The organism is Anabaena azotica SJ-1 (assembly GCF_047275885.1).
Classification (GTDB): Bacteria; Cyanobacteriota; Cyanobacteriia; order Cyanobacteriales; family Nostocaceae; genus Trichormus_B; species Trichormus_B azotica_A.
In genome coordinates this window covers 1,325,276-1,440,618 of record NZ_CP178454.1, presented here as the reverse complement: position 1 = coordinate 1,440,618, position 115,343 = coordinate 1,325,276, and the positions used below count along the sequence as shown (strand labels likewise).

Genomic DNA, 115,343 nt, shown 5'->3' with positions numbered 1-115,343 from the left:
ATCATAGACTAAGATGATACCAATTTGTTTATAATTTTACCTGGCAACTTATTCTATTTACCCATACAATTTTAAACTAGGTAAAGTTTGTAAGAACAGTGTCCTAACTTAATGAATCAGTTAACAGGTCAGGGTGTAAGAGCTATCACGAAATCTCCAATGGTAGATAGAATAAACGATATCGCTTGGCAAGCTCGCCAAGGTAGTGTTGCGGCAATTATTCAACTGTTGAACGAAAAACTAGTTATCTCTGGTGTCAGAACTAGAGCTATTTTCGCCGATGGTGTCTTACAACTTTTGTGTGAGGCGGCTACGGAAGAGCAACTGGATCAATCTACCTTGGTGCAAGAAATTCAGCAAATTCTTGATTCAACTGCACCCCGTAATATTCGCACGGTCAATATTAACTGTCGAATCGTCAGGGAAGAACAATTATTATGGTTGGAGGAAATTAATCGCGATCGCGCTAACCAATTACTGTGGTCACAGGAAATTACTCTCTCTCAGCCTGGTCTTGTCAAGCAATTAATTCAAGATTTAAAAACAGTTTATACTGAATACGGAAAACCAATTTTACCTAAATCCCAACCTTTACTAACTAACAAATATAAACAAAAAATTTCAGTTAAAAAAGTGTTAGTAGCAGCCACTGGGTTAGGCATACTTGTTGTATTTGTTGGTCAAGTTGATTCTCCTTTAGGAACAGCACTTAAGAATTTATTGCCTTTGGATGTTTCACCATCTTTGCAAACAACAAACAAAATTAAATCACCAGTATCATCTTCTAATGATCATAAAAGTTCTGCAAATCCATCAAATGATGCCTTTGCAGATGCTGTCAGACTAGCTAACCAAGCTACTGCTGCCGGTAAAGTTGCTATCACCTCAACTCAGTGGTGGGAATTAGCTGCTAGATGGCAACGGGCTTCTGATTTAATGAATCAAGTTCCTGCTGATCACAGCCGTTATCAAGAGGCGCAAATTAGAACTAAATTATACAAGGAATATAGTGAAGCAGCACAAAAAGAAGCAGAAAAAAGCAAATCAACTACTGCGGAAAATTAACAATTAAAAAATTTAGTGCATATCAAAGTCTTAGTAGAGACAATTGATAAAAATCTCTACTAAGTTTGTAATTTTAATTAAACACTCATTTCTAACATCCGTTGCATGGGACGGAGTGCTGCAACTCGAATTTCCTCTGACATAGTAATTTCGGGGGTACGATTTTTCATGGCTAAATACAGCTTTTCTAGAGTATTTAAACGCATGAATGGACATTCATTACAGTTACAGTTATTCTCCGGTGGAGCAGGAATAAAGTGTTTGTGAGGTGCAAGTTTTTGCATCTGGTGGATGATACCTGGCTCTGTAGCAACAATGAATTCTTGTGTAGGGCTTTTTTGACAATAATTGAGTAAGGCTGCTGTAGAACCGATATAGCTGGCGTGGCGTAGAACGCTGGTTTCACATTCTGGGTGGGCGATCGCCTCCGCTTCAGGATGTATGGTTTTTAACTGGATGATTTTCTTTTCGGAAAAGGTTTCATGAACTATGCAGCTACCTTGCCATAACAACATATCCCGTCCAGTTTGCTGGATTACATACCGTCCCAAATTTTTATCGGGGGCAAAAATGATGGGCTGTTCTTTGGGTATTTGCTGCACAATTTTGACCGCGTTGGAACTGGTGCAGATAATATCGCTCATGGCTTTAATTTCCGCAGAGCAGTTAATATAGGAAATTACCAGATGATCAGGATGTGCGGCTTTGAAAGCTGCAAATTCATCAGGAGGACAACTGTCTGCTAAAGAACAACCCGCGTTTAAATCTGGTAACAATACTAATTTGTCAGGGTTAAGAATCTTTGCGGTTTCGGCCATAAAGTGAACACCAGCAAATACAATAACATCGGCGTTAGTTTGGGCTGCTGCCTTTGCCAGTTGTAATGAATCGCCAATAAAGTCGGCGATATCTTGAATATCTGGGTCTTGATAATAATGCGCCAATATGACCGCGTTGAGTTCCTGCTTTAAATCCTCAATGGCGGTAAATAAATCTAGTGGTAGTGTACCTGGTTTTTGAGCAAGTGTAGTTGTAAACACAGTTAGAAGTTGCTTTTAGCTGTAAATAATGATTTGGTGAGTTGAAGAATCCGGGAGTTGTCGGATTTGCAGAAGTAGAGGTTTTGCAATAGCAAATCCCCACCAATATGAAAATTGCTTCCTGATTGGTAGCTAGAATTTAAGTTCTTCTAAGAACGTATAAAATTTTTAACTACGGAAGTCCTAAACTTCTGTATTCCTTGATTCAATTATAGTAGTTTTTACCAAAAATAAAAGAACATTTATGTTCGTAATTAATGTGCAAATTCAGCGGAGTTTCATATCCTGGAGATATATGGCTTTTTAAAGTGGCATGACCAGTCAAAAAACTCAATTAACTCTCAAAATTGCTGTAGTTGGCGATGTTCACGACCAATGGGAAGTAGAAGATGGTTTAGCACTCAAGCATTTGGGTGTTGATTTAGTGTTGTTTGTGGGAGATTTTGGGAATGAGTCGGTAGAGGTGGTGCGGGCGATCGCTTCTCTGGACATTCCGAAAGCTGCCGTAATGGGAAACCATGATGCTTGGTATACAGCCACTGAATGGGGAAGAAAAAAGTGTCCCTACGACAGAACGAAGGAAGACTGGGTACAAAAACAACTAGATTTATTAGGTGTTGCCCATGTTAGTTACAGCAAGTTAGATTTCCCAGAGTGGAATTTAACAGTGGTGGGAGGTCGTCCTTTTAGCTGGGGTGGCCACGAGTGGAGATTTGCGGATATCTGTGCAGAACGCTATGGTGTTTCCTGCTTGGAAGAGTCAGCCGAGAAAATCTTTCAGGTGGTGAAAAGTGCCGCCTGTGAGAATATTATCTTTTTGGGACATAATGGACCGAGTGGTTTAGGCGATCGCCCAGAAGACCCCTGTGGGAAAGATTGGCATCCTGTAGGTGGTGATTTCGGTGATCCAGACTTAGCCGAAGCCATTTCTTTATGTCTCAACACAGGAAAAACCATACCTTTAGTTACCTTTGGTCACATGCACCGCACCCTCCGTCATACTAAGAAGTTGCCAAGAAGGGCTGTGTTTAGAAGTCCAGAGGGGATAATCTACTTGAATGCAGCCAATGTACCGCGAATTATCGAAACAAATGGCGTAAAATTACGGAATTTTTCCCTAGTTTCCCTAGAAGGGAGTGTGGTGACAAAGGCTTCTGCTGTTTGGGTGAGTAATGACTTCCAGGTGGTATCAGAAGAAATTTTTTATAATTCTTCTACTCCAGTGGTGTCATCTGTGTAATTATAGGTTATGATGTTATCTGTCAGTTTTTGTGTTCAACATCCTGACAGGTAATTTGGAGAGGTGGCAGAGTGGTCGATTGCGCCTGACTTGAAATCAGGTGAAGTGAAAGCTTCCGGGAGTTCGAATCTCCCCCTCTCCGTTCAAAATTTTTAGCTCAAGCACAGGTGCAGAGTCTCAGAGAAGAGTAATGGTAAGCGTTCAGGGGGTATAAAGAATACGAAAAACAACCCCCAAAATCCAGCAATAAAATTAGGCAGCTTTCAACAAATCAGAATCATCAGCACAAATAATAGGGTTTGCAACCAAAGAAGGAGGGGGTGTACCACTACGAGATGTCGTAACGTTCATTTAATACTTGCCTATTACTCATAATCACTTCCAGAGTGATATTAATTAAATATCTCTAGTATAATAATGAATTTGCTATTTTTAAAATCAAGTTAGTTAACCAAAAGTTAAATTTAGTTTAAAAGTCAAGATATGAATTAACACATCTCCCAATTACCAACAATTATGGATGATTATTTAACTCAGTTAACAGCAAATTAAAATACCATCAAACTAATAGACATATCCGAGTTGTAGAGACATTCCATGCAATGTTTCTACAAGGGTCTTAAATCACGGACATTTAATTTTCCCCTGATGTTTAATAACGATCTAAACTCAAAATAAACCCAGGTAATATCTCTTCACCTAATAACTCAGTCGGCAAATTTCGTAATTCTACATTCTTTCCTAAACGATAAATTTCTACCTGTTGCTGTTGAGGATTGATCAACCATGCTAATTTTACCCCTGCATCCATATATTCTTGTATTTTAGAATGCAGATTTTCTAAATTATCCGTTGCTGATCTTAATTCAATCACAAAATCCGGTGCAATGGGAGGAAATTTGCGTCGTTCTTCCGGGGTTAATGCTTCCCAACGTTCTTTTTTAATCCAAGCAGCATCAGGAGAGCGATCAGCACCATTTGGTAATTTAAATATAGTCGAAGAACTAAAAGTATAACCCAATTTTGTTTGACGATTCCAAATACCTAAATCTATAATACATTCTGCCTCTCGATTTCCGCTTTCTCCCCCCACCGGTGGCATAATTATTAATTCTCCCTTTGCTGTGCGTTCAAATTTTAAATCGCTGTTTTTTTGACATAGTTGATAAAATTGTTCATCAGTGAGATCAACACTATTTAAGTTTAATGTCAAAGGAGTAATCACCATACAAATAACCCAGTGAGTTAGTTTTACAGGGGTTGTTATTTACAACCTAATTTCCTAGTTCCCATACTCTGTATGGGAACGAATTTTAAAGGCTCTGCTTTTTGTTTGAAACTGGAGTCAGAGACTCCTGATAGCATTCCCAGTCTCCAGACTGGGAACAAAATAAACAAGATAATATAAAAGGTCACTTTTAAATACTATCAGGATCTACACCCAACGCCCTCAATCTTTCTGCTAATAATTCAGCACGTTGTTCAGCATTTTCAGCGCGTTGTTTTTCCTGTGCTGCTCTTTCATCACCAGTCATCAAAACATGACCATCTTGATCACACCAACGCACCCAAGTATCATTTCTACCTTCAAATTCTCCAGTCCATAAAGTTAAACCTAAACCAATTTCTGCTAACCAATAGTCTGTTGTTTCTACATATCTTCTAGTTTTAAAAGTATATATTCTTAAAGCTTTTTCTCCTAATTGTTTTTGTGGATCATATACAATATAATAAGAAACTCGCATTTGTTCATAAATTTGCAGTTTTTTACCTAGTTCTTCACCTTTAGGACTTACGCAAGTGTCACACCAAACATCTATTTTATGGTGCGTCAGATATCAAATATCTGTTTATTTGCAGGATTTATGAAGTCTGACGCACCCTACTAATATGCCAGTTGCGTAAGTCCTGACCTTCTTGGTTAGAAACAATTTCAATGACAACCTCTGGTGATTTTCCAAATTTCCAAACTAGATAACAACGATTTTGTTTTTCCCACCAGTTTGGAGGAGTTTGGACATCAAAACTCACAAATACATCAGGAACTATAGCAGGTTCACCATAGGTATGATAAACACCAACATTGGCTTCAGCTAAAAAAACTTGGTTTTGTAAAGAACTGTAAAGAGAACCGACTAATAGACGTTGTTGTTTGGCAGATGCGAGATTATCCACAGGTGTATCATCTTCTGTAACTAAGAAGTTGGCATCTGGTACATCACAATTATCAATTTCATTGATTAAAAGTTGCTCAACCATAGTTTTATCAACTACTTGAGGAATGGAGTTTGTAATATTATATATTCTAACATAGTTAATAATTCTTAATTATTAATTTCTCGTTCCCATACTCTGTACGGAAATGAATTTTTAAAGGTTCTACCTTCTTTTTAAAGTGGAGTCAGAGACTCCTGATATCATTCCCAGTCTGGAGACTGGGAACGAGATATTTATGATGTTTTACTATAAACAAAAACGGGGACTCTTTTATATGCAGGTGTCCCACTTTTCGGGTCAATTTTCGCCTTAAATAACACATTTGCTTCAGGATAAAACATAAAAGCAACACCTTCACGAATTGCACCACAAATAATTTCTATATTATCTAATTCTCCCCCATTACCTTTGACTGTAACTCGTTGATGTTCCTGAAATCCTGCTTTTTTTAAATCCAAAATATTCATTAATATACAATGACGATGAGGTATATTTCTATATTTATCTTCACTGCGATAAACTACTGTATTATGTTGTCCATAACTGCGTCCTGTTCCTAATATGACTACAATTCCTGATTGATTTTCCTCAACTCCAAAATCTGATTTATTTGGTAAAAATAATTGCGGTAAAGGTGTAACCAACATCCGCGCTTTCCCATCAAATGTTGGAAATTTCGGTTCTTCTAAAATCCGCCCTTCAATGATAAATTCTTCTTTAGTTTTATCAATATCACCTATTTTTTCATAACCAGGAATGGTTTTAGCAATTAACTCCCTGACATAAACTGTATCTTGTAATTTACGCCAATTTATTGGGTTTTCACCATGTAAACGATGGGCAATTGCTGTAATTAATTCTATTTCTGAAATTAAATCAGAATTATGTGGTTGTAAATGACTTTTCCCTTCATCATTTAACCGGACAAAATTATTACCTGATTCTGTTGTGGTTTTATGGGGATTTTCAAAGCGATTAAATACAGGTAAAATTAAAGTTTGCGTTTTAGCTAATCCGTGAAAATGTCCTAAATTGGGCTTTGTAGATACATAAAATATGGTTTCTATTTGCGATAGGGCTTGTTTTGCTTGTTGTAAATCTGGGTTAGCTGCATACAAATTTCCCCCTAAACAAAATAGAGTATCTATCTTTCCTATTTCTGATGCTTCTATTAATTCACGGGTATGATAACCTGGTGTTTCACTGAGGGGTTTTCCTAATAGTTGGGATAGTGCTTGTTTGATTTCTTCGCGCAAGTTTACAGTCACACCCATTGAACCAAATCCTTGGACGTTGGAATGTCCACGAATTGGCATTGTTCCCGCACCAAGTTTACCTGCGTTGCCTGTAATTAAGGCTGTATTTGCTATACTTAAAATGTTATCAACTCCGTTTGCTTGTTGGGTTATACCCATTGCCCAAGCAAAAACTACTCTTTCTGATTTACCAATTAAATAAGCTGTGGCTGTGATTTCTTCTTGGGATAAACCGCAGGTTTTAATAATATTTTGCCAAGGTGTATTTTGGGCATAATTTATAATTTGTTGCCAGTCTTTTGTATATAATTTTAGGTATTCTATTTTAATTAAATTCTGTTCAATCAGGGATTTTTGTAAGCCTACAAATAACGCGACATCACTACCAGGAATTGGTTGCAGATATAAAGAAGATATATCTGAACCTCCTGTAAGTAATGATTTGATGGGAAATGCAGGAGATGCAAATTTAACTAAACCTATTTCTATTTGTGGGTTAATAATAATTATTTTACCGCCTCTTTCTCGCAATTTGATCAATTCGTTCATCAATCGCGGATGATTTGCTGGTGCGTTAGAACCTATTAAAACTACACAATCACTATGTTTTAGGCTCTCTAAACTTACCATTGATGTGCCTGAACCGAAAACTTTTTTTAACCCCACTGTTGAGGGTGCGTGACACAAATCTGAACAATCTGCTAAATTATTACTACCAAGCGATCGCATCAATAATTGTAGTAAATAGGCTGCTTCGTTGGATGAACGTCCAGAACTGTAACTAGCAATGCGTTCTGGTGCTAAACTAAAGGCTGATGTAGCGATTTGATAAACTTCTTCCCAGCTAATGCGTTGATAATGGGATGAACCTGATCTGAGTATGAGAGGATAACTAAGTCTACCTAAGCGATCGCACTCTTGAGAAGTCAGTTGTTGTAATTCACTAATGCTATGGTGCTGGAAAAAATCTTTTTTAATCCCTGGTTGTAATTCCGCTGCGATCGCCTCTACACTCTTAGCACAGCGTTGTAAATATTCTCCCGCTTCATTGACAAACCCCCCTTTTTGTCCACCCGTACCCCAAGCACAGGATAAACACGCACTTTTATGGTTTAAAGTTTGCCATAATTTTAACCCTTGTGGTGAGAGAGTTTGTTCTACCCAATACTGAATCACGGGTAAACCACCCCCAGCAGGGGAGTTAGACTTGCTTTCGGGTAAATTATCCATAGTTAGCCAAATATTCAGGCGCTTTACTAACTATAATAATGACGAAAAATTCAAAATCTCACACTTTGCGTTTTTACTTCTTTGCGGGAAACTAATCCTTTGTTTAATCAACAACGCCAAAAATTACTCTTCTACTACTTCCACTAAATCCTCAATCATCACATCCAAAGCGCGAGCCATCTTTAATATAGATGTAAAGTCTACCATAGCTAGTCCTGGCGCTCTTGCATAGGCTCTCACAGAACTATAAGCTACACCAGAACGGTCAGACACATCCTTCAGCGTCCAACCCTTCTCATCAGCAAATTCTCGAATTCTTAGCTTAATCAGCCCCATTGACTATTGACAAACGATTGAATTGTATCGTTTAATGTATTGTATCAGATAAAACGATCGCCTCCGGCCTTGGAAACTGAAAAGCGATCGCATTCAAAACACTTTGTTAACCAGAATTTTTTTTACCTGCGTTAACCAACGAAGCAAAAATCCACTCTAGTTACAGGTATTTTTATGGTATCATCTTTCCAGCCAAAAACAACACCTATTTGCTCATCAAAAATTGTTCACAAATCGTCAACGCTTCATCCACAAGCACGATTTGTCACAGAAAAAGCCGTTTGCGTAATGTTCCAAATCTGTGTTGAAAATATTTATACCGTGGAGTGCTGGCGATATGTGGTTTATGTCCACGGCAAAGGTTTAAGCAAATTCGTCAGTTATGCCGATTTTCCGCCAATTATCGCAGTAGGTACACCAACTAGCCAAGACTGTACCAAATGGCGTAAACGCTGGCGTAAACATCATAGTTATACCGAAAGAAAACACGCTCCCCATTGGTGGGCAGAGTTTTTTACTCTTCAGTTTAGTGCAGCTACTTCGGAGTCTGTATTACAAACTTGGTGGCAATTAATTACATTAATTAATTTTGCATTTTCTTCAGAAACATTGGATCAACTCAGAAGCAGCTACAACCAGAAAAAAACGATGTTATGGGTGTAAGAGGCAAAAGGCAAAAGATCTATTCTTCTTTCTCCCCTGCTCCCTTGCCCCTCTGCTCCCCATCTCTTTACTCTGCCGGTTTATTAGCCGCCCGATTAGCACGCGCTTCTGCTGAAGCCATTACTTCTGCCATATTTTCTACTACTTCACCAGGGAAGTTTTCCAAAACTCTGGTAGAAATAGCTACTCGACCTTTACCTTCATCTAAGTCGATAATGACGGCTTTAATTTGTTGGCCAATTTGAAAAACTTTTTCTAAAGACTCAATAAATTTTTGGCTGACTTGTTTGATGTGTAGTAAGGCGCTAACACCTTCTAAATCTACGAATACACCAAAAGGCTTAATACCTGTAACTTTTCCTTCTACCAATTGACCGACTTCTAATAAACTAAAGTTGCTGGAACGAGTTGCTAACCGTTGGGAGAGAATAAGTTTTTTGGTATTACGGTTGACTTCTAAAAAGCCAGCAGATAGGGTTTGACCTTTGAGTGCTTCTAGGTTATCACGTTCAGCAAGATGCGATCGCGGAATAAATCCTCTTAAAGAGAGAACTTCAACTGTAATCCCACCTTTATTTACACCCGTTACTCGTGCTTGTACAGTTTGGGAATTTTCCTGCATTTGGGTTAACTTATCCCATACGTGCTGAATTTCCAACTGTTTACGAGAAAGGGTTACTTGACCTTCAGCATCCTGATCCCGAATAATCAAAAATTCTAGTTCCTCATTCATCGGTAGCACATCCGATAAATTAGTTACTACTCTCAAAGAAGCCTCATCACGGGGAAGGAAAGCAGACGATTTGCCCCCAATATCAACATAAGCGCCGTCATGGTCAAGCTGAAACACTTTACCATGTACAACTTGTCCCTTTTGAAATTGGTAATCGTGTTTTTCCAGTGCTTTAGCAAAATCGTCCATTGAAAAAGACGAATTGGCTGTTTGAGAATTTTTTGATTCGGAATTCATGACTTTGAAGATAAATTGTTATTTGTTATTTGTCAGTCGTCAGTTATGAGTTTTTTCCTCAGCTACTGACTACAGACAGGTGAGATGGTCAGCGCAGTAGGCTAAACAGTAGTTGCACTTGCTCCCAAGCATCAGCAGCAGCTATAGGATTATAACTGGCACGACGGTCACAGAAAAACCCATGTTCAGATCCATCGTAGCGAAACACACGATGGGAAATGTGATATTTTTCTAATTCTTCTACAATCTGATCTACTTCTGTTTGGGGAATGCTGGCATCTTCTATTCCAAAGAAAGTATAGATAGTGCCTGGAATATCTTTTGTACGGGTAATAGTTGGTTCTCCACCTCCGGGGGTAGAAGTGGTAATTCTGGCACCATAAAAGGACGCGGTGACTTGAATATCAGGGAGTGTAGCCGCTAGGTATGCTACATGACCACCAAAACAAAAGCCAATACAGCCAAACTTGTCTGGTTTAACTTCTGGGAGGGTTTTGAGGTAATTAATAGCCGCTTGAATATCACTTAAGAGTTGCGGGGCTGTGGTTTGTGACCAGGCATAAGTTCTACCAACTTCCATAGATTCCCTGGTGTAACCTGTTTCAAATCCAGGGGCTTGACGTTGAAAAAGTGCCGGGGCGATCGCCACATATCCCAGTTTAGCAATCCGTTCTGTCACATCTCGAATATGAACGTTAACCCCAAAAATTTCCTGTAAGACCACAATTCCGGGATAAATACCTGTTTCTGTTGGTTTTGCTAGATAAGCCTCAATTTGGCAATCATCTTGGGGCAAATTAACTTTTGTAGTAACTATGGAGAGGTCTGTCATAATAATTGTTTACCAATCTTTTATGATTTGATATAAATATGCCAATATTTGCAGGATGTTTATCACTAAATTATCAACTAGCTAGATTGAAAACATTAGTAATATTACCCTCAGCCATTTAACCCATTAATAATACATTTAACAGGTAGCAATGCATCTGATTTAGTTGTAGCTACCAGCTATTAGGAGAATTGGTGATGATTCAATTCCGTATTCAGCCAGACAGTGAAATTCCCGCTTCCGCTCAATTATTCAATCAAATCCGATTTGCGATCGCATCCGGCCAGTATTCACCCGGATATAAATTACCCAGTACCAGGGCGTTAGCAATGCAAACCGGTTTACATCGCAATACCATTAGCAAAGTTTACCGCCAGTTGGAAGAAGAAGGATTTGTCGAAAGTCTAGCCGGTTCAGGAATTTATGTCCGTTCTCAAGGTCATGAGGGTGGAAGTAGGTTACAGTCCCCAATTCTCAAACAATATCCCGAAGCATATAAAATAGTTCAACAAACCTTAGATGACTTACTTGGTCAAGGTTGTTCTCTCAATCAAGCACGGGAACTATTTTTAGCGGAAGTTGACTGGCGCTTGCGTTGTAGTGCCAGAGTGCTTGTAGTAGCACCATCTCAAGACATCGGCGCTGGAGAATTGATGGCCGATGAGTTGGAAGAATCCCTACAAATTCCTGTCCAACTGGTAGCAATGGAAGAATTAGTAGCCGTACTCGACCAAACTACCTCAGCCACTGTAGTCACTAGTCGATATTTTATCGGAGAAGTAGAAGCGATCGCCGCCCCTAAAGCTGTGCGTGTCATTCCCCTAGATATTCACGACTACGCCAAAGAACTCAATGTAGTAAAAAGCCTACCCAAAGCCAGTTGTATTGGTATAGTTAGCCTCAGTCCTGGCATTCTCAGAGCTACAGAAGTCATCCTTCACGGATTACGCGGTGATGAACTATTAGTCATGACTTCCCAACCAAAGGATGCATATAAACTACACGCGATCGTTAAACGCTCAGAAATAATCTTTTGTACCGATCAAGTCAGTTATTTAAATGCACAAGCAACAATACAAACAGTTTTAGAAGACCTCATTCGTCCACCCAAACTAATTCGCTGTGAAAACTATATTGGTTCTCTATCAATTAATTTGCTCAAACGAGAACTGGGTTTAACTTAAATTAATCAGTTGGCAGGAGTTTTTTAATTTTTAATTCTTCCTGTCACCTGTCACCTAATTATAAATAATCAATATCTAACAACTGTTCAACAGTATAAGGACATTCTTCAGGAAAATCTACTTGAAACTTAGTTTTTACACACACATATTTTAAAGCTCTCTGATAAATATGATCTATTTCCTGATTTAGAAAAACTCGTAAATTACTTGTTAACCTGTCCTCCAGTTGATAACGAAAACCCAAAATTTCTGATTGCCAATGATGACCATTTATTTCTATTTCTTCTGTCCAATATTGCAGTAATAATAAATGTCTAATAACTTGTTCTAATAAACTTTTAACTGCATTTTTCTTTTCATTTCCCAAATCTTGCAACTCCTCAATTAAATTCTCTAAATCCAAATCATCAAACCGCCTTTGTTTTAATAACTCAATATTTGCTAACAACCATTCATAATCATCAATTCCATAGAGTTGTTGTAAATTAGTAGTAACTGTCATAAAATTACCTCCTAGTTACCGCTCTCTAAAATAACACACTTTCAATTATCAATTATTTATAAACTCTCGCACCTTTTCTAAGTACGTTTCTGGGTCTTCCAACATCGGAAAATGTGCAGTTTTAGGAATTACAGCAAACTCAACTTTGTCATTTAATGCTGCTGCTTTTCGTCCCATTTCTGCGGGAATAATAATGTCATATTCACCTGCCACCAGCAATGTTGGGACTGTTAATTTAGCAAATTCTGCGGGCATCAATTCCGATTGAGCCTTACTAACAGAAGTAAAAATTGTTCCTAATGCTGCATCATAATCAGCATCAATAAAATCCTGTAAAAAAGCTTGTCTCTCCGATTTGGGAATAGGACTATGGAGAAATCTAGCCATAAACATCTTGTCAGCTAAAGGTATTTTAGCTAACCACTTAGGACGAAATTTAACTACTAATCCACCGAATTTATAAAAAGCAGCAAAGGCTTTTTCGTCATATTCAAAAATGCCACTACAAGTTAAAATTCCCTTTTCTACTCGTTCGGGATAACGGTTAAAAAATAAAGTCGCAACGGAAGCGCCCATGGAATGAGCATTAATATAAACACGCTGAAGTTGCAACCCATCTAACAAAGCAGCTAAATCTTCAGCATATTCTGTTAATTCATAACTTAACTCAGCAATAGCTTCACCTTGTTCTTCAGTTGACTGTGACTCAACCACAGACTCACCAGCTTGGACAATGGTGGGTTTACCACCAGAGCGCCCAAAACCGCGCATATCATAGAGCAAGCAGTCGAATTTTGACAATAAAGCCTCAGCCGTACTGCGCCAATATCTGGATGAACCAGCCCAGCCATGAATAAAAACCATCACTGGCTTGACCACACTTGATGGTTGTTTCATCCATTCGTAATAATGCTCTACTCCGCGAACATTTATATAAGCCATTTTTCACAGTTAAAAATTAAAAAATCAAAAGTCAATAGCCAAGATGAAAGAACTCCTGACTCCTGACTCCTGACTCCTGACTCCCCAATTACGCTGATTCTGGTTTAGGTAGTGACGATGGATGTACTAGAAGTTCGGCAGTTGAACGTTTCTCCACCATTTCCTTGGTGACTGTGCAGCGAGTTACATCTTTACGAGATGGCAACTCATACATCACATCCAACATCAGTTCTTCCACAATACCCCGCAGCGCCCGCGCCCCAGTTTTGCGTCGATGAGCTTCTTGTGCGATCGCTCGCAAAGCTTCTGGTTTAAAATCTAACTGCACATTATCCATCTTCAGCAGTTTTTGGTATTGCTTCACCAAAGCACTGCGCGGTTGGGTAAGAATTGCCATTAGCGCCTCTTCATCCAAAGGATCTACCACCGCCACCATCGGCATCCGCCCTATAAATTCGGGAATCATACCAAATTTCACCAAATCATCAGGTTCAAGATGACGCAGGGTATCAGCGGCTCGTTTCTCTTTAGACTGACCTTCACCAGATTGGACAAAACCAATTGACTTTTTACCCACTCTCTGATCTACAACTTTTTCCAACCCGACAAAAGCGCCACCACAGATAAACAGGATGTTACTAGTATCAATCTGGATACAGTCTTGATAAGGGTGCTTACGTCCACCTTGGGGGGGAACATTTGCAGTAGTTCCTTCCAGCATTTTCAGCAGAGCTTGCTGTACACCTTCCCCAGAAACATCCCTCGTAATTGAAGTATTTTCACTCTTACGGGCAATTTTATCAATTTCATCAATGTAGATAATTCCCCGCTGTGCTTCCTCAACATCCAAATCTGCCACTTGCAAAAGTCGCAGCAAGATATTTTCCACATCTTCCCCCACATAGCCTGCTTCTGTCAGAGTTGTAGCATCAGCTACGGCAAAGGGTACATCCAGAATTTTAGCCAGAGTTTGCGCTAATAGGGTTTTACCGCAACCAGTCGGACCCATTAATAAAATATTAGACTTTTGTATTTCTACCGCATCATCGCCTCCACCCTTGCCATTACCTTTAGACTGGATTACAGCCAACCGCTTGTAGTGATTGTAAACAGCGACTGACAACACTTTTTTGGCTTCATCTTGACCAATAACGTGTTCGTCTAAATATTTTTTAATTTCTCTAGGCTTGGGTATTTGATTAAACGAGATATTCGCAGAGCGGGTACGGCGTTTTTGAGGTGGTTCTGACCGTGGTGCTGGTTGGGAGGCTGCACCATTCGTATCAAGCAACTCCTCATCTAAGATTTCATTACACAAGTCAACGCATTCATCGCAGATGTAGACTCCCGGACCCGCGATTAATTTACGCACCTGTTCCTGAGACTTGCCGCAAAACGAACATTTTAAATGGGAGTCGTACTTAGACATACCAAGCCTCTTATTTCAGAATGGTGACGTTTTCCCCTGCTGTGGGGAGATTTTGTCTAGAAATAACCTGATCAATCAAACCGTAGTTTTTTGCCTCTTCTGCCGACATAAAAAAGTCGCGTTCCGTATCTGCTTCGATTCTTTCCAATGGTTGACCAGTATGTTTGGCCATTAGCTGGTTTAAATTGCCCTTAATGTAAAGAATTTCTCGCGCTTGAATTTCAATATCAATTGCTTGTCCTTGAGCGCCACCAAGGGGTTGGTGAATCATTATCCGGGAGTCAGGTAGAGACATACGTTTTCCCGCTGTTCCAGCCGTTAACAAAAATGCCCCCATACTGGCAGCTAGTCCAAAACAGATGGTAACAACATCGGGACGTATTTGCTGAATTGTATCATAGATTGCCATTCCTGCGTAGACTGAGCCACCAGGAGAATTAATGTAAAGTTGAATATCCTTTTCTGAGTCTTCAGCGTCCAGAAATAGCAATTGCGCCACAATTGAGTTGGCTACATTATCATCTATTGGTGTTCCCAAAAAAATAATCCTCTCTCGCAGTAGGCGGGAGTAAATGTCAAAAGCCCTTTCTCCCATACCGGATTGTTCTACAACCATCGGTACTATGTTGTTAGGACTGCTGTAGTTACAGCTAATGCTGATGGGACTCAAGCTGCTGATTGGGTAATTTCCCGACTGCGATACAAGCATACAAGAATATTTAACAATAAGTTAAGTGGAACAGAGTTTGTAGCCGTTATGGCTGATTTTTGCAGAAGTTGAATTTGTATTTGAGCTATGTCTTAACCATTATGCCTTATTTAATTTGTTCCTGTTGAAGTTTGGGGGTATGGCTTACGCCACGCTGCGCTATCAGGAGGAATAAATTATTATTCCCCATTTTCCCCATCTTCCCCAATCTTCCCCATCTCCCCAATCTCCCCCACACACTATTCTGATGCTTCCTCAGTGCTTTGAGCTTCTGAATCAGTTTCTTCTGTAGTGCTGAGGGAACCTGCTGGTACTAGTTCCACAGATGAGTTTGCTAAAAGCCAATCAATAATTTTTTCGTTTTTTAGTTCCTTTTCCACCACTGTTTGCAGTCTTGCTTCGTCTATTTCTTCGTCAGCGTACTGTGCTAACAATTCATTGACTCTGGCTGTTATTTCTGCGGATGTAATTTGGATGGATTCGCGGTTGCCAATTTCTTGGAGGGCTAGGGAACGTTTAAGACGCTCTATTGCTTCTGGCTGCGATCGCTCCCGCAATTGAGGAATAATATCTTGAGTAAACAGCTTTCTCACGTCTAATCCTTGCTCTGACAGTTTCATTGCTGTTTGTGTGAGCATGGCATCAACTTCTTGGTCAATCAAGGTTGTGGGTAAATCTATCTCCACGTGCTTGATCAGTTCTGCTAACAAAGCTTCTTGCTTGTTGGCTTTGGTTTGATCTTGAGCTTCTTTTTGATATCGTTCTTCCAAAGATGCCCGCAATTCGGCCAAAGTCTCGAATTCACTCACTTCTTGAGCAAAATCGTCATTCAATTCCGGTAGTTCTTTTTCCTTGATCTCTTTGAGTGTCACGGTAAACAGCGCGGGTTTACCAGCTAATTCTTGGTTAGCATAAGGATCTGGAAACTGAGCCGGAATTTCTCTGGTTTCTCCAGGGTTCATTCCCACCATACCGGAGACAAAACCGGGGATAAACTTATCTTCTTGCAATTCAACTTGAAAATCAGTTGCTTCTCCACCAGGAATCGGTGTAGGTTCTGTTGATTCGTCTTCACCGGTAATTACACCTTTAAAATCAACTACGGCGATATCACCAATTTGGGCTGCTCGTCCTTCCACGGGAATCAAGGTGGCCATTTGTTGCCGTTCTTTGTCTAAAACGGTATCGACCTTTGTGGAATCGTAGTTGATTTCCTCTGCTTGCAGTTGAAAACCTGTGTACTGATTAATAATCACTTCTGGTTCTACATCGACAGCGGCTGAAAAAGTCAGGGCTTTCCCAGGTTCATAATTATTAATCAATTCATCAAAAGAGGAGCGTAATCGTGGTTGACCAATGGCTGAAATTGCTTCTTGTTTGACTGCTTTTTCAATGCCATCAGGGATTAGTTCTTCCAGGGCGGCTGCTTTGATGCGACCTACGCCCAGGCGCTGTAATAATATCTGCCGGGGTACTTTGCCTTTGCGAAACCCAGGAATATTTACAGTACCACTTAAATTTCTAATGACCTGTTCGTATTTTTGTTTGGTAATTTCTGGTGTAATCTCTATTTCTAGTCCAATTTGACTTTTCTCAAGTCTTTCCTGGGTAACTTTCATGCTTTGTCTCTGTTTTTTGGTGTTTTCATCTTGAGAGTACACACAAGAAGCGTATCGCTTGCGTTATTAACTTGATGTGCAACACAATAACTACACAAATAGTTCATAGTTTAGATAAACAACTAGAACATTTTGATGTTTGCTTCCTGCTTCTACCAGTTTATAAGGCTGGTGCTTATGCAACACAAAACTAATGCAAATGGCTCATATTTCTATCAATCGAGCGTTTTGCTGTTTGCTTCCTGCTTTTTACAAGCCCGAAAGGCGGGTTCTTGTTTACAGGCTTAAATTCCGCATCTGCTATACGTACTCTATAATATGGCTTACGCCAAGCTACGCTATCGGGGCATTTATTAAATTGACAGTAGGATTCAAATTACGATCTTGAACTTGTCCACAACCGCTCAATCAATTTTACCTTAATTCCGTATCCAGATTTTTTATACGTCAACATTCTCTACTACTCGCTGATAATGGCCTAATTTAAATGCGAGGACAGATTGAAGAACTTTTTAGCTGTCGAGTACGTCTTGCAGCTATGATCAAATCCAGGTCGGAAAAAGTTTCTCCTTCAGCAGATATCCAGTTTACTGCTAATAGAGAAGGAGTTAGCATTTTGCTGCAATATTTTTTGATCACAAGAGAGGCAAAAAACTCTTGAAGCTGGACAGAGTGCAGGGAAAGATAGTTTAATTAAGCATTAGAGGCAAATTTTTACTCAGATTGCTCACACTGTGATATCCTGTCAACATAGCTCAGTGTATTTTAATGATTTTGAGATATTCAGATCATATTATATCCTTGTGATTAACCAACCGAGTTGATCGTATAATAATGTATTAATGTCTGAAAAATATCCAAGTTGAATATGATATATTTTTCTCTAGCTTCGCAGTTTGGTATAAAGTAGTGTATGATTCAACAAAAAGAATGTTAAAGATTAGTTATTGCCAACAAAAATAACCAACAAAAATAAAATTATTATTACAAGTAAAAAAAGTAAAAAAACCATACTAACTACTTTGAAAATATACCAAATGGGAAAAATCTAATTAAGTATACATAACAAATTGGTTTGATTTCTGAATCTTGTCATTATAAATATTGAGTTATACAAAAAAATTGCTAATAACCTCATTAAAGGAGGACTTGAATTTGTCTAAATCCTATCGTGTAGCTATTTTGGGTGCGACTGGTGCTGTTGGCACAGAGTTGCTGGAATTATTGGAAAACCGGAATTTTCCCCTGGCGGATTTAAAATTGCTGGCATCAGCAAGGAGTGCAGGGAAAACGCTCCAATTTAAAGGAGAAAATCTCCCTATTGAGTCAGTTAGCGATCGCTCCTTTGAGAACGTTGATATAGTGCTGGCTAGTGCTGGTGGTGGGACATCCAAAACCTGGGCTGGTATAGCTATCGAAAAAGGCGCAGTTGTAATTGATAACTCCAGCGCCTTCAGGATGAACCAAGAAGTTCCCCTGGTAGTACCAGAGGTGAATCCTCAAGACGCAGCTAGTCATAGAGGTATGATTGCTAATCCCAACTGCACAACAATTTTAATGACCTTGGCAGTATGGCCATTGCATAAAATAAAACCAGTAAAACGGATTGTTGCTGCCACCTATCAATCTGCCAGTGGTGCTGGTGCTAAAGCAATGGAGGAAGTCAAAACCCAAACCAGTGCTATATTACAAGGACAGCCCGCAATTGCTGAGGTATTACCTTATCCGTTGGCCTTTAACTTATTTCCCCATAACTCCCCAATGACCGATGTAGGATATTGTGAGGAAGAATTAAAAATGGTCAACGAAACCCGCAAAATATTTGGTAGTCAAGAAATCAGAATTACTGCCACTTGTGTACGGGTTCCCGTACTTCGCGCCCATTCAGAAGCGATTAACCTGGAATTCGAGACACCTTTTAGTCCAGATGAAGCTAGAAAAATTTTAAGTCAAGCTCCTGGAGTCAAATTGGTAGAAGATTGGCAAGCAAATTATTTCCCTATGCCAATAGAAGCTAGTGGTCAGGATGAAGTTTTAGTAGGAAGAATTCGCCAAGATATTTCTCATCCTTGTGGTTTGGAATTATGGCTTTGTGGTGATCAAATCCGTAAAGGTGCAGCCTTAAATGCAGTGCAAATTGCTGAACTATTAATAGAAAAAAATTGGTTAAGTCATTAGTCATGAGTTTTTGACAACTGACCGCTAACAGACAACTGACAAATCAGGAGTGAAAAGAGGGTGGGAGATTTTGGCACAATTGTAACTGCTATGATTACGCCGTTTAAGGCAGATGGCAGTGTTAACTATGATGTAGCAGCCAAATTAGCAGCACATCTGGTTGACAACGGTACAGACACATTAGTCGTGTGTGGGACAACAGGTGAATCCCCTACGCTAACTTGGGATGAAGAATACCAGTTGTTTGTGGAGGTATTGCAGGCTGTAGAAGGTAAAGCCAAAGTAATTGCCGGATGTGGTTCTAATTCCACCACAGAAGCGATCGCCGCAACCCAAAAAGCAGCTAAAATAGGAGTACATGGTTCTTTACAAGTTGTTCCCTATTACAACAAACCGCCCCAAGCGGGATTATATCAGCACTTTGGGGCGATCGCTCAAGCCTGTCCCGACTTACCGATGTTGTTATACAATGTCCCCGGCCGTACTGGTCAAAACCTAAGTCCAGAAACAGTTGTGCGATTAGCGCAAATCGACAACATTGTGGGAATTAAAGAAGCCAGTGGGAATTTAGACCAGGCTAGTGAAATCCGCCGCTTGACACCAAAAGAATTTCAGATTTACGCTGGAGATGACTCTTTAACATTGCCTCTGTTAGCAATTGGGTCTAAAGGTGTGGTAAGTGTGGCTTCTCATCTGGTAGGCAATCAATTAAAACAGATGATCAAGTCCTTTCATGAGGGCAGCATAGAAATAGCCACCGAGATTCACTTACAACTTTTCCCATTGTTTAAAGCTTTATTTTTAACAACAAATCCCATTCCTGTTAAACAAGCATTAAAACTTCAAGGTTGGGAGGTCGGTTCAGTTCGTTCACCTTTATGGGAAGCTGACGCAGAAATATGTCAAAAGATAGAGGACGTACTGAACAAACTTAGTTTAATCTAAGCGCCAATATTTTGGACGCTGGCTAATTGCTAGTTGCCAGAGATATCTATAAATAATTGGTAAGACTTGTTACTAAGTTGTAATTTAAACATCTGTGTTAAAACTGAGCGATATAAGCATCATTCAGTGAAAATTCCCTTTTATTTATTCAAGCAAAAATTTGGATATTCTAAATTCAAAATTGTCTGCTTTTACACTGACTTAAATAGACATTCTTAGTTGTCTTTCATACAAGAACCCTAACTATCAATTTATTAACAACTCACAATCTCAAGGAGAAAATGGCTAAAAACGAACTTGACTCCACCCTCAAAATTATTCCCTTGGGTGGCTTGCATGAAATTGGTAAGAATACCTGTGTTTTCGAGTACGAAGACGAGATCATCCTGTTAGATGCCGGTTTGGCTTTTCCCACAGAGGCAATGCACGGTGTAAATATTGTCCTACCTGATACAACTTATCTCCGGGAAAATCGCCACAAAATTAAAGGGATGATTGTTACACATGGTCATGAAGATCATATTGGTGGGATTGCTTTTCACCTCAAACAATTTGACATCCCGGTAATTTATGGACCCAGACTAGCCATGGCCATGCTAGAGGGTAAATTAGAAGAAGCAGGAGTGCGCGATCGCACCGAATTAAGAAGCGTTCTTCCTCGTGATGTAGTCCGCATTGGTAACGCCTTTTTTGTCGAATACATCCGCAACACCCACTCCATTGCTGATAGTTTTACCGTTGCTATTCATACACCATTAGGTGTAGTTATCCATACAGGCGACTTTAAAATTGACCATACCCCGGTTGATGGCGAAAAGTTTGACCTGCAAAGGTTAGCAGAACATGGCGAAAAAGGCGTACTGTGTCTATTAAGTGATTCTACAAACGCAGAAGTGCCTGGTTTTACACCATCAGAACGTTCTGTTTTCCCTAATCTTGACCGAGTATTTTCTCAAGCTACTGGTCGCTTATTTGTCACCACCTTTGCTTCCAGCGTGCATCGTATCAACATGATTTTGCAACTGGCTAGGAAACACAACCGTGTAGTCACAGTTGTAGGGCGTTCGATGCTGAATTTAATTGCCCACGCTCGGAATTTAGGTTATATCAAGTGCGAAGATAATCTATTTCAACCCTTGCATACTGTTCGTGGTATGCCAGATGAAAACGTGCTAATTCTGACTACTGGCTCTCAGGGTGAAACAATGGCAGCCATGACCAGAATTGCTAATAAAGAACACCCCCACATTAAAATTCGGGAAGGTGACACAGTTGTATTCTCTGCTAACCCCATTCCAGGAAATACAATTGCGGTGGTTAACACCATCGACAAATTGATGATGCAAGGGGCAAAAGTAGTCTATGGACGGGATAAAGGTATTCACGTTTCTGGACACGGCTGTCAAGAAGAACAAAAGCTGATGATTGCTTTAACTCGTCCTAAATTCTTTGTGCCTTTCCACGGTGAACATCGGATGTTAGTGAAGCACGCAGAAACGGCTCAGAGTATGGGTATCCCTGTTGAAAATATGATTATTATTCAGAATGGGGATGTGATAGAACTAACAGAAGAATCCATCCGTGTTGCTGGTAAAGTGTCATCAGGAATTGAACTGGTGGATACTACTAGTTCGGGAATGGTGAGTGCAAAAGTCTTGCAAGAACGTCAACGCATGGCTTCTGAAGGACTTGTTACCATTGCTGCTGCTATTGATTGGAATGGTAAACTGTTGGCGAAACCAGAAATTCATATGCAAGGTGTGGTGACAAGTATTGAGCGATCGCTTCTACTAAAATGGGTACAACAACGGATTGAGGAAATTCTTACCGTGCGTTGGTCAGAATTTGTAACGGGAAATGAAGCAAATGATATTGATTGGGGTGGTTTGCAAGTCATGTTAGAAAAAGAATTGCAGCGTTCTCTTCGTCGAGAGTTGCAATGTCAACCATCTTTAACTTTGTTGATGCAAGTCCCTGATGAACCACCTGCATCGGTAAAAGTTGCTGCTGATGGTAGAAGAAGACGGACTCGTCCCACAGCACAAGTAGCATCATAGGGAATATAGGGAATTCTAAATAGGGTGTATTAGCACCAGCTAACGCACCCTAAAACCCCAACATTATTGATTCAGCTAGGGTAAAAATTAATCCTAGCTAATCAAAGTGCCAGAAGTTGGCAAACCTTGTTTTGTTGCTACTTTTTTCTTAAGCATTCTCATACCAAAAAATAGTGGTACGGCTAATGCAACTAATTGGTTGGGAGATAAATCGAAGGGTACAGGTTGAGTAGGAGAAGATATCACCGAACCAGTTGCTAGAAAGGAAGAATTTAAAAGTCCTGTTCCGTAGCTAGTAAGTCCTAAGTTTAATGGAAGGGTAACACCCGCATTATTTGATAAAGCAGATAAAGCAGAGAAAGCAAAAGTATTGCCTCCCTTTTGAGCAGTAAAGCCGGAGAGAGTTGCTAGTGTTATATTAGCTTCGGTAAAGTTTACTGTTGATCCACCATATTTAGAACCAGTTACATTGACGTTAACTGCGCTGTAAGTGCTAATACCATCAAAATCAAACGAACCAGTTGCAGTACCGTTATCTTGAAATCTGACATTATCAAATGTCCATATCAGAGCTTGAGCGGGAGAAGTTACAGCTACAGCAGAAATAGCACTGGCAGCAATACTACCAATTAATACATTAAGACTCAGCTTGCATTTCACGTAATTTTCCTTTATTCATCTGTGATACATTTTATACCAATCATCCATTTTTTTTTAATATCAAATTCTTCTTTACTTCATGAATTAAGGGTATTTGAAGAGAGAGGATTAGGCAAAAATTTGGATAAATGGTGTAACTATATGTGATTAATATAACTATATTATTCAAGGAATTAACAATGATGTTTTTACCTAATAAACTGTGTATAAAAAACTGACTTGTTCGATTTTTAACCGTATAACCCACATTCCGCACCCTAAGCTGTGACAGAGAGAAATTACGGAGAGAAAAAATTAAAGTGAGTATAAACATAAACACAAGGACTGAAAAAAGGCATTTGAGAAACAGTAAAGTACCAAAAATGGCATCAAAACCTATTCTCAATAAGAAGCAATAAGAATGAACACCACCCAAAGGGCGAAACAGATAAACAAATGAAGAAATTCAAGAGACCAATCATAAGTTAGACTAATCAATTAAAGTAAAAAACTAAATTATAGACATAGTAAAATCGAGCTATAAATCAAAGAGATTAGCTCATTGTCACTCGTATAAATTAAATTGATAGAGATAATAATTAGGTGACTAATTGATAGTAACGTAAACAATCATCTGGTAAAAGACGCAAGATAAAATCTCTGTCCTGATTCCAATTAGAAATATGTTCCTCCTGATTGAGTGTAACCAAATGAATACACTGAAAGCATTGAAAAATCCAGCGTAAAGTAGGGCGGTCAATCGCTTTACCTAATTGATTTTTAATTGTTGATTTAGAATTGAAGAGAGCATTTCTAATTTGACGTTGAGCCAAAGTATAAACCAGTAGACATAAACCCATAATCATTCCCAGAGACTCTATTCTTTCAGGACTTTTGAGGAAAATACTGTCGGCAAAAAATAATGGGTCTTTGAGAAAACCAAACCCCCTCTCACATGATTGTTGAGCTTTATATTCACTGAGCATGGAATCATGGCTTAGTTCCTTTGAATCTAAAACATTCGTAGCAATAATAAAACGTCCTGCACTCAGCAATTCTGTATTAATTTTACTGTCATCCTGGGAGACTGTAGCTGATATTTGGTAAGATATTGCTTGTGGAGAATCTTTTGTCTTAGATTTAATTTGAATAACCTTGCTTTCGTTAATTTGGTGATATTTGAATTGTTTTGATAATTTTGATAATGCCTTGATAGCATCTGCTTCACAAGCAAATTCTTCTTGTGATAACTTTTTCAACTCTTGTACAGCTTTTGATTCTGCCTTGATAACTTTTTGGGTGAGTTTACGCAGGTCTGATTCTCTTCTCTCTTGACTTTGCACCACTAGCCATCTTTGTTCTATTCCGGCATAATTTTCGGTTTTTGATGCTAATTTATATCCTGGTATTCTACTATCAATAAATTCTGATTCTGGTATTGTTGAGATTAATGATTTTGCTGCTTTTATGCTTAATGGTACTCTACATAACCAACGTAACTCTGACATCATTTTCAGGTTTGATTCTGTATATAAAGCCGAGTCAGCCACGATGAGACTATTAACTTCTAATTGTTTTTGATATTCTACTGCTATGTGACCAAAGCATGATGAATCTGCTTGGTTTCCTGATGCTAGTTTTAAAAAGATTGGTATGTCTCCATCTCCTAAACATATCATTTCTATGATGAATTGTTTTAAGTCTGGTCGGTGGTCACGGGAATAACCGTAGGTGATGGTTATTTCTTTTGGTGATTTTACTGCTAATTGTTCTAATTCTTGATTATTTCCTACTTTTTGACTCTCAAATATTACTTCTGGTAAGCTGGTGTTATATTGCCCATGTACGTGCATTGATGATGAGTCTAGATGTGATGTTGATAGTGATACTCCAAATTTTTGGGCTGCTTTTACTGCGATGATAAAAAAGATTGTATCTAATCCTTTGATAAACAGTTTATCCATGACTCTCCCCAGTTTATCGTCGTTGAGATATTCTGGTTTTACTCCTGCTCCTATTAGATGTTCACAGGCTATTGTTTCAAAATATTCAGGAAACATATATAACGGTTTCGATACAAATCCTAACCCGTTTATTATCATGGCTTTTACTACTTGACCTGCACTTACTTTCTCTTCTTTTTCGACTCCTATTATTTCGTTGATTATTTCTACTATTCCGATTGAGTCTATTATTCCTGCTACTATCCCTAGATGGTCTATGTTCTGAATTTCTATTTCTTGAGGTTTTAATTTCACAACAGTTTCCTCTAATATTTCTGTTGTAATTATTTCTTATTTGGTTATCAATTTATTTTTTTCTTTTGTTTTTGTTAGCAAGTTTCACTTTCTCACACCACGCCCCTTTTAATGCTATATATTCCTATTAAGCCTCTTAACCTTTGATTTATCTTTAGTTATTGTGTACTACTTTGGTGGCTTTTTTTATCTGTGACAGTTGAGGGTGCGGAATGTGGGGTATAAAGCTTGAGAATTTACAAGGATGCGCGATAAGGCTAATTTTTTTTATACAAACTTAGGCTTCCTGATGCAGTAATTACTGAACCTATGTTAGGGCTGGCTGATAGCGGAGCGTGGCGTAAGCCATATAAAGCTAAAACTTAGATAAATCAAGAGTTGGAAGGTTAAAAAGGTGAATCAGGCGCAAGGAATAAGCGTTGAAACTACCAAAAATCTATCACTGGATCTGATTCAAGACTATTCTTCTCTTCTTCTAATTCTTACTCCTGACTCCTGCTGTATGATGGTTTTGGCATCAATAGCCAGCCATGCTTCCTACAAAGTTAGGACTCCCAAGGCTATCGGCTATCAACCACCCAGAACCGACTAAGGCCATGGTGGGGCGGTTCATTCGTAAACTGGGAATGTAACCCGGTGTAACCTCAAGTAAGTTAGCCCTAATACATGACAAATAGCAACTTGCAGCATAATCACTGCCTAAGAAATTAGATAAACAGTAATTATTGTTATTTAGTATACATATAACCCTAAGATATATTAAGTTTTGTAACGGTTACAGCTAAACCCGTCCAAAGGTAGAGGTCTTCATTAGAATTTAAAGTGTGTCAAGTTATCAAAAAGATTAACTGACTAGAGTACCTATTTTTAGGAAATTGGGTTTAACTTGACGTAGTAATACACAGGTTCTGACTTTAAGTGGCTACTCACACTTTTTACAAAATTTCCGTCAGAATACTATTCTTCCAGTTTAGATAATTGTCATATTGTATATTCATCAGTCAGGTGAATACCCTCATAAAAAGAGAGGAGCAACCATGAAGGTATTTGAAAGTACCACTAAAAAGATTTTTTTCGCAAGCTGGGTATCGCTCCATCAAGCAGAGACCAAAAAGGCTGATGTCTCCCAGTTACAAGTTTCTCATTCTCAGTCTGGTTGGAATTTCCTTCGTCCTTTGCGAAATTGGTTGGATAACTTAAAAGTAGGCGATCGCCAATTTGCCCATCGGTTATGTAAATACATTCCGGCTCAATGTCCTTTTGAACGTGATGTCAAAGTTTTCGGTAAAACCCTGTTTCACATTCCCCCTATGTGTAAACTAAACCCTCTTTATGAAGAAGTAGTAGGTTTAAGATTTCGCGCACTGTGTTATTTAGCCGATGAATGCGGCGAGGATATTTCACAGTATTGCTGAATTAAAGTAATAAGTAAAAAATAAAGAGTCCAGAGTTAAACACTTTTTCCGTTCACTCTGGACTTTTTAGTGGGTGTAGGGGGAGAAATGCCCAATGACTAATTCTTAATTTTTGTTACTTGCCATTTTTGAATGGCATCTTGAGCATCTTCGTAAGCGGGGGTGATCTGTGGAACTAAAGCAGCAGTTTCAATGGCTGCGGTGAGTTCTCCTTGCGCGGCACGATTTTTAGCCAGGTCTAAAATTTGTTCACTCCATTGATAGATAGATTTTTGGGCGATTTCAAAGCCTGGTTGTCCTGGTGGTACTTTTTTAGCTACTTCGATCGCACGATTGTAAGTAGAGGCTTGTCCAGGTCGAATCAAAGCATTTGCAGCGTCTAAGAGAGTTTGATTACTCAGATATTGCTTGGCTTCTAATCGCCATTTTTCAATTGCTGCGAGGGCTTGAGGATAAAGTAACTCGTCTTTAGTAATTAACCCAGCAGTGGCGATCGCATTGCCGTATTCTCTCTGTTGAGCGCGGTCTGTAGCTAAATCTAAAATCATTTGATTCCAAATCTGAATATTCTCCTGTGCTTGTGGATAAAGCGGTTGGTTGGGGTTAATTTTTTTAGCCGATGCGATCGCTAACCTCAAATCACCAGGTTCTGTTTCCCTCAGAGACATTTTCTTTAACTCCGAAAGTGCTTGGCTACGCTTTTGGGAATCAGAAATAGAACTCATGGGAGCGGCCATTGGTTTTATTGTTTCCACAGCCGCAGGAACAGGAGGCAAGCTTTGGGAAAATTCAGAATTAGAAGTAGTGTTATTAACCGCTGGTGATAACTTTTTAAAGCGAAACTTGGCTTGATTACGGAGAAGAAAAGTAGTAATTAAAGCAACTATAATCATGCTGCCTCCTCCCCATAATATAAATTGTTTCCAAATGGGGGTATTGTCCTGAGTTGAAGGCCGAGCATAATCTTTAGCAGCAGCAGGAATAAACCTGCCCCCTGAGTTTAATTCTGGGGAAGTGGCCAGAATTTGATTAGTATCACCAGATGGTGTAGTAACGGATTGACCTGAAGTTTTGGAGTTGTCAATATTTGAGGGAGTTTTATTGAGGGTAGTTTCTGCCGTTTTATTTTCCGCCCACCAAGCTTTATCTGTAGTGGAATTTGTAGAGTCTTTATATGCTAAGGATGGAGCAGTTAGAGGGACAGCAAAGTTTTCTTCAGAAAAAATCAGTTGCGCTGTTTCAGCTTCATTATCTAATGTCAAAATGGGCAAAATAGCTGGCGGACTGTTGGGAATAACAGTTACAGGATTTTGGATCGGTCGCCAGTGGTGGTGACAAAGTTCTGGAGTCAGGGAACTTACATAGCTTTCTAAATCTGTTAAACTGCCACCTTGTCCAGAACGTAAAGCTTCTAATAAGGCTGCTGTAAAGAATCCGTGACCTAGTTCAGTGCTTTCATGAGAAAATTCTTCTGGTTGACAAGAAAGCATGAGAGCCATTTGTAATTCTTTGGCAATGTCAATAATTTCTTGACCAACGGGAGCATCTGCTTGTGTGCCAAAAGCGCGGTTGATATCGAAAATCAGCAATGCATTGAGTTCGGCAACTTGGAGACTTTGCATAACTTGGCGCACTTCTATGCCAGTTTCTGCTACCAAATTGGGATTACCATCTGCTGGCATTAAGTAATCTTTATCATTATGGTTGACTCCATATCCACTGAAGAAAAACCATAAATAGTCTTCTGGTTGCCAAGATGTTGCTGCTAATTCCTCCAATACAGACAGAATATTGTCTTTCGTTGGGTAAGAGGTTTTTTCTCCTATTGGTGGCGAAGTATTTGTCATGAGTAGGCAGTTTTGGGGCAAAAAACCTACTTCTGTCACCAAAAATTCCTTTAGTGCCTCAGCATCAGTTTGAGCGCAACTTAAAGGTTGAAATAATTCATATTGATTGATGCCAATAGCGATCGCCCAGTAATTTACCATCCCGCTCTTTGTCGGTTTTTGTTTGCTTGTCTAAAGTAGTGCTTATAACGTTAAGATAGCGGAAAATACTTGCATTCGATTAAAATGATGAGTCATCATTTAGGAGGGCTACAAGTTTATGAACAGGATTTACACCGCTTCACCATCATCAATCATCCCCTTTTCATTTATTGGCCAATTTGGCAGGAAAATCCGGATCATTCAGGCTGGAGTTTGGCTGTTGTTGGCGTTTCCTCTATGGTTGGCTACGGAAGCGATCGCACCACAAATTGTGCAAGCTTACACTGCTAGAGTTGATTTAGCCATTGACTCCCTACCACAAGAAAACTATGAAACGGTTTTGAGAAGAGCCGAAGCAGTCGCCAGAACTGCGGCACAACGTAGTTTTGACCAGGATATTTTAGTCACAGAAGTTTCTATCATGATCACCGTACAAAATCATGGCAGAATTGCCCCAGTTTTAACTTTAGATGTGAGTCGTTTGCAATGGAAAAAAATACCAGATCCCCAACGTTGGGCGACTTATTTCAAAACAGCGCGATCGCTACTATTATTTGAACCACAAACCATACTCCCTGATCCTGAGCCAATTACAGCAAAACCTCCAGCCACAACCACACCTCCCAGCGTTAACGTTCCCGGAGTGCAACCACCAGACCTACCACCAAAAGAGAACCGATAATTGGGCATTCATTGGGCATACAAACATCTCCAATGGTATGCCTATTAACTGTGTGGAAAAATTTTCAGTTGATTCCTGAATCAAATTTTATTGCTGATGTCAATTGATGGCTTAGAATAAAAAGGTTGTCAAGAATCACGATATCCGCTATCATGGCTGTTCCCAAGAAGAAAACATCCAAATCCAAACGAGACAAACGCCGCGCTACCTGGAGACATAAGGCTGCTGTTGAAGCTCAAAAAGCTATCTCTCTCGGCAAATCCATTTTGTCTGGACGTTCTAGATTTGTCTATCCAGCTGCTGAAGTTGAAGAAGAAGAGTCATAATCTCTCCATCAGGAAAAGCACAACCCGCGCAGTGATGGGAGTGCTTTTTCGGTGCTTTTCTCATCGCATAAACTACAAGCTGCTAGACGCTGCGCGTTATAGCTGATGTTTCCAGGAGGTAATTGATGAAATTTTTTCAGAAACCAAGTCAAGAAGAAAGTGGACGAGTTCCTCCTGGCCAACATTTAGCTAAAGGTTTTCCTGTCTTAACTTACGGTGAAGATCCCAAAGTTAGTATTGAAGCATGGGAGTTTCGCGTTTGGGGTTTAGCAAAACCTACTGTATTTAAATGGTCAGATTTTTTAGCACTACCTCAACACGAATTTACAGCTGATTTCCATTGTGTCACCCGTTGGTCAAAACTTGATGTGAAATGGACTGGGGTGAAGGTGACAGATTTTATGAGTTTGCTGGAAATAGATTCTAAAGCGGCTCATATTATGGAACATTGTTATGGTGGGTACACCACAAATATTGATTTACAAGACTTTGTAAAAGCAGAAAATTTCTTTGCTATTTCACTCTTTGGAGAACCATTACCAATAGAACATGGTGGACCCATGCGGCTAGTTGTTCCCCACCTTTATGCTTGGAAAAGTGCTAAATGGATTAATGGTTTAGAGTTTTTAGAACATGAAGAATTAGGTTTTTGGGAACGGAATGGTTATCACCGTCGCGGTGAACCTTGGGCTGAGGAAAGATATAGTAATTAAGTATCTGTTTAGGCTGGGTGTACCACATCAGACACCCTGTTTCAAACACCAATGATTTTCCTTAACAGAGATAGTTTACCTTTGTACGGGGCATAACGCCAATTAATATCGAGACGGAAAGTGTTTTTCAAAACACTTTTGTAATGGGAAAAGGTGTCGAAACTAGCTTTACCATGATAGCTACCAATCCCACTATCACCAACTCCACCAAATGGTAATGAAGAAACTGCAACTTGCATTACTGTGTCATTTATACACACACCACCTGATGAAGTTGCTTGTAGAATTCTTTGTTGTAGGTTTTTATTATCTGAAAATATATATAAGGCTAAAGGTTTAGGTTTGGAGTTAATTAAACTAATAGCTTCATCAATGTCTGTATACTCAATTATTGGCAAAATTGGCCCAAAAATTTCCTCTTCCATGACAGCATCTGCTAAGGAAATATGATCAAGTAATGTGGGAGCAATATAAAGTTCTTCGGGATTGGTTTCTCCACCAACAATAATTTCACCACATTCAAGGAATTTGGCTAATCTATCAAAGTGTTTTTTACTGATAATTCTGCCAAAATCAGGACTGGTTGCTGGGTTGTCTCCATAAAATTCTTGCAGACATTTTTTTAAACCATTGACTAAATCTGGTTTAATTTTTTTATTAACTAATAGATAATCAGGTGCAATACAAGTTTGTCCAGCGTTGATAAATTTACCCCATGTAATGCGTTTGATGGTATGTTCAAGATTGATTTCTGTATCGACTATACAAGGACTTTTACCACCTAATTCTAATGTTACTGGAGTCAGATGTTTGGCGGCTGCTTCCATGACGATTTTACCGATGGCTGTACCACCTGTAAAGAAGATATGATCAAATTTTTCTGCTAGTAATTCTTGGCTGGTTTCTACTCCTCCTTCTAAAACTGTAATGTATTCTGATGGAAAATATTTACTAATGAGTTGAGAGGCTAAATTTGAGGTGTGGGGTGCAAGTTCTGAAGGTTTGATAATGGAACAATTACCAGCTGCGATCGCACCGATTAAGGGAGATATAATTAGCTGAAATGGATAGTTCCATGGTCCAATAATTAAAACTACTCCTAGCGGTTCAGGATAAATTTTGGCTGAGTAAGGAAATAAATCCCAAGACACTTCTGCTTTTTGCGGTTTAGTCCAGTTACTAATATTTTTAATGGCATAATTTATTTCTTTAATATAAGCTATTTCTGTGGCGTAACTTTCAAATACTGGCTTGTTTAAATCTGCGGCTAAGGCTTGAATGATGGCTTCTTTATTTTCAATGATTAGCTGTTTTAGTTTTTTAAGTTGTGTTAATCGAAAGCCTACATCTTTAGTTGTGCCATTTCTAAAAAATTCACGTTGTTTATTGATAATTTCTATGTGATTTGTTGATGGAAGAGTAATCATATTTTGAACCTAAAAGTATGAGGATTTTGGAATTATATAGTAGCATGGTTTATTTCTAATTAAGAATTAGTTTTTGGTAATAAGGGCAAATGAACTATAAAAATACTGCCTTTACCTAATTCAGAATTAATGCTAATTTTACCTTGATGTGCTTCGACAATACGACGTGATAAATATAGTCCTAAGCCACTACCAGAATGGTTGTGAACTCCTTGATGAAATCGTTCAAATAAAGTTGATTGTTCTTCTGGTGGAATACCTGGACCGGTATCTTCTATTTCAATGATCAAATGATGGTTAACATTAGTTGGGTAGTTGAGACGCAGAGTGATTGAACCGGAATTTGTAAATTTGATGGCGTTACCAATGAGGTTGGTAAATAGACGATGTAATTCTAAGCGATCGCCTATAATCGTTTTGGTGTTTAAATCATCAACAAAATCCAGATTGATAGCTAGTGATTTTTCTTGGGCTAGGGGGTTTAATTCTCCAGATATTTCTTGAAGTAATTGGCTAATATTCACTGGTTGAAATGTCAGAGTTTTCCGTCCTGCTTCAAAACGATAAACTTCTAATAATGTATTTACCATAGATAGCAGGTTAGTATTACTACGTCCCATGATGCTAATCACTTCCTGCATTTGTGGTGATAATTTTCCTAAAGCACCTTGCTGTAATAGCGTCAACATCCGATCTGCGGCTACTAATGGAGTGCGTAAGTCATGGGTAAGACGAGAGACAAAATCTTGACGTTGAAGGGCAATTTCGTCACGTTCATCTATACTATATTTGAGTCGGAGGAGCGATCGCACTCTGGCTAATAATTCATCCACAGTTACGGGTTTGCGGATAAAGTCATCAGCACCTAAGTCTAATCCTTGGGCTACGTTAGGTGTATCGTGAGCAGTGATCAATAAAATGGGTATGTATTGCTGTAAATTCAGTTCGTTACGAATGTGTCTGGTGACTTCATAGCCATCCATTTCTGGCATCATTAAATCAAGTAATACCAGATCATAGGCAGAAGTTTGTAGTTGTTCTAATGCTGAAACACCATTTTCCGCAGTGCTAATTTTGTATCCTTCTCCCTCCAATATAGTTTTAACGAGAAAAATATTATCAAGAGAGTCGTCTACAACTAGGATTTTGCCGATGCGGGGAGTTTTTGAGATCATAGACTTGAAGGAGTATATGAAAAGATATTAGCAGGATTAAAAAATTTCCTGCTCGGTGTCTAAATATTTCTATTTCTCCCGTTATGCTGTTTTACAGCCTGTCTTTTGACAGAATTACCTATTTAAAGTAAATTTGCCAACTATAAAAGTTCTGATTTGGGCTTCAGAACTCATAACTCAGGACTCAGAACCTCACTTATGCTAGATTTATTGCTGATTACCATCCTGGGCTTCCTGGGGAGTTTTGGACATTGCTTTGGAATGTGTGGACCTCTAGCAGTGGCGTTTTCCCTTTACCATCAAGAAGAAACTCTAGGTTGGCAACAGCAATTAAAATTTCATACTCTGCTAAACTTAGGGCGAATGTTGAGCTATGCTCTAGTCGGTGCAGGTATTGGCGCTCTGGGTTCAGTGTTGGTTGAAGGGGGACAACTAGCGGGTATTGGTAGCGATTTACGCCGCTGGATAGCAATAATTACTGGAATTATGTTAATTTGGTTTGGTGTAGGACAAGTTAAACCAGACTTGCTACCGCATATTCCCTTATTACATCCCCTATTAAAAGGTAGTTTACATAACCGCCTGGCTGCGGGAATGATGAAGCTATCCTTACAGACAAGATGGTGGACACCAGCACTTTTGGGTATGACTTGGGGTTTAATGCCTTGTGGTTTTTTATACGCTGCTCAAATTAAAGCCGCAGCCACAGGTAATTTAGGTCATGGTGCAATTACCATGTTAGCTTTTGGGTTGGGAACTTTACCGACGATGTTAGGAGTAGGTGTTTCTACTTCTTTGATGAGTAAAGATCGCCGTAGTCAATTGTTCCGCTTGGGTGGTTGGGTGACACTGATCATTGGCGTAATTACCCTATTGCGGACTGGTGACACAATGGTAGATTACAGTGGACACGCTGCCCTAATTTGCTTAATTTTAGCGTTAATTGCTCGTCCTATCAGTAATTTTTGTCCTTCATTGCTGCGCTATCGTCGCGCTTTAGGAGTAGGTGCTTTTGTGCTATCGGTGGCACATACGATCCATAATATACAACATACTTTAGATTGGAATTTTGCTGCTTTTTGGTTCTTGCCACGAGAATTTCAATGGGGAATGAGTGCTGGTGCTGTGGCTTTGGTGTTAATGAGTCCTGCGGCTTTTACCAGTTTCGATTTTCTACAAAAGTCTTTAGGTAAGCTTTGGCGAAAAATTCACCTTTTGAGTGTTCCTGCTTTGATATTGACTACTATTCATGCGGTATTGATTGGTTCTCATTACTTGGGTGCTTTAAGATTGAATTGGGGTAATCAATTAGCAGCTTTGTTATTGGGAATTATTACTCTTGGTGTTTTGTTGGTGCGATCGCACTTTGTTTGGTCAATTTTAAAAATAGAAAAATTCTATCTTCCTGCAAAGAAGACAGGTGATAGGTAACTGATGACTGGGAAAATGTTTTTATGAATTACCTATCCCTGACGGGATTTGTAGGCTTTATTATGAATTACAAATTATTTCTAGTCTTGTTATTTACATCATTTACATTCCTGCCTATTGTTTCTGCCCACACAATCAAAATAGCAGGTGATGTTGGTGGTACTATCCACATTGAACCTAATGATAACCCCAGTGCTGGGCAACCTGCTCAAACTTGGTTCGCTCTGACTCGCAAAGGTGGTCAGGTACTGCCCCTCAAAGAGTGTAATTGTCGGTTAGCTATTTATGCCGAACCCCATACACCAGGAGAACCTGCACTGCTTGAACCTCCCTTAAAACCTGTTGATGCTGAACGGTATCAAGGCATACCAGGAGCAGAAATTACTTTTCCCAAACCAGGAGTTTATGAACTGCAATTAAGTGGTAAACCAGCAACAGCAGGTAATTTTCGACCTTTTGATTTAAAGTTTCAAGTCACCGTGGCTGCTGGTAAGGCAGTAACAGCACCACAAGTAGGAGAAAATGTGACTGAGACTAATCAAAAGCAGGGTGCGGCCATAGAGTTGGCACAGCCGATAATTATCGTGGCAATTGCGCTGTTATCTATAGGTATTGTATTATTCCTCATTCAAGCAGTGAAAAGAGATTGACAACTCCCCATTACTTAGGGCTTGCTTAATAAAGCGAAAACTTAGATACAGCAGATTGCAAATCAATGAGGTACAGAATTTAAATTGAAATCTAGACAGCAAGGGATTTTGACTCCTGACTCCTGACTCCTGACTCCTGACTCCTGACTCCTAGTCCCTAACGGAAATACTTTTTCAGCAAACCCTACTTACTTGTGTCGTTTTTGATGCCACTGCCAAGCATGAGCGACAATATCTTTAATATCTGGATAGCGGGGTTTCCAACCTAAGAGGTTTTTGGCTTTTTCACTTGTGCCAATGAGAACAGGAGAGTCACCAGGACGGCGATCGCACTCTTGTACAGGTATAGTAATTCCCGTCACTTCCTCAACAGCAACAATGACTTCTCTGACAGAAAAGCCGTTACCATTGCCTAAATTAAAAACAGCACTTTCACCATCTTTAATTAGATATTCCAACCCTAAAATATGGGCATCTGCTAAATCACTAACATGAATATAATCCCTAATGCAAGTACCATCAGGGGTGGGATAATCAGTACCAAAAATGGAAATTGATTCCCGTTTGCCTAAAGCTGTCATCAACACCAAGGGAATCAAATGAGATTCGGGATGATGATCCTCTCCCAATAAACCATTAGGATCAGCACCAGCAGCATTAAAGTAGCGGAAACGTACGGATTTTAAACCGTAAGCAACATCAAAATCAGAAAGAATCTGTTCTACCATCAACTTAGTCATCCCATAGGGATTAATGGGGTTTTGGGGATGATCTTCTGTGAGGGGAATAAATTGAGGTACTCCATAGGTAGCACAAGTAGAAGAAAAGACAAATTTTTTAATAGATGCTGCCAACATCGCTTCTAACAGAGTCAGAGTTCCTAATACGTTATTACGGTAGTATTTGTCGGGGTTTGTCACTGATTCACCTACATAAGTATAGGCAGAAAAGTGCATAACCGCTTCAATGTTGTGGGTTTGAAAGATATTGTCCAACAGAGAGCGATCTTCTATATCACCTTCAATCAGTTCCACCTGCAAAACCTGTTCTACCAGATCACGATGCCCATAAACCAGATTATCGAGGATAATTACCTGATAACCTGCTTGCACCAAAGCTAGGACTGTATGAGAACCGATATACCCTGCTCCCCCTGTTACCAAAATGGTGGGCTTTTGCGGTGGCATAATTTTTCCTTTCAACGAATTGACTAATACTAAATTAATTTAGTTTACTGGTGCTACATTACTCTTTTGGAAAATTCCAAAGAATACACTCAGGGTCAAAAAATTGCACTAAAATCACTACGACGGTAGTCTGTGTATGTGTGGTGTGAGTTATTTTTTAGTCACTGAGCAATTACAATTTGACGATAAAATAAACCCATTTACCTCGTCCCCTAGACCTGCCGCACCAGCAAATTAGAGAGTTAATCTATGTTTCAATTACTAAGCCGGGTTTTGCTGTGGCTGTTAATTGGCGTTGTTGCCTATTCTTTGTTCAAAAGATTCTACCCAACAGTCAGCTTTGTTGGGCAATTTGCTTTAGGGATTGCACTAGTCGTTTTAGCTTTGGCATTTCTGAATCCTAGTGAACCAGCGGTGGCTTCCCTATGGCGGTTTATCTCTTTTCCTCTCAAGCCTCTAGGCGCATCAGTTTTAATGTTGGTTCTTGCTGCCCAAAAAATTAAAGGTGGTGGGATAGAGAAACCGGGAGGACAATTACTAGCTTGGGCGCTGACTATTTTGCTGTTGTCCAGTACACCAGCGATCGCTTACTTTTTAGTAAGATCACCAATTGCGGCAATGGTTCCTGCTCCGACATTGATGGCTTTTAACCCGACCATTACTACCAATAACATCTCAGATGTAATGACAGATGGCATCCTACCTGTGGGAGATATGAAAATTCCTTCCTATCTACTGCAAAATCCTCAAGCTATTACTACCCGTGGGTTGCGTGTGGAAGATTTTGTACCTAATGCGGAAACCTTGCAACTCACTACCCAAGTTTGGGAAAGTTATCTTAACCAGATTTACGTTTTCTTGCGTGGACGCTCGTGATCAGGAGACAGAAGACAGGAGACAGATTCTTTTTTCCTCATCATCCCATCTCCCTCATTCTCAACATACAAATCAGATGTTTGACAGCTTTACTGGCCTGATTTAAAGCAGTCTAGTGATCGGGTAGAGTATGTTAAGAATGGCTGCTGAAATGGTTACATAACCAAACAATAACGGCAGTTAGTTGACTAGTTCAGGATGATAAAGTTGCAAACTTGCTTGAATGGCACAATCTCGACGGCTTGCTAAACTCGGTACTTACCTACGTCCCCATTGGCAGGACACTGCTTTAGGCATTATTGCTTTATTGTCTGTCAATGGGCTGGGCGTTTATATCCCTTTGCTGATTCGCTCTGGGGTGGATACACTTTCAACAACCTTTAGTTTGAATCAAGTCATACGTTATGCGGTCATAATTATCTCGCTGAGTTCCGCAATGTGGATGATGCGTATGGCTTCCCGCATCTGGATTTTTGGTGTGGGTCGTCAGGTAGAATTTGAACTCAAGCAGCGAATTTTTCAGCATTTGCTTAAACTTGAACCGGCTTATTTTGCTACCAATACTCCTGGTGATTTAATTAGTCGGGCTACTAGCGATGTGGAAAATATCAGGCGTTTGCTAGGTTTTGCGGTATTGAGTTTAGCAAATACTGTGTTTGCTTATGCTCTGACACTGCCAGTGATGCTATCAATTAGTGTGGATCTGACATTAGCTTCTCTGGCAGTTTATCCATTTATGTTCTTGTTGGTGCATTTGTTTAGCGATCGCTTACGTCAACAACAAGCCGTAGTGCAAGAACAACTTGCGGATATGAGTGGACTGATTCAAGAAGATATCAGTGGCATTTCTTTGATTAAAATTTACGCTCAAGAAGACAATGAGCGTCAAGCCTTCCAACAAAAGAATCAGGATCTATTAACAGCTAACTTAACATTGGCACGCACCCGAAATACGCTGTTTCCGCTAATTGGTGGTTTAGCGAACATCAGTTCCCTGATCATCATTTGGTTGGGAACGATGCGGATATCTTCTGGTTCTTTAGCTGTGGGTGATTTTTTGGCTTTATTAATTTATGTAGAGCGTCTAGTTTTTCCCACGGCTTTGCTAGGATTTACAATTACTGCGTATCAACGGGGTGAAGTAAGTATTGACCGACTAGAATCAATTTTGAGTGTAACTCCCAAAATTAAAGATCCACCAGATGCTATCCATTTGGTAGCTAATACAATCAAAGGGGAAGTAACAGCTAAAAATCTTAGTTACACCTACCCTGGTGCGAATATCCCAGCTTTAAATGATATTAACTTTACTATTGCTCCTGGGGAAATAGTGGCAATTGTCGGAGCTATTGGCTGTGGCAAATCTACTTTAGCTAATGCTTTACCCAGGTTGTTAGATATTGAAGCGGGGCAGTTGTTTTTGGATGGTTTGGATATTACAAAAATAGCTTTAAATGATTTACGCGGTGCGATCGCTTACGTACCTCAAGACAGCTTTTTATTCAGCACCACCATTCAGAATAATATCCGCTACGGCGACCCAATCCGCGAACAAGAAGACGTGGAAACAGTAGCTCGTCTAGCTCAAATTGAAGCAGAAATTAATACTTTTCCCCAGCAATATGAAACAATTGTTGGTGAAAGAGGAATCACTCTTTCCGGTGGACAGCGACAACGCACAGCTTTAGCTAGAGCCATGTTAATTGATGCTCCAGTTTTAATTTTAGATGATGCCCTTTCCAGCGTTGATAATCAAACAGCTACCCAAATTCTCAAAAATCTCTCTAGTGGTACACAACAGAAAACCGTGATTTTTATCACTCATCAACTTTCTGCCGCTGCGACTGCTGATAGAATTATGGTCATGGAAAAGGGTAAAATTGCCCAAATTGGTAAACATACAGAACTTGTTGAACAGCCAGGATTATATAAAAAATTGTGGAGTCAGCATCAAGTAGAAGAACTGCTTAAATAGGGTTTGCTCAAAAAATCTTTACATTAGGGCTAGGAGTCAGGAGTCAGGAATCAGGAGTCAGGAGTCAGGAGGAAGAATTAGAAGAAGAGTCTTAAATCAGATCCAGTCATAGGTTTTTGGTAGTTTCAACGCTTCTTCCTTCGCGTCCTTTGCGTCTTTGCGGTTCATTTAATCCATATTCTTTGAGTGCGAAGGGAGTAAGCAAGATCAAAAAAAGGACGAACTCAAAAGTCCGTCCTAAAATTGCCGAAGAAAACCCAAAAATTAAACCTTGGCTTCCTCCCTTACCAACTTATCCCAACCCAAATCCTTCAAATTATTATTCCTTCTTAAAGGACGAGTTACCAACTCCAAAACATCACGTGCATTACCAAAACCGTGAATCTGTGCAAAGGTAAACTCCACAGACCACTTAGTATTAATACCCCGTGCTTCTAAAGGGTTAGCATGAGCCATACCAGTAATTACCAAATCTGGTTTTAACTCATAAATACGTTGGACTTGATTGTAATTATCAGGCTTTTCTACAATCGTTGGTAAAGGAACACCCATTTCCTGACAAGTCTTCTCTAACAAAGCTAACTCAGCAGCTTGATAGCGTTTATCCATGTAAGGAATACCGATTTCTTGAACAGTCATTCCACAGCGAACTAAGAAACGTGCTAGGGAGATTTCTAATAGGTTATCACCCATGAAAAATACAGATTTACCGCGAATTAATTTCACGTATTCTTCTAAATTTTCCCAAATTTGTGCTTCTCTTTCATCTAAACCTGTGGGTGTAATTCCAAATACAGAACAGATTTTTTCTACCCATGCGCGTGTTCCATCTGGGCCAATGGGAAATGGTGCGCCAATTAATTTACATTTACGCCGACGCATTAAAGTTGTAGCAGTGCGGCTGAGGAAAGGATTGACACCAGCAACATAATACCCTTCTTCCAAAACAGGTAATTCTGTGAACCGTTTTGCAGGTAGCCAACCAGAAACTTTAATACCTTGTTTTTTCAGTTCTAAAGTTAATTGAGTGACTACAGGGTCAGGAAGAGAACCGAAGAGAATCAAAGGTGGATGATCGACATATTCTGATTCTTCTTGGGCGATATCTTCTTTTTTCTTACCGAAGTTAAGCAGCTTTTGAATGGCGTTGCGATCGCTCTTATCCGTTTCCGATACTGGAGCCTTTTCGGGACAACGATTAGCCATAGCGGCTAACACAGTGTCCTCTCCTTGGGTAAATGCGTAGTCGAGTCCGTTAGCACGGGCAACAACAATGGGAATACCAAGTTCCGCTTCTAACTTAGGTGCTAAACCTTCCAAGTCAGTTTTAATAATTTCCGTGGTACAAGTACCAATCCAGACAATTACGCTAGGATTGCGATCGCGTTTAATTTGCTCACACAATCTTTTTAATTCTTCATAATCATTCAACTGTGCGGAAATATCCCCCTCTTCCAACTCAGCCATAGCATAGCGGGGTTCAGCAAAAATCATTACCCCCATTGCATTTTGTAAAAAATAACCGCAGGTTTTTGTGCCTATTACTAAAAAGAAACTATCTTCAATTTTTTGATATAACCAAGCCACACAGCTAATAGGGCAAAAAGTATGGTAATTACCAGTTTCGCATTCAAAATTTAAAGCTGATGGTTCTTTAGCAACAGTCATTTTTATTTTCTCCCCTTGAAATTTATTCAATTAACAGTGTTCAGTTATCAGTTGCCAATCTTTTTATTGTGTACTGATAACTGTTTACTGTTAACTGATCACTGATTTAATTGTTGGGGAATAGACGTGCCATTTCTGATTCATCAAAAACCTCTGATGGCAATTCTTCCCCCAAAAGACCATTATTGTCTTCACCTTCGTGCAGAGATGTTTCATCACCCCAAACATCAGACAACACATCTCGAAATTCATTTTCATCAGGTTGACTGATATCATCAAATCCATTGGCATCAGACAGACTTAAATCACCTAATCCCGATACCTCATTCTCTGCTGTTAAATCAATAGACTCAAAAGACATCCCACTAAAATCATCTTCTGTTTCCAACGATGATTTTTCTGACTCCTCTGAGAGACTATAGTCAGATAAAGAAATATCATTGAAGCCATTTTCATTTCTTTGAGAATCACTGCCAGCCCAATTATGTTCAGTGGCATCAATTCCCATTGTGAAGTCCTGATCAATGACTTCTTCCTCAGAAACAGTGAAATCAGAAATCGAAGATGTCTCCTCGTCATCAGACACATCTGCAGGGATATCTTCAGTAACCACTTGGGAAAAACCTGAGTATCTCTCTGGTTCTCTAGTTGGACTCAATCTATTGCCAAGCAGTATATCTGGATCAAAATGCAATCCCAGCACTTCAATAAGAGTATCAGCGTCGGGATTTAATTTTGCAAAAGGAAACATCAATTGGGCTAGTTTCGGTTCTAGCGCATTGACAACTCCCAGGATGAGGTAAGAAGAGGGTCGCTTCCCGCCATCGGGGGTATAAACGGATTCTATTGCCATTTGCAAGGTAATCCAGTCGCGGTTCACTTGGAAGAACTGCAACCACTTTTGTTTAATTGAATCGGTAAAACTATCAAAGAAAGCCATAATGTCCCCCATCCTGAAGAGGTAAATTGTTTTATACAATCATCAAGTCTAATTCCTCTTCTACAATAGTGGGTTGTGGTTTACTCGGATTTAAATAAAAATCTGACAACAGAGAAAAAAGTTCACGATCAGGGGCATCGTTAGGAACAACACCTTCAGGACGAGATAAAATTTGGTCAGCGATGCTGAGGTAATAGTCGCAAACGTAGTTTAGGGAAGGATCTGACTCTGCCATCTCAAACAGAGTTTTGCCTTTAACACGGGAAACACGAATATCTTCAATTAAAGGTAATACTTCCAAAACGGGCATTGGTACGGCTTCTATATATTTCTCAATCAAATCGCGTTTAGCAGTACGATTACCGATTAACCCAGCTAGTCGTAATGGGTGGGTTCTAGCTTTCTCACGGACAGAAGCTGCAATGCGGTTAGCAGCAAATAAAGCATCAAAGCCATTATCTGTAACAATCAGGCAGTAATCAGCATAATTAAGAGGTGCGGCAAAACCACCACACACAACGTCACCTAGAACATCAAATAAAATTACATCGTACTCATCAAAGGCGTTAAGTTCTTTTAACAGTTTGACTGTTTCACCCACTACATAGCCACCACATCCTGCACCTGCTGGCGGACCACCTGCTTCAACGCAGTCAACACCACCATAGCCTTTATAAATGACATCTTCGGGCCAAACATCTTCGTAGTGATAATCCTTTTCTTGCAGGGTGTCAATAATGGTGGGAATCAGAAACCCAGTCAGTGTAAAGGTGCTGTCGTGTTTGGGGTCACAGCCAATTTGTAGGACTTTTTTACCGCGTTTGGCTAATGCAACTGAGATATTACAGCTAGTAGTAGATTTGCCAATTCCGCCTTTTCCGTAAACTGCTAGTTTCACTGTTGTTTGCCTCTTATAGTTTTTTTTTCAAACTCGCGGCTCAAACATTGGCCTTTCAACTAGCCTGAGTCAGCGATGTGTGAGGTATGTGAATGCCATTATTGTCCAAAGCTTCTGGAAAATAAAGGGGTTATAAATCTGTAAATTGACGTTAAATAGTTTAATTAAAATAAAAATAGATATTTGATCGGTAAAATTGGTTTTAAATCTCTAAAAAAGCTGGATAATTTAATTTATAGGGATTTATTAATTTTTTTCATAAAAAAAGTTACAAAATACAAAACACTAAAATCTGCTTTTGATAATGGTTTGCATAGAATTATCTGATGGTTACGAAGACTTTTTAGCAAGCAACTAGACTGCTGTTAATTGGAATCAAAATCATTGTCAGTGCATACAACGAGAATGGTATTCACTCTTTAGATAGGAGATAAATTGATAGTTTTCGGCACTTTGGTAAACAATGAGTAATTGGAGTTGATGAGCGATCCCTGAGCGCCAGCTATCATAGTTGTAAATTATTATTAAATAATCAAATATATGACTAAAGTTAATTAAAACATGACAGTGATAACTTTCATGTATAATTATAAATTTTCTGCAACAGACTGTATTTCCTGCAATGATTGCCAGCCAGCGTGCCATTGAGAGTTATCTTGTAATAATTTGGCATTGAGCCAAAAGCGAACATTAGGATCACAAGCAGCTACCATTTCTGCATATACCCATTTACCCTGATTTTTGCGGTTAACTACTTGAAAATGTCGCCAACCATCAACTTTTTGTTGTGCTGTCCACTTAGAACCGAGTAAATAAGGAAACTTTTGTTTTTTAGGCATTGGTTCTTCGATGTTGAATTTTGGATTGGTGCTATTGTTAAATCTACTGTAGGAATAATACAGCAGAATTCAGGAGTCAGGAGTAAAACTGGCTTTATGTATAGGTTTGAATATTAGATGCGTTCGCCCTGCTAACTACGCAAACTGCTGTATTTACATTCACAATTATGAATTACCATAGTTTTTCTGTTGGAGAGGGATAGTAATTACGAATTTTGTCCCCTGACCAATCGCTGAGATGCACTCTAGACTACCGTGATGTTTTTCTGAGATTATTTGATAACTAATTGATAATCCCAAACCTGTGCCTTTACCAACTGGTTTAGTCGTGAAAAATGGTTCAAATAAATGCTTTTTGTTGTCTTCTGGAATGCCATAGCCATTATCAGTAACAGCAATACAAACTTGATTATCATTAGTTATGGTAGTTTGAATAATAATTTGTGGGAATTCATATTGTTTATGGTTGTTTACAGCATCATCAATAGCATCAATAGCATTGATTAAAAGGTTCATAAATACTTGATTAAGTTGACCAGGATAACACTCAACCAAAGGTAATTCACCGTATTTTTTAATAACTTCAATAGTGGGGCGTTTATTAGTCGCTTTGAGACGATTTTGTAAAATTAGTAATGTACTTTCAATCCCCTCATGGAGATTGACTTTTTTAAATTCGGCTTCATCTAAACGAGAAAAATTACGTAAGGATAAAATAATTTCTTTTATTCTTTGGCTACCAATTTTCATAGAGTTAAGTAATTTAGGCAAGTCAGTAATCACATAATTTAAATCAATTTCCTCTGTGGCTTCAGAAATTTCTATTACTGGCTGCGGATAGTGATGTTGATAAAGCTTGATTAATCTAATTAAATCTTGAATATATTCATCCGCAGGATCAATATTGCCATAAATAAAGCTAACTGGGTTATTAATTTCGTGTGCTACACCTGCTACTAACTGTCCTAAACTAGACATTTTTTCACTTTGAACTAATTGAGTAGCTAATTTTTGTGCTTTATATTTAAGTTCTGCTTCTGAGTCTCTTAATACTTTTTCTGCTTGCTTTCGCTGTGTGATATCATGCAAAATTACAATATAATCTTGAAAATCTTGATGTGTTTGGTTAGATACAGAAACTTCAATAGTTTGAACTTGAGATTTTTTGATGATGATGTGTTCGCTGCGGGTTTCCCAATTAAATGGAATTGGGTCTATGTCTATTAGCCATTGTTGCAGATAAGTTCCTAATAAATCTGATGTATTTATTCCAAAAAAAACGGCAGTAGAGGCATTAGCTTGGCGAATAATACCTTCTTCATCAACTACTAAGATGCCATCTTGAGCAAAGTTAAATAAGTGTGCTGCGGCTGCTTGTGCTTCTGCCATAGAAACAACTTGTGGTAGACTTGTCCAACAGGCGATCGCCACCCCCACAAACACCACTATCATTAGTAGAACAACTATTAAATTTTCTGCTCCTTGATTGGCTAAGTTATTAATTTTAACACCAAATAACCAACCCACAATTACTGCACCACTGAGTAGAGAAATGAGGATAATTACTTGATAAATCACGGATTCATGGACATTAATCCAGGGACGATAATTATATCGCTGTATCCACCAATTAGGATTAAATAAGGCAAAGCGTGAATGGTGAATAAATTTATCTATAGCGATAATTCCTAACGGAACTAGCAAACCAATCAGAAAATCTTTCCAACCCCAAGCTAGTCCTCCTATTAGGAGTACAAATATTTCTAATACAAACAAAGCTGATGTGAAACGGGGAAACAAAACTTCTGGTTTAGCACCTCGTAAACAGATGCCCAAATGTACAGCCATGATGGAAATAAACCAGCCTAAATTACCAACTACAAGAATTTGGGGAACATTACCCCAAATTAAACAGGCTAGGCTAAGTATTAATGTTAGTGTTAATGCTGGTCCAAATACACCTCGACGAGATACAACTGCGAATACAGATGATAAATATTTTTCAATAGCTAGTTGATAAAGAATTCTTGGACAATTAGAAACGACTGTAGCAGATGCCAATAAACAGGAAGCAGCCAGTAAAAAAGTAACTAAAAGACCAGCATACTTTCCCCAAAAGTGTTCGGAAGAAACTAACAAGCTTAAAAAAGTACCATTGTCTGTATTTATAGATGTCCCTAATCGTGTTTCCACCCAAGAAGCACCTATATAAATCGGTATCATTAACCAAGCAGCTACGGAAAGAAACGAGAGAGTTTTTTTGGGATGTATGCTGTCAGCTACAAAAGCTGAAGCTGTTTCACAGGCATAGGTGGCGTAGCTGACGTAGAGAAACCACTTAGCCCAATTAGCAAAACTGGGTATTGTTAGCTGTTCAGGAAATAGCCCAGGACTATCGGGGGAAAACACTAACCAACCCAAACCCTGACTGGTAAATAGCAATAATAGACCGACAGCAGGGAGGACAAAAAACAAATGCAGAATACTTAAGGCGCGAGTACCGCTAAATGCCAAAATGAAGGGTAATAGTGTCAAGGCAATTGATAATAGCGGCGCTGGAAATGTCAAGTTGACAGATGCTAAGTTAACTTTAATTAAGTCTGTCAGCACGATCGCATTGACTGGCAAGACAGAAACCCAACTAAAAAAGTACCCTAAAGCTGCATAGAGAGCTAATCCAGGGTATTTTTTGAGTAACCTACAAGCGTAGTTAGGCGTTCCACCTGCTACATTCTGCCAACTTTTTCCCAGGTGTTTAACTTGATAATTCAACAACATCCCAAAACAAACAGCTGGTATCCACACAAAAATAGCTTGTGATTTAAGTTCAGCATGAATAGCTGGAATCACAGCAATCCAGAGGATATGACCAGTTAACCCAAAACCCCAAGTTTCTAACGTACTCATGGTTCGAGTTAAACGCATTCCTACAGATGGCCTGTCTGGAGAAAATGCTGAATTCAACATGACGAGTGAAGTCTGAACGGAACCTGAGTTATAGATTAAAACAAATTTGTGCAGAAGTTGTGCAGAATGGCAGTAAAAATTTAGTGATAATCATGCTTGACAAATTTGTATTCTTCAGCGGTTAAAACCGTTATTTATCCTGAACCACTATAATTATCAGCAATACTACGCAAATTAAATAAAAGCTGGGGATAGGGGTAATTAAGTCGCCAGTAGTTACATCATGAGTAAGCAGCCCCAACTGTGTCTATAGGGATGTTTTGCAAAAACGGGCGGTAATACTACTGGATAAAGACGTGAAGACCGATCCATCCGTTATCTGACATCTTTTTAAAATGGCTCTAGCAGATTATCAAAAAGCCTATGCAACCTACTAATCCTAACCAATTTACAGAAAAAGCTTGGGAAGCGATCGCCCATACTCCCGATATTGCTAAACAGTACCAGCAACAGCAGCTAGAAAGCGAACATCTCATGAAAGCACTGCTGGAACAAGATGGACTAGGTAACGCAATTTTTACTAAAGCAAATGCAAATCTGCAAAAAGTCAGGGATTACACTGATCAATTTATCTTACGTCAACCAAAAGTATCAGGAAGTAGCAGTTCTGTATATTTAGGACGCAGCTTAGATACATTATTAGACCGCGCAGATAAATATCGCCAAGAATTAAAAGATGAATATATTTCCATTGAACACATCCTGCTAGGATACGCTAAGGATGACCGTTTTGGTAAAAGTCTACTCCAAGAATTTGGCTTAGACGAAGGCAAACTAAAGAATATTATTAAACAAATTCGTGGGAGTCAAAAAGTGACAGACCAAAGCCCAGAAGGAAAATATCAATCATTAGAAAAATACGGACGTGATTTAACAGAAGCAGCACGTCTAGGTCAATTAGATCCCGTAATTGGTCGTGATGATGAAATTAGGAGAACAATTCAAATTCTTTCCCGGCGCACCAAAAATAACCCGGTATTAATTGGTGAACCTGGAGTTGGTAAAACCGCAATTGCCGAAGGTTTAGCACAGCGGATAGTTGCTGGAGATGTTCCCCAATCTCTAAAAGATAGAAAACTCATTGCTTTAGATATGGGGGCATTAATTGCCGGAGCAAAATTCCGGGGTGAATTTGAGGAACGCCTGAAAGCAGTATTAAAAGAAGTCACTGAATCTGGCGGGAATATTGTATTATTTATTGATGAAATTCATACCGTAGTTGGTGCAGGTGCAACTCAAGGCGCGATGGATGCCGGTAATTTGCTCAAACCCATGTTAGCAAGGGGTGAATTACGTTGTATTGGGGCGACAACTTTGGATGAATACCGCAAATATATAGAAAAAGATGCGGCTTTAGAAAGACGCTTCCAGCAAGTTTATGTAGGTCAGCCCAATGTCGAAGATACGATTTCGATTTTGCGTGGGTTGAAAGAAAGATATGAAGTGCATCATGGGGTAAAAATCTCTGATAGTTCCTTAGTGGCTGCGGCTACGTTATCCAGTCGTTATATTAGCGATCGCTTCCTTCCCGATAAAGCCATTGACTTAGTAGACGAAGCCGCAGCTAAATTGAAAATGGAAATTACCTCCAAACCAGAGGAACTAGATGAAATTGATCGTAAAATTATCCAATTAGAAATGGAGAAACTTTCTTTACAAAAAGAAAGTGATTTAGCTTCCCGTGAACGTTTAGAAAGACTAGAAAAAGAACTCGCTGACTTCAAAGAAGAACAAAGTATTCTCAGAATTCAATGGCAATCTGAAAAAGATATTATCACCAAAATTCAATCCATCAAAGAAGAAATTGATCGAGTGAATCTAGAAATTCAACAAGCAGAAAGAAACTATGATCTCAATCGCGCTGCTGAATTGAAATATGGTAAATTAACAGATTTACATCGGCAATTAGAAGCCGTAGAAAGCGAACTTGCTAACGCCCAAGGAACAGGTAAATCTCTATTACGAGAAGAAGTCACAGAAGCTGATATAGCCGAAATCATTTCTAAATGGACAGGAATTCCCATCAGCAAATTAGTAGAATCAGAAAAAGAAAAATTACTGCATTTAGAAGATGAACTGCACCACCGCGTCATTGGTCAAGCTGAAGCCGTAACAGCTGTAGCAGATGCAATTCAACGTTCCCGCGCTGGACTTGCAGACCCAAATCGTCCCATAGCTAGTTTTGTTTTCCTCGGACCAACAGGTGTAGGTAAAACCGAATTAGCCAAAGCTTTAGCTGCATATATGTTTGACACCGAAGAAGCTTTGGTGCGAATTGATATGTCAGAATATATGGACAAACACACCGTTTCTCGATTAATTGGCGCACCTCCAGGTTATGTTGGTTATGAAGAAGGAGGGCAATTAACAGAAGCTATTCGTCGTCGTCCTTATGCGGTAATTTTGTTTGACGAAATTGAAAAAGCACACCCCGATGTATTTAATATCTTCCTGCAAATTCTTGATGATGGTCGCGTTACCGATTCCCAAGGTCGAACGGTAGACTTTAAAAATACCATTATCATTATGACTAGTAACATCGGTTCTCAATATATTCTTGATGTCGCTGGTGATGATTCTCGGTATGATGAAATGCGTCATCGGGTGATGGAAGCAATGCGGAATAGTTTCCGTCCTGAGTTCTTAAACCGCATTGATGAAGTTATCATTTTCCACAGTTTACAGAAATCTGAATTACGCCAAATTGTGCAGTTGCAAGTAGATAGACTCAGACAAAGATTAAGTGATAAAAAAATGTCTCTGAGGCTTTCTGGTGCTGCTTTAGACTTTTTAGCAGAAGTAGGTTATGACCCTGTATTTGGTGCCAGACCATTAAAACGTGCAATTCAGCGGGAGTTAGAAACCCAAATTGCTAAAGCTATTTTACGCGGTGAATTTAACGACGGTGATACAATTTTTGTGGATGTTCAAAACGAACGTCTGGCTTTTAGTCGTTTACCAGTAGAAGTCTTTACTGCTTAAATTTGTCAGAGTATCTTACAGACCCGGTTATTCTATAGCCGGGTTCTTGACTTTGTGGGCTTTATATTTTGTAAAATAAATTTTATACACCCTGCTTTTTGTTGGCTTTTGCAGGCAATATTTAATATAGGTAAGCATTCAGGATACAGCATTGAAAATTTAGGAAGTATGGGAGTTTTTAAGTCATGATTAATAATTTATAGAAAAACTTGCTTCTCTAGAGACTGCTGGCAGAATCTATTCTGACTCCTGACTCCTGACTCCTGAATTCTTACTAATATAGAAATTCTAAAAGATATGTGAGACAATCTATGGTCTGTTTCCTACAAACATGATCTAAGTACAAATTGAATAGGAGTGCTATATATGTCTTTAGAACAAGTTGAAAATTTTTATACTATGTTGAATTCAGAACCAGTTATGTATGAACTATACTGTAACAATTGCTGTAAGCGGGGAGTATTTGATAGTTGTCATTGGGATAAAACAAAAATTGTTAATTTTGCTGCTAATCTTGGCTATGCTTTTACTGAGGCTGAATTAGAGGAATTATGGTTTGCAAGTGAACCGATTAGATTAGTTCGTAATATCAACTCCCGCTAATTCCTGACGCTTTGAATTTACCCTCATTATTTATAATATAGCCCACCGACTGGTTGATAATTTATTTTTACCAATTAGCAATTATCAATTCATCTGATTGAGACCAGCACCAAAGGTAGGGGAAAGGAAAACTATTCTCCTTTTCCCTTGAAGCTTTTCTCTTTTCCTCTAAAATAAACTGCCTTCCTGTTGTAAAAACTCCTCTTCCTCTGGAGTGGAGATCCGCCCCAATATTTGGTTACGATGAGGAAAGCGCCCAAACCGGGCAATTACTTCTTTATGCTGAAATGCATATTTAATAGCATTAGCACTTTCAGGATCATGGCTAAGTTGCTGAAATAACTTAATGCATTGACGCTGATGTTCTAAATTTTCACTGTGTTCAAAGGGCAAATAAATAAACCAGCATTGTACAGGTAATAATTCCCGGTCATAGCCTTGTGCAACTGCGTGTTGCGCTGCTGAGAGTGCTTCCCAGTCAGTTGCAAAGGCTTCCGGAGTATTGCGAAACATATTTCGGGGAAATTGATCTAGCAACAGAATCAAAGCTAGACAGGTTTCTGGTGCATTTATCCAATCGTCTAAGTATCCTTGTGCAGCTTTTTGGTAATACTCTAAAAACCGGGTTTGTATTGCCCGGTCTATATCGGGTTCTTTGCTAAACCATAGTTGTTGTGGTTTACCGTAACCTGGTTGATCAGGATGACCAAACCAAAATTCCAAAATAGCTTTTGCCTGTGACATTACTGTTATTGACTATTACAAAGCACTTGTCGCATTTTACGCATATTTGCTGGTAATTCCAAATTTATTGCTTGTTGAATAAAAATTGAGGGGATGGGGATATTCGGTGTTGCTTGGACTGTATAGGCTAATAATGTGCCGTTTCCCAGGTCTTTGAGTTCTATGTTGGCGTGAAAATCCTCAAAGCTGCCTTTTTCCATGCGAAATTGAATTTGCTGTCCTAGTACCTCAACAACGTTGAGATAAATTTCTACTTGGGCTGTAAAAAATAAAAATGCTTTTTGTGCTGCTTGATACAGACGTTTTACATCTCCTTTGACTAAAACTTCGCTTTTGGTAATGTCAGGAAAATATTGTACCCAACGAGGATAATCTGTAATTTGCTGCCATACATTTGAACGCACTAGGGGTAAATACATCCATGCGGTAACAGCACCACCCCAGATTGTATGCGATCGCGTGTGCAGCAAAATTTCACCCTGCATTAGCATCCTTTGCTTGTCTTGATTCCAAAGCATATCTATACCTTTAGTATTTGAGTTTGATATATGAAATGCAGACATAGTTATTTTAGTTACTCCTCAACAAATAGTTATCAGTAAACATTCTGCTTTTTTAGCTGCCATTTCTTTGAGATTTCCCCACCTCTAAATGCGGAAGGTTTTAGTTGGTGGTGTAAAACCCTGCAACTGATAACTAATTTCCATCATCTACCAAATCAGGGGCTGAAACTACAAACCATCGGATTTGGTAAATTTTACCGCACTCAATTCTAATTACAGTTCAATTTATAGATTTTCTGGATATGATTTAATTTAAGTTTTTTATCGTATAAAATACTTAGTTAATTAAAAGAGAAGTTTCGGATTTTACTTATTTTGCGGAATTCTTGTTTCAGTAAGTAAGTGGACGTTAAAAATTGTCGTTATGACAAAGCAAGATAAAGCTTCTCTGGTCTTTAGGTTTCACTAGCAAGCAGCGGCCCAGAATATTTGTTGATACACTATTTGAAGAAACCACAAATAATCACGGCAGTTAAAACTGCCTGAGTTGATTTTCCTCCCTGGGCTAAAGCCACAGGGCTTTCAATCTTCCAAGAGGTTTACGTGAATCAATCTTATATAAATCGTAAGTTAACCCAAATACTGGGTATTGTTTTGGGTATGGCAATAGCCTTATGGATACTCAGAGGTTTGGGGATTCTCACTTTTATTCCTGGTGGTGTGATTTGGCTATTACTGTTGGGAGCGATCGCACTAGGGGTTTTTAGTTACTTTCAACGAAGATGGTGGCGTTTCTAGTATCTGTCATCAACTCCCCGCTGTTCACAGCGAGGAGTCAGCATTATTTACCGACAACTACGGTATTTAATGTGATAAACTAAACCACGGTGGGCGAGATCAAAGGAGTCAACGGTCGCCATTCCTGAACCATTAGCGATCATTGCCGCATTCACCCGCATATTTACACTATCTCCACAGCGTGACCAGACATCACCCACCGTCACTAATTTATCTCGAACGTTGTAGTCCGTTTCACCTCTAAATGTCCTAGAAAAAACAGGGCCACGCTGACCTGCAAAAAAGTATTCTGCTCTTAGTTTCCCAGTTGTGCCGGGAGCAACATAGCCACGATAATCAGCATCGTAGAGGGAAATTTGAAAGCCTTGAGGTACTTTAATGGGAATACTCAGATTACAGCTTTTGCGTGTTTCTGCTGATTTATTACCCAGAGCGACAAATTGATCAAATAAAATACTGAGTTCTTGACCATCGGGACTAACGTTTACACTAGCAGATCCTTCAGGGCAACCATTACCACCATATTCTGCACCTACAATTTTAACTTTGTCGTTAGAAAAAGCAGGCCCAATAGAAGCCGTCATCAGTGTGGCCGCAGCCAGAGAAACTTGTACAAACTTGATAGATGTATTCTTGAAATTTTGATGATTCATAACCAATGTGTCTTGACTATTGTCAGTGGTGTTAAGTTCCAAACTTTCAAACTAAAGTTGTTGCCATCACAACCTTATGAATATTCAAGACTAAGATTCAGGTGAATTTGATTCCCTCAAAACTAAATTAGTAAACAAACTTAACCTTTTTCTAATAACCCATATTCTGCATTCTCAATTGTTATATTCTCATGAAATGACTACTATATTTAGTACATAAAAACTACAAAAAACCAGATTTCAGGAAGGATAAATGAAAAAAAATCTTATTAATTTGGCATGAAGAACTCAATAGTGTTTCATCTCTAAATAATCTAAAACCAATCTCAGCAAAGACTTGATCATAAACAGAACCTAAAAAAAGAGATTTTCAATCTACAGAAAAAGGTGAAAATATTTATTCCTATCAAACTATAATTAATAAGAAAACATACATTTTTGGAATAATCATGTTTTAAACTTTTTCAACTAATTATTGAGGTGCATAAAAATGACCAAATATATATGTACAACCTGCGGCTATGTATATGACCCGGAAGTAGGCGACCCTGATGGTGGTATAGAACCAGGAACAGCCTTTGAAGATATCCCAGATGACTGGGCTAGTAACTGAATCAAAATATCTATCTAAATCTACTCATATCTGATTAAATAAGAAACTATCATGACGAGATGAGTAAGTTTAATGGTTCATTTGTGACATCAATAAAAATTTCTGGCTGAATACCTAGCTGATAAGGAGATTACAATGGTTAAACAGACATAAATTGATTGGTTCAAGTAATTGGAAAAAAGCCCAAATAAAAATAGCTAGGTTACATAGAAAGATAGCCAATATCAGAAAAGATACATTACATAAATTAACTACACTATTAACCAAAAACCACGGTGTGATAGTAATAGAGGATTTGAATGTATCAGGGATGTTAGCTAATCATAAACTAGCCAAGGCAATTTCTGATATGGGGTTTTATGAGTTTAGAAGACAATTAGAGTACAAATGTCAACTGTACGGTTCAAAATTAGTTATTGTTGATAGATGGTTTCCTAGTTCTAAAACCTGCTCTGATTGTGGTGTAAAAAAAGAAATTCTCTCATTAAGTGAAAGAGTGTTTAAGTGTGATAGCTGTGGGTTTGAATGTGACAGGGATTTAAACGCAGCTATTAATCTTTCAAAAGCTGTCAGTTAGGCAGTGTTAGCCTGTGGACTGAGTAGTGCCGACACTTTCAGGGTGAAACAGGAAGTAAACGACACTCAAAAATCAGCCTGTCAGTAGATAGGTAGACTTGAGTAGGTTTTATATAGCGGTGTGTCCAGTTTGTGGTGCAGTCAAAGCAGATTTTGAAATAATAGAAGATTTAGAAATAACCGCTAACAAATTGACATCCTCCCCACCTTACTTCGTTGAGGGGAGGGGCATTCGGTGGCTTATGGTAAAGTAGGTGTTATTGAAAGATTGTTGAAGTTGTTACCGTTGCAAATTGTAGTTATTGGTGGTGGTGCTGCTGGTTTCTTTGGTGCGATCGCTTGTGCCGAAGCTAATCCTCAAGCCCAAGTTACTTTGATTGAAGCTAGTCGTCAACCACTGGCGAAAGTCCTTATTTCTGGTGGAGGACGTTGTAACGTCACTCACGCTTGTTTTTCTGCTGAAGAGTTAGTCCTCAATTATCCCAGGGGTGGTAAAGCCTTGCGGGGTGCTTTTACTCGTTTTCAACCCTTAGACACCGTAGCGTGGTTTGCTGCTCATGGTGTAAATTTGAAAACTGAAGCTGATGGGCGAATGTTTCCCATTACAGATCGTTCAGAAACCATTGCTGAATGTCTGATTAAAGCTGCATTTACAGCTGGGCTAAAACTTAATATTGGTACACCTGTAATTTCTGTGCAGCGACAGAATGAGGGCTTTGAAATTATCTTCAAATCGGGAGAAACTCAATACTGCGATCGCCTACTTTTAGCTACAGGTAGTAGCGTGATGGGTTACAAAATCGCTAAAGAATTAGGTCATCATCTGGAAACGCCTGTTCCTTCACTGTTTACGTTCAACATTGCTGACCCTGCGTTTCGAGCATTAGCAGGAATTAGTGTTAATCCTGTCAATCTGCGTTTATCAGTTGCAGGTAAAACCGTTTTACAACAAACAGGCCCTTTACTAATTACCCATTGGGGTGTCAGTGGCCCAGCAGTTCTCAAACTTTCCGCTTGGGGCGCAAGAATTCTCCATGATACCCGCTATCAAGGAAAATTATATATTAATTGGTTGCCGAATTTGTCACAAGAACAAGTTAAGCAAAGGCTGTTAGGTATAAAAGAAGAATGGGGGAAAAAAGCGATCGCTCTCCATCGTGGTGTTGACTTACCTCATCGTCTGTGGCAATACATTATCAGTCGCATTAATATCACCGCTGAAGACCGTTGGGCGGAAATGTCCAGCAAAACTTTAAATCAGCTAGTTCAAGAAATTTCTCATGGAGAATATTTAATTAGCGGTAAAGGAGCCTTCAAGGAAGAATTTGTTACCTGTGGTGGGGTTAGCCTCAAAGAAGTTAACTTTAAAACCATGGAAAGTAAGCTGATTCCTGGTTTACATTTTGCTGGTGAAATTTTGGATATTGATGGTATAACCGGTGGCTTTAATTTTCAAAGTGCTTGGACAACCGCTTATTTAGCTGGTCAAAGCATGGGAAGTATTGAGTAATTGAGAAGATTGTGGGAAAAGAAAAGTATTGGGAAATGCAGTAATGACAAAAGGAAAAATTCTGATATTTTGGACACAACCCTTTTGATCAATTCTGAATATTTAATTATGAAATTCAGCGAAATCGCTAGTAAATTAACCGACACTATTAAAGCTCACAGTCTCACCGCTAACCCAGAACAAGATCCAGAAATTACTGGAGTTGCAGCCATAGATGAAGCTATAGAAGGTACTATCAGCTATGTTGAAGGGGGAAAATTTGCCTCTTTTATCAATTCCACAAATGCCACTGCTTTAATTTTACCTCTGGATGAGAAACTACACACTCAAGCCACAGAAAAGGGAATAGCCTGGTTAGCAACGACCGAACCAAGATTATTATTTGCTCAAGCGATCGCTCTTTTTTATCAACCATATCGACCCAGTGCAGAAATTCACCCTAGCGCCGTGATTCACCCCACCGCTAAAATCGGGGATGATGTTTATATTGGCGCTCATGTCGTCATTCAACCAGGGGTAGAAATTGGTAACAGTACAATTATCCATCCCAATGTAGTAATTTATCCAGAAGCCAAAATTGGCGATCGCACCATCTTACACGCTAACTGCACCATTCACGAACGAACCATCATCGGTGCAGACTGCGTAATTCATAGCGGTGCTGTCATCGGTGCAGAGGGTTTTGGCTTCGTACCCACCCGCACAGGTTGGTTAAAAATGGAACAATCTGGCTGCACAGTCTTAGAAGATGGAGTAGAAGTTGGTTGTAATACAGCCATAGACCGTCCCGCAGTGGGAGAAACCAGAGTCGGACGTAATACTAAAATAGATAACTTAGTACAAATTGGTCATGGTTGCCAAATTGGTGCTGGTTGTGCGATCGCCGGTCAAGCAGGTATGGCCGGAGGAGTAAAAGTTGGAAACCGAGTCATTTTAGCCGGACAAACAGGAATAGCCAATCAAGTCAAAATTGGAGATGGTGCGATCGCATCTGCTCAAGCCGGCATTCACAGCAATGTCGCACCAGGGGAAATAGTTTCAGGCTCTCCAGCAATGCCACACAAACTATATCTCAAAGTATCTGCTATCTATAGCCGCATTCCAGACATATATCAATCTGTCAAACAATTACAACGTCAACTAGGACAAAAATAAGAATTAACTACCTCTAGCTTCACCTCAGCTAGAGGTTAGAAGATCAATTTATCTTTCTTAACTATGTTGCAAAAACTCAACTTTAGGTATTAAAGGATCATTCACCATTCCCACACCAGCAAAACCCCAACGTTTCAACAAACTTCCCACCTGTGTACCAGGAATAGATTCTACAGTCAAACGATTTGCTAAATCACCAGCATGAGTATTCAAATAACTCAGAGCATCAAAATCTTCTTTAAACAATAATAAGTATCCTGATTTATCATTATCAACTCGTGCGGTGAGATACTTACCATCTGTTCTTGACCGAATAATATAATAAACTTCAGAAAGCATAGGATTGACAATTGGTAATTGGTAATTAATTGGTAATTGGTAAATAAATCTCCCCTGCTCCTCTGTACCTCTGCTCCTCTGCACCCCTGCACCCCTGCTCCCTATTTTCTAACTAATTTAAATCCTCTAATTTAATTCTTGGATCAGCAGCTTTTAACATCAAGTCAGCAATTAAATTACCAATAATCAATAAAACCGCACTCATCACCAAACTAGCCATTACTAAATATTGGTCTTTTGCTAATACAGCCTGTAAAGTCAACTTTCCTAAACCCGGCCAGTTGAAGAAATTTTCTGTAATAAACGCACCACTTAATAAACCTGCTAACTCAAAACCCAATAAAGTGATTAAAGGATTGATAGCATTTCGCAAAGCATGAACATAAATCACCCGGTCTTCTGGAAGTCCTTTAGCGCGGGCAGTTTGAATATAATCTTGGCGTAAAACATCCAATAATTGACCACGCATTATCCGTTGTAAACCAGCAAAGCTGGTAATACTTAAAGCAATTAAAGGTAAGATCATGTGCCAAACAATATCTAACATTTTACCCAGCCAATTTAGTTCAGCATGATCAATGCTAGTCATATTACCCACCGGAAACAGTGGGGTAGTAATTTGGGCTAAAAATAACAAAAATAAGGCACTAATAAAACTGGGAAAACCTTGTCCTGCATAGCTAAACACCTGTAAAATCTTGTCAGTAAGGCGATTTTGTTTAACAGCAGCGAGAATACCTAAAGGAATGGCGATCGCCCATGTTGTAATTAAAGAAGCGATCGCTAACAACAACGTCGCTGGTACTCGTTCCCACAACAATGAAGATACAGAACGTTGATAAACAAAACTTGTACCAAAATCACCTCTAGTAATAATTTGCCGCAACCACAACCAAAACTGTTCCGGCCAAGACTTATCTAAACCAAATTGTCGCCGTATTTCCTCAATTCGTTCCGGCGAAATTTTCGGGTTTTGTCGCAGAGTATCTACATAATCCCCCGGAGACAATTTCATGATAAAAAACGACAAAGCCGATGCTAGGAAAATCGTCAATAGCGCCTGCAATAATCGTTTGATCACATAAATAAAAGTCTCATCAGTGACTAGCTTAATTAGCCAATCTCGACCTGTCTCCAAGGAAATTTTTGTATTTGTCATTAGTCAGTTATCAGTTATCGCTGTTCACTGTTCACTATTATCTATTCTCTTTTACACTGTCACCTGTTACCTGTCACCTGTCACCTATTCCTAATATTCCACCAAAGAAATTATCGGTACATCCGGCAGATATTTCCGCCCTTGCAAATCCCGCAGTTCGATAATAAACCCAAATCCCACAAGTTCGCAGCCAATCTGCTGCACCAATTTAGCCGTAGCACTTGCAGTTCCACCAGTAGCAATCAAATCATCGACAATCAGAACCTTGCTACCTGGACTTAAAGCATCCTGATGTACTTCTAAGCTATCTGTACCATACTCTAGTTCATAATCAATACGATGAACTGCTGCTGGTAGTTTTCCTTTTTTGCGAACAGGAATAAAACCAGAACCCAATTTATAAGCCAGAGGTGCGCCAAAAATAAACCCCCGTGATTCCATACCCACAATGCAATCAGCCTGTATTTCCAATTCAATACATTTTTGTGCTAAAAAGTCAATCGTATAACGCAAACCATCTGGATCACGTAGTAGGGTAGTAATATCGCGAAATAAAATTCCAGGCTTAGGAAAATCTGGTATGTCACGAATCAGAGATTTTAAATCCATATTGGTCAGTAGATAGGGAATAGGGAATAGGGAATAGGGAATAGGGCGCAAAAGATAAGAGGCAAAATAAATCTTTCTCAGTCACCAGTCACCGATCCCCAATACCCTGGAAAATCGTACACTATAATGTCATGTCATGAAGATTATTGCTCTATGTTTCGTCAATCATTGACAATCACCAAGAATTTAACCCAAGCTAGAGAGGCATCTTCACTATTAACATAGGTAGGTAAATAGGTAAAATAAGGCCTTAAAAGTTCCATGACAGTACAGGGAAATCTTTGAATAACAAGAGTAAATATTGTATATATTAGGATGCTCGTACTACCAGAAGCCTAATTTCTGGTTTGGCTATCTATCTTAAAATTCCTTTCACTCAGTTTGTTGGAATAGCACAAGGTATTTTATAGAATGAATGTTTCCGCAAGTTTAACCCCGTTCGATTCTCCAACCCATGAAGCTATGCCCATGATTCTGGACACTTTACCAGATCCAGCGATCGCCGGACAGGGATGCCCACGTAGAACCACATTGCAAATTGACCTCATGTTACTGGCAATTGAAGCCTTAGAACTTGGTGGTTCTGAAGCTATTCTTGCTTTTGCCCAAGAATTAGACCTGACAAAAATTATTAAAAATCGGGTCAACTTATGGAGAATGCGCGCTTCTAACCCCTTGCGACGAGCGCATAGCCGCAGACCCTTAAGTGTCCTTGAAGCCAAAGCTTTAGTAGTAATTGCCTGTTACATAGCACGGCGTTTAACAGTTGTCATCCGTCAGATGCTGGGAATATATCAGCAATTGTCAGAAAAGCAAATTCCACTAGAACAAAATTTGCGTCTAGCTAACTACCTAGAAAGATTTAGAACGCATTTTAAAAGTCGGATGAATTCCAGACGTTCTGTTTTACTTACATTAAACTCTGACGAAAAATTAGATGAACTAGCTATAGATTTATTAGCAAAATTACTATTCTGCACTGGTACAGCTGGAATGCAGCGTTTCTGGATTTCTCTTTTTGACGGTGAAGTAGAATGAATATTCAACGTAAGTACAGTTTACCTAATTGCACGCTGCTCTTAGAAGGTTTAAGTGATGTCACCATATCCACCCACTTTCAAGAACTGCGGCCAGAACTATCGATCTTGGTTAATGCAGAATGCTATTTATCTAGTTATAGTCAGCCCATAGCCGGAGGGCGGGAATTTTTTGAAAGCTTAGTCAGAGCAGTAAGCGCCTATGCTCAGGAATTTTTAAGCAATGTACCCAATCCGCAAGCACACAACCGGGAGTCAGAATTAGTAGAATTACAAAAAATTGACACCAACCACCATAAATTGATTGTGCATTCCGAAATTCCCACCGGGGGTTTAGAATCTCAACCATCAAATGAAGCCAAACAGCCCACCATTCAAGTTGATTTGAATACTGTACAGCTGTTTGATTTAGTTGAAGCGGTAGATCAATTTTTTGCTGATACCCAAACATTACCAGAGTTATCACTGGAACTACAACCCGTCACCAGACGCTATGGTAGTTCTAGTCAAGGTGTTTTCAAACAAGTAGTACCTGCCAGTGTGGGCATCTCCAGTTTAGCTGTTGCGGCGATCGCTTTTAGCTTAATTCCTCCTCCCAAAGTACGTCCACCAGAACCTAAATCAGAGGAACAGACTAGCACAACAATACCCACAGCCTCACCAGTACCAACCATTGAAGCCGCATCCACAGCCTCACCAACACCAACCACATCAGCCTCACCAACAGCCTCAGCTACACCAACCACATCAGCCTCAGCTACACCGATAATTACAGATTTAGAAGCACTAGTAAATTCAGTTCCCGAAATTACTGACCCTTCCCAGCTACGAGCATTAAATCGCCAAGTTTATAACCAAATTCATCCAGTTTGGAGTAATCGTTCAGAATTTAAAGAAGATTTAATCTATCGTTTGGGTGTGGCTGCTGATGGTAGTATTATCGGTTACAAAGCTGTGAACAAAGGTTCTAATGAAGCAGTAGACAAAACTCCACTGCCGAAATTACTATACAATCCTGCTACCCGCAATATTACCAACGAACCGATCGCTCAATTCCGAGTAGTATTTACTAAACTAGGTGTATTGGAAGTCAGTCCTTGGCGAGGATATGTCAAAACACCACAAGTAATCGGTGAAAAAATCACAGACTCCAGTACAGTTAAAGATTTAAACCAAAAACTCTATAACACAATCCGCCAAAACTGGAGTGCTACACCAACTTTTTCCAAAGACTTGAAATATCGTGTAGCAGTAAACAAAGGTGGTGTCATCGCTGATTATGAACCACTCAACCAAGTAGCGTTTGACTTCTTCCGAGAAACACCTTTACCACAGATGTTTCAATCAGTGTACGGTTCAAACCTAGCTGCTCCTAACAACAAAGAAGCACTCGCCCACTTCCAAGTAATCTTTAAGCCTAACGGTACACTGGAAGTCAAACCTTGGGAGGGATACAGGTAAAGTCAAAAGTCAAAAGTCAAAAGTCAAAATTATAAAACTAATGACTAATGACTAATCACCAATTTATTTGGTGATTTTCCGCATATAATTTCCCCATAACTGGGCGGCTTGGGCGCTGCTACCAGATGTGGGGGAATTATTGTCATTTCCTAACCAAATACCAGTTACAAGTTGCTGACTGGGAATAAAACCAATAAACCACAAGTCAACGTTTTTATCAGTTGTACCAGTTTTACCCGCTTCTTCTCCTAGTCCAATAGATGCGCTACGACCAGTACCCCTGGAAACGACACCCTGCATTAAACCAATCATTTTATCGGCTACATCTGTCTTCAGAACTCGTTTATTACCATCTGGATCTTGGTCAAAAGAGTAGATGACACGGCAGGTTTTTAAATCCTTACGATCTTCACAATCACTACTATCTAAAATCCTGCTAATAGCATGGGGTGGATTCCATACTCCACGATTACCAATAGCGCCAAAAGCACCAGTCATTTCTAAAACATTGACTACACTTTGACCCAGAACTAAACCAGGAACGGGATCAAGTGAAGATTTGACCCCCAAACGCTGCGCCATTTCCACTACTTTATTTAGTCCCACGTCTTTGGCAACTCTTAAAGCAATGGGGTTTTCTGAAAGTGCTAAACCTGTGGCTATATCTAAACTCCCACCACTTCCAGACCGACAGGGTTTGTATGTAAAACCTTGCCAAGTTAAAGGAGCGCAAGAATAACTTCTGGATGATGATATCCCTTGTTCAAGTGCAGCGGTGTAAGCAAAAATTTTGAAGGTTGAACCTGGTTGTCTTTGGGCTTGAACAGCACGATTGAATTGGCTTTTTTTGTAATCAGTTCCCCCTACCATTGCTAAGATGCTTCCAGTTCTGGAGTCTAAGGTAACAAGAGACCCTTGGGAAAACCGAAAGCTTGAACCAGAGTTAGCAACTGAATTTCGCAGTGATGATTCTGCTTGAGCTTGAATGGCTGGATCTAACTGAGTTTCAATTATGTAGTTACCTTCTCTTGCTGCTCCTTCTCCTAAAATTGATTCCAGTTCTTGAAAGACGTAATTATAAAAGTAAGGGGCGATCGTGTTGGCTTGCCTTTCGCAAACTTTAGGACTAACTTGAACGGTGGAACGTCTGGCTCGGTTGGCATCTTCGGTGCTGATTTTGCCCATTTCCAACATCCGCTTAACAACACGATTGCGGTAATCGGCTGCTCCCAGTTTTTTGGGTCCATCTCCACAAAAATCGAAGGCGTTGGGAGCCGGTAAAATTCCTACTAAGGTTGCTGCTTCGGCAAGAGTTAATTCTTTGGCGGATTTATCAAAGTAATATTTAGCGGCATCCTCAAAGCCAGAAGTATCTCCCCCTAAAAATACTCGATTTAAGTAGGTCAGCAAAATATCATCTTTGCTATAAAAGGTTTCTAACTTCAATGAAACAACGGCTTCGCGGACTTTCCTCCCCAAGGAATCTTGTCTACCTACATATTCGCGGAATAAACTGCGGGCAACTTGCTGAGTAACTGTACTAGCTCCTTGCTGTACGTCACCTGTGCGGCTATTAATTAATACGGCTCGTAAAATTCCTAATGGGTCAACCCCAAAGTGCCAGTAATAACGACTGTCTTCTGAAGCGACTACAGCCACAGGTAGGTAGGGTCCAAAATCTGATAATTGTTTGAGGTCTACGTGAGCAATATTTCGGGGTTCTCGCAGGGGAGTAGAACCATCACGGGCGTAAACGACTACAGGGGCGCGTGTGGCTGTCGGGAGAGGTCTGACAGCAAATTTCGTCCATTCCAGCCCAATTGCTAGGGCTAATAAGGCGCTGACACCGCCAACACCATAAAGTCCCCATGTTGCTGCTTTGATGTACCAGGCGGGAGGATCGACGTATTGCAATCGAACAGAAGCAGCTAGTTCTGGGGGTCCTAAGGTGAAAACATCACCATGACGTAGTTCTAGGGAAGTGACTCGTCGCTTGCCTAGATAAATGCCGTTGGTGGAATTTTCATCTTTGATGGTGAAAGTGGGAGTCAGTTGGCTGGAATCCCGCGACAAGGATAGGTGAATTTGGCTGACAACAGGGTTACGGACGACGATATCGCTGGATTTGGAACTACGCCCCAGTATATAGCGATCGCCCAATAAGGGATATATTTCCGCTTTGTCCGCCCCCGCATCTTGCACCCAGAGTTCCGGTACTTTGGCATTGGGCTTGAGCGCCAGTTTGGAAAAATCAACCCTAGCTTGAATCGTGTTTACTGCTTGTGTCAGTTGACCAAGTAACGTTTGTGGCTTTTGAGGCGGTTGGGGGGAACTCATCGGCTATATCACATCACAGCTGTTAGTTAAGACAAAATCTCGCGGATCGTAATTTTAATGCTAGTCTGACACCATTTTACTCACAAGCCAAAAATAAATTCTTTGTACTGAATTTTTATAGTCATTGCTTATACAATAGTATATTTAATACTTAAATTTAATTTGTGATCTAGGACACCTATTCATAAGTACAAAAAATTATTATTAATCTCATCAAATGCTGATTTTCTTGAATATCTAAATAGTCATACAAGTTTAACTTCTATATTTACTTTTGTATTGTTCAAAACAATTCTCAACTTTACAAAAGATTTAAATATTACAACCACCAAATTTCCATACTACTAAACAAAAAATTTTACATCTACATTTAGGCAGATTTTGTCTAATAAATAGTTTGATTTAATTAGCGAAGTGTTCCGTTGACCTTGAGGTTAATTTCAGAATGAAGGGAAAATCTCTGACCCTGATTGGTACAGTCATGACTTTGGCACTTACCACCAATGTTGCTATGGCTGAATCTAGTAAATCCCTACTCTCCGAATCGAGTGACTCATCTATTGGTTCACCAACGGAAATTAAAATGTCCCCTGAAGGGATGGAAATTCTCTGCAACCATTTCCCCCTTAATTCCCGTTGTCCAGGAGGCATACCGCTTGATGCTAGGATTGGTACTGTCCCTGCATCTCCTGCATCTGTAGAAACTACTCCTGTAGAAAGTTCTACTACTCCTAGCACTACAACAGATCCAGCAGCGTCATCTCCTGTTCCTGAGAATTCCAGCCAGTCAACACCACTACCAGAAGCTCCTTCTTCTGTTGAACCTGGTAATTCAGATAAAACTACCACTGAAAAAGGTACAAATTCTTCTGAGCAAGTTCCCGCAACTATATTACCACAAACTTCTCCGTCTGGTACTTAACTGTGATATCTAGTCCGGTTAAATACTTACAGCAGGGAGCAGGTAATAAGTTATGGGAAATGGGGTTGAAAATCTTTTGGTATATGGCTTTGTTTTTCAATTTTACAACTCTGACAACCTGGAATCTACTGTAAAAATATAAGTTTGGACTGGTAATTGATAATTGGTAATTGGTGAAACTAATTACTAACTAGACCAAATTTAGGGTGAGAAATTAGCCGGACTTGATATTAGTTGTTTACAGTAGCATGAAGCTTAACAGCAGTCAGCATGAATACTACGTTGACAGTTAATTAACAGATTATCAAAACATTACCACTAACATCTTCTCTATCATTGAATCAATGGATTTTTGTATTGCAAGAATACCTTTGTTTCAGTGATAGAGATTTTAAATTTTTGGCATTACTTGAAGAGGCAGGAGGCAGGAGGCAGGAGGCAGGAGTCAGGAGTATGGCTAACGTCACGCTATGCCTACGGTACACTACGTGAACGCTATCAGGAGTCAGGAGTTCAGGAGTCAGAAGAACGAAGAACGAATTAATTTTTACCCTGCTCCTCTGCTCCCCTGCTCCCCTGCTCCCCTGCTCCCCTGCTCCCCTGCTCCCTCATCTTCCCTAAACCCTACAACCCTTTTATCATCTATAGCTAGAAGAAGTTGGCGTTTTTGGGAAGGAAGCAATTAACAGACAAAAAATACCAATACTAATAAAAGAATCAGCCATATTAAATACAGCAAAGTTAATTAGGCGAAAATCGAGAAAATCAACCACATAGCCTAAGAAAAATCTATCAATACCATTACCCATAGCTCCACTTAAAATCAAACCATAACCTAACTGCTCCCACAAGTTTAAAACAGGACCAAAGGATGCGATCGCTATTAACACTAAACTTACACCCAAGGATAACCAGCGCAACCACTCTACTTTTCCACTTAATAAACTAAAAGCTGCTCCAGTGTTTGTAACATAGGTAAAGTGAAATATTCCTGGTAATAGTGGGAGTGTCTGTCCCAAAACAAAGGTTTTCACTACCCAATATTTTGTTAATTGGTCTATCACAAAAGCGACACAGGCAACAATCCAAAAGAGGCGATTTTTTAAACGCATGGTAAGTTAGTCAATTAGTCATTAGTCATTAGTCATTAGTCATTGGTCGTTTGACAACTAACATCTGACGATTGACTAATAAAACATTATATGTCGTAGTACATAAGCTACTATAGTGACAGCACAAACTACAACTAGTTGTCCTGGTAATGACAACCAGGAATATTTAACAATAGCTTGGATTAAAGGTAGATTTTCTCCAACTCTCCAAGGGAAAAGATAACTGATCATCAAGTAAGCTATGCCACAGATGTGTACGGTGAACAAGCCGCATAAACAGCTAAAAGCTAGAGTTTCTATACGAGGTCTAGCTTTAAAGGCAAAATAGCCACAAATCCAAGCTCCCGGAATAAAGCCGAGCAAATAGCCAAACTGAGATAGCTTAACATAACCTATACCACCTCCTTCGGCAAATACAGGTAATAATGTTAATCCCATGACTAAATAAGCAATTTGGGAAAGCGCACCAGCATTTTTGCCTCCTAAACAACCCACCAACAGCACCGCACCGATTTGATAACTAACACCTAATGAAAAGGTTTTAATTCCTTGCTGACTCCAATTCCAAGGTAAGGTAGTGCCATAGGCTTCTAGGAACGTGCCACCCATTGTTAGGAGTAAGCCAATCATGGACCATAGTAATTGATTGGAAGCAGCAAACATTTATTAGGCAATAGGGAAAAGGCCAAAGGAAACACCAACCAGTATAAGCTAAGGATGAAAAATGAAAAGTCAGGTTTGAGAGATGCTTGTTTGTATCGGTTATGGAGGCAATTAGCTTAGAATCTATGGACAATAATTTCTTCATGCTACAAGCTCCTGGATTTATCCTTGGCATCAATCCGAAATCCGAAATCCGGAACAACCTATGGTTAAGGTGGAGATTTTACTACGTTCTGTCCTCAATTTTCAATAAATAACAAAAAGATATTTTTAATCCTGTTTTCTGCTGGGTTTTTCAGTCAACATGACATAAATTTTTATGGTTTGTGAGTAATAATACGTAATTTTTGGCTTGTTAACCTTTTGTTTACCTGAGATTAAACATTTAGAGGTATGTTAGAGGCGCTCATCTGGCAATCTACAAAATTTGGACAGCAATGCTATTACGTAATATTTCAGTTAACAATAGTCGCATAAAAAATTCAATTGCCGTATTAGCACTGACTCTAGGTTTAGCTGCTTGTGGTGGTGGTTCAAACCCTGACAATGCTGCTACAAATGAAACTACAGGAACGGCTCAAAATACTACTGCTTCTAGCCCTGCTAAATTAGACTTGGGTGGAAATGTTACCTTAACTGGTGCTGGTGCATCTTTTCCTGCACCACTTTACCAAACTTGGTTTACTGAGTTGAACAAAAAGTATCCAAGTTTGCAAGTTAATTATCAATCAGTTGGTAGCGGTGCTGGAGTTGAGCAATTTACTAAAGGTACTGTGGATTTTGGTGCTAGTGATGTGGCAATGAAGGATGAAGAAATTGCCAAAATCCCACCAGATAAGGGTGTACTTCTACTGCCTGTAACTGCTGGTAGCATTGTTCTAGCATACAACTTGCCGGATGTTCCTGATCTGAAACTACCACGAGCTGTTTATGTTGATATTCTACTGGGTAAAATTAAATCTTGGAATGATCCGGCGATCGCAAAAGCTAACCCTGAAGCAAAGTTACCAAATCTGCCGATAGCCGTTGTGTATCGCGCTGATGGTAGTGGTACTACAGGTGTATTTACAAAACATCTCAGCGCCATTAGTCCAGAATGGAAAACAAAAGTTGGTGATGGCAAAAGTGTAAAATGGCCAGTGGGAGTAGGTGGTAAGGGTAATGAAGGTGTGACTGCCCAAATCCAACAAACTCAAGGTGCAATTGGGTACATAGAATATGGCTACGCTAAACAAAGCACCTTGAAGATAGCTGCTTTGGAAAATAAGAGTGGTAAGTTTATTACCGCAAATGAAGAATCAGCATCTAAAACTTTAGAGGCTGTAACCTTACCAGAAAATCTCCGCGCTTTCATTTCCGATCCAGAAGGTGCAGATTCTTACCCTGTTGTAACGTATACTTGGATTCTAGCCCATAAAAAATATCCTGATGCAGCAAAAGCAAAAGCTATGGAAGCAGCTATCGAGTATGCTTTAACTGATGGTCAAAAGCTCGCTGGTGAATTAGGCTATGTTCCTCTACCAGCAAATGTGATTACTAAGGTGGCTTCAGCTGCTGACCAAATCAGCCCTGATTATAAAATTGCTGTTGGTGGTGCTACTAGTGCGAGTAAGTAATCTCACAGTGGTATTTGGCTGCAAAATTTAAATATTAGGTTATCCACATTTCTGAATTAATCAGTTGGGAACCCTGATTAATGTATCAGAAGCAAAAAACGCAGCAGTAAGAATTTCAGTAAGTCTGGTTCCCGCTTCTATTTTTCTGATTTGATTTTTACAGTCAGCATTCATGACCACCAATTTTCAGAATCTGCCTTCAGCAATTAAAAAACGCTCTGAACTTGACAAATCTCTAGATCGGAGCTTCATTTGGTTAACACGGATTTTTGCTCTTGCGATCGCTGGTACTCTATTATGGATTGCTTTACAAGTGGCTATTGGCGCTTGGCCTGCTATCCAAGAATTTGGTGTGAGCTTTTTAGTTAAAAGCAGTTGGAATCCTGTTAACAATGAATATGGAGTATTGCCAGCAGTATATGGAACTATAATCAGTTCCTTTATTGGATTGTTATTAGCTGTCCCTATAGGTGTTGGTACAGCTATTTTATTAAGTGAGAATTTTCTCCCCTCTCAAGTGCGTCTGGTATTGGTCTTTTTGGTAGAACTATTAGCTGCTATTCCCAGTGTTGTTTATGGTGTATGGGGGATTTTTGTGTTAATCCCGATTCTAAATGATTTGGGAAAATGGCTACATAGTTATCTAGGCTGGATACCACTTTTTAGTTCTGCACCGACAGGCCCTGGAATGTTACCCGCAGGAGTGATATTAGCAATTATGACTTTGCCAATTATCACCGCTATATCCCGTGATGCTTTAATTTCCCTTCCCGCTAGTTTACGACAAGCATCTGTGGGACTGGGAGCAACCCGTTGGGAAACAATTTTTCAAGTTCTGATTCCTGCTGCTTTTTCTGGCATTGTTAGCGCCGTCATGTTAGCACTTGGCCGAGCAATGGGCGAAACTATGGCTGTTACTATGTTAATCGGTAATTCTAACAACATTAGTTTTTCTTTGTTAGCTCCCTCAAATACGATTTCTTCACTACTAGCAAATCAATTTTCTGAAGCTAGTGGTTTACAAGTAGCAGCTTTAATGTATGCCGCTTTAGTGCTGTTTATCCTGACACTGGTAGTCAATATTCTGGCTGAGTTTATCGTTCTCCGGGTTAAGCGTTTGTAGTTAGGGCAGTTACTAGGATAATTAGGAAAAGCTCAAATTTTCAAATCCCTACTATACAAGGGTGATTAAAAGCTGACTGCCATATTAAGTTGAATTATAGCGGTATGCACTTGAATGAGGGACAAAATTTACCTAAAAATCCCTACATCAAGAGACTTTTAAACCTATTCTCTACTCCCTATTCCCTATTTCCTGCTTTATGACTTCTCATTTTCCCCAAAGCAGTTTGACTCGCTCCCCTTATTCTCCCCGCACTTTGTTTAACACGGTAATGACCGTTTTAGCATTTTTCTGTGGAGTATTGGCGTTAGTTCCTTTGTTAGCGGTGCTTTCTTATGTAGTGTTTAAAGGGTTTAGCAGTCTGAATCTAGATGTATTTACTCAACTACCTCCAGCACCTTTCCGCAAGGGTGGAGGCTTTGGTAATGCCATTTTAGGAACAATACTCATGGTTGGGATTGGTGCTTTGATCAGTATTCCAACTGGAGTATTAGCAGCTATCTATTTAACAGAGTTTAGTTCTGGTAAAATTGCTCGTTGGGTACGTTTTGCTACGAATGTTCTGAGTGGAGTTCCTTCAATTATTGCTGGTGTATTTGCCTACGGGATTGTGGTTTTGACATTGGTAAAGCTGAATTTAGGCTCTTACTCAGCTTTGGGTGGTGGGTTTGCGTTGGCAATTCTAATGTTACCCACTATTGTAAGAACCACAGACGAATCTTTACAGTTGGTTTCCCAAGACTTACGACAAGCTTCTGTGGGGTTAGGGGCTACGAAATTACAAACCGTTACACAGGTAGTTTTACCAGCTGCCTTACCTGCAATTGTAACTGGTTCTACCTTAGCGATCGCCAGAGCATCTGGAGAAACAGCACCATTATTATTTACAGCGTTGTTTTCCTCTTTTTGGCCTAATGGTTTACTCAAACCTACGGCTTCTCTCGCTGTTTTAGTTTATAACTTTGCAATTTCACCATTTCAAAATTGGCAGTCATTAGCTTGGGCGGCTTCTTTAATTTTAGTTTTGATGGTTCTAATTACAAGTATCATCGCTCGCTGGGCAACCAGACAAAAAGCTTAACTATATTCCATCAACAGAATACATCAATCATCTTTACAATTTATCCCTAAACTATTTATGGCTATCAACGCTAGTACAATGAATGGGACTCAAGTGGTTTTACGTACAGAAGACCTCAACATCTACTACGGTAACTTTTTAGCTGTACAAAATATTTGGTTAGATATTCCCAAAAATCAGGTGACAGCTTTTATTGGACCCTCTGGTTGTGGTAAAAGTACATTACTACGCTGCTATAACCGTCTCAACGACTTGATTGAATCATTTCGCGCTGAAGGCAAGGTTTATTTTGGTGATTATAATCTGTATGCACCACATATTGATCCAGTAGAAGTACGTCGTCGGATTGGTATGGTGTTTCAAAGACCAAACCCCTTTCCCAAATCAATCAAAGAAAATATCGCTTTTGGTGCCAGAATTAATGGCTATAAAGGCAACATGGACGAATTGATAGAAAGGAGTTTGCGACAAGCCGCTTTGTGGGATGAAGTGAAAGATAAACTGAACCAAAGTGGTTTATCCCTATCTGGTGGACAACAACAACGGTTATGCATTGCCAGAGCGATCGCAGTTCAACCAGAAGTTATACTTATGGATGAACCATGTTCTGCCCTTGATCCTATTTCCACTTTGCGGGTTGAAGAACTAATTCACGAACTCAAAGAACAATACACAATTGTGATCGTTACCCACAATATGCAACAAGCAGCACGGGTTTCTGATAAAACAGCATTTTTTAACGTCAAAACCTCAGAAAAAGGTGGACGTACAGGATATTTAGTAGAATACGCACCAACAGAATTAATTTTCAACAATCCACAACAAGAAGACACCAAAGCTTACATCAGCGGTAGATTCGGGTAAACATCAAGAGTCCTGTCACAGATTCTATCTGAAATGTGGCAGCTATAGCAGAAGGCAAAAGGCAAAATTAAAACCAGTGTCATTACAAAGTTTTAGATTTTCAAAATGTCCTAACTGCCTTGTACATTGCTATATCTATGAAAAATCATCTAAATCTACCTATCACTGGAAAATTTGTACAGTGATATTTTTTTTGACTAAATTTCTCACCATTCTTTACAGCAGAATTCACCATTCCCTAGAGGCGTGTTATCCCCCCTTGGGTTATCTCCGTACTTTATGTTTCTAATTCTTTTCAAAGCGGGTGGCGGGAATCGAACCCGCATTATTAGCTTGGAAGGCTAAAGTTTTACCACTAAACTACACCCGCAAATTTCCAGCTACTTAACCATAACATAGCCTTTCTGAAATTACAAGCCTTTATTGAGAATTAATTGGCTCGATTCTAATCCGCAAATATAAATTACTCAATTCTGGTCGTGAACCATCCTCATTATAGGCACCGACAAAACTCTCTTGCTTAAAAATCTCATTCAGAGCTTGTTCATATATGCTAATTTCACTGCTGAGTATTGCCGGTTCTATATTAATGACCATTGCTTGTTGAAAGTTACCATTTTTATCAATCACTAAACTAGCAAGTATATTTGCTGGTTTCAAACCAGAATCGCTGGGAAGAACACTAATTTCTAATTCTTTGTTGCGACTACCTTGGTATTCTGCCAGAACATCAGGTAAACCATCAACTCTTAATTTCTTTTCTTGTATTAATTGATTTACTTCATCCTTCAGTATAGGGTCAACACTAGCTATTACACCTCCTCCTTTTGAAGTTGGTGAGTCTTCTGGATTTGGAGTTGGTGAGTCTTCTGGATTTGGAGTTGGTGAGTCTTCTGGATTTGGAGTTGGTGAGTCTTCTGGATTTGGAGTTGGTGAATCTTCTGGATTTGGAGTTGGTGAATCTTCTGGATTTGGAGTTGGTGAATCTGGCGACAAACCATCGGGTAATATAGTTCCTTTTCCTAAACGCACTTCTTGACGACGATTCCAGGGAAGTTCACCTAATGGAATTTGAGTTTCCGTTGGTGAAGATGTTTCTGTTGGCGTAGGAGTTTCCGTTGGTGAAGATGTTTCTGTTGGCGTAGGAGTTTCCGTTGGTGAAGATGTTTCTGTTGGTGTAGGAGTTTCCGTTGGCGTAGGAGTTTCCGTTGGTGAAGATGTTTCTGTTGGTGTGGGTGTGGAGTTTACAGATTGATCATTAAACTCAGAATTAATAACATCATCTTCTGGTTTTTCAATAGTTGTTGGCGCAGTTTTTGGTAAAGATGATCTTACAGGCTTTTGAGTTGAAGAGGAAAGTTTTGGTATAACATTTGTTGTAGCTGTTGATTGTTTTTGTGATTTTAATTGAGGTGAAATATCTATTAAATCAACAGCAATCTCGGCTTGATGAGAATGGAGAACCCAAGGTTTAAATTCATCAGATGAGCGTAAAAACCAAAATACTAATAAATGTAGAGAAATTGAACTTATAAATACAGTAATCCATAAAAAAGGTGGATCACTATGTCTCTTCCAGCTTGGTGCGGCAAATAGAGATTTATCTGTCACTGAGGGTATCATTCTTAAATTTAAGACTGGATATCACTTAGCAATTTCATGAAGCTAACTGTTTATGCTTCTCCAGTATGAATTTTAGTTATTAGCTATTTAACTGGTTCTGGTGTGACTACAAATGTGAGAACTGTTTCATCTATTCCTTTAAGTTCTAAGGGGCTACCTTTAGTAATTTCTTCTTCCTGCAAATAATCTGCTACTGCCGCAGAAACCAAGATATTTCCAGGTACAGCGACAGCTTGCAACCTAGCTGCAATATTCACACTAGGGCCAATAGCTGTATAATCAGCACGTTCATCGCTGCCAAACATCCCCACAACTGCTGTACCTTGATGGATACCACAGCGGAACTGTACGCCTTTGCGTCCATCAGTCTCAAATATACCTTGTTCTAGCCAACGCTTATTTAAATCAATTAATGCGTGTTGCATTCCTCTGGCACTATTTATAGCACGACGCACTTGTTCATTTGGAGTTAGTTCTTCCGGCGCTCCATACAAGGCTAAGATAGCATCTCCCATAAATTTATCGACAGTACCCCCATTGTTAAAAATAACTTTGGTCATGGTTTCTAAATATTCATTTAGCACTTCTGCGACTTTTCGGGATCTGAGAGTGTTGGATAGCTGAGTAAACCCCACAATGTCACTAAACAAAACTGTAACTAAGCGGGGTTCTGGCCGTAAATCTAGCGACAAACTACCAGATGCAGCTTTCTTTACTAGTGCTGATGGCAAAAAGCGTTTGAGTACAGATTCTGTTAGGTAGGTGTTTAATTCCAAAACTCGTTTTTCGTTTTCCTTCAGGGCTAAAAGATTCCTCGCCTCTGCCAGAAGTTCCCGATCATTAAATGGTTTAGCTAAATAAGCATCAGCACCATGTTCTGTTCCTTCGATACGAGTCTCTTCATCAACTTTTGCAGTTAGTAAAATGATAGGTATGCCTCGCATTTGATCTTGGCTACGGATCATTTGAATCATTTCTATTCCCGTCACCAATGGCATCATTAAGTCAGTGATGATTAAATCAGGACGGATTTCTTGTGCTATATTATACCCTTCGTATCCGTTGCGAGCGGTAATGATCTGATAGCCGCTGTGACGGAGAATTTCGGCTACATAAGAGCGCATATCTGGGTTATCATCCACCACTAGGACTGATTGCCCGATAATTGGGGTAGGATTGATTTTGCTATTAGAGTCTGTGGTTTGTGAATTACTGGATAATTTTTTGGTAATAAATTCTGTATTGTCTATTGTTGATTCCAACTGTTCTAAACCGGCTAATTCCACACTGGCACGACTTGTATTCAATTCACCGGGTGTTTCTAGTACCTGTTGTGGAGGTAAGTGATCTGCACCTGTTAGCAACTGCAATGTAAATTTAGTGCCTTTACCATAAACTGATTGTACAGAGACTTCGCCGCCATGTAGCTCTACTAATTCTTTAACTAGGGATAAACCCAAGCCACTGCCTTCATAGGTGCGGTTTTCTGAGCCTTCTGCTTGACGAAATCGCTCAAATAGGTGGGGAATTTGTTCAGGAAGAATACCAATTCCTGTATCTTGGATTTGCAATATGCAGCTATTCCCGTCATTGAAAAGTTTAACGCTGATTTTTCCTCCGTCGGGAGTAAATTTCATGGCGTTTGACAAGAGGTTGTAAAGCACTTTGTCAAATTTTTCCATGTCTAGGTAGACTGTGGGACATTCCAGTAAATCAGTGACAACTTCCAGCCCTTTTTTCTCGCAGTAGAGACGAAATGATTCAACTATTTGGCTGACAAATTCGACCATGTTGCAAGGACGGAAACTAGGCTGCATTCTGCCTGCATCTAAGCGTTGTAAATCGAGTAGTTGATTTACTAATCGCAAAAGACGGCGGGAATTACGAAGGGCGATCTCACTTTGAGCATGGGATAAGCCTTCTCCTATTGCCACTACTGATTCTAATGGGCCTTGAATCAATGTGATAGGAGTCCGAAATTCATGGGAGATATTTTGGAAAAATTCGGTTTTTTGTCTGTCTAGTTCTATTAAGCGTTCAGCTTGTTCACGAGTTTTTTGATACAGGCGTGATTGTTGAACTGCGATCGCCGCTTGGGCTGCTACTGATTTGGCTAATTCAATCTCTGATGGCAGCCATCGACGGATTTTATCACCTTCTCGCAAAGTAATACTACCAATGCATTTGCCATCAATCAGCAGGGGAACAACCATGAGCGATCGCGGGCGCATTTTCAATGGTAAATCAAAGGCCTGAACATCTGAAGAAGAGTGATTAATATCAGTAATAACAACAGGCTCTTGTGTTCTTAATATTTCCTGTAAAATCGGATTTTTCTGAATCGGGGATTGCGATCGAGATAAGTGTTGATTTAAGGAGCGATTATTACTACTAAGACGACTATCCTCAAAATTCTCTAAATTTTTAGAACTGTCATACAAGCCTACACATTCGACAAATTCATCGTCCTGAGTCCATAAAGACAAAACACAGCCATCCACTTGCAACGCTTGTCCCAATCTTTGCGTTATAGCTGCAAATATATCTTGTGGGTCTAAACTAGAACGAATCTCTCTCGTAATTGTATTAATTAAAGCTTCTCTATTTGCTAAAGCTTCTACTTGTTCATAAGCATACGCCTGAGACAACGCTAAAGCAGCCTGATTCGCTACTAAAGATACTAATTGAACCTCTTCTTCTTCCCATGAACGCCCTTGGTGACATTGATGTAGGGCTAATACTGCAATAAGTTCTTGTTGACAAATTAGCGGTACTACCAAGGTAGAACAAATATTAGCAGCACTAAAAGCCGCAGCGCGTTCAGCATCATCTTGGATACGCTGATCCCCAGTCACATTATGAATCACTTCTACTTGACTGGTTTCCCACACTGTTTGAGCTAAAATAGATACAGGGGTGATACGTTTGAGGTTGTCAGATAGAGGCTGATCATCAGATTGAGATGTTTGAGGATCACTATCCCCATTACTGGATATATTTTGTTTTTGATCAGAATCTGAAGTAGGTTTTTGGTAAATAAATCCTTCATCTGCCAATTGGTCATCTTGGAAAGGACGCAACAGGCAAACATCTACCTCCAACATATGCCCAACTGTATCGACGATGGTTTGTAATATCTGCCGATAGTCTAAGGCACTGCGAATGGTATTGGTGACAGCATTCAGCAGAGATTCACGACGGAGTGTGCGAGTGAGTTCACGGGTTCTGGCTTTAAGAACATTATGTGTATCCAAAGCTTGTCTTACTACAGCTTTCAGTTCTTCAGCTTCCCAAGGTTTAGTAACATATTTAAATACTTTGCCAGAGTTAATAGCTTCCACCAAATCTTCTACATCAGTGTAGCCCGTTAAAATAATACGGATTATGTCTGGGTACTGAGTTGCTGTGAGACTTAAAAATTCTGTACCGCTCATCATTGGCATCCGCTGATCTGAGATGATCACGGCTATGTCTCCCTCTTGTGCCAACAATTCCAGCGCCGCAGGACCAGAGTTAGCCCTCAGCACTTGATACTCGCGATAGAAGCTGCGGTAAAGCAAGTCTAGGTTGTCTGGTTCATCATCGACGACCAAAATTTTCGGCTTACTGTTTGCTTGTGATATCATGTACCGCTTTCCTACTGCAATGGCAGTTGGGTAAAGAATAATCTGATCAGGTAAGGATTTTTCTGAATCAGGTAAGGTTCGACCATTTCGACCAATAGTTGTTGGGACAGATGACTGTTAGGTATAAGAGTGCTTATTCACTACGAATCTTGGATGTATGTTGGATTACAAGGTTTTTGGGGTTTATGCCCCACCAGATTTTTGGTGGCACGAATCTAAAATTCCCCCTAACCCAAGATTAGGTGTAGTCAATCTAAAATCCAAATATTTTTTGACGTTGAGTGAATAAATTCTTTGCCACCTCCTTTTATAACCTTTTTAGACTACATAACGCCCATTCATTTTCATAAACCAGCACCAAGAACCTATATATTCAGTTTTCCCACCCCAGCGGTTGTACTAACACTTCCAGGTTAATTTTATTGATCGTGATCATGGTGGAGTTATGAATAAGACATATAATAGTCATATTTCCAGATAAAGTATACTATTAAACAAGTACCAGTTTCAAATTTAGCCATTAAAACTAATACTAAGACAGGTTGTAGTGTCAGGGAAATCCAGAATTGAAGATTGAGTAGGGCTAAAGATTATTATACCAATCCGCATGATACATCACTGATACAACCAGCCTGTTATACCACAATTTAGAATATTTTAACACCCGAATTTTAGCATCATCGTCGGCAGTTACGATCTTTCTACTACACTGTTAGTATTCATGCCAGCTACGTCACTATCAACTGGTTGTTTATGTATCTATGGTGTATATACATTGGAGAAACACACACAGTAAACAGGAATAACCAAAACAGATATTATTCGTGAATACATGAGAGGATTGGCGATTCCTCGCCCTCCTCACTTTCCCAACGAGTGACAGTCGTGATGGTCGAGATGGAAATCCTCACTGTCCGGTACATTCATCTTACGTTTAGACGAAGTGAAGCGTGCGACTTCTGCCCGTTCCAGCTAAAAGCAGTTACCTTTGTTTTAACATTGCCAAATCATTGTTGATGCCTTTGACACAGATGATAAAAGTATACTGAAGAAAATTATCTTTCCATCAAATTCAACCTATAACTAACTAGCTTTGAAATCCTGGTTTTTTCACCCAAACTACCAACACTCTGTTACAGATGCGACCATTCCTGATTCTGGACAAATCCAAATCCGTGTGGCTACATCTGCTGATTTGTATAGTATTGCCCAAATAATTGCTGAAAGCTTTCATTCCCAAAAAGGGCTATGGGGGTGGGCGTTTCCTTTGTTTCGTTTGGGTATCTATGAAGATTTAAGGCATCGTCTAGCTTCAAGGACACCTCATCAGGTTTGTCTGGTGGCTATTGATAAGAGTATAAGTGGCACTAATCAAGTATTAGGAACTGTGGAACTGAGTGTACGTTTCAGCGATTCGTGGGCAAATTTTCAGAGGAGTTTTCCTTATTTATCTAATTTAGCTGTTGATCCAAAATATCGTAGATATGGATTGGCTTCCAGTTTACTCACTAGTTGTGAACAAGTTTGCCAAGATTGGGGATTTCATGATTTATATCTTCATGTCTTGGAAAATAACCATCAGGCTAGAAGACTCTATTTTAAACTTGGATATCGAGTGCATAAAATTGAATCTGATTGGAATACATTTTTTTTTAATCCTTCACGGCAGATTTTTCTGCATAAACGTTTGAAATAATTAATAGTACGAACTGGCGGAATTAAAAATGAATAATAGCTATAGCAATCCTAAATGATTCATGAACACTTTCTCTTCCCTGTTCCCTGTTCCCTGTTCCCTGCTATATATAGCATCTACTTTTTAGAGATTTAGAAGGATGGGTTGATTTTTGCTTTGGTGTTAAAATAAGCTCTAACAAAGGATTAAGTACATAGTAATTTGTCTAAATTCGATCTAATTAGATATGATTAATATTTATTTTATGCTTGGCTGAGGGTTGAGATGTGATTACTGTCGATTGATTGACAATGGCGGTATTCCTCATGTTAACTTTGTATTGTAGATTTTATCTTTATGAAAACTTTAAAAAAGATCCGGATATGTTGGAGACAAATATGAGCAAATCCCATAGAATATAATCACTAATTGTGTTGAACCAAAATTTATTTATCTAGTCATAAATTTAGTTAGGGTTTTTCCCAAATTTTTGAATATACGATCAACATCACAGCTTTGATTTAATTAAACAGCTAGTTTGTGAACATATTGAAGTGCATAGTCTTACCACTCTAGTCAAAAGTTTGAAAAAACATGGATAGCGAACAACGCCGACGCTATCAGGCTGCTATGGTATCAACTTATTGCCCTGAAACTGGTTTCTTGGACAATCCTGCCATGCGAGATGGAACTAAGCGATCGCAAAGACCAGAAATTCTTGCGTCGCTACATAATAGAGAAGTTTTCATCGTCAATAGTCGCAAGCGGAATGGGTTAATACTGTTCAAACGCTATCATGCAGAGTTCGCCGGGCCAGGAGCGGTGGTAGGTGGAGATTATGATAGTGATTGTCAATGTGTAATATCTATAGGCAATCTCTCCTTATTAACTCCTGAATCTCATGATGATCGTCAAAAGGCTTATCTCATCAGAAGACAATGGATTCGCTTGATTAAACAAATTACAGAAAATTCTGTCTCTAGTCAGAGAGTACAGAAAATTCTCGATCAATTTGAACAGTATTTTCCTCCAGAAGTGGTTGCGGAACTGCCAGATGTGGCTTTTGCCATGTTGGTGGGTGTGCTGCCACAAACTGTGTCAATAGTGCGACATTTTGGCAGTGATTTAGATGATGCTTTTGATGAATAGTTAATATTCCAAGTTTGCTAAGGCAATTTGCAATCGCTTGAGGGTACGAGTGTTTTCGGTTGGTGTGCCTATAGTAATTCGCAATCCCTCTGGAAGTAATCTGATTAAAGTACCTTCATTTTTAAGTGTTTGGTTGAGGCTTTTTAAAGTAACTTCTGTAGATTGAGAAGTATTTGGTTTGAGGCGCAGGTAAATAAAATTAGTGTCACTGGCTGTAATTTCCAAGGCTGGATGTGGGGATAAAGCGGCAATAAGTTGACTTCTTTCACTCAGAGTTTCGGGAATGGAACTAAGCAAAATTTGGCGATTTTGTAAAGCAATTAAAGCCGAAGCAATGGAAAAACTTGGTAAATTGTAAGGAAGACGGACTTTTTCTAAGATAGCGATCGCATCAGGATGACCGATACAATAACCTACTCGCATAGCTGCTAACCGAAAAGCTTTAGAAAAAGTTCGCAATATGACCCAGTTGGGATGTTGTGCTAATTCCCCAACCAAGGTAGTTTGACTAAATTCAAAGTAAGCTTCATCAATAACTACCAAAATCTCCTCTGGGAGACTCTTCAACCATGTCAATTCTGCCGCAGTTAAGCAATTAGCGGTTGGAGAATTGGGATGAACGACGAAAACCACACGAATGGGAGGATTTTGAGTTTCTTCCAGGGCTGATTGTGCGGCTTTTAAATCTATTTCAAAATTGCTTTCATCTCTACCCACACTGACCACAGGAATGCCCAAAGTTTGCGCCAAAATCCCGTACATGGAAAAAGTGGGATTGGCAACTAAAACAGAACCTTCTCCCCCCAAACAAGTGGCGATTAATAAAGAACGGATGAGTTCATCTGAACCATTGCCAACGGAAATATTAGCCGTAGTCACAGCAGAGGATGAATGGTTAGCCGATTCATTGACATATTGAGCGATCGCTTCTTTTAGTGTTTCATGTCCACCATCAGGATAACGATTGCTTTCGATAACTTGTTGAAAAGTCCACGCTAACTTTTCTTTGATTTCTGGTGGCAAATCATAGGGACTTTCATTGGTATCCAGCCGATCAAATTGTGTGGCAACTGGTTCTGCTGAATTACTACTAGGGTGAGGTTTATAAGCAGTAAATTGAGCTAAATCGGAACGAATAAATGGAAGCATTTTATCAGTTATCAGTGGAAGAAGGCAGGAGGCAGAAGGCAGGAGGCAGGAGGAAAAATTAATTTTTTCCCCACACCCTAAGCCCTGTAATCATTCCCCAGTTGGCAGAATGAGCGAATGGCTTGCCAAATCTGGGCGGTAACATTTGCCAAAGAGTGATCACTATCGAGTTCTATTAATTCTACCCAAGGACGCGATCGCGCAAAATCCCGACTAGCTTGAATAGGTATCACTTCATCTTGTTTCCCGTGGAGAATCAAGGTGGGAAGAGGACGTTGTAATAAAGATTCCTGGTATTGAGCAGCATCTGTGACGAAATTATAACTTAAAGGTAATTCTCGTCCTTCTCCATAGTGATACACCAAAAGATATTGTTCTTGCTGCCAACTTTGGATTTTTTCTGATCCCAACTTGGGCAACCAATGGGATAAAAACCCAAAAGCAGGTGCTAGTAAAATTAGGCGTTGCACTTGTGGGTTTTGTTGTGCCAAATGAGCAGATGTTAAACCACCCAAACTAGAACCAATAAGAGTTACAGGTACGGAATGATCAGGAAATTCAGTGGTTACTTGATTGATTTGACGGGTAATTGTCAGATGAGAGAAATCACCAGCATTTAAATCGGGAGTTTTCAGCTTGATCTGAATTTTAGTAAAGCGATCGCTCAAATCCTTTGCCTTTGTCGATTGAGGACTGGATGCAAAGCCATGAAGATAGATGTATGAAGTCAAAATTAAGTATCTCTCATTACCTTAACTAATTGTTGCTATTACCATTTCCGCCACCTTGGTTTCCGCCACCTTGGTTTCCGCCACCTTGATTGCCACCGCCTTGATTGCCGCCACCTTGATTGCCACCGCCTTGATTGCCACCGCCTTGATTGCCGCCACCTTGGTTTCCGCCACCTTGATTGCCGCCACCTTGATTGCCACCGCCTTGATTGCCGCCACCTTGGTTTCCGCCACCTTGGTTTCCACCGCCTTGATTGCCGCCACCTTGGTTTCCACCACCTTGGTTTCCACCGCCTTGATTGCCGCCACCTTGATTGCCGCCACCTTGATTGCCGCCACCTTGGTTTCCACCACCTTGATTGCCACCACCTTGATTGCCGCCACCTTGATTGCCACCACCTTGGTTTCCACCGCCTTGATTGCCGCCACCTTGATTGCCGCCACCTTGATTGCCACCGCCTTGATTGCCGCCACCTTGGTTTCCACCGCCTTGATTGCCGCCACCTTGATTGCCGCCACCTTGATTGCCGCCACCTTGATTGCCGCCACCTTGATTGCCGCCACCTTGATTGCCACCGCCTTGATTGCCACCGCCTTGATTGCCGCCACCTTGATTGCCGCCACCTTGGTTTCCACCGCCTTGACCAGGATTATTATTTTGTCTATTTTCGCGGATGATGTCTCCGTTTCTGATAAACAGATCCAATGGTCCACGAGGATTACCCACATTAGATCCTCTTCCTAAATTGTCTCTTAAAGGACGGTTGATAAGTTTTTGTTCTCGCCCAAAATCTCTATTATTAGAGTTATTGTTGCGGTTGTTAGAGTTGTTATTAGAGTTATTGTTGCGGTTATTAGAGTTGTTATTAGAGTTGTTATTAGAGTTGTTGTTGCGGTTATTAGAGTTGTTATTAGAGTTGTTATTAGAGTTGTTGTTAGAACCACGGGCGTTAGAATTCCTTCGCAGAAAAGATGGGTTGTTAATTGCACCCTGACCTATGATAGGTTTTTGTGCAGCTACCGCTGCTGCTGTTTCAGCTTGAACGCTGGCTAATTCTGGATCTGGTAAGGGAGAGGAATTTTGCTTAACCAAATCAAATCCACGCACCAAATTGCTATTTTCATAAAAATCTCTCAAATCAAAATCATATAAACCTTGAAATTCGCCTTTAACTACAACCATTAATTGTCCTGCTTGCAGAACCAAACTTTGGGAAGCTTCCTGATTAGCTACTTGAATACCGCTATTTGTCAGCGCACCAATAACAGTAGTCTCTGATTCTGGGTCATAGCGAACAAATAATGCTGAACCACGAATAGCAGCAGCAGCATTTGGTGTATTAATCCGTGTTTGACCCCTACCTGGTGGAATGAGCAGCAAAACTGTTCCGTTATAGAGTGAAAAATCTCTTGTTTGGGGCAAAAATTTAAACACGGCTTGTTCACCAATCCGCGCTACAGAACCATCATTAAAGCGTAAATCGGCTAGGGAAGCTCGACCAGTAGATACACCATCTCCAGGAGTAATAGTATCTAGTTGTCGTGCCGGTCGGCTCTGAGATTTATTTTTGGGAATTAGCTGCACCATATTACGGAGTTGCTGAATTTCCGCTTGTGTGAGAGGAGTTATTGCATTTGCTCGATTTGCTGGTGATAAGACTGTAAATACGCATAATCCCAGCACTAATTGAGGTAAAAATTTCTTCAACATAATTGGGAATCTCTCTAAATTCAACTGAGTATCAACTGGTAAACTTTGATGTAATATATTTATCTATCTAATGACATTTGTATCAAGCTTATTTAGTCCAACACCTTTAATAAAGGGTATTTATTTTTTTGTTACATCTATTTATAGATAAAAAACTTAATAGCTAAAAAATATACTATATGTATATGTACAATTGAGGTTAATGAGAAATTCAAAATTTATTCCCTTCAATCGTCTAATAAATGCTTATTTATGAAAAAATTTTCATTCACCAATATTGAAGTTTGTCAAATGCAATCAACACCATACAAGATACAACCCCAAATAGGAAAAAATTTGTTGTTGGCAATTTTGTTGACTTTTAGTAGTGGACAATGGTACTGCACTAGTATCAACAAAGCCTGGACTGCCCAATTAGAGACAAAAAAATCTCAAACCGATTTAGTGTCAAATATAACATATTTTGCATTGGCAGATACAAATCAGCAAAGTAATAATTTATCCGTAATATACTTAGAAGTACCCCCAAATATAGAGACAGTATCAAATAAAACGGATTTTGCATTGGCAGATACAAATCAGCAAGATAGTAATTTATCCGTAATATACTTAGAAACACCCCCAAATATAGAATCAGCAAATATTAAGCAGCAATCTGACATAGTGCAGTTAGAATTTTCGGCTGATCGTGTTGCTAGGTTATCTTCGCAATCAACAGAAGCTCTTCTAAATCCAAAATCACCACAATCAATGGATGATAAAGAAGAGATACAGCACTGGATTTCTCAGAAACAAGGAGAAGCAGAACAATCTACTGAAGAATTAAATGAAGAACAAGAGTTGCAGTTACGAGTACGACCAAGACCGTTGGAGAATATACTAACTCCATTGCCACAAAAACCAGCAGTTCAGTTTCAACCGATAGGCTATTTGCGGGGTTATTTGGGTTATTTCCAGACAAATAACATTTTTTCGACAAATGACGAAAAAATAGAGGACGGTCTAATTTTTTCTGGTTTGACACTAGCTTCTGCGTATTTTCCGGTGGGAGAAAGAACTTATATAAATGGATCAATTGATGGGAGTCTGATTCGTTATCTTGATCAATCAGAGTTTGATTACAATCAGGTGAGATTTAACTTAGGTATTTATCAAGAACTTTCTCCTGTAATGTATGCAGAATTGAATTTGAGTAATCAACAATCTTTCTATGCTAATAATAGTGATTTTTTTGCAGCTGGCGATCGCTTCCTGAATGAAAATTCGATACAACTATCTTTAGGAAGAAGGGATACACTGACAAATAACTTGATATTTGATAGCTTTTATGAATTGAGTGCAAATTTTTCCGACCCTGAAAGGAGAAGTAGAATAGTTAATACTTTTTGGTTATCCTTAAGCTACTATTTACAGAATCCTCTCCAGGTGGGTCTTAACTACCAGTTAAATTTGTCAGACTTTACCGAACAGGATAGGGAAGACCAATTCCATCGAGTATTTGGACATATAAATTATCGTGCATCTGACACAAGTAATGTATATTTGCAGGGGGGTTTAAATTTTGGTGGTTCTACTACTCCCAATATTGATTTTTCAGGATGGTTTTTCAGTGTTAATTACGGGTTTGAAATAGGTAGATTTTAACAGTTACAGCAGAATACAGGAATCAGGAGTAAAACTGGCTTTGTGTATAGGTTTGAATTTAGATGTTGTATCTCCTAACGGGAGCAAACTGCTGTATGACTAATAACTAATCCAATCACTCCAACTACCAGCGTAAAGTTTACCTGTGGAAATGCCAGCTATTTCTAAAGAAAGTAAATTTACACAAGCTGTGACACCGGAACCACAATAAACTAAAATTTCTGTAGCTGATTCTACCTGTTGCCATCGTTGACGCAGTTCTGACTGGGGAAGTAAGAAACCGGAAGCATCGGTAACTTCTTGCCAGGGATAGTTTACAGCACCGGGAATATGTCCAGCAATTTTATCAATGGGTTCTCGTTCTCCACGATAGCGATCGCACTCTCTAGAATCTACTAAAACTATATCTGGACTATCTTTAAAATTTTTCACATAAGTATAATCTACTACTTTTTCAGTTTGTAAATGAGGCGTAAAAGTTCCCATTTTCGGTACTGGAATTTCTTCAGAGACAGGATAACCAGCTTTTTGCCAACCAGCAAAACCACCATCTAAAACAGCTACATTATCATGTCCTAAATACCGCAATAACCACCACAGACGAGATGCAAAAGCAAAGCGTGAATCATCATAAGCAACTACCAAAGTTTTTTGGAAATTAACTCCGATATTTGCTAATGTATGAGCTAAATTATTGATATCAGGTAAAGGATGTCTTCCCCCATGTTCTCCCACAGGACTAGATAAATCTTGATTTAAATCTAAATAGTAAGAACCAGCAATATGACTTGCTTGATATTGCTTTTTTCCTAATTGTGAATCAGCCAAAGAAAAACGACAATCAACAATCACAACTTGGGAATCATTAAGATGTGCAAATAGCCATTCAGAAGAGACAACAAATGGATTATTAGTCATAAGTGTATTTTGAATAGAAAAAATGTTAGATCCAGATAATTTTACACCCCAACAAACACAAGATGGTTCATTTACCTTCTTTTCTCAAGAATTTAATCAAGCTTTTCATAGTCATTATGGAGCCAAACAAGAGAGTTATCTAAAATTTGCACTTCCCACTCAAGTACAGACAGTAGCCAAAAACGGAATAGTCAGAATTTTAGATGTTTGTTATGGTCTAGGATACAACACAGCCGCAGCCTTAGAGGTAATTTGGCAAGAAAATCCTGCTTGTGTTGTAGAAATTATGGGTTTAGAACTAAATCCAGAAGTTCCCAAAGCAGCAATTAACCAACATATATTTAATGATTGGGATGACAAATATAGAAAAATTTTGACCGAACTAGCATTTAAACACCATTTGCAAACAGATTGCTTACAAGCCAAGTTATTAATAGGTGATGCTAGAAAATCTATTCAGGAAGTACATCAATCTGGTTTTCAAGCAGACGCTATTTTTCTAGACCCATTTTCACCTCCGCAATGTCCACAATTATGGACAGTGGAATTTATACAAAACATATCTTTCTGTTTACATCAAAACGGTTTATTAGCTACTTATTCCTGTGCTGCTGCTGTACGCACTGCACTGTTATTTGCTGGGTTGATAATAGGTTCTACCACACCAGTGGGAAGACGCACTCCTGGTACAATAGCCGCATATCCACAAGAGGGAGAAAAAAAGATTACGGAGATATATCCTCTTTCACTAGCAGAAACAGAACACTTACAAACTCGTGCGGCTGTTCCTTACCGTGATCCTGAACTAAGTGATCATGCTGAAGTTATAATTAACCGACGACAACAAGAACAACAAGCATCTTCTCTAGAACCGACTTCTCGATGGAGAAAAAGGTGGGATTAACTGATATGATTTAAGGCTGAATCTGAAAATACTAAAAACATTGATCATTGAAATTTACTGATAGTTAATTATGGTTGTTGTAGCAATTCTCGCCGCAGGAAAAGGCACAAGAATGAAATCTAATCTACCTAAAGTTTTACATTCTTTGGGTGGAAAATCCTTAGTTGAGCGCGTTATTGAAAGTGTTGCACCTCTTTCACCTGCACGCAAGTTAGTAATTGTTGGATATCAGTCTGAAGAAGTGAAAACTGCTTTGAATTCAATTTCTGAAGTGGAGTTTGTGGAACAGACCGTACAATTAGGAACAGGTCATGCTATCCAACAATTACTTCCACATTTAGAAGGTTACACTGGGGATTTATTGATTTTAAATGGTGATGTGCCTTTGTTGCGAACTGAAACTTTGAAAAACCTATTACAAATTCACCAAGAAAATCAAAATTCCTGTACAATTCTCTCTGCACAATTATCAAATCCTAAAGGTTATGGCAGGGTTTTTCGTAACAGTGAAGGGATTGTACAAAAAATAGTTGAGGATAAAGATTGCACTCCTAACCAAAGAGAAAATAATCGTGTAAATGCTGGTATTTACTGTTTCCGTTGGTCAGATTTAGCTAAATTTTTACCTCATTTAGAAGCCAATAATGCTCAAAAAGAATATTATCTTACAGATGCTGTTACTCAAGTAGGAAAAGTGATGGCTGTAGATGTGGAAGATGATCAGGAAATTTTGGGAATTAATGATCGATTGCAACTAGCAACAGCTTACGATATTTTGCAAACACGCATTAAAGAAAAATGGCTTTTAGCAGGTGTGACGCTAATTAATCCTGCCAGTATTACCATAGATGAAACAGTAGAATTACAACCAGATGTGATTATTGAACCTCAAACCCATTTGCGGGGTAAAACGGTGATTGAATCTGGTAGTCGTATTGGTCCTGGGAGTTTAATTGAAAATAGCCAGTTGGGTAAAAATGTCACTGTTCAATATTCTGTAGTTACAGATAGTTTTGTGGAAGCAGGAACAAAAATTGGACCTTATGCTCATTTGCGTGGCCATGCTGAAGTGGGTGCTAATTGTAGAATTGGTAATTTTGTGGAGTTGAAAAATACACAAATAGGCGATCGCACCAATGTAGCACACCTCTCATATCTGGGTGACACCACAGCGGGAACTCAGGTAAATATCGGTGCCGGAACCATTACCGCTAATTACGATGGTGTGAAGAAACATAGAACCAGAATAGGCGATCGCACCAAAACCGGTTCTAATAGTGTTTTAGTTGCACCTATTACAGTGGGAAATGATGTTTATATAGCCGCAGGTTCAACAGTGACAGAAGATGTTCCTAATGATGCGTTAGTAATTGCACGGAGTCGTCAGGTAGTAAAACCAGGTTGGAAGAGAAAAGCTGAAAATTAATTTTTTGTAGGGTGCGTTAGCAACGCACCTTTTTACGCAGAAATTTGATTAATGCTTCGTCGCAGTCGGTTTCATCTTCAATAGATACTAAAGAAACAGATTATTTTATCCACAAGTGATGAATTCAAAATATAATGAATATTAGTTGTTAATTATAAGTTCAACAAATAAAATGGAAGAACTACTAGAAATTAGACAACTTCTCGAACAAGGAAAAATAAATGAAGCTTTATTGTTAGTAGATGAATTAGAAGAAATGAGCCTCAGTGACAAAATCAATAAAATTGATAGTTATGGGATAATTCTACTCATCCATTTAATTAAACAAAAAGCTGAAAAACGTTCTACTCGGTCTTGGGAAATATCGATAGAAAATGCAGTGCGAGAAATCAATAAAATTAACCAGCGCCGCAAATCTGGCGGTGTTTACTTGAATCCCACAGAACTAATGGAAATTCTCCAACAAGGATATCAAGTAGCAGTCAAAAGAGCGGCACTAGAAGCTTTTGAGGGACGTTATGAAAGCGAAGAATTAGCGGCAATAATTGACGAATCAGAGATATTAACTCAGGCATTAGAATTGATTCAAAAATAACCAATTCTCACCTCAAAACAACTCTGTGACCCTCTGCGTTAACCTCCGCGTTCCTCTGCGTTTAAAAAAATCCTCCTCAACAATAACCAATCAATTCACCATCATTCCATTCCAAAGTATCGCCAATGGAATCACCATTATGATAGGCAGCAAGTAATATTTCACTCGTTTTACCATAGGATATCGCGCCAGTGGCATCAAGAGCGATCGCACCCAAATCCCGTTCATTCTTACTAGCTTCAGTGAATGAGCGCAACATAGCCTCTTGCAAAGACATTCCATCACTAACCCGGATGACAATCTTAGCCGCTAAACACTCATCAATAATATCTTCACCAATGCCAGTACAACTTACACCAGCATAACTAGTAGCATAATTTCCCGCTGGCATAGCAGAATCACTAACTCTTCCAATGCGTTCAAAGCCTTTACCACCAGTGGAAGTACCAGCCGCTAATTTACCATAGCCATCTAAAGCCACCACACCAATCGTACCCCTTCCCGCATTAGAACTTTCTGCCATTTCCGGTTCTGCAACCACCCCGGCCATAGTTCTTTTAAAGTTATCGTCCCGTTCTTGTATCCACTCCTTCAGGCGCAAATCAGTTAAAGCATTATAACTGGGAACTTGTAACTCTCGCGCTAATTCCGCTGAACCAAAATCAGACAATACCCTATCTGGGGAATTTTGCAGAAATAGCGCCATTTCAATGGGATTTTTCACCCGTGAAACATTAATTACACCACTAAACCGCCCTGATGTACCATCCATCAGAGAAGCACTCATGCGGATTTGCCCGTCAGATTGTAAAACCGAACCAGTACCAGCATTAAAACGGGGGTTATCTTCTAACATTTGACAACCCCGGACTACAGCCTGGGAAGCGGTTACACCTGTCACCAAGAGTGAATAGACTTCCTCTATTACAGCATGGAGCGATCGCCTTACAGCCTCCAATCCTCCCTTACCTTGGAGAGAACTACCAGCCCCACCATGAATAATTAACTTAGGTTGTACCTGTAACTTCATTTATTTGTTTTTGTGTAGCTTTAACAGTTATCAGTTATCAGTTATCAATTATCAGTTATCAATTGTCAATTATTTTCCCAGTCAACAATAAAAATTCATCTATCCCCTTTGGCTTCAGAACGACGACGACGGCAACGTTCGGAGCAGTATTTAACTTCATCCCAACAATCTTGCCATTTTTTTCGCCAAGTGAAGGGACGTTGGCATACTAGACAAATTTTTTCAGGCAAGTCAGACTTAGAACGATTACGTCCCATAAAGATTTTGAATTTTAGATTTTGGCATAAAGTATTTCAAACATAGCTTACTCCTGGCTCAATGTTGAAGCTGAAGTGTTTCCCAAGGTATAACCTAAAGTATTTCCTTCCGAATTATGAGGTGCTAAAGGCAATATTAAACGACTCACTACTCGATTATCTGGTAATTGATATATTTGTAATTCTCCTCCTAACTGCTTGATTAATTTTCGACAAATTAGTAAATGCAGCCCTGGTGGTTGATTGAGATGAGAGGCAGCAAGTACATCATTGGATATATGATCATTTAGCTCTGCTAATAGCTGTTGATCAACAAGGCCATTATCTGTAATTGATATTTCCAGTAATCGCTCATCTATGGGACGACACCAAATATCAACCCTGTCACCTATTGGAGAACGTTTACAGGCATTAACTAATAATTCATAGATAACTAATTCAATCTTCACAATGTCGCCAGCCGTAGCCAATGGAGATGGACTAGGCGGAGTGATTAGCTCTTCAGATGATGAAGTATTTTTGAGTGATTTTACTTCTTCTAGGGGTTGTCCTAAACCATGTATACCTATCCAAAGTTGTTGCTGCTTAACTACAGCATCTACTCTTTCAGTAGCTCTTTTTAACAAACCAGAAATTGTCATTGTTTCCCAACTCAGATGTAATTGCCACTGCTCTTGTTTGATGACTCCTGTCATTGAGTTGGCAATGTAATTTAATTGCCGCAAGAGGAGCTTATAACGCATTTGAGTTAGTTCATTGCTGGGAATACCCAAATCACGAATTTGAGCCAGTACCAACGCTGACATTCTATGAATTTCTTCTAGACGACGATGTTTGTACCAGTTGAGTTCTCGTAGTTCTTCAGTATTGAATTTGAGGGTTTGAATGGTTTTTTGTTGACTGTGCCACCAAGCTAATTGAGAAATAAGAGTTACTGTGGCACTGAGTCCAAGTTCTGACCACTCTTGTTCTCCATAATCTGCCATCAATACTATACCTGTAGACTGAGAATCATCTGTAGTACGTAATGCCATGACAAATACTCGACTCTGGTCAGGAATAGCTAACCATTGCCTTGTTTCTACTGGTAAATCATAGGCTTTGAAAATCAAATAACTTTGATGTGCCAATGCCAACTCAATGAGAACATCTCTATTGATAAAAATCGGTACATCTGTAATAACGCTAAATTGATGATTTGTAGTTACACCGTGAATAATTTCCGCCCGATTCTGACCTTGCTTCCAGGTGAGGATGATAGCTAGGGGACATTCCAAAACATTGGCTATTTGTTTGAGAGCATTTGACTCGATTGTGTCAGTTTTAGATTGAATTAGTATGCTTGGGTATTGTTTAAAGATTTTGGCGATTCTTTGCTGTTCTTGGCTGATAATATTTAGCTGTCCATTCCGAACGATAACACCAATATATTGACTGATTACCCACAATAATTCTTTTTCCAGAGTTGTCCAAGCACGATGACTGTTATGAGTAATCATCAATAATACGTCAGGTTGATGGCCTTGAATGCAGTTGCAAATTAAAAGCGATCGCACACCATTTTCTAATAACTGTTTATGCCAACTAAATAAACGTAGATCATGTTCTAAGGCTTCAATTTCTATCGCTTGTTTGGCATTTTGCAACAGATTAAAATCTATCTCTGACAGAGGAGTAGGGGTAAATTTCCAAATGCGGCGATTATTTAACACCCCTTGGTAAATCACTTGATAAATATTTTTACTAGCATCAAACTCTAACAGCAAAAATCGCGTTGCCACTAGTTGTTCTAAAAGTTCTGTAGAACCAGGATGCAAGGTTTGTTGTAAATCTTGCTCTTGATATACTGCTTGGGCAAATTTGAGCGTTAGTTGGTAACTTTGTTGAATCTGCTTGATAGTGGTTTCTATTTTGTCTGTGGGAACAGCTAAGGATAGTAACCCAGCGGCACCTTGAATAAAATTTTTATCTGCTTGATCCCAAATTCGTGGTTCCGTGCTTTCTACAGCCACAAAGCCAAGTAAGTCTTTTTGCCAGATGATAGGCGCTGCTAAGAAAGAAAGCACTCCTAGCCGTTGTAATAATTTACCTTGGACATGGCTTTTCAGGGAACTGCCGGATTCACTCATCCAGACTAGTTGGTTAACCGCTAAAGCATAATACACATCACCTAACTCTTGCACTGTTATGCCTGCTGATGCAGGCTGAACACTCCAATCCCTGCCTATATTCACCAATTGACTGCCCATGCGACACCAAAAATAGTGTCCTTCTTTTTCAAACCAGTAGATATTTGTGCGAGTGGGAGAGATAAATTGATGGGTTGCCTCTACTAAAGCTTCTAGCTTTTTATTGAGTTGATCTGAGGAGCGTAAATTTTCTACTAGTTTTAATAATAACTCCGTGGTAGAATTATTGGGGTTGTTTTGCAGATTGTGTTCCTTTTGATTTTGCTCCAGCACTAACCCTAGTTCACCTATCACTATCAAGAGTTTTGCTCTTGTATCTCCAGCCAGTAAATATCCCCACCGTTGTGAACCCAGTAACACCACACCTAAACAATTGTCTTTATACCGAATAGGTAAGATAATTGTCCCTTGGATATTATATTTAGCAGCTACTTCTTGCCATTCAGGAGCCCGGATTTCTCCCCGTAAATTTGTTACACCTACAGGACATAGTTCTGTTACTACTTGGGTTAATAAATTTCCGGGATTGAGTAAAACGGATCTTGTTAAAAAACTTGTTTCTCCATCTGGCGTAATTCCTGCCTTCCCATATAATTTTTTGCTTACTTGGTCATAAAGAGCAAGCCAGATAAATTGGTAGTCAAACTGTTCTCTTAGATAAGTAATTGTCGTTGTGATCAGAACTTCAACATCATTTTCTTCTCTCAGTGTCTGAAGAATTTTCCCCAAAGACTGGATTTGTTGTTCTGTGCCTATGGGTTTTTTTGGCTGCCCCATCTGATTATCCGTGGACATAAGTTGTAGTAATATATTGATGATGCCCTGAAAAATATTTGGTTTAATCCTGGATTTGGTATCAGATAATAATGGTAATAATTGGTAGATGTTAACTCAGTTTGGATATTTATAAAGCAGTAATCAGTCCTTTTTTATTTACTCTGGTAAAAACCGATCCAGAGTGGTTACACCAACAAACCCTACGTAGTTTTATTTGGCTGTCAGATGCAAGCTATAAGCCATCAAGTAGATGGTTAAAATCTAGGTTACAACAGTCTTTATGTTTATATGATACAAGTCTGGAACAAAATTTGTTTGGACTAAAATTCCCTAATCCTGTAGGTTTAGCTGCGGGTTTTGATAAAGATGGAGTTGGTGCTAGTGTTTGGCCTAGTTTGGGCTTTGGCTTCGCAGAATTAGGTACTGTGACTTATCATGCCCAACCAGGTAATCCTCCGCCCCGATTGTTTCGTTTACCTTTGGACAAAGCAGCCCTGAATCGCATGGGCTTTAATAACTCTGGTGCGGATGCAATGGCAAGGAGATTAACGTCTAGTAATCAAGAGGAATCTCGGTTAATACCCATAGGCATAAATTTGGGTAAATCTAAGATAACACCCTTAGCAGCAGCGGCAGAGGATTATCTGGAGAGCTTTCGATTGCTAAAAGATTTGGGTGATTATTTTGTTGTTAATGTATCTTCTCCCAATACACCAGGATTGCGATCGCTCCAAGATGCGGCCATGCTCGGTCATATCTTGGAATTATTACAAACGGAAAATAAATCACAAAAGCCATTATTTGTCAAGATAGCGCCGGATTTAGAATGGGATGCGATCGCTGACATTATTAATCTAGCCCAAACCTACAAACTCGCTGGTTTAATCGCCACCAACACCACGATTAGCCGCGAGGGACTAAAAACCCCAATAATTGAAAAAACTGGTAAAACACCCCAAGAAGAAGCCGGAGGGATAAGTGGTGCGCCATTACGCGATCGCTCCACAGAAGTGATCCGGTATATTTACCAGCAAACCCAAGGACAAATCCCCATCATTGGCGTTGGTGGTATTTTCAACGCTGAAGATGCTTGGGAAAAAATTACAGCCGGTGCCAGCCTCATTCAAGTTTATACAGGCTGGATTTATGAAGGTCCAATGATGGTACGCCGCATCCTGACTGGTTTGTTGACCAAACTAGAACAAAACGGCTTAAATTCCATCAGCGATGCAGTGGGAATAGGGAATAGGGAATAGTAGTTCAGGAGTTCAGGAGTTCAGGAGTTCAGGAGTCAGGAGTTCAGGAGTCAGGAGTCAGGAGTTCAGGAGTCAGGAGTCAGGAGTCAGGAGTCAGGAGGATAAGAAGAAAATATTTCCCTCTGCTCCTCTGCTCCTCTGCTCCCCTGCTCCCCTACCTCTTCCCTGTCACCTATTCCTCAATGGGGAAAAACTCCCTAGACTTGCGAGAATAAGACCAAGCAATCCCATCTGGGTCACGGCTGCGACTCCATTCGGAAAAATCTGGATCATTACGTCGTTTGTAAACCGTGCTGGAATAAACACCCAGGCGCTTGGCTAGTTCCGATTGAATCAGAGAACCAAAAACTAACTGTTCTTCCAGCGGTTTTGTGACTGCCTCATGAGTAGCTTGAACTGTCGCTTCTGGTAAGGACTCAAGTAAGGATTCAGGTAGTGCTTCTTCCTCTTCCTGCTTTTCCTGTGGGATGGGTTGAGGTGGAGCCAAGAGCGATCGCACCTCAGTAGTCACAGGTCGAGGAGGAAGTTTTTCCACTGGCTCACTACTATCAAGTATGTTGCCCAGAATACTGGCGGTTATAAAGTAGTAAGACGGATTCTCCTTTTCAGAATCAGTCAAACTAGCGCCAAATTCCTTTGCTTTGCCATCCAAGTAGCGTTTTGCCTCATTCCCAGAAAAATTACCCTTGAGTGCCAAATCAATCGGTGTAATCTTTCCTTGGTTTTCTCGAATCAACTGATAGAAAAGAGGGTTGACTTGCTCACACCACTTTTCCCATCTATACTGCTGCCAAAGGTTGAAACCCATCACCAGCAATAAGACTAGTAGCAAAATTCTCCAGGTATTTACCAGGAAAACTATCAAAAATGATATCGGCAAAATTAGAACAAGAAAGCTTTTGCCGTAATTTTCTATGGTTTTTTCACTCATGCTGAATTTATGCCAAGTGAATTTTTTCACAATAATATTATTATCTTGGCAAAAATTGGGACATTTTTTTGTATCCCTTGGCAAAATGGCGGCAAATTATTTGGCAAAATCTACTGAAATAGGCAAAACGTGATAAATAACACCAATGTCAGACACTTTTCTCTGACCACATGATTTAAAACACATATCTTATTGAGATTAATATAGATATTTACAAAAGAGTTAGCTTTTAAACTTAGTGGATAGAGAAAAGCTAAAATGCCTACTTTACGTTATCAGACAGATATATCAATCACAAAAAGTTTTTGAATTTATCAGTGTAATTATCTACATTAGATAATAATGTTTAATAGACTTAAATAACCATTTACTTTTTTGAAACTTATTACCAGAGATAGGCTAACCGAGTGGTTGGCTAGTGAATCTAGGTTAGGAGAATGACTATGATTACAAGAGTAGAACCCAGCGGTATAATACTAAAAGACATTTGTGAGATTCAAACAGAAAAGTGTGTTGCAAAAGATTCACCAGCAGCCATTACTGCTGTTTGGTATTCCCCAGGACGTAAACAGGTTAATGTATGTCGCTCCTGTCTTGATGAAATGGTACGTAGAGGAGAATGGGAGGTTAAAGGTGCTAGGTTAAGTCTTCGCCCTGATATAACTATTTTTGATGCTGAAGGTAAAATTAAGCTAATAGTAGAGGTTAAGAAGATACCTCTAACCGAAACATCTGCCCAGCTTAGACGTGCAACAGAAATCAGACGTAATTTACTAGCACACTCAGCTATACGAAATACTCCTTTCTTTCTAATTGCTTTTCCTGATAATTTCTATTTATGGAAAGAAGAAACACCTGATAGAGATAACAAATCAGCAGATTATCACTTTAATGCTAAGAACACTATTAAAGGTTATGCAGAAAAACACCACATTTTTCCAGAAGAAATGTCTCCACAAGAGCTTGAGTTATTAGTTTCTGATTGGCTAAAAGATTTAGTTAATTCTCAGGGTTCTGAAGATACTTTAGAATGGGCAACTACATCGGGACTTTATGATGCTATTAAAGATGGTTCAGTTGCAATGAATGTTGCATTACCAGAAATATCACATTCTTTGGTGATTTAGTGTGTACAAATAAGAGTTTTGTATGTTAGTTATAATTACACTGTTTTAAAGGCTTTACTAAGTCAAAGTATTATTTTTGAGTGTAGAGACGTTCCAGAAAACGTCTCTTTTTCAACAAATCAGTGATGAAAGTGAATACCTATGAAAACATCATAGACAAATTCAAAAAAGTCCTTTTTCTGCAATAACCCTGAAGTTTGCGGACTACCTTTTTCATCCAGTAACGGCTTCATCAAATAATAAGCAGGTTGGTAATTATACCAAGGAATTGAAGGCCACAAATGATGAATCAGGTGATAATTCTGCCCCAAAATTAGAATATTGAGAACTTTACCAGGATAGACGCGAGCATTTTTCCAGCGATCGCGCTCCACAAAGGGACGATGGGGTAAATAATCAAAAAATAACCCCAATGCTATACCCACCAAAAAGGCCGGAATAAACCAAAAATTGAGAATATACCCCAAAAAGTGATACTGGACAGAAATATAAACAATAGAAATGATAATCAAACGGCTGATAAACCATTCCAGTAGCTCATATTTGCGCCATAATTTCCGCTGAAAGAAAAATACTTCATGGTACAAAAACCGGACTGCAATCAACCATAACGGACCACCTGTAGAAACATAATGATCAGGGTCATCTTTAGGGTGATTAACGTTACCATGATGCTGCAAATGTACCCGTGTAAAGACCGGAAACGCAAAAGCTAAAATTAAGGCGCTACCATGACCTAACATGGCATTAATGATCCGGTTACGATGAGCAGACTGGTGACAAGCATCGTGAATCACAGTCCCAGAACAATGCAAGGCCAGAGTATTAATACTAAAACATAACCAATGAGGCCAATCCCACAGCCAGTAACCAAAGTTAGATAATACCAACATCATCACCACTACAAAAAACAGCAGTAGTGTGGGATTAAAATCACCGGGAGGTGCTAAAAGTTCTTTGGGGGGGATTGTCAGTGGCTTTTGTGCCTCCGACGTGAGCATTTCTAACTCCTTGTTTATCAAACATTACAAATATAGGATAAATCTTAGTAAAGAGTAAAGTTATGTAAAGCTTTGTATAGCAAGATTTATCCCAGTCTTGCTGATTAGCAAATAAATGGCGCTATGATTCCAGACTAGAAGAGTGTTTAGACAAAAAAGCTCTCCTAGAGACAGGTTGCAAATCATATTGGTGTACGATATCAAATCTATACCGTAACCATGACTCTTAATACTGCTCGGTTAAGAGTGTTGAAGCAGGAACTGTGGACAGAGTAAAAGTTAAAGGGGCAAGATTTTTCTGTCCCCATTCTCCTTTACCCGTTCCCCTTTCCCCTAAACCGACAAGTATGTCTCCCACTCTAACTGCTTATAACTTTATAACTATTGATATAGCAGTGACTGAAAAGGAGAGGTCGCTTAATTTACGATTATTTCCCAGATAGATCCAACAAATCCTGAAACCACCCCATGACGCAATTAAGAGATTCTCTGCGCCGAACCAAAATTGTTGCTACTATTGGACCTGCTACCAGCAGTCCAGAAATGCTGAAAGCAATTATTGAAGCTGGTGCAACAACACTGCGGCTTAACTTCTCCCACGGAACCCATGCTGACCATCAGCGTAGTATTCGGTTAATTCGGCAAACCGCTTTTGAACTCAACAGACCAGTAGCCATTCTCCAAGATTTGCAAGGGCCAAAAATTCGCTTGGGGCGGTTTGAAAACGGGTTTATAGTTTTGGCTAAGGGCGATCGCTTTACATTAACAAATCGTCCAGTCATAGGAACCCAAGAAATTAGCTGTGTTACCTACGATTATTTAGCAGATGAAGTCCCAGTCGGTGCAAAAATTCTCCTCGATGATGGACGAGTCGAAATGGTAGTCGAGGAAATTAACCGCGATAAAGGTGATTTACACTGTTGTGTCACAGTTGCCGGTAAACTTTCTAACAACAAAGGTGTCAACTTTCCAGGAGTTTACCTATCAATCAAAGCCATGACCGACAAAGACCGAGAGGATCTGATGTTCGGTTTAGATCAAGGTGTAGATTGGGTAGCACTTTCCTTTGTCCGCAACCCCCAAGATATTATCGAAATTAAAGAACTAATTTCCAGCACAGGCAAAAATGTCCCTGTAGTTGCCAAAATTGAAAAACACGAAGCGATCGAACAAATGGAAGCCGTTTTATCCTTGTGTGACGGCGTAATGGTTGCCAGAGGTGACTTAGGAGTAGAACTACCAGCCGAAGACGTACCCGTACTGCAAAAGCGGCTAATTGCCACAGCTAACCGTTTGGGAATTCCCATCATCACCGCCACCCAAATGTTAGATAGCATGGTTAGCAACCCCCGTCCTACCCGTGCAGAAGTATCAGACGTAGCCAACGCCATTCTCGACGGCACAGATGCAGTCATGCTTTCCAACGAAACCGCAGTTGGTGATTACCCAGTGGAAGCCGTAGCGACAATGGCTAGAATCGCCGAACGGATTGAACAAGAAGAAGCACAAAATGCCAACTCCCGTCAATCTAGAGATAACAGGCGTTCAATTCCCAATGCTATCAGTCAAGCTGTAGGTCAAATTGCTGAGAATCTGGGCGCAGCAGCAATTATGACCTTGACACAAACAGGAGCTACAGCCCGCAACGTTTCTAAATTCCGTCCTAAAACGCCCATTTTAGCCATCACACCCCATGTCAACGTAGCGCGACAGCTACAAATGGTATGGGGAGTTAAACCCCTACTGGTACTGGAATTACCATCAACTGGACAGACATTTCAAGCAGCCATCAATGTAGCTCAAGAAAAAAACCTCTTAACTGAAGGTGATTTAGTCGTAATGACTGCTGGTACTCTCCAAGGAGTTTCTGGGTCAACGGACTTGATTAAGGTAGAAGTAGTAACAGCGGTACTGGGACAAGGAATAGGTCTAGGGCAAGGTTCAGTTAGTGGCCGCGCACGGGTAGCTCATACTGGTATGGATGCTAGTAACTTTAACCCTGGAGATATTTTAGTTGCGCCTCGTACTGGAGTTGATTTTGTAGACGCAATTCGTAAAGCAGGCGGAATTATTACAGAAGATGAAAGTCTCACAAGTCACGCCGCAGTCATTGGATTACGTCTAGGTGTACCAGTAATAGTTGGTGTTAAAGAAGCAACACAAGTAATAAAAGATGGAGCAATTTTAACTTTAGATATGCAACGGGGTTTAGTTTACTCTGGTGCTGTGGGAACACCGTAAACAGCATCAAGCATCAAATAACAAAGGATGAAAAACAAAATTTTTTTTCATCCTTTAGGCGTTAATCAATCCGAATGAGTGGAAATTAGAAATATTTATATTGAAGATGCAGCAAATTTGGTTTGTTAACCGCCTAAAATACTCCATCTTCAAGCTAATAAAAAAAATTTTAGTTTTATAGCCAGAGTAGACAAAATTTACTCAAGAATGGCTATAAAGTCCATCATTGTCCTAATTGGCGTTATATTTGTGAGAAACTCGGAAAGGATCACTAAAGCTTGCCACCTAGCTGACTAGAAATTGCCAATATTCGGTGTTAATGGTGTTTATATGAGCCGCTGGAAATCAGCGGTCATTAAACGCCACCCAGTGCTTTATCTGTTAATTAACTTCAGAGTTTCACGCTGGTCTTTATTTAGTTTTTCATTCATGAAGGGAATCAAATTTGATATCCCTTCTCAGTCTGTAATACAACGGTGTTTGTTGCGGAAATTCAACAATACCATTGCATCTGTTGTGAATTGAACAAAGTTGATTGAATGGGACTCTGGTATGAATCTAGTTAAGAATTGATAATTGATTAGTCGCCGTTCTACTATTGTCTTAAGTGCCGGTTATTTTGCTGCACTTGAGATTTTAGAGTTTAGACTAATCAATGCAGATTCAGATGTCACCAGTCACTTGCATTTGATGGACTTGATCTGCCAACTCTTGACGACTTTGATCATCAAGTCTGTCAATTGCTAACATCCCCATGAGGATAACCTCTTTCAACGTCAGACGGGTAGAATGTGCCTGTTTTTGCACAATCTCTTTGATTATTGGACTGACACCAATTGCAGTACTAGCTCTAGCCACGGAATTAAATGGAAACATTAATGACTTCGCATAAATCTTAGCACTTTAAACGACGTTATTGTATATATAAAAAAATTTAACATTTTTCTTAGTAGTCTCTTTTGATACTCAAAGTCGCAAAATAACATTCTGGTGGGGGATCTTGATACGGCATCAGGAAAGTAAAATTTTCCTGAATTCAGCCAGGTCAGCCTGTCATAAGGAAAAGCAGCGAGTACTTACAAGGAAAGATAAAACAATGAATGAACCTTATCTGTTGGCAGCCAGCTTGTTAACAGGATTGACAGTACCAACATCTGCTCTCCCAAAGATGTCGAGTATCCCTCCAGAAAATACTGCTTTCCCGGATGATTTAAAACCACGTTCACTGTCGCCAGTAGGTAAAAAAGTTACCTCTAATGTTGATATTTCTTTACCAGAATTCAGTAGTCAAGTTGCTTCCAAACCAGCAAGTTTACAGCCACGAGTACGTGACAAAGTTATCTCTCGTCCAGAATTTAGCCACCAATCTGTATCTGTATCAGATGGTTCACAGCTAAAAGTAGCTCAGAAAATTACTTCTGGTGTTGATATTTTGTTAGCAGAGTCAACTAACTACATTTTGCCCAAACCTAAAAAAACTTCACTAAACTTCAGTTCTCAAAAAACTAAGCAAAGTCTAGTATCTGGAAGTCAAATGTACTATCTCCGACTAGCATCTCTGAAGACTGGTCAGATATACACTCGTGTGGATGATGATGATTTACAGTCTTCGTCGAAGTCAGTTAAGCAACAAAAACTTAGCTATGAAAATTGGAAAAGCTTATTAGCTATGGAAGCTAGGGCAATTTCTCAAGGTCAGGGTACAAATCGTTTGAGTATTTTGGTGGGTGATTCTTTGAGTATGTGGTTTCCTAAAGAAAAACTCCCTACTGGTAAATTGTGGCTGAATCAAGGCATATCTGGAGATAGGTCTGAAGGTGTATTGAGAAGATTGTCGGCATTTTCGACAACACGCCCAGAAGTAATTTATCTGATGATTGGGATTAATGATTTGCTTAGGGGTGTTAGTGACCGGACAATTCTGATTAATCATCGCCGGATTATTCGTAGCTTGCGTCAGTCTCACCCCAATAGTCAGATTATGGTGCAATCTATTCTGCCTGTTAACCGCGCTCAAATTTCTAACCGTCGGATTCGTTATATCAATTCCAAAATTGCTTTAATTGCGAAACAGGAAGGTGTTTATTATCTGAATATCAATAATTGGTTTGCTGACTTAGATGGTAATTTGCGTTCAGATTTAACAACTGATGGGGTGCATTTATCACCTGAAGGATATGATGTATGGCGATTTGCCCTGCAACAAATAGAATATAAGGTTGCTCAAGGTTTGTGAGGTATGAGGAGTATGGCTGGCGCTATGCTGCGCTATCAGGAGTTAGTCGCAAAACCCTGTGGGTATAAGAAAGAAAGTAATTAAATTTTTAGTCGTTGTTTGACCCCAGAATCTCTGCCCTTTTAGGGCGGGGAGTATGTCAATTCATCTGGCTGCAATCTGCTGTAAGACTTGATTTAATTTGCCGCTGCGATAACCTTCTAAATCTAAGGTGACGTAGATAAATCCTAAATTCTGGAATGTACTCACGAGGGTGGGTAAATCTGTGGTTAAGACAAAATTTTGAATTTTTTCTGGTGGCAATTCTATTCTGGCTGTGTCACCTTCTGAACGGACTCGTAAATTTTCCCAACCCAGATTTCGTAAATAAATTTCTGCTCTACCAACTCGCTGTAATTTGGCTATGGTAATTTCTTCGCCGTAGGGAAAGCGAGAACTGAGACAGGGTTGGGCTGGTTTATCCCACCAAGGTAATCCGAGTTGTTGGGAAAGTTGACGAACTTCGGCTTTTGTGACACCTATTTCTGCTAGGGGCGATCGCGCACCTCGTTCTTTTGCTGCTTGAATTCCGGGGCGATAATCATGCAAATCGTCGGCGTTGACCCCATCTACTACATAAGGATATCCTAACTCTAATGCTAATGGTTTGAGTGTGTCGTGCAGTTCACTTTTACAAAAATAGCAACGGTTGACTGGGTTAGAGGTGTAGTTGGGATTTTCCATTTCGTGAGTCTGGACGATTTTATGGGCTATGCCAATGGTTGCTGCTTGTGCTGTTGCGTCCGCTAATTCTTCTGGTAGTAGGGATGGAGAAACCGCTGTGATCGCCAAAGCGCGATCGCCCAATACATCATAAGCAATTTTGGCTACCAATGTGCTATCAACTCCCCCTGAGTAGGCGATCAAAGCCTGTCCCATTTCCACAAATAAATCTTTTACTTGTTCTAGTTTTTTTGTTAGTGTCATGTCTCAATCCTGCCAAAATCAATAAATAACATCTGATCACTACTATTGTAGTCACTGATCATTTGCTTGGTTCCCATACTTTGTACAGAAATAATCCCGGAATTCAAGATTCTCTATGTTACTCCTAAAAACATTCTCAATAGTGATTATTTTTCTTAAATGAAAAGTAATCGAATATCCTTATTTTTTATATCCTAAAATCCTGGTTCTGATAATTAGCTATATTTTGCGACTATACTACCTAAAAGTTGTAAATCTATAGGTTTAGAAATATAGTCATCCACACCAGCAGCCAGACAAGTTTCTCTATCTCCTTTCATTGCCATTGCTGTTTGAGCAATTATTGGTATCTGCTGATATTGAATATTGTCTCTAAGTTGTTTTACCAAGTTCAAACCATTGGCATTTGGTAGACTCACATCCATTAAAATAACTGCTGGTTCTATTTGTGTCAGGACTTTCCACATTTCCTGAGCATTTTTAACACAAGTTACTTGATAACCCAATCTACCAAGATAAATTCGCATTAATTCGGAATTGGCTAAATCATCTTCTACCAATAAAATTGATCGTGAGCTATTTATGGATATACGAGAATAAGGTTGGGAATCAGAAGATTTTTTGACCTCCTGACTTATTTCTAAATCTTTTTCTGCCTTAATTTCGATAGCTTCCAAAACTTTCCCCTGTGGCTTGATAGGAAGGACTATGGTAAAACAGGAACCTTGATCAATTGCTGATTCCAATTCTAAATAACCACCATGAATCTCTGCCAGTTGCTGTGTTACCACTAACCCTAAACCAGTACCTTCATTGCTTCCAGCACCAGGGTTAATAATTTGACTGTAGGGACGAAACAAGCGAGTTTGATTTTCCTGGGAAATGCCAATACCAGTATCCCAAATTGAAAATCGTACATATAAATCTTTGATAGATACCCGTAAACCAACGCTACCTGAATTTGTAAATTTGACAGCGTTAAATAATAAATTTAATAGCATTTGCTTGAGTCGCAAGGGATCGACTACTAAATTGGTGACATCATTGTCTATTTCCAATCGTAGTTTCAAGCCTTTATTAGCAGCTTTCTCTTTTACCAAAGCTAAAACATTACGGCATAATGTCGGTACTTCGACTATTTCCCATTGCACTTCTAGTTGGTTAGCTTCAATTTTAGAAAGATCCAAAATATCGTTAATCAGGTCTAGCAAATGCTTACTACTAGATTGGATGATGTGTAAATATTCTTGATGGCGTTGTCTTTCTGGTTCGTAACCTTGTGCCAGTAGCAGATGGGTGAATCCAATAATAGAACTAAGTGGGGTACGAATTTCGTGGCTGGTATTGGCCAGAAATTGGTTTTTGAGTTGATTGGTGCGTTCTAGTTCCTGATTAAAGTTAGCTAACTGTTGACAACGTTGTTGCCAAGATTGAATTTGTCTGAGTTGTGCTAGGGCTGTATTAAAATACTTGATTGTTTTTGTGATTAATTGCGATCGCAGTTGAGTGTGTAATGGATGGATTCGCTCATGATTATGCTTGGGTTTAGCTGTGGCAATTATTAGCCATACCATCACATTGCTGGAATCATCAACTAAAGGCCACGCACACCGTGGTTTTTGCTTCTCCATCTGCTGCAAATCTTCCAGTTTAATGGCAGCATCTAATTTCAACTCCGTCTGTATCCTTCTTTTGGGTCTAATTTCTGGAGTTCGTTTTTCTAGGGTAGAAAAACTAGAAATATAGCAAATTCGACCTATTCTTTCTTGTGGTTGATATTGAGCAATGCCTACGGCACACTGCGTACACCCTATCCAACTACCATTTAAAGCCTGATGAAGCTCATTTACAACAGTCTGAAAAATTTCTGCTTCTGGGGTTATAACCTGTGACATAGTGTTAGCAGCTGAAAGCAGACATTCATGCAATCGGCTTTGTAACTGATTCAAGCTGCTTTCTAACCATAAATCATCCCGCAGTTGCTGGATTGTTGGCAAAAGAGTTGGCGTTCCGTCTATCTGTGAGTTCTGTTCTGGTAAACTTGAAGGTTGCTGCATGGTGAACTAGACGGCCAAAGAAACTGAGCTTGGCAGGAAAATGCGAACTGGATTTTATGTATATTAACGGATAAATGTTTTTTAATTGTAAATCATAACTGACAGTGCCGATTGTAACGCTTAATTACACACTTGTTTAAAAAAGTCACACTGATTTTTTTTCATGGTAACTAACAAAAATGGATACACAAATCATAGCTCAATTAATAGTTAACGGAATTGCTGTAGGTAGTATTATCGCCCTAGCAGCGGTTGGACTGACGCTAACTTACGGAATTTTACGGTTATCTAATTTTGCCCACGGCGATTTTCTTACCTTGGGAGCTTATTTGACACTGGCGGTAAATACCCTGGGGGTAAATATTTGGCTATCAATGATTTTAGCTGTAGTGGGTACAGTAGCTGCAATGTTACTGGCAGAAAAATTACTATGGTCAAAAATGCGATCGATTCGTGCTACTTCGACAACACTGATCATTATTTCTATTGGGCTGGCTTTATTTCTCCGCAACGGCATTATTTTTATTTGGGGTGGTAAAAATCAAAACTATAATCTCCCTGTCATCCCTGCTTTAGAATTTGGTCAATTAAGAGTACCGCAAAATCAATTATGGGTACTGGGGTTAGCAATAGTAGCAATTTCCTTGCTCCACTATTTATTGCAAAACACTAAAATTGGTAAGGCCATGCGAGCAGTAGCTGATGATTTAGACTTAGCTAGAGTCTCTGGTATTAACGTTGATAGAGTAATTCTCTGGACTTGGGTAATTGCTGGTACTTTAACTTCTTTAGGCGGTAGTATGTACGGTTTAATTACTGCCGTCAGACCAAATATGGGTTGGTTTTTGATTTTGCCTTTATTTGCTTCCGTCATTTTAGGAGGTATTGGCAACCCTTACGGTGCGATCGCAGCGGCTTTTATCATTGGTATTGTTCAAGAAGTCAGTACCCCTTGGCTGGGTTCACAGTACAAACAAGGCATAGCCCTATTAATCATGATTTTGGTGTTGCTAATCCGTCCCAAAGGCTTATTCAAAGGCACAATCTAAGCCGTCAGCCGTCAGCCGTCAGCCGTCAGAATACTTTCTTTAGCTGATAGCTGATAGCTGAACGCTGATAGCTAACTAGTCAATGATGTGGAAGTAATAAGCTGCTACCAAAAAGTTGATAGCCAACAGCAACAATGCCCAACCTGTACGGAAAGCGTAGGTAGGTTTAGCAGCTTTACCTTTGGTCATAATTTGGTTCTCCTAATTTGATGACTTTTTAACAAATAGCAAACATAAGCGCCAATTCTCCAGAAACTTTAAAAATATTTGTGTGAGGACAGGAGTCAGGAGTCAGGAGTCAGGAGTCAGGAGATAATAAATACATCCCACACCCTAATCTTCCTCCCCAGCGTGGTAAGAACTACGCACCAATGGACCGGAACGGACGTGATTAAAGCCCATGTCTTTAGCTATTTTCCCAAGTTCGTCAAATTCTTCTGGTGTCCAGTATTTTTGCACTGGTAGATGTTCCAAAGATGGGCGCATATATTGACCTAATGTTAAGCGATCGCACCCCACAGCTAAAAGATCCGCCATTGTTTCAATTACTTCTTCCCTAGTTTCTCCGTGTCCCAGCATTAAACCTGACTTGGTGGGAATAGCGGCATTAATTGTTTTGACTGTTGCCAATACACTTAATGAGCGATCGTACTTCGCACCCCGTCTCACAGGCCCAGTTAATCTCCGTACCGTCTCCACATTATGATTAAAACAAGCCGGTTGGGCAGTAACAATCATTTCTATCCGTCGCTTTTGACCAGTCTCTCCCACGCCGGCACCACCCCAAAAATCTGGTGTCAGCACTTCAATTTGCGTTTCCGGGTTAATTTGGCGAATCGTTTCCATAGTTTTGACAAAATGCCCCGCACCTCCATCATCTAAATCATCACGGGCTACAGAAGTCAGTACCACATAGCGCAATCCCAAAAGCTGTACTGCCTCAGCCACTTTTTGCGGTTCTTCCACATCTACAGGCATAGGGGCATGACCTTTATCTACTTGACAAAAAGCACAAGACCTTGTGCAGGTTGGACCCATAAGTAAAAAAGTTGCCGTTTTTTGGGCATAGCATTCACCCCGATTAGGACAGCGGCCTTCTTCACAAATCGTATGGAGTTGGCGCTGCTTAATAATACGTTGTACAGTAGAAATTTCACTAGCCTTACCAATCGAACGACGCAACCAGCTAGGCATTGCTGCAATTTCTGATTTGAGTTCAACTTTTCTGGAAGAAGTCATAAATATTTCCGCTATCTAAAAAATACAGATAAAAGATATACTGGTATAGGTTAGTATAAATCCTTGAGCAGCTTAAATTACCTTGAAAGCCTGTAATATATAACAGGTAACAGGAAACAAAAAGCTTGAAAAAAGTAACAGCGACATTGGGGTTAAATGTCAATGTTGTTGCTAGAGGTGCCTTGACCACACCTTAAATAGTGATTTTTGAAGCTGCTTAAGAATCTCTGTACCTTCAGGTCCAGGAGAAGTCAAAAAAGTACAGCTAGTAATAGCTTACTAACAATTAATGACAACGCAAGCAACAGTTGTACAAAGGACTTGCGATTTTGGCAATTATACAGAAATATACTCTCCCCCAATTTACATAAATCTTGTATATAGTGGGAGAATTCTTAATGTCAAACGGCAAATCAGCCATCTAAACTTATAGTCTTTGGTAGAGTAATCAGTCGTGGCCAACAAAATTTTAGTTATCGATGACACTACGGTTGTCAGGGTAAAAGTACGAGAAATGTTACCTCCGGGCAATTTTGAGGTATTGGAAGCAAAAGACGGTTTAGAAGGATATAATCTGATCCTGAATGAAAAAGTCAGCCTGATCATGTTGGATTTTATATTACCGAAAATGAGTGGCTGGGAAGTTTTTCAAAAAATTCAGGCCAACCCAGAATTAAAGAAAATTCCTTTAGTGATTATGTCTGGTCGCAAGGAAGAGGTAACAGAAAAAATTCCTGAACCATTTGAATATTTTGAATTTCTCAACAAGCCTTTTGACCAGAGACAGCTGATTAGTGCAATCAAGTCAGCTATGTCTAAGGCTACTAAAAAAGTCCGTCCAGAAACCAATACCCCAGGAATCATTCCCCTACAAAAAGAATCAGTTTCAGCAAAATCAGGTTCTACAGAAAGTATTTCATCCGCAGAAATTCAAGCTCTAAATGAGAAAATTGCCAAGATGCAAACAGAAATTGATAGTTTGAAGAAACAGTTAACTCAGGTTGTGACATTTATTAAACAGAAAATTAAGTAGTGTTGGCTTTTTCTATTATCCTTGCCATCGAAAATACTTTAGTCAATAAAATCAGTTATAGACTGACTAACCTGCCCGTTTTTATTTAGTTAAAGATAACGGCAGGTTTTTTTAAGTTTTATTTCTATAAATTTGTTTTTATACCACGCAATTGGTATCATAAGTTTCCTAGTGAGAGAATTATCGAACAGAAATGTGATATGACCAGAAAATCCAACTCTTGGTGAAACTGAATCTATAGAAACTGAGTATTACGGGTAAATCAAGGACAAATTTCTTGACTTTACATGATGACAAACAGGGTTTTACCCATGACCGTGGTTTTATGTTTGCTTTACAAGGATAAATAGATGAATCCAACCAATCCCTATCGAAATACAGGTCTAATCTTTAGCTTATATTTGCCTGTGATTAGTTCGTGTTTAATTCTGAGTCTAGGAATTTTTGATGGAAAACAAGCTAATGCAGATGAAATAAAAAAAGTTATCCAGAGCAATAATTATTCACTTAATCTCAAATCTGCAACTAAAGAGAAAGTTAGAATTGCCATTCTTGACTTTGATTTTAGCAGCGTTAGTAACCCTAACTTATTATCCGTTTTGCAAGGAGGATCTAAGGGTGTTAGCGATATGCTAGTAAACAGGTTGGTTAAAAACGGTAATTTTGTTGTACTTGAACGCAGCCAAATAGAAGCTATTTTGAGGGAACAAAATTTAGGTGATTCTGGAAGAGTTGATGCTGGTACTGCGGCTCAAATTGGCCGAATCTTAGGTGTAGAAGCAGTAATAATTGGCTCAGTAACTCAATTTGATATTCAGCAAAGACGTTCTGGAGGAGGATTCTTGGGATTTGGAGCCTCATCTTCCGATACAGATGCTTATGTTAAATTGAATATTCGAGTCGTGAATACTACTACATCTGAAATATTGTTTGTTGCTGAAGGTAATGGTAATGATAGTCAGTCCGATACTCAAGTGAGTGTACTTGGATTTGGTGGAGGTGCATCAACCAGCAATGAAGGGAGATTACTAACCAAAGCAACTGAAAAAGCCATAGATCAAGTAATTACAGAATTAAATAATAAATCTACAGATTTAGCATCTTTACCCAAAACTTTACCAAGCGTTGATGCTGCTGTTGCTGATGCCACAGGAAATACTGTGATTCTCAATAAAGGAAAATCAGATGGTTATCGTGTGGGAATGAAAATATCAATTGAAAGGGTAACTAAACAAGTCAAAGATCCTACCACTGGCAAAGTTATTCGCAATATTACTCAGAAGCTCGGCATGATTGAATTAGTTGAGGTGGATGCTACATCTAGCGTTGGCAAAATTATTACGGGTGGAAAATTCAAAGTTGGAGATATTGCTAAACCAACTCAATAGATATTTGCCAAACTTGTCAATATATTGCTGGGGGTGAATGAGCATAGTACCCCCATATCTCAATTCAATTTAATCCTGATTCTGACATGAACAAAAATGGGTAATGAGTTTATTACCCATTACCCATTCATGAATCTACAATTTCTCTGCTTGTTGAGTGATAATTACATTCGCTTGACTACTTGCTATTTTTGCAGCTTGCAAAATAGGAGTATTAGCAACTGAATTATTAGCTAAAGTAAACAGAGGATTTGACAAAATACCCGCGATGGAAGTAGCAATTAAAGTTACTATCAACCCTACTTGTAAAGGTCTCAAACCTGGTAAATCCCAACGTACTTGAGGATAATTCTTCACTACGTCGGACATTTCTTGAGGTTCTTTAACCACCATCATTTTCACGACACGAATGTAGTAGTAGATGGAAACAACGCTGGTAACTAAACCTAGTAAAACTAACCAGTAAAGGCCAGCTTGCCAACCTGCCCAAAATAGGTAAATTTTCCCGAAAAACCCAGCTAGTGGGGGAATCCCACCCAAGGATAAGAGGGAAATACTTAAACCCAATGTGAGCAGTGGATCTTTTTGATACAAACCTGAGTATTCTGCAATCTGATCTGTTCCTGTCCGCAGGGAGAAGAGAATGATACAGGTAAAACCACACAGGTTCATGAATAGGTAAACCAGCAAGTAAAAGATCATGCTGGAATAACCAGCATCAGTACCAGCGATTAAGCCAATCATGACAAAACCAGCTTGAGCAATAGATGAATAAGCTAACATCCGTTTCATGCTGGTTTGAGCAAGGGCAACGACGTTACCCAATACCATACTAAGGACTGCAAGTGCAGTAAAGACAAATCTCCACTCGTCTGCAACTAGGGGGAAAGCTACCGTTAATAAACGGATAGCCAGGGCAAAACCTGCTGCTTTAGAACCGACAGATAAAAAGGCAATAACAGGGGTGGGAGCGCCTTCATAAACGTCTGGTGTCCACTGGTGGAAGGGTGCAGCGGAGATTTTGAAACCAATCCCGGCAATGACGAAAACGAGGGCAATCACTAAACCTAGAGATTGACTAACATTTGCGGCCGCGATACCATTAGCGATCGCACTCAGTTCTGTTTGTCCACCGGATAAACCATACAAAAGTGATACACCGTACAAAAATACGGCTGTGCTAGAAGCGCCAATTAACAGGTATTTCAGTGCCGCTTCATTGGAACGAGGGTCACGTTTGGTATAACCTGTCAACAAATAAGAGGAAATACTCAGGGTTTCTAAGGAGATGAAAATCATCACCAACTCACTAGCACCTGATAAAAACATTCCTCCCAAGGTCGCCGTCATTAAAATGGCGATGAATTCTGCTAAAGCAGTACCACTTTGCTCAACATAGCGAATCGACATCAAGATGGTGACAATGGCAGACAGAGCAATGATACCCCGAAAGATAATACTGAGGTCATCACCATTAAACGCACCAGTAAAGCCGATAGGATTAGTGGAATCCCATTGAAAGTATAGGGCGACAATTGCAGCTAGTAAACCTGCGATCGCTAGATATCCAATCCAGCGTGAAGATGTACGCCCTAAAATCAAATCAACAATCAAAACCCCCAAGAGGGTGAGAATGACAATTCCCTCTGGTAAAATCGTTCCCGCATTTAACTGGGATGCAATATTAGCAAAATCCATGAGATGTATAGGTTTTGTCGATTAGAGATCAAGGCTAACTGAGTTAATTCTATCTATACTTCTTGACCAAAATTGCATTTATCGTCAGAATTCAGAACTCAGGAGTCAGGAGTATGGCTTACACCATGCTATACCTATGGGACGCTGCGCGATCGCTAACAGAATCACAATGAATCAGTTGCATTCGTAATTAATTGTGCATTGTCAAGCGCAACAATCCCTGAATATAGCGGTAAACAACGAATTCTTCCTCTGTCATACCTAGCACCGCAGGGCGGAAGTCAAAAGTCAAAAGTCAAAAAACTTATTCTATAGGCCTTTCATTGACTTGGAATGGTTGGTTTATTTACGCCGTGCTGTACTAGTCTATGGTAATTAACGTCCCCATTCTTTCCATTTCTTCTGAAGTTTTTTAATAACTTTCTCTTCATCTTTATAGTCTGTAAAGTCTTTCCATCCTTGTTTAATTGCTTCTTTTTGTTCTTCAGTTAGTTGCCAAGAAAGTGGTTGTTTATCTATTTCTTTAGGAAAGCTAATGGTAAAATTCGCTATTTCTACACCTTGTTTCTGCCAAAAATCTTTCAGTAATTTAACCGAAAGTGCATCGCTGGCAGTTTGTGTAGAACTACGAACTTTTAATACTGCCTTGATTGATCCGATTACCTCCATCAACCATCCTGGATCACCTAAATTCTTATTAGTAATTGGAGAATCAGCAAAAGCATTAATTTGTAAAAACAATACTTTTTTAATTTGATAAAAATTTGAGTCCTGATTCTTTAACAATTGGTTGGTTAATTGGACACTAGTAGTCACACCAAAATTGTCAAAATAGCCTCCGTCAGCTATATGAAATATGCTTTCAGTCTCTCTCTTAGCAGGATCAGCAGGAAATTTATAAGTTAAATTAGGACGACAAACAGGAGACACATAAGGGAACGTAGCAGATAATCTAGCAGCTGTCGTCACATCCATATCAAAATTGGGATAAAGGGTATTAAAATCTATAAACTTATACTGAGACTCGAAATCCCTACTTTTTGGGTTTTGTCTATCATAGTCATATCCGCGAAAGGTCATTGGACTAATCAAAAATCGACGACCATCTTCAACTATAGTGGCATTAAAAATAGGTATAGGAATTGTTCCAGTTTCAACTTTTTCTCGCCAACTACATAATGAAGGTGGTGTTTTGGGACATTTCAATTCTCCTCTCCATTTAATTTCGACAGCATTACCACGATCTTGCATTTTAGGTACTAGAAAAGGAAGACCAATAAATCGCAATAAATCTGGATAAGCTAGTCCCCAACCAATAGCATCTAAACTATCAGCAGTAGCACTATTAAATATAGTATTTAGTTCTTCTTGGTGGGGATAGCCTTCATTGCGATTTTCACTAAACCGATCTAGAAAATACATTGTGCCTACTGAACCACCAGAAACTGAACTAATCCAACCAATCGCTTGAGTAAATGAAGTACCAATTACTTCTTGTAAACCAGTTAAAACGGTAGTAGTCCATCCGGCCGCTTGGATACCTCCACCACTAGCACAAACAACTACTAAAATCCTATCTTCATTTTTATACTGAGATTGGTAATTTTCTAGCCGCTGATACAGAGCTTTTTTCCAGGTATTGTTATCAGGTTTAGAACCTTGATAATCTTTAAGGTTATAAAAATGATCTACATTGAATAATAAATATCCACCAGCAGAAATCGCTAAAAAGATAATTAATACTGAAACAAGTAAGTAATCAAGAAAAAATGACATCTGCCCTAATAACAGCACCATTCCCGACATAATTACTGTCACGTAAAGCAGAGCAGGAAACTCGAATCTATTGGGTTTAGCTTTGGGTTTTCCTATAAAATAAGTAAAGAAATTTATAATTAATAACACTAATAAAAATGCGCCATTTTCAACAATGCCATCAGCTAATTTACCATGGGTATCTATATAACCTAGTTGTAATTTTTCAGGTAAAATTAAAAATATTTTAAGTAATATTTGTTCGATAAATGTGTTTTTTTCTAAAAAACTTCTGACAAAATAAACAGCTATTAATACTAATATAGAAAGTCCGCATCCTACAAATACGTCCTTCCAAATGTAAATTTCATTTGATTTTTTATCATTGCTGATTAGCTTTTTTGATATTTTATCACTTAAGATTTCATCTTTTGAAAGTAAAATAGCCGTAATAGAAATAGGTAAACTAATGATCCATCCTATAATATCTTGCAGTGAGTTGGAAATGGTCTGCGATTTAGGCAGACCAAGAATTATTTGCCAGGGAGTTATATTGAAACGGATATAGGCATTAGTCAAAATCAGATTGCCAACTAACACAGTTGCAATTCCTGCTAAAGTTGCACCCACAATTACTAAAATTAGTTGAAAACTGTTGCGGAGAATAAACAAATTCTTGAGAATTTTTGGCGCAACTTTGAGAGAAATGAGTGGTAAAAATACTAGCAATAAGCCAACAATTACAGGCACGCGCAAGAAGTATAAATATGGCAGTATTTCATAGTGGTTTACTAACCAGAAGCCAAAAAATGCCAACAATGCTAAAAATACAATATTCATAATATTGTGGAGTTGACTAGATTTTTTTGTGTTCATAAATGAAATGCACTAGAATATACAAACAAACTCAATCATATTTTTTAGTTGGAAATGTCCACTAAATATTGAGTGTTTGGGTGTTGATTTGCATGAATTTATGGCTGGAAGATTTAACAATCTATCCATAGGAAAATTTATCAGGTGTTTTTTCGTAAAATTTACGGTTATCCCTGTTACAAATAGTTATAATTTCAGCTAAGGTGATGATAAGCCAAGAATATCTGCAGGAGCTTACTAAATAAGCTGTTGTGCTGGTTATTACCCTAATTAAAGCTTGATAAAAGCCAGTATAGTATATTGATGATTAATACACAACTAAAGTTAAGAAATTTAAATACCAAATTAAAGATGACAATAAACGTTAATTAATACTTAATTTTCTGTAATAATACGTAATACTTTTGAATAAGTATTACTTTTTTTCTAAATTTTCCAAAAGCGCGATACTTTGTAGACTTGACGCGAAGCGTATCACATTTTAAATCAAGTGATAAGTTAGGTATCTTTTGCTTCTCAACTGCTGCACAGGTAGTCAAGTCAAGCAGAATTTATAATTGCTCAGAACTCCCAGGCATCACACAAAGAAGGAATCCCATGAGTTAAACTTCAGGGATATTTTGAAAACTGTAGTCGCCAATTGTGCGTTAGATAAGTTAAAGATGGAAATATCTGAGCAATTTGCAATTTGCATTGCTATTTCCAGTCTTCTGGGGCTGACTGTACCTAAAGTTGAAAGAATTTTCACCCTTTTGGGCAGTTTGTGTAAGGATTAAATCACTGCTTAGGCGTGATATTTCATCTTGACATTTCGCCAAAATTATCTCAACTTGACTGTCTAGCTTCACAGCTATTCTTTTTTTGAAATTTCCATGTCAACTCTCGTCATCGTCGAATCTCCAACCAAAGCTCGTACCATTCGCAATTACCTGCCAAAAGACTATCGGGTAGAGGCTTCTATGGGTCATGTACGTGACCTTCCACAGTCAGCTAGTGAAATTCCCGCCGCTGTCAAAGGGGAAAAATGGGCGCAGCTTGGGGTGAATATAGAAGCCGACTTTGAACCGGTGTATGTCGTTCCCAAGGATAAAAAGAAAATTGTCACTCAGCTTAAAGATGCCCTCAAAGGTGTTGATGAATTGATATTGGCAACTGACGAAGATCGGGAAGGTGAAAGCATCAGTTGGCATTTATACCAGTTGCTGAAGCCGAAAATTCCCACAAAGCGAATGGTGTTTCATGAAATTACTCAAGAAGCCATTAAAAAGGCTTTGAAAAACTGCCGTATTATTGATGAGCAGTTAGTTCGCGCTCAAGAAACTCGGCGAATTTTAGATCGCTTAGTAGGTTACACCTTATCGCCCCTGCTCTGGAAAAAAATCGCTTGGGGATTATCCGCAGGACGAGTCCAGTCTGTAGCAGTGAGGCTGTTAGTAACCAAAGAACGTCAACGTCGGGCTTTTCATGAAGGTACTTATTGGGATTTAAAAGCCAGCTTATTACAGGAAAAAACCCCTTTTAGCGCCCAATTAGTGACGCTAGGAGGCACGAAAGTGGCTACAGGGAGTGATTTTGATCCTACCACAGGACAAATTACTGCTGGACGCAATGTGGTGTTGTTAAACGAAGAACAAGCCGCAGAACTCCAGGAACGACTCACGGGTAAAACCTGGAATGTCAACGATATTGAAGAACGTCCAGTTACGCGCAAACCCGCACCACCGTTTACCACTTCGACGCTGCAACAAGAATCTAACCGTAAGTTGCGCCTTTCAGCACGGGATACAATGCGAGTTGCTCAAAATTTGTATGAGCAAGGGTATATTACCTATATGCGTACAGATTCGGTGCATTTGTCAGATCAAGCGATCGCAGCTGCTCGGAGTTGTGTAGAAGAAAAATACGGGAAACAATATCTCAGCCCCCAACCAAGACAATACACCACCAAATCTAAAGGCGCACAAGAAGCACACGAAGCCATTCGCCCCGCCGGTAGCACCTTCCGCACGCCCCAAGAAACAGGTTTAGGCGGACGGGAATTTGCAGTATATGACTTAATTTGGAAGCGTACAGTCGCTTCACAAATGGCTGACTCGCGCCAAACCCAAATTACTGTCCAGCTACAAGTTGAAGACGCTGGTTTTCGTTCTTCTGGGAA

At 39.4% G+C, this 115,343-nt stretch carries 90 protein-coding genes, 2 tRNA genes and 4 pseudogenes (1 of these 96 cut by a window edge); 44 read left to right on the top strand and 52 right to left on the bottom strand.

Annotated elements, in window-relative coordinates; genetic code table 11:
- The first annotated feature begins 159 nt into the window (after positions 1-159).
- On the top strand, positions 160-1,065 hold the full coding sequence (locus ACLLO5_RS06220; protein ID WP_413174613.1) for a hypothetical protein: 906 nt from the start codon (positions 160-162) through the stop codon (positions 1,063-1,065).
- A 77-nt stretch (positions 1,066-1,142) separates the two neighbouring features.
- Here ACLLO5_RS06220 and nadA read toward each other — a convergent pair whose 3' ends face one another.
- Complete coding sequence (gene nadA, locus ACLLO5_RS06215) at positions 1,143-2,105, bottom strand: quinolinate synthase NadA (RefSeq protein WP_413174612.1); 963 nt, start codon at positions 2,103-2,105, stop codon at positions 1,143-1,145.
- A 313-nt stretch (positions 2,106-2,418) separates the two neighbouring features.
- On the opposite strand from nadA, the gene ACLLO5_RS06210 reads away from it, so the two are divergent.
- Both ACLLO5_RS06210 and ACLLO5_RS06205 read left to right on the top strand, forming a co-directional pair.
- Positions 2,419-3,345 carry a TIGR04168 family protein gene (locus ACLLO5_RS06210; RefSeq protein WP_413174611.1) on the top strand — a complete coding sequence of 309 codons (927 nt, stop codon included), beginning with the start codon at positions 2,419-2,421 and terminating at the stop codon, positions 3,343-3,345.
- A gap of 57 nt (positions 3,346-3,402) precedes the next feature.
- Positions 3,403-3,487, top strand: a tRNA-Ser gene (locus ACLLO5_RS06205).
- Positions 3,488-3,997: 510 nt separating this feature from the next.
- On the opposite strand, the gene ACLLO5_RS06200 is transcribed toward ACLLO5_RS06205, so the two are convergent.
- The 4 genes and pseudogenes from ACLLO5_RS06200 to ACLLO5_RS06185 all read right to left on the bottom strand — a co-directional run bounded on the left by ACLLO5_RS06200 (position 3,998) and on the right by ACLLO5_RS06185 (position 8,384).
- Positions 3,998-4,573 (bottom strand): Uma2 family endonuclease, encoded by a 576-nt coding sequence (locus ACLLO5_RS06200; RefSeq protein WP_413174610.1) that lies wholly within the window; start codon positions 4,571-4,573, stop codon positions 3,998-4,000.
- Positions 4,574-4,763: 190 nt separating this feature from the next.
- Positions 4,764-5,604: pseudogene (locus tag ACLLO5_RS06195) on the bottom strand (Uma2 family endonuclease).
- Positions 5,605-5,795: 191 nt separating this feature from the next.
- On the bottom strand, positions 5,796-8,048 hold the full coding sequence (locus tag ACLLO5_RS06190) for an FdhF/YdeP family oxidoreductase (RefSeq protein ID WP_413174609.1): 2,253 nt from the start codon (positions 8,046-8,048) through the stop codon (positions 5,796-5,798).
- Positions 8,049-8,171: 123 nt separating this feature from the next.
- Positions 8,172-8,384 (bottom strand): helix-turn-helix domain-containing protein, encoded by a 213-nt coding sequence (locus ACLLO5_RS06185; protein ID WP_190558436.1) that lies wholly within the window; start codon positions 8,382-8,384, stop codon positions 8,172-8,174.
- Between the two features lie 174 nt (positions 8,385-8,558).
- Here ACLLO5_RS06185 and ACLLO5_RS06180 point away from each other — a divergent pair, with 174 nt between their 5' ends.
- Entirely contained in the window at positions 8,559-9,047 is a 489-nt protein-coding gene (locus ACLLO5_RS06180) for a hypothetical protein (protein ID WP_413174608.1), read from the top strand.
- 67 nt (positions 9,048-9,114) lie between these two features.
- On the opposite strand, the gene ACLLO5_RS06175 is transcribed toward ACLLO5_RS06180, so the two are convergent.
- A complete protein-coding gene (locus ACLLO5_RS06175) occupies positions 9,115-10,017 on the bottom strand; it encodes a S1 RNA-binding domain-containing protein (RefSeq protein WP_413174607.1) in 903 nt (300 codons plus the stop codon).
- An 88-nt stretch (positions 10,018-10,105) separates the two neighbouring features.
- Positions 10,106-10,849 carry a dienelactone hydrolase family protein gene (locus ACLLO5_RS06170; RefSeq protein ID WP_413174606.1) on the bottom strand — a complete coding sequence of 248 codons (744 nt, stop codon included), beginning with the start codon at positions 10,847-10,849 and terminating at the stop codon, positions 10,106-10,108.
- Between the two features lie 197 nt (positions 10,850-11,046).
- Here ACLLO5_RS06170 and ACLLO5_RS06165 point away from each other — a divergent pair, with 197 nt between their 5' ends.
- The gene (locus ACLLO5_RS06165; RefSeq protein ID WP_413174605.1) at positions 11,047-12,033 is read left to right on the top strand and encodes a GntR family transcriptional regulator; all 987 of its coding nucleotides are present in this window, start codon (positions 11,047-11,049) and stop codon (positions 12,031-12,033) included.
- Between the two features lie 58 nt (positions 12,034-12,091).
- On the opposite strand, the gene ACLLO5_RS06160 is transcribed toward ACLLO5_RS06165, so the two are convergent.
- The 5 genes from ACLLO5_RS06160 to tig all read right to left on the bottom strand — a co-directional run bounded on the left by ACLLO5_RS06160 (position 12,092) and on the right by tig (position 17,234).
- Positions 12,092-12,535 (bottom strand): DUF29 domain-containing protein, encoded by a 444-nt coding sequence (locus tag ACLLO5_RS06160; protein WP_413174604.1) that lies wholly within the window; start codon positions 12,533-12,535, stop codon positions 12,092-12,094.
- 48 nt (positions 12,536-12,583) lie between these two features.
- Positions 12,584-13,477: an alpha/beta fold hydrolase gene (locus ACLLO5_RS06155; protein WP_413174603.1), complete on the bottom strand. Its 894-nt coding sequence runs from the start codon at positions 13,475-13,477 to the stop codon at positions 12,584-12,586.
- Between the two features lie 88 nt (positions 13,478-13,565).
- Positions 13,566-14,906, bottom strand: a complete 1,341-nt coding sequence (clpX, locus tag ACLLO5_RS06150) for an ATP-dependent protease ATP-binding subunit ClpX (protein WP_413174602.1) — start codon at positions 14,904-14,906, stop codon at positions 13,566-13,568.
- Between the two features lie 10 nt (positions 14,907-14,916).
- Positions 14,917-15,615 carry an ATP-dependent Clp endopeptidase proteolytic subunit ClpP gene (gene clpP / locus ACLLO5_RS06145; protein ID WP_413174601.1) on the bottom strand — a complete coding sequence of 233 codons (699 nt, stop codon included), beginning with the start codon at positions 15,613-15,615 and terminating at the stop codon, positions 14,917-14,919.
- A gap of 239 nt (positions 15,616-15,854) precedes the next feature.
- On the bottom strand, positions 15,855-17,234 hold the full coding sequence (tig, locus tag ACLLO5_RS06140) for a trigger factor (RefSeq protein ID WP_413174600.1): 1,380 nt from the start codon (positions 17,232-17,234) through the stop codon (positions 15,855-15,857).
- Positions 17,235-18,389: 1,155 nt separating this feature from the next.
- On the opposite strand from tig, the gene ACLLO5_RS06135 reads away from it, so the two are divergent.
- The 3 genes from ACLLO5_RS06135 (at position 18,390) to ACLLO5_RS06125 (ending at position 22,414) form a co-directional block, all read left to right on the top strand.
- Positions 18,390-19,412 carry an aspartate-semialdehyde dehydrogenase gene (locus tag ACLLO5_RS06135; RefSeq protein ID WP_413174599.1) on the top strand — a complete coding sequence of 341 codons (1,023 nt, stop codon included), beginning with the start codon at positions 18,390-18,392 and terminating at the stop codon, positions 19,410-19,412.
- 60 nt (positions 19,413-19,472) lie between these two features.
- On the top strand, positions 19,473-20,357 hold the full coding sequence (dapA, locus tag ACLLO5_RS06130) for a 4-hydroxy-tetrahydrodipicolinate synthase (RefSeq protein WP_413174598.1): 885 nt from the start codon (positions 19,473-19,475) through the stop codon (positions 20,355-20,357).
- A gap of 281 nt (positions 20,358-20,638) precedes the next feature.
- Complete coding sequence (locus tag ACLLO5_RS06125; RefSeq protein WP_413174597.1) at positions 20,639-22,414, top strand: ribonuclease J; 1,776 nt, start codon at positions 20,639-20,641, stop codon at positions 22,412-22,414.
- A 93-nt stretch (positions 22,415-22,507) separates the two neighbouring features.
- Here the strand turns inward: ACLLO5_RS06125 and ACLLO5_RS06120 are convergent, their stop codons facing one another.
- The 3 genes and pseudogenes from ACLLO5_RS06120 to ACLLO5_RS06110 form a co-directional block, all read right to left on the bottom strand.
- The gene (locus ACLLO5_RS06120; RefSeq protein ID WP_413174596.1) at positions 22,508-23,074 is read right to left on the bottom strand and encodes a hypothetical protein; all 567 of its coding nucleotides are present in this window, start codon (positions 23,072-23,074) and stop codon (positions 22,508-22,510) included.
- 241 nt (positions 23,075-23,315) lie between these two features.
- A pseudogene (locus ACLLO5_RS06115) lies at positions 23,316-23,519 on the bottom strand (C4-dicarboxylate ABC transporter); the annotation flags it as partial.
- Positions 23,520-23,652: 133 nt separating this feature from the next.
- Entirely contained in the window at positions 23,653-25,311 is a 1,659-nt protein-coding gene (locus tag ACLLO5_RS06110) for an IS1634 family transposase (RefSeq protein ID WP_413174595.1), read from the bottom strand.
- Between the two features lie 1,037 nt (positions 25,312-26,348).
- Here ACLLO5_RS06110 and ACLLO5_RS06105 point away from each other — a divergent pair.
- Positions 26,349-26,726: a Mo-dependent nitrogenase C-terminal domain-containing protein gene (locus ACLLO5_RS06105; protein WP_413174594.1), complete on the top strand. Its 378-nt coding sequence runs from the start codon at positions 26,349-26,351 to the stop codon at positions 26,724-26,726.
- Positions 26,727-26,824: 98 nt separating this feature from the next.
- Here the strand turns inward: ACLLO5_RS06105 and ACLLO5_RS06100 are convergent, their stop codons facing one another.
- Positions 26,825-28,714, bottom strand: a complete 1,890-nt coding sequence (locus ACLLO5_RS06100; protein ID WP_413174593.1) for a caspase family protein — start codon at positions 28,712-28,714, stop codon at positions 26,825-26,827.
- Between the two features lie 118 nt (positions 28,715-28,832).
- On the opposite strand from ACLLO5_RS06100, the gene ACLLO5_RS06095 reads away from it, so the two are divergent.
- The 3 genes from ACLLO5_RS06095 (at position 28,833) to ACLLO5_RS06085 (ending at position 30,435) form a co-directional block, all read left to right on the top strand.
- Positions 28,833-29,396 carry a hypothetical protein gene (locus tag ACLLO5_RS06095; protein ID WP_413174591.1) on the top strand — a complete coding sequence of 188 codons (564 nt, stop codon included), beginning with the start codon at positions 28,833-28,835 and terminating at the stop codon, positions 29,394-29,396.
- A gap of 152 nt (positions 29,397-29,548) precedes the next feature.
- Positions 29,549-29,722: a 50S ribosomal protein L32 gene (gene rpmF, locus ACLLO5_RS06090; RefSeq protein ID WP_413174590.1), complete on the top strand. Its 174-nt coding sequence runs from the start codon at positions 29,549-29,551 to the stop codon at positions 29,720-29,722.
- 125 nt (positions 29,723-29,847) lie between these two features.
- Positions 29,848-30,435: a sulfite oxidase-like oxidoreductase gene (locus tag ACLLO5_RS06085; protein WP_413174589.1), complete on the top strand. Its 588-nt coding sequence runs from the start codon at positions 29,848-29,850 to the stop codon at positions 30,433-30,435.
- Between the two features lie 41 nt (positions 30,436-30,476).
- On the opposite strand, the gene ACLLO5_RS06080 is transcribed toward ACLLO5_RS06085, so the two are convergent.
- Together ACLLO5_RS06080 and ACLLO5_RS06075 are read right to left on the bottom strand one after the other, a co-directional pair.
- Positions 30,477-31,862 carry an aldehyde dehydrogenase gene (locus ACLLO5_RS06080; protein ID WP_413174588.1) on the bottom strand — a complete coding sequence of 462 codons (1,386 nt, stop codon included), beginning with the start codon at positions 31,860-31,862 and terminating at the stop codon, positions 30,477-30,479.
- Positions 31,863-31,921: 59 nt separating this feature from the next.
- Complete coding sequence (locus ACLLO5_RS06075; protein ID WP_413174587.1) at positions 31,922-33,037, bottom strand: ATP-binding protein; 1,116 nt, start codon at positions 33,035-33,037, stop codon at positions 31,922-31,924.
- A gap of 198 nt (positions 33,038-33,235) precedes the next feature.
- Here ACLLO5_RS06075 and ACLLO5_RS06070 point away from each other — a divergent pair, with 198 nt between their 5' ends.
- Both ACLLO5_RS06070 and ACLLO5_RS06065 read left to right on the top strand, forming a co-directional pair.
- Positions 33,236-34,468: a sulfite exporter TauE/SafE family protein gene (locus ACLLO5_RS06070; protein ID WP_413174586.1), complete on the top strand. Its 1,233-nt coding sequence runs from the start codon at positions 33,236-33,238 to the stop codon at positions 34,466-34,468.
- 23 nt (positions 34,469-34,491) lie between these two features.
- Positions 34,492-35,118, top strand: coding sequence for a hypothetical protein (locus tag ACLLO5_RS06065; protein ID WP_413174585.1), 627 nt, complete (start codon positions 34,492-34,494; stop codon positions 35,116-35,118).
- A 188-nt stretch (positions 35,119-35,306) separates the two neighbouring features.
- Here ACLLO5_RS06065 and galE read toward each other — a convergent pair whose 3' ends face one another.
- The gene (gene galE, locus ACLLO5_RS06060) at positions 35,307-36,305 is read right to left on the bottom strand and encodes a UDP-glucose 4-epimerase GalE (RefSeq protein WP_413174584.1); all 999 of its coding nucleotides are present in this window, start codon (positions 36,303-36,305) and stop codon (positions 35,307-35,309) included.
- A gap of 249 nt (positions 36,306-36,554) precedes the next feature.
- Between galE and ACLLO5_RS06055 the strand changes: the two genes are divergently transcribed.
- Positions 36,555-37,181, top strand: coding sequence for a hypothetical protein (locus ACLLO5_RS06055; protein WP_413174583.1), 627 nt, complete (start codon positions 36,555-36,557; stop codon positions 37,179-37,181).
- Between the two features lie 223 nt (positions 37,182-37,404).
- On the top strand, positions 37,405-39,156 hold the full coding sequence (locus ACLLO5_RS06050; RefSeq protein ID WP_413174582.1) for an ABC transporter ATP-binding protein: 1,752 nt from the start codon (positions 37,405-37,407) through the stop codon (positions 39,154-39,156).
- Between the two features lie 264 nt (positions 39,157-39,420).
- On the opposite strand, the gene ACLLO5_RS06045 is transcribed toward ACLLO5_RS06050, so the two are convergent.
- The 5 genes from ACLLO5_RS06045 to ACLLO5_RS06025 form a co-directional block, all read right to left on the bottom strand.
- A complete protein-coding gene (locus ACLLO5_RS06045; protein ID WP_413174581.1) occupies positions 39,421-40,824 on the bottom strand; it encodes a ferredoxin:protochlorophyllide reductase (ATP-dependent) subunit N in 1,404 nt (467 codons plus the stop codon).
- Between the two features lie 106 nt (positions 40,825-40,930).
- Positions 40,931-41,764 (bottom strand): DUF5331 domain-containing protein, encoded by an 834-nt coding sequence (locus ACLLO5_RS06040; protein WP_413174580.1) that lies wholly within the window; start codon positions 41,762-41,764, stop codon positions 40,931-40,933.
- A 31-nt stretch (positions 41,765-41,795) separates the two neighbouring features.
- Positions 41,796-42,662, bottom strand: a complete 867-nt coding sequence (bchL, locus tag ACLLO5_RS06035; RefSeq protein WP_413174579.1) for a ferredoxin:protochlorophyllide reductase (ATP-dependent) iron-sulfur ATP-binding protein — start codon at positions 42,660-42,662, stop codon at positions 41,796-41,798.
- A 587-nt stretch (positions 42,663-43,249) separates the two neighbouring features.
- On the bottom strand, positions 43,250-43,501 hold the full coding sequence (locus tag ACLLO5_RS06030; RefSeq protein ID WP_413174578.1) for a TIGR02450 family Trp-rich protein: 252 nt from the start codon (positions 43,499-43,501) through the stop codon (positions 43,250-43,252).
- A 165-nt stretch (positions 43,502-43,666) separates the two neighbouring features.
- A complete protein-coding gene (locus ACLLO5_RS06025; protein ID WP_413174577.1) occupies positions 43,667-46,468 on the bottom strand; it encodes an ATP-binding protein in 2,802 nt (933 codons plus the stop codon).
- Positions 46,469-46,831: 363 nt separating this feature from the next.
- Between ACLLO5_RS06025 and clpB the strand changes: the two genes are divergently transcribed.
- Both clpB and ACLLO5_RS06015 read left to right on the top strand, forming a co-directional pair.
- Entirely contained in the window at positions 46,832-49,450 is a 2,619-nt protein-coding gene (clpB, locus tag ACLLO5_RS06020; RefSeq protein WP_413174576.1) for an ATP-dependent chaperone ClpB, read from the top strand.
- A gap of 366 nt (positions 49,451-49,816) precedes the next feature.
- Positions 49,817-50,053, top strand: coding sequence for a Nif11-like leader peptide family natural product precursor (locus tag ACLLO5_RS06015; RefSeq protein WP_413174575.1), 237 nt, complete (start codon positions 49,817-49,819; stop codon positions 50,051-50,053).
- A 168-nt stretch (positions 50,054-50,221) separates the two neighbouring features.
- Here the strand turns inward: ACLLO5_RS06015 and ACLLO5_RS06010 are convergent, their stop codons facing one another.
- Positions 50,222-50,797, bottom strand: a complete 576-nt coding sequence (locus ACLLO5_RS06010) for a DUF924 family protein (protein WP_413174574.1) — start codon at positions 50,795-50,797, stop codon at positions 50,222-50,224.
- Positions 50,798-50,802: 5 nt separating this feature from the next.
- Positions 50,803-51,360, bottom strand: a complete 558-nt coding sequence (locus tag ACLLO5_RS06005; protein WP_413174573.1) for an SRPBCC family protein — start codon at positions 51,358-51,360, stop codon at positions 50,803-50,805.
- A gap of 543 nt (positions 51,361-51,903) precedes the next feature.
- Here ACLLO5_RS06005 and ACLLO5_RS06000 point away from each other — a divergent pair.
- The gene (locus ACLLO5_RS06000; protein WP_413174572.1) at positions 51,904-52,098 is read left to right on the top strand and encodes a hypothetical protein; all 195 of its coding nucleotides are present in this window, start codon (positions 51,904-51,906) and stop codon (positions 52,096-52,098) included.
- 47 nt (positions 52,099-52,145) lie between these two features.
- Here ACLLO5_RS06000 and ACLLO5_RS05995 read toward each other — a convergent pair whose 3' ends face one another.
- A complete protein-coding gene (locus ACLLO5_RS05995; RefSeq protein ID WP_413174571.1) occupies positions 52,146-52,751 on the bottom strand; it encodes a DUF4360 domain-containing protein in 606 nt (201 codons plus the stop codon).
- A 490-nt stretch (positions 52,752-53,241) separates the two neighbouring features.
- Here ACLLO5_RS05995 and ACLLO5_RS05990 point away from each other — a divergent pair.
- The 4 genes and pseudogenes from ACLLO5_RS05990 to lpxD form a co-directional block, all read left to right on the top strand.
- Positions 53,242-53,352: pseudogene (locus tag ACLLO5_RS05990) on the top strand (rubredoxin); the annotation flags it as partial.
- A 133-nt stretch (positions 53,353-53,485) separates the two neighbouring features.
- A pseudogene (locus ACLLO5_RS05985) lies at positions 53,486-53,941 on the top strand (RNA-guided endonuclease InsQ/TnpB family protein); the annotation flags it as partial.
- 276 nt (positions 53,942-54,217) lie between these two features.
- Entirely contained in the window at positions 54,218-55,450 is a 1,233-nt protein-coding gene (locus ACLLO5_RS05980; RefSeq protein WP_413176019.1) for an NAD(P)/FAD-dependent oxidoreductase, read from the top strand.
- A gap of 108 nt (positions 55,451-55,558) precedes the next feature.
- Positions 55,559-56,605: a UDP-3-O-(3-hydroxymyristoyl)glucosamine N-acyltransferase gene (gene lpxD, locus ACLLO5_RS05975; protein ID WP_413174570.1), complete on the top strand. Its 1,047-nt coding sequence runs from the start codon at positions 55,559-55,561 to the stop codon at positions 56,603-56,605.
- A gap of 57 nt (positions 56,606-56,662) precedes the next feature.
- Here the strand turns inward: lpxD and ACLLO5_RS05970 are convergent, their stop codons facing one another.
- The 3 genes from ACLLO5_RS05970 to ACLLO5_RS05960 all read right to left on the bottom strand — a co-directional run bounded on the left by ACLLO5_RS05970 (position 56,663) and on the right by ACLLO5_RS05960 (position 58,712).
- Entirely contained in the window at positions 56,663-56,944 is a 282-nt protein-coding gene (locus tag ACLLO5_RS05970; protein ID WP_413176018.1) for a hypothetical protein, read from the bottom strand.
- 112 nt (positions 56,945-57,056) lie between these two features.
- A complete protein-coding gene (locus tag ACLLO5_RS05965; RefSeq protein WP_413174569.1) occupies positions 57,057-58,103 on the bottom strand; it encodes an ABC transporter permease in 1,047 nt (348 codons plus the stop codon).
- Between the two features lie 90 nt (positions 58,104-58,193).
- A complete protein-coding gene (locus ACLLO5_RS05960) occupies positions 58,194-58,712 on the bottom strand; it encodes an adenine phosphoribosyltransferase (RefSeq protein WP_413174568.1) in 519 nt (172 codons plus the stop codon).
- A gap of 411 nt (positions 58,713-59,123) precedes the next feature.
- Here ACLLO5_RS05960 and ACLLO5_RS05955 point away from each other — a divergent pair, with 411 nt between their 5' ends.
- Together ACLLO5_RS05955 and ACLLO5_RS05950 are read left to right on the top strand one after the other, a co-directional pair.
- Positions 59,124-59,750, top strand: a complete 627-nt coding sequence (locus tag ACLLO5_RS05955) for a DUF3038 domain-containing protein (protein WP_413174567.1) — start codon at positions 59,124-59,126, stop codon at positions 59,748-59,750.
- Positions 59,747-61,210, top strand: coding sequence for a DUF4335 domain-containing protein (locus ACLLO5_RS05950; protein ID WP_413174566.1), 1,464 nt, complete (start codon positions 59,747-59,749; stop codon positions 61,208-61,210). Before ACLLO5_RS05955 ends, ACLLO5_RS05950 begins: the two co-directional genes overlap by 4 nt.
- Before the next feature lie 63 nt (positions 61,211-61,273).
- Here the strand turns inward: ACLLO5_RS05950 and ACLLO5_RS05945 are convergent, their stop codons facing one another.
- On the bottom strand, positions 61,274-63,547 hold the full coding sequence (locus tag ACLLO5_RS05945) for a transglycosylase domain-containing protein (protein ID WP_413174565.1): 2,274 nt from the start codon (positions 63,545-63,547) through the stop codon (positions 61,274-61,276).
- Between the two features lie 445 nt (positions 63,548-63,992).
- Between ACLLO5_RS05945 and ACLLO5_RS05940 the strand changes: the two genes are divergently transcribed.
- A complete protein-coding gene (locus ACLLO5_RS05940; RefSeq protein ID WP_413174564.1) occupies positions 63,993-64,469 on the top strand; it encodes a hypothetical protein in 477 nt (158 codons plus the stop codon).
- Between the two features lie 638 nt (positions 64,470-65,107).
- On the opposite strand, the gene lspA is transcribed toward ACLLO5_RS05940, so the two are convergent.
- Together lspA and ACLLO5_RS05930 are read right to left on the bottom strand one after the other, a co-directional pair.
- The gene (gene lspA / locus ACLLO5_RS05935) at positions 65,108-65,581 is read right to left on the bottom strand and encodes a signal peptidase II (protein ID WP_413174563.1); all 474 of its coding nucleotides are present in this window, start codon (positions 65,579-65,581) and stop codon (positions 65,108-65,110) included.
- A gap of 75 nt (positions 65,582-65,656) precedes the next feature.
- Complete coding sequence (locus tag ACLLO5_RS05930) at positions 65,657-66,244, bottom strand: biotin transporter BioY (protein ID WP_413174562.1); 588 nt, start codon at positions 66,242-66,244, stop codon at positions 65,657-65,659.
- A 437-nt stretch (positions 66,245-66,681) separates the two neighbouring features.
- On the opposite strand from ACLLO5_RS05930, the gene pstS reads away from it, so the two are divergent.
- From pstS to pstB, 4 genes are all read left to right on the top strand, one after another.
- A complete protein-coding gene (gene pstS, locus ACLLO5_RS05925; protein WP_413174561.1) occupies positions 66,682-67,860 on the top strand; it encodes a phosphate ABC transporter substrate-binding protein PstS in 1,179 nt (392 codons plus the stop codon).
- 172 nt (positions 67,861-68,032) lie between these two features.
- The gene (gene pstC / locus ACLLO5_RS05920; protein WP_413174560.1) at positions 68,033-68,983 is read left to right on the top strand and encodes a phosphate ABC transporter permease subunit PstC; all 951 of its coding nucleotides are present in this window, start codon (positions 68,033-68,035) and stop codon (positions 68,981-68,983) included.
- A gap of 199 nt (positions 68,984-69,182) precedes the next feature.
- On the top strand, positions 69,183-70,064 hold the full coding sequence (gene pstA, locus ACLLO5_RS05915; protein WP_413174559.1) for a phosphate ABC transporter permease PstA: 882 nt from the start codon (positions 69,183-69,185) through the stop codon (positions 70,062-70,064).
- A 57-nt stretch (positions 70,065-70,121) separates the two neighbouring features.
- Positions 70,122-70,928: a phosphate ABC transporter ATP-binding protein PstB gene (gene pstB / locus ACLLO5_RS05910; RefSeq protein ID WP_413174558.1), complete on the top strand. Its 807-nt coding sequence runs from the start codon at positions 70,122-70,124 to the stop codon at positions 70,926-70,928.
- A gap of 299 nt (positions 70,929-71,227) precedes the next feature.
- On the opposite strand, the gene ACLLO5_RS05905 is transcribed toward pstB, so the two are convergent.
- The 3 genes from ACLLO5_RS05905 to ACLLO5_RS05895 form a co-directional block, all read right to left on the bottom strand.
- A tRNA-Gly gene (locus ACLLO5_RS05905) sits at positions 71,228-71,298 on the bottom strand.
- A 50-nt stretch (positions 71,299-71,348) separates the two neighbouring features.
- The gene (locus ACLLO5_RS05900) at positions 71,349-72,539 is read right to left on the bottom strand and encodes a hypothetical protein (RefSeq protein WP_413174557.1); all 1,191 of its coding nucleotides are present in this window, start codon (positions 72,537-72,539) and stop codon (positions 71,349-71,351) included.
- A 95-nt stretch (positions 72,540-72,634) separates the two neighbouring features.
- Complete coding sequence (locus ACLLO5_RS05895) at positions 72,635-76,177, bottom strand: response regulator (protein ID WP_413174556.1); 3,543 nt, start codon at positions 76,175-76,177, stop codon at positions 72,635-72,637.
- A gap of 1,093 nt (positions 76,178-77,270) precedes the next feature.
- Between ACLLO5_RS05895 and ACLLO5_RS05890 the strand changes: the two genes are divergently transcribed.
- Together ACLLO5_RS05890 and ACLLO5_RS05885 are read left to right on the top strand one after the other, a co-directional pair.
- Positions 77,271-77,873 (top strand): N-acetyltransferase family protein, encoded by a 603-nt coding sequence (locus ACLLO5_RS05890; RefSeq protein WP_413174555.1) that lies wholly within the window; start codon positions 77,271-77,273, stop codon positions 77,871-77,873.
- Between the two features lie 573 nt (positions 77,874-78,446).
- Positions 78,447-79,001 (top strand): hypothetical protein, encoded by a 555-nt coding sequence (locus tag ACLLO5_RS05885; RefSeq protein WP_413174554.1) that lies wholly within the window; start codon positions 78,447-78,449, stop codon positions 78,999-79,001.
- On the opposite strand, the gene ACLLO5_RS05880 is transcribed toward ACLLO5_RS05885, so the two are convergent.
- The 3 genes from ACLLO5_RS05880 to ACLLO5_RS05870 form a co-directional block, all read right to left on the bottom strand.
- Entirely contained in the window at positions 79,002-80,150 is a 1,149-nt protein-coding gene (locus ACLLO5_RS05880; protein ID WP_413174553.1) for a histidinol-phosphate transaminase, read from the bottom strand.
- Positions 80,151-80,227: 77 nt separating this feature from the next.
- Positions 80,228-80,884 carry a YqiA/YcfP family alpha/beta fold hydrolase gene (locus ACLLO5_RS05875; protein WP_413176017.1) on the bottom strand — a complete coding sequence of 219 codons (657 nt, stop codon included), beginning with the start codon at positions 80,882-80,884 and terminating at the stop codon, positions 80,228-80,230.
- A 22-nt stretch (positions 80,885-80,906) separates the two neighbouring features.
- Positions 80,907-82,592 carry a FecR domain-containing protein gene (locus ACLLO5_RS05870; protein ID WP_413174552.1) on the bottom strand — a complete coding sequence of 562 codons (1,686 nt, stop codon included), beginning with the start codon at positions 82,590-82,592 and terminating at the stop codon, positions 80,907-80,909.
- A 291-nt stretch (positions 82,593-82,883) separates the two neighbouring features.
- Between ACLLO5_RS05870 and ACLLO5_RS05865 the strand changes: the two genes are divergently transcribed.
- Positions 82,884-84,236, top strand: coding sequence for a hypothetical protein (locus tag ACLLO5_RS05865; protein ID WP_413174551.1), 1,353 nt, complete (start codon positions 82,884-82,886; stop codon positions 84,234-84,236).
- A 99-nt stretch (positions 84,237-84,335) separates the two neighbouring features.
- Here ACLLO5_RS05865 and ACLLO5_RS05860 read toward each other — a convergent pair whose 3' ends face one another.
- A complete protein-coding gene (locus ACLLO5_RS05860) occupies positions 84,336-85,154 on the bottom strand; it encodes a sulfurtransferase (RefSeq protein WP_413174550.1) in 819 nt (272 codons plus the stop codon).
- Positions 85,155-85,176: 22 nt separating this feature from the next.
- On the opposite strand from ACLLO5_RS05860, the gene ACLLO5_RS05855 reads away from it, so the two are divergent.
- The 3 genes from ACLLO5_RS05855 to ACLLO5_RS05845 all read left to right on the top strand — a co-directional run bounded on the left by ACLLO5_RS05855 (position 85,177) and on the right by ACLLO5_RS05845 (position 88,079).
- On the top strand, positions 85,177-86,058 hold the full coding sequence (locus tag ACLLO5_RS05855; RefSeq protein WP_413174549.1) for a tRNA (5-methylaminomethyl-2-thiouridine)(34)-methyltransferase MnmD: 882 nt from the start codon (positions 85,177-85,179) through the stop codon (positions 86,056-86,058).
- Between the two features lie 70 nt (positions 86,059-86,128).
- Positions 86,129-87,484 (top strand): bifunctional UDP-N-acetylglucosamine diphosphorylase/glucosamine-1-phosphate N-acetyltransferase GlmU, encoded by a 1,356-nt coding sequence (gene glmU / locus ACLLO5_RS05850; protein ID WP_413174548.1) that lies wholly within the window; start codon positions 86,129-86,131, stop codon positions 87,482-87,484.
- A 172-nt stretch (positions 87,485-87,656) separates the two neighbouring features.
- Positions 87,657-88,079 (top strand): DUF29 family protein, encoded by a 423-nt coding sequence (locus ACLLO5_RS05845; protein WP_413174547.1) that lies wholly within the window; start codon positions 87,657-87,659, stop codon positions 88,077-88,079.
- 76 nt (positions 88,080-88,155) lie between these two features.
- On the opposite strand, the gene ACLLO5_RS05840 is transcribed toward ACLLO5_RS05845, so the two are convergent.
- The 3 genes from ACLLO5_RS05840 to ACLLO5_RS05830 form a co-directional block, all read right to left on the bottom strand.
- A complete protein-coding gene (locus ACLLO5_RS05840) occupies positions 88,156-89,109 on the bottom strand; it encodes an isoaspartyl peptidase/L-asparaginase (RefSeq protein WP_413174546.1) in 954 nt (317 codons plus the stop codon).
- 95 nt (positions 89,110-89,204) lie between these two features.
- Positions 89,205-89,366, bottom strand: a complete 162-nt coding sequence (locus ACLLO5_RS05835) for a DUF2256 domain-containing protein (RefSeq protein ID WP_413174545.1) — start codon at positions 89,364-89,366, stop codon at positions 89,205-89,207.
- Positions 89,367-89,413: 47 nt separating this feature from the next.
- Positions 89,414-92,332 carry a GAF domain-containing protein gene (locus tag ACLLO5_RS05830; protein ID WP_413174544.1) on the bottom strand — a complete coding sequence of 973 codons (2,919 nt, stop codon included), beginning with the start codon at positions 92,330-92,332 and terminating at the stop codon, positions 89,414-89,416.
- Between the two features lie 119 nt (positions 92,333-92,451).
- Between ACLLO5_RS05830 and ACLLO5_RS05825 the strand changes: the two genes are divergently transcribed.
- Entirely contained in the window at positions 92,452-93,588 is a 1,137-nt protein-coding gene (locus ACLLO5_RS05825; RefSeq protein WP_413174543.1) for a quinone-dependent dihydroorotate dehydrogenase, read from the top strand.
- Positions 93,589-93,760: 172 nt separating this feature from the next.
- Here ACLLO5_RS05825 and ACLLO5_RS05820 read toward each other — a convergent pair whose 3' ends face one another.
- On the bottom strand, positions 93,761-94,519 hold the full coding sequence (locus ACLLO5_RS05820; protein WP_413174541.1) for a hypothetical protein: 759 nt from the start codon (positions 94,517-94,519) through the stop codon (positions 93,761-93,763).
- Positions 94,520-94,962: 443 nt separating this feature from the next.
- On the opposite strand from ACLLO5_RS05820, the gene ACLLO5_RS05815 reads away from it, so the two are divergent.
- The gene (locus tag ACLLO5_RS05815) at positions 94,963-95,646 is read left to right on the top strand and encodes a hypothetical protein (RefSeq protein WP_413174540.1); all 684 of its coding nucleotides are present in this window, start codon (positions 94,963-94,965) and stop codon (positions 95,644-95,646) included.
- Positions 95,647-95,765: 119 nt separating this feature from the next.
- On the opposite strand, the gene crtR is transcribed toward ACLLO5_RS05815, so the two are convergent.
- The gene (crtR, locus tag ACLLO5_RS05810) at positions 95,766-96,647 is read right to left on the bottom strand and encodes a beta-carotene hydroxylase (RefSeq protein ID WP_413174539.1); all 882 of its coding nucleotides are present in this window, start codon (positions 96,645-96,647) and stop codon (positions 95,766-95,768) included.
- Between the two features lie 468 nt (positions 96,648-97,115).
- On the opposite strand from crtR, the gene pyk reads away from it, so the two are divergent.
- The gene (gene pyk, locus ACLLO5_RS05805; protein ID WP_413174538.1) at positions 97,116-98,888 is read left to right on the top strand and encodes a pyruvate kinase; all 1,773 of its coding nucleotides are present in this window, start codon (positions 97,116-97,118) and stop codon (positions 98,886-98,888) included.
- A 663-nt stretch (positions 98,889-99,551) separates the two neighbouring features.
- Here the strand turns inward: pyk and ACLLO5_RS05800 are convergent.
- The gene (locus ACLLO5_RS05800) at positions 99,552-99,764 is read right to left on the bottom strand and encodes a hypothetical protein (RefSeq protein ID WP_013191225.1); all 213 of its coding nucleotides are present in this window, start codon (positions 99,762-99,764) and stop codon (positions 99,552-99,554) included.
- Positions 99,765-99,984: 220 nt separating this feature from the next.
- Between ACLLO5_RS05800 and ACLLO5_RS05795 the strand changes: the two genes are divergently transcribed.
- The gene (locus tag ACLLO5_RS05795) at positions 99,985-101,124 is read left to right on the top strand and encodes an SGNH/GDSL hydrolase family protein (protein WP_413174537.1); all 1,140 of its coding nucleotides are present in this window, start codon (positions 99,985-99,987) and stop codon (positions 101,122-101,124) included.
- A 144-nt stretch (positions 101,125-101,268) separates the two neighbouring features.
- On the opposite strand, the gene larE is transcribed toward ACLLO5_RS05795, so the two are convergent.
- The gene (gene larE / locus ACLLO5_RS05790; protein WP_413174536.1) at positions 101,269-102,090 is read right to left on the bottom strand and encodes an ATP-dependent sacrificial sulfur transferase LarE; all 822 of its coding nucleotides are present in this window, start codon (positions 102,088-102,090) and stop codon (positions 101,269-101,271) included.
- Positions 102,091-102,305: 215 nt separating this feature from the next.
- Positions 102,306-104,147 (bottom strand): hybrid histidine kinase/response regulator HrmK, encoded by a 1,842-nt coding sequence (gene hrmK, locus ACLLO5_RS05785; RefSeq protein ID WP_413174535.1) that lies wholly within the window; start codon positions 104,145-104,147, stop codon positions 102,306-102,308.
- 179 nt (positions 104,148-104,326) lie between these two features.
- On the opposite strand from hrmK, the gene ACLLO5_RS05780 reads away from it, so the two are divergent.
- On the top strand, positions 104,327-105,196 hold the full coding sequence (locus ACLLO5_RS05780; RefSeq protein WP_413174534.1) for a branched-chain amino acid ABC transporter permease: 870 nt from the start codon (positions 104,327-104,329) through the stop codon (positions 105,194-105,196).
- A gap of 75 nt (positions 105,197-105,271) precedes the next feature.
- Here the strand turns inward: ACLLO5_RS05780 and ACLLO5_RS05775 are convergent, their stop codons facing one another.
- On the bottom strand, positions 105,272-105,385 hold the full coding sequence (locus tag ACLLO5_RS05775) for a photosystem I protein PsaX (RefSeq protein ID WP_013191220.1): 114 nt from the start codon (positions 105,383-105,385) through the stop codon (positions 105,272-105,274).
- Positions 105,386-105,529: 144 nt separating this feature from the next.
- Entirely contained in the window at positions 105,530-106,435 is a 906-nt protein-coding gene (gene lipA / locus ACLLO5_RS05770; protein WP_413174533.1) for a lipoyl synthase, read from the bottom strand.
- A 454-nt stretch (positions 106,436-106,889) separates the two neighbouring features.
- On the opposite strand from lipA, the gene ACLLO5_RS05765 reads away from it, so the two are divergent.
- A complete protein-coding gene (locus ACLLO5_RS05765; RefSeq protein WP_413174532.1) occupies positions 106,890-107,468 on the top strand; it encodes a response regulator in 579 nt (192 codons plus the stop codon).
- Positions 107,469-107,818: 350 nt separating this feature from the next.
- Positions 107,819-108,856: a CsgG/HfaB family protein gene (locus ACLLO5_RS05760; RefSeq protein ID WP_413174531.1), complete on the top strand. Its 1,038-nt coding sequence runs from the start codon at positions 107,819-107,821 to the stop codon at positions 108,854-108,856.
- Between the two features lie 135 nt (positions 108,857-108,991).
- Here ACLLO5_RS05760 and ACLLO5_RS05755 read toward each other — a convergent pair whose 3' ends face one another.
- Together ACLLO5_RS05755 and ACLLO5_RS05750 are read right to left on the bottom strand one after the other, a co-directional pair.
- Positions 108,992-110,554: an NAD(P)H-quinone oxidoreductase subunit N gene (locus tag ACLLO5_RS05755; protein ID WP_413174530.1), complete on the bottom strand. Its 1,563-nt coding sequence runs from the start codon at positions 110,552-110,554 to the stop codon at positions 108,992-108,994.
- Positions 110,555-110,929: 375 nt separating this feature from the next.
- On the bottom strand, positions 110,930-113,185 hold the full coding sequence (locus ACLLO5_RS05750; RefSeq protein WP_413174529.1) for a hypothetical protein: 2,256 nt from the start codon (positions 113,183-113,185) through the stop codon (positions 110,930-110,932).
- A gap of 872 nt (positions 113,186-114,057) precedes the next feature.
- Between ACLLO5_RS05750 and topA the strand changes: the two genes are divergently transcribed.
- Positions 114,058-115,343 carry the 5' end (the start) of a type I DNA topoisomerase gene (gene topA, locus ACLLO5_RS05745; protein ID WP_413174528.1) on the top strand. Its footprint extends 1,366 nt past the window's final position, so 1,286 of the gene's 2,652 nt are visible here — the first part of the coding sequence; its start codon is at positions 114,058-114,060; its stop codon lies off the right edge, out of view.

Coding starts and splice junctions, on each gene's coding strand:
- ACLLO5_RS06220 (WP_413174613.1), top strand. CDS start 160: ATGGTAGATAGAATAAACGATATCGCTTGGCAAGCTCGCCAAGGTAGT.
- ACLLO5_RS06210 (WP_413174611.1), top strand. CDS start 2,419: ATGACCAGTCAAAAAACTCAATTAACTCTCAAAATTGCTGTAGTTGGC.
- ACLLO5_RS06200 (WP_413174610.1), bottom strand. CDS start 4,573: ATGGTGATTACTCCTTTGACATTAAACTTAAATAGTGTTGATCTCACT.
- ACLLO5_RS06190 (WP_413174609.1), bottom strand. CDS start 8,048: ATGGATAATTTACCCGAAAGCAAGTCTAACTCCCCTGCTGGGGGTGGT.
- ACLLO5_RS06185 (WP_190558436.1), bottom strand. CDS start 8,384: ATGGGGCTGATTAAGCTAAGAATTCGAGAATTTGCTGATGAGAAGGGT.
- ACLLO5_RS06180 (WP_413174608.1), top strand. CDS start 8,559: ATGGTATCATCTTTCCAGCCAAAAACAACACCTATTTGCTCATCAAAA.
- ACLLO5_RS06175 (WP_413174607.1), bottom strand. CDS start 10,017: ATGAATTCCGAATCAAAAAATTCTCAAACAGCCAATTCGTCTTTTTCA.
- ACLLO5_RS06170 (WP_413174606.1), bottom strand. CDS start 10,849: ATGACAGACCTCTCCATAGTTACTACAAAAGTTAATTTGCCCCAAGAT.
- ACLLO5_RS06165 (WP_413174605.1), top strand. CDS start 11,047: ATGATTCAATTCCGTATTCAGCCAGACAGTGAAATTCCCGCTTCCGCT.
- ACLLO5_RS06160 (WP_413174604.1), bottom strand. CDS start 12,535: ATGACAGTTACTACTAATTTACAACAACTCTATGGAATTGATGATTAT.
- ACLLO5_RS06155 (WP_413174603.1), bottom strand. CDS start 13,477: ATGGCTTATATAAATGTTCGCGGAGTAGAGCATTATTACGAATGGATG.
- clpX (WP_413174602.1), bottom strand. CDS start 14,906: ATGTCTAAGTACGACTCCCATTTAAAATGTTCGTTTTGCGGCAAGTCT.
- clpP (WP_413174601.1), bottom strand. CDS start 15,615: ATGCTTGTATCGCAGTCGGGAAATTACCCAATCAGCAGCTTGAGTCCC.
- tig (WP_413174600.1), bottom strand. CDS start 17,234: ATGAAAGTTACCCAGGAAAGACTTGAGAAAAGTCAAATTGGACTAGAA.
- ACLLO5_RS06125 (WP_413174597.1), top strand. CDS start 20,639: ATGGCTAAAAACGAACTTGACTCCACCCTCAAAATTATTCCCTTGGGT.
- ACLLO5_RS06105 (WP_413174594.1), top strand. CDS start 26,349: ATGAAGGTATTTGAAAGTACCACTAAAAAGATTTTTTTCGCAAGCTGG.
- ACLLO5_RS06100 (WP_413174593.1), bottom strand. CDS start 28,714: ATGGTAAATTACTGGGCGATCGCTATTGGCATCAATCAATATGAATTA.
- ACLLO5_RS06095 (WP_413174591.1), top strand. CDS start 28,833: ATGAACAGGATTTACACCGCTTCACCATCATCAATCATCCCCTTTTCA.
- rpmF (WP_413174590.1), top strand. CDS start 29,549: ATGGCTGTTCCCAAGAAGAAAACATCCAAATCCAAACGAGACAAACGC.
- ACLLO5_RS06085 (WP_413174589.1), top strand. CDS start 29,848: ATGAAATTTTTTCAGAAACCAAGTCAAGAAGAAAGTGGACGAGTTCCT.
- ACLLO5_RS06080 (WP_413174588.1), bottom strand. CDS start 31,862: ATGATTACTCTTCCATCAACAAATCACATAGAAATTATCAATAAACAA.
- ACLLO5_RS06075 (WP_413174587.1), bottom strand. CDS start 33,037: ATGATCTCAAAAACTCCCCGCATCGGCAAAATCCTAGTTGTAGACGAC.
- ACLLO5_RS06070 (WP_413174586.1), top strand. CDS start 33,236: ATGCTAGATTTATTGCTGATTACCATCCTGGGCTTCCTGGGGAGTTTT.
- ACLLO5_RS06065 (WP_413174585.1), top strand. CDS start 34,492: ATGAATTACCTATCCCTGACGGGATTTGTAGGCTTTATTATGAATTAC.
- galE (WP_413174584.1), bottom strand. CDS start 36,305: ATGCCACCGCAAAAGCCCACCATTTTGGTAACAGGGGGAGCAGGGTAT.
- ACLLO5_RS06055 (WP_413174583.1), top strand. CDS start 36,555: ATGTTTCAATTACTAAGCCGGGTTTTGCTGTGGCTGTTAATTGGCGTT.
- ACLLO5_RS06050 (WP_413174582.1), top strand. CDS start 37,405: ATGGCACAATCTCGACGGCTTGCTAAACTCGGTACTTACCTACGTCCC.
- ACLLO5_RS06045 (WP_413174581.1), bottom strand. CDS start 40,824: ATGACTGTTGCTAAAGAACCATCAGCTTTAAATTTTGAATGCGAAACT.
- ACLLO5_RS06040 (WP_413174580.1), bottom strand. CDS start 41,764: ATGGCTTTCTTTGATAGTTTTACCGATTCAATTAAACAAAAGTGGTTG.
- ACLLO5_RS06030 (WP_413174578.1), bottom strand. CDS start 43,501: ATGCCTAAAAAACAAAAGTTTCCTTATTTACTCGGTTCTAAGTGGACA.
- ACLLO5_RS06025 (WP_413174577.1), bottom strand. CDS start 46,468: ATGTTGAATTCAGCATTTTCTCCAGACAGGCCATCTGTAGGAATGCGT.
- clpB (WP_413174576.1), top strand. CDS start 46,832: ATGCAACCTACTAATCCTAACCAATTTACAGAAAAAGCTTGGGAAGCG.
- ACLLO5_RS06015 (WP_413174575.1), top strand. CDS start 49,817: ATGTCTTTAGAACAAGTTGAAAATTTTTATACTATGTTGAATTCAGAA.
- ACLLO5_RS06010 (WP_413174574.1), bottom strand. CDS start 50,797: ATGTCACAGGCAAAAGCTATTTTGGAATTTTGGTTTGGTCATCCTGAT.
- ACLLO5_RS06005 (WP_413174573.1), bottom strand. CDS start 51,360: ATGTCTGCATTTCATATATCAAACTCAAATACTAAAGGTATAGATATG.
- ACLLO5_RS05995 (WP_413174571.1), bottom strand. CDS start 52,751: ATGAATCATCAAAATTTCAAGAATACATCTATCAAGTTTGTACAAGTT.
- lpxD (WP_413174570.1), top strand. CDS start 55,559: ATGAAATTCAGCGAAATCGCTAGTAAATTAACCGACACTATTAAAGCT.
- ACLLO5_RS05970 (WP_413176018.1), bottom strand. CDS start 56,944: ATGCTTTCTGAAGTTTATTATATTATTCGGTCAAGAACAGATGGTAAG.
- ACLLO5_RS05965 (WP_413174569.1), bottom strand. CDS start 58,103: ATGACAAATACAAAAATTTCCTTGGAGACAGGTCGAGATTGGCTAATT.
- ACLLO5_RS05960 (WP_413174568.1), bottom strand. CDS start 58,712: ATGGATTTAAAATCTCTGATTCGTGACATACCAGATTTTCCTAAGCCT.
- ACLLO5_RS05955 (WP_413174567.1), top strand. CDS start 59,124: ATGAATGTTTCCGCAAGTTTAACCCCGTTCGATTCTCCAACCCATGAA.
- ACLLO5_RS05950 (WP_413174566.1), top strand. CDS start 59,747: ATGAATATTCAACGTAAGTACAGTTTACCTAATTGCACGCTGCTCTTA.
- ACLLO5_RS05945 (WP_413174565.1), bottom strand. CDS start 63,547: ATGAGTTCCCCCCAACCGCCTCAAAAGCCACAAACGTTACTTGGTCAA.
- ACLLO5_RS05940 (WP_413174564.1), top strand. CDS start 63,993: ATGAAGGGAAAATCTCTGACCCTGATTGGTACAGTCATGACTTTGGCA.
- lspA (WP_413174563.1), bottom strand. CDS start 65,581: ATGCGTTTAAAAAATCGCCTCTTTTGGATTGTTGCCTGTGTCGCTTTT.
- ACLLO5_RS05930 (WP_413174562.1), bottom strand. CDS start 66,244: ATGTTTGCTGCTTCCAATCAATTACTATGGTCCATGATTGGCTTACTC.
- pstS (WP_413174561.1), top strand. CDS start 66,682: ATGCTATTACGTAATATTTCAGTTAACAATAGTCGCATAAAAAATTCA.
- pstC (WP_413174560.1), top strand. CDS start 68,033: ATGACCACCAATTTTCAGAATCTGCCTTCAGCAATTAAAAAACGCTCT.
- pstA (WP_413174559.1), top strand. CDS start 69,183: ATGACTTCTCATTTTCCCCAAAGCAGTTTGACTCGCTCCCCTTATTCT.
- pstB (WP_413174558.1), top strand. CDS start 70,122: ATGGCTATCAACGCTAGTACAATGAATGGGACTCAAGTGGTTTTACGT.
- ACLLO5_RS05895 (WP_413174556.1), bottom strand. CDS start 76,177: ATGATATCACAAGCAAACAGTAAGCCGAAAATTTTGGTCGTCGATGAT.
- ACLLO5_RS05885 (WP_413174554.1), top strand. CDS start 78,447: ATGGATAGCGAACAACGCCGACGCTATCAGGCTGCTATGGTATCAACT.
- ACLLO5_RS05880 (WP_413174553.1), bottom strand. CDS start 80,150: ATGCTTCCATTTATTCGTTCCGATTTAGCTCAATTTACTGCTTATAAA.
- ACLLO5_RS05870 (WP_413174552.1), bottom strand. CDS start 82,592: ATGTTGAAGAAATTTTTACCTCAATTAGTGCTGGGATTATGCGTATTT.
- ACLLO5_RS05865 (WP_413174551.1), top strand. CDS start 82,884: ATGCAATCAACACCATACAAGATACAACCCCAAATAGGAAAAAATTTG.
- ACLLO5_RS05860 (WP_413174550.1), bottom strand. CDS start 85,154: ATGACTAATAATCCATTTGTTGTCTCTTCTGAATGGCTATTTGCACAT.
- ACLLO5_RS05855 (WP_413174549.1), top strand. CDS start 85,177: ATGTTAGATCCAGATAATTTTACACCCCAACAAACACAAGATGGTTCA.
- glmU (WP_413174548.1), top strand. CDS start 86,129: ATGGTTGTTGTAGCAATTCTCGCCGCAGGAAAAGGCACAAGAATGAAA.
- ACLLO5_RS05845 (WP_413174547.1), top strand. CDS start 87,657: ATGGAAGAACTACTAGAAATTAGACAACTTCTCGAACAAGGAAAAATA.
- ACLLO5_RS05840 (WP_413174546.1), bottom strand. CDS start 89,109: ATGAAGTTACAGGTACAACCTAAGTTAATTATTCATGGTGGGGCTGGT.
- ACLLO5_RS05835 (WP_413174545.1), bottom strand. CDS start 89,366: ATGGGACGTAATCGTTCTAAGTCTGACTTGCCTGAAAAAATTTGTCTA.
- ACLLO5_RS05830 (WP_413174544.1), bottom strand. CDS start 92,332: ATGGGGCAGCCAAAAAAACCCATAGGCACAGAACAACAAATCCAGTCT.
- ACLLO5_RS05820 (WP_413174541.1), bottom strand. CDS start 94,519: ATGAGTGAAAAAACCATAGAAAATTACGGCAAAAGCTTTCTTGTTCTA.
- ACLLO5_RS05815 (WP_413174540.1), top strand. CDS start 94,963: ATGATTACAAGAGTAGAACCCAGCGGTATAATACTAAAAGACATTTGT.
- crtR (WP_413174539.1), bottom strand. CDS start 96,647: ATGCTCACGTCGGAGGCACAAAAGCCACTGACAATCCCCCCCAAAGAA.
- pyk (WP_413174538.1), top strand. CDS start 97,116: ATGACGCAATTAAGAGATTCTCTGCGCCGAACCAAAATTGTTGCTACT.
- ACLLO5_RS05800 (WP_013191225.1), bottom strand. CDS start 99,764: ATGTTTCCATTTAATTCCGTGGCTAGAGCTAGTACTGCAATTGGTGTC.
- ACLLO5_RS05795 (WP_413174537.1), top strand. CDS start 99,985: ATGAATGAACCTTATCTGTTGGCAGCCAGCTTGTTAACAGGATTGACA.
- larE (WP_413174536.1), bottom strand. CDS start 102,090: ATGACACTAACAAAAAAACTAGAACAAGTAAAAGATTTATTTGTGGAA.
- hrmK (WP_413174535.1), bottom strand. CDS start 104,147: ATGCAGCAACCTTCAAGTTTACCAGAACAGAACTCACAGATAGACGGA.
- ACLLO5_RS05780 (WP_413174534.1), top strand. CDS start 104,327: ATGGATACACAAATCATAGCTCAATTAATAGTTAACGGAATTGCTGTA.
- ACLLO5_RS05775 (WP_013191220.1), bottom strand. CDS start 105,385: ATGACCAAAGGTAAAGCTGCTAAACCTACCTACGCTTTCCGTACAGGT.
- lipA (WP_413174533.1), bottom strand. CDS start 106,435: ATGACTTCTTCCAGAAAAGTTGAACTCAAATCAGAAATTGCAGCAATG.
- ACLLO5_RS05760 (WP_413174531.1), top strand. CDS start 107,819: ATGAATCCAACCAATCCCTATCGAAATACAGGTCTAATCTTTAGCTTA.
- ACLLO5_RS05755 (WP_413174530.1), bottom strand. CDS start 110,554: ATGGATTTTGCTAATATTGCATCCCAGTTAAATGCGGGAACGATTTTA.
- ACLLO5_RS05750 (WP_413174529.1), bottom strand. CDS start 113,185: ATGAACACAAAAAAATCTAGTCAACTCCACAATATTATGAATATTGTA.